102 protein-coding genes and 1 pseudogene (1 of these 103 running past the window's edge) are annotated in these 115,343 nt (G+C 62.6%); 52 read left to right on the forward strand and 51 right to left on the reverse strand.

Annotated features, from left to right (window positions below; all coding sequences use genetic code 11):
* Nucleotides 1-54: 54 nt before the first annotated feature.
* On the reverse strand, nt 55-1,170 hold the full coding sequence (locus KHO33_RS42990; protein ID WP_407946202.1) for a tyrosine-type recombinase/integrase: 1,116 nt from the start codon (nt 1,168-1,170) through the stop codon (nt 55-57).
* 164 nt (nt 1,171-1,334) lie between these two features.
* Here KHO33_RS42990 and KHO33_RS28255 point away from each other — a divergent pair.
* A pseudogene (locus KHO33_RS28255) lies at nt 1,335-1,934 on the forward strand (ATP-binding protein); the annotation flags it as partial.
* Nucleotides 1,935-2,277: 343 nt separating this feature from the next.
* On the opposite strand, the gene KHO33_RS28260 reads toward KHO33_RS28255, so the two are convergent.
* A complete protein-coding gene (locus KHO33_RS28260) occupies nt 2,278-2,946 on the reverse strand; it encodes a hypothetical protein (protein WP_200564046.1) in 669 nt (222 codons plus the stop codon).
* Between the two features lie 173 nt (nt 2,947-3,119).
* On the opposite strand from KHO33_RS28260, the gene KHO33_RS28265 reads away from it, so the two are divergent.
* On the forward strand, nt 3,120-3,650 hold the full coding sequence (locus tag KHO33_RS28265) for a TlpA disulfide reductase family protein (protein WP_054035691.1): 531 nt from the start codon (nt 3,120-3,122) through the stop codon (nt 3,648-3,650).
* A gap of 100 nt (nt 3,651-3,750) precedes the next feature.
* Here KHO33_RS28265 and KHO33_RS28270 read toward each other — a convergent pair whose 3' ends face one another.
* The 8 genes from KHO33_RS28270 to ugpQ all read right to left on the reverse strand — a co-directional run bounded on the left by KHO33_RS28270 (nt 3,751) and on the right by ugpQ (nt 13,891).
* Nucleotides 3,751-5,103 carry a sigma-54-dependent transcriptional regulator gene (locus KHO33_RS28270; RefSeq protein ID WP_200564048.1) on the reverse strand — a complete coding sequence of 451 codons (1,353 nt, stop codon included), beginning with the start codon at nt 5,101-5,103 and terminating at the stop codon, nt 3,751-3,753.
* Between the two features lie 16 nt (nt 5,104-5,119).
* A complete protein-coding gene (locus KHO33_RS28275) occupies nt 5,120-7,120 on the reverse strand; it encodes a sensor histidine kinase (protein WP_200564050.1) in 2,001 nt (666 codons plus the stop codon).
* A 47-nt stretch (nt 7,121-7,167) separates the two neighbouring features.
* Nucleotides 7,168-8,448, reverse strand: a complete 1,281-nt coding sequence (locus KHO33_RS28280; RefSeq protein ID WP_054035856.1) for a dicarboxylate/amino acid:cation symporter — start codon at nt 8,446-8,448, stop codon at nt 7,168-7,170.
* Between the two features lie 441 nt (nt 8,449-8,889).
* On the reverse strand, nt 8,890-9,960 hold the full coding sequence (locus tag KHO33_RS28285; RefSeq protein WP_054035689.1) for an ABC transporter ATP-binding protein: 1,071 nt from the start codon (nt 9,958-9,960) through the stop codon (nt 8,890-8,892).
* 32 nt (nt 9,961-9,992) lie between these two features.
* On the reverse strand, nt 9,993-10,784 hold the full coding sequence (locus KHO33_RS28290; protein ID WP_054035688.1) for an ABC transporter permease: 792 nt from the start codon (nt 10,782-10,784) through the stop codon (nt 9,993-9,995).
* Entirely contained in the window at nt 10,781-11,719 is a 939-nt protein-coding gene (locus KHO33_RS28295) for an ABC transporter permease (RefSeq protein WP_093645614.1), read from the reverse strand. Before KHO33_RS28295 ends, KHO33_RS28290 begins: the two co-directional genes overlap by 4 nt.
* Before the next feature lie 157 nt (nt 11,720-11,876).
* Nucleotides 11,877-12,989, reverse strand: a complete 1,113-nt coding sequence (locus KHO33_RS28300) for an ABC transporter substrate-binding protein (protein ID WP_200564052.1) — start codon at nt 12,987-12,989, stop codon at nt 11,877-11,879.
* Nucleotides 12,990-13,105: 116 nt separating this feature from the next.
* Nucleotides 13,106-13,891 (reverse strand): glycerophosphodiester phosphodiesterase, encoded by a 786-nt coding sequence (gene ugpQ, locus KHO33_RS28305; protein ID WP_054035687.1) that lies wholly within the window; start codon nt 13,889-13,891, stop codon nt 13,106-13,108.
* Between the two features lie 547 nt (nt 13,892-14,438).
* Between ugpQ and KHO33_RS28310 the strand changes: the two genes are divergently transcribed.
* Nucleotides 14,439-15,209, forward strand: coding sequence for a DeoR/GlpR family DNA-binding transcription regulator (locus tag KHO33_RS28310; protein WP_054035686.1), 771 nt, complete (start codon nt 14,439-14,441; stop codon nt 15,207-15,209).
* Between the two features lie 80 nt (nt 15,210-15,289).
* Here KHO33_RS28310 and KHO33_RS28315 read toward each other — a convergent pair whose 3' ends face one another.
* The gene (locus KHO33_RS28315) at nt 15,290-16,957 is read right to left on the reverse strand and encodes a Na/Pi cotransporter family protein (RefSeq protein ID WP_200564054.1); all 1,668 of its coding nucleotides are present in this window, start codon (nt 16,955-16,957) and stop codon (nt 15,290-15,292) included.
* A 226-nt stretch (nt 16,958-17,183) separates the two neighbouring features.
* On the opposite strand from KHO33_RS28315, the gene KHO33_RS28320 reads away from it, so the two are divergent.
* The gene (locus KHO33_RS28320) at nt 17,184-17,867 is read left to right on the forward strand and encodes a histidinol-phosphatase (RefSeq protein ID WP_200564056.1); all 684 of its coding nucleotides are present in this window, start codon (nt 17,184-17,186) and stop codon (nt 17,865-17,867) included.
* Nucleotides 17,868-17,898: 31 nt separating this feature from the next.
* Here KHO33_RS28320 and KHO33_RS28325 read toward each other — a convergent pair whose 3' ends face one another.
* Genes KHO33_RS28325 through tauA form a run of 3 tightly spaced genes read right to left on the reverse strand, consistent with a single transcriptional unit; the run spans nt 17,899 to nt 20,636 of the window.
* On the reverse strand, nt 17,899-18,768 hold the full coding sequence (locus tag KHO33_RS28325) for an ABC transporter permease subunit (RefSeq protein WP_200564058.1): 870 nt from the start codon (nt 18,766-18,768) through the stop codon (nt 17,899-17,901).
* A complete protein-coding gene (locus tag KHO33_RS28330; protein ID WP_200564060.1) occupies nt 18,765-19,571 on the reverse strand; it encodes a taurine ABC transporter ATP-binding protein in 807 nt (268 codons plus the stop codon). The genes KHO33_RS28325 and KHO33_RS28330 overlap by 4 nt, the downstream gene beginning before the upstream one ends.
* A 42-nt stretch (nt 19,572-19,613) precedes the next feature.
* Nucleotides 19,614-20,636, reverse strand: coding sequence for a taurine ABC transporter substrate-binding protein (gene tauA / locus KHO33_RS28335; RefSeq protein WP_054035682.1), 1,023 nt, complete (start codon nt 20,634-20,636; stop codon nt 19,614-19,616).
* A 758-nt stretch (nt 20,637-21,394) separates the two neighbouring features.
* Between tauA and KHO33_RS42645 the strand changes: the two genes are divergently transcribed.
* Nucleotides 21,395-21,529: a hypothetical protein gene (locus KHO33_RS42645; RefSeq protein ID WP_267914824.1), complete on the forward strand. Its 135-nt coding sequence runs from the start codon at nt 21,395-21,397 to the stop codon at nt 21,527-21,529.
* A 115-nt stretch (nt 21,530-21,644) separates the two neighbouring features.
* Here the strand turns inward: KHO33_RS42645 and lipA are convergent, their stop codons facing one another.
* The 3 genes from lipA to KHO33_RS28350 form a co-directional block, all read right to left on the reverse strand.
* Nucleotides 21,645-22,652, reverse strand: a complete 1,008-nt coding sequence (gene lipA, locus KHO33_RS28340) for a lipoyl synthase (RefSeq protein ID WP_054035853.1) — start codon at nt 22,650-22,652, stop codon at nt 21,645-21,647.
* Nucleotides 22,653-22,665: 13 nt separating this feature from the next.
* A complete protein-coding gene (gene lipB, locus KHO33_RS28345) occupies nt 22,666-23,391 on the reverse strand; it encodes a lipoyl(octanoyl) transferase LipB (RefSeq protein ID WP_200564062.1) in 726 nt (241 codons plus the stop codon).
* A gap of 174 nt (nt 23,392-23,565) precedes the next feature.
* A complete protein-coding gene (locus tag KHO33_RS28350) occupies nt 23,566-23,892 on the reverse strand; it encodes a DUF2917 domain-containing protein (protein WP_054035681.1) in 327 nt (108 codons plus the stop codon).
* Nucleotides 23,893-23,990: 98 nt separating this feature from the next.
* Here KHO33_RS28350 and KHO33_RS28355 point away from each other — a divergent pair, with 98 nt between their 5' ends.
* Nucleotides 23,991-24,959, forward strand: a complete 969-nt coding sequence (locus tag KHO33_RS28355) for a transcriptional regulator GcvA (RefSeq protein ID WP_200564064.1) — start codon at nt 23,991-23,993, stop codon at nt 24,957-24,959.
* 36 nt (nt 24,960-24,995) lie between these two features.
* Here KHO33_RS28355 and KHO33_RS28360 read toward each other — a convergent pair whose 3' ends face one another.
* The 10 genes from KHO33_RS28360 to KHO33_RS28405 form a co-directional block, all read right to left on the reverse strand.
* Nucleotides 24,996-25,265: a DUF493 family protein gene (locus KHO33_RS28360; protein ID WP_054035680.1), complete on the reverse strand. Its 270-nt coding sequence runs from the start codon at nt 25,263-25,265 to the stop codon at nt 24,996-24,998.
* Entirely contained in the window at nt 25,237-26,193 is a 957-nt protein-coding gene (locus KHO33_RS28365; RefSeq protein WP_200564066.1) for a D-amino acid aminotransferase, read from the reverse strand. Before KHO33_RS28365 ends, KHO33_RS28360 begins: the two co-directional genes overlap by 29 nt.
* 13 nt (nt 26,194-26,206) lie before the next feature.
* Nucleotides 26,207-27,436, reverse strand: a complete 1,230-nt coding sequence (locus KHO33_RS28370; RefSeq protein WP_200564068.1) for a D-alanyl-D-alanine carboxypeptidase family protein — start codon at nt 27,434-27,436, stop codon at nt 26,207-26,209.
* Nucleotides 27,437-27,780: 344 nt separating this feature from the next.
* A complete protein-coding gene (locus KHO33_RS28375; RefSeq protein ID WP_054035678.1) occupies nt 27,781-28,425 on the reverse strand; it encodes an alpha/beta hydrolase in 645 nt (214 codons plus the stop codon).
* An 8-nt stretch (nt 28,426-28,433) separates the two neighbouring features.
* Nucleotides 28,434-28,757, reverse strand: coding sequence for a (2Fe-2S) ferredoxin domain-containing protein (locus tag KHO33_RS28380; RefSeq protein ID WP_200564070.1), 324 nt, complete (start codon nt 28,755-28,757; stop codon nt 28,434-28,436).
* Nucleotides 28,758-28,943: 186 nt separating this feature from the next.
* Nucleotides 28,944-30,101: a VanZ family protein gene (locus tag KHO33_RS28385; RefSeq protein WP_054035851.1), complete on the reverse strand. Its 1,158-nt coding sequence runs from the start codon at nt 30,099-30,101 to the stop codon at nt 28,944-28,946.
* Nucleotides 30,102-30,132: 31 nt separating this feature from the next.
* Nucleotides 30,133-30,759 carry an ABC-type transport auxiliary lipoprotein family protein gene (locus KHO33_RS28390; RefSeq protein ID WP_054035676.1) on the reverse strand — a complete coding sequence of 209 codons (627 nt, stop codon included), beginning with the start codon at nt 30,757-30,759 and terminating at the stop codon, nt 30,133-30,135.
* A gap of 34 nt (nt 30,760-30,793) precedes the next feature.
* Nucleotides 30,794-31,780 (reverse strand): MlaD family protein, encoded by a 987-nt coding sequence (locus tag KHO33_RS28395; protein ID WP_200564072.1) that lies wholly within the window; start codon nt 31,778-31,780, stop codon nt 30,794-30,796.
* A 16-nt stretch (nt 31,781-31,796) separates the two neighbouring features.
* Complete coding sequence (locus tag KHO33_RS28400) at nt 31,797-32,675, reverse strand: ABC transporter ATP-binding protein (RefSeq protein WP_054035675.1); 879 nt, start codon at nt 32,673-32,675, stop codon at nt 31,797-31,799.
* Nucleotides 32,672-33,805, reverse strand: coding sequence for an MlaE family ABC transporter permease (locus tag KHO33_RS28405; RefSeq protein ID WP_200564074.1), 1,134 nt, complete (start codon nt 33,803-33,805; stop codon nt 32,672-32,674). Before KHO33_RS28405 ends, KHO33_RS28400 begins: the two co-directional genes overlap by 4 nt.
* Before the next feature lie 106 nt (nt 33,806-33,911).
* On the opposite strand from KHO33_RS28405, the gene KHO33_RS28410 reads away from it, so the two are divergent.
* From KHO33_RS28410 to KHO33_RS28420, 3 genes are all read left to right on the forward strand, one after another.
* Nucleotides 33,912-34,817, forward strand: coding sequence for a biotin--[acetyl-CoA-carboxylase] ligase (locus tag KHO33_RS28410; protein ID WP_200564076.1), 906 nt, complete (start codon nt 33,912-33,914; stop codon nt 34,815-34,817).
* On the forward strand, nt 34,814-35,629 hold the full coding sequence (locus tag KHO33_RS28415; protein ID WP_200564077.1) for a type III pantothenate kinase: 816 nt from the start codon (nt 34,814-34,816) through the stop codon (nt 35,627-35,629). Before KHO33_RS28410 ends, KHO33_RS28415 begins: the two co-directional genes overlap by 4 nt.
* A gap of 75 nt (nt 35,630-35,704) precedes the next feature.
* The gene (locus KHO33_RS28420; protein WP_200564079.1) at nt 35,705-35,944 is read left to right on the forward strand and encodes a hypothetical protein; all 240 of its coding nucleotides are present in this window, start codon (nt 35,705-35,707) and stop codon (nt 35,942-35,944) included.
* 3 nt (nt 35,945-35,947) lie between these two features.
* Here KHO33_RS28420 and rfaE2 read toward each other — a convergent pair whose 3' ends face one another.
* The 6 genes from rfaE2 to KHO33_RS28450 all read right to left on the reverse strand — a co-directional run bounded on the left by rfaE2 (nt 35,948) and on the right by KHO33_RS28450 (nt 42,481).
* Nucleotides 35,948-36,430 (reverse strand): D-glycero-beta-D-manno-heptose 1-phosphate adenylyltransferase, encoded by a 483-nt coding sequence (rfaE2, locus tag KHO33_RS28425; RefSeq protein ID WP_054035671.1) that lies wholly within the window; start codon nt 36,428-36,430, stop codon nt 35,948-35,950.
* 126 nt (nt 36,431-36,556) lie between these two features.
* On the reverse strand, nt 36,557-37,429 hold the full coding sequence (locus KHO33_RS28430) for a ferritin family protein (protein WP_200564081.1): 873 nt from the start codon (nt 37,427-37,429) through the stop codon (nt 36,557-36,559).
* Between the two features lie 585 nt (nt 37,430-38,014).
* Nucleotides 38,015-38,812, reverse strand: a complete 798-nt coding sequence (locus KHO33_RS28435) for a PhaM family polyhydroxyalkanoate granule multifunctional regulatory protein (RefSeq protein ID WP_200564083.1) — start codon at nt 38,810-38,812, stop codon at nt 38,015-38,017.
* A 195-nt stretch (nt 38,813-39,007) separates the two neighbouring features.
* On the reverse strand, nt 39,008-39,904 hold the full coding sequence (locus tag KHO33_RS28440; protein ID WP_200564085.1) for an enoyl-CoA hydratase/isomerase family protein: 897 nt from the start codon (nt 39,902-39,904) through the stop codon (nt 39,008-39,010).
* A gap of 102 nt (nt 39,905-40,006) precedes the next feature.
* Nucleotides 40,007-41,227, reverse strand: coding sequence for an ABC transporter substrate-binding protein (locus KHO33_RS28445; protein ID WP_200564087.1), 1,221 nt, complete (start codon nt 41,225-41,227; stop codon nt 40,007-40,009).
* Nucleotides 41,228-41,497: 270 nt separating this feature from the next.
* On the reverse strand, nt 41,498-42,481 hold the full coding sequence (locus tag KHO33_RS28450) for a fumarylacetoacetate hydrolase family protein (protein WP_054035667.1): 984 nt from the start codon (nt 42,479-42,481) through the stop codon (nt 41,498-41,500).
* Nucleotides 42,482-42,607: 126 nt separating this feature from the next.
* Between KHO33_RS28450 and KHO33_RS28455 the strand changes: the two genes are divergently transcribed.
* The 7 genes from KHO33_RS28455 to KHO33_RS28485 all read left to right on the forward strand — a co-directional run bounded on the left by KHO33_RS28455 (nt 42,608) and on the right by KHO33_RS28485 (nt 50,689).
* On the forward strand, nt 42,608-43,510 hold the full coding sequence (locus tag KHO33_RS28455; protein ID WP_200564089.1) for an IclR family transcriptional regulator: 903 nt from the start codon (nt 42,608-42,610) through the stop codon (nt 43,508-43,510).
* 10 nt (nt 43,511-43,520) lie between these two features.
* Nucleotides 43,521-44,816 carry a DUF3108 domain-containing protein gene (locus tag KHO33_RS28460; RefSeq protein ID WP_200564091.1) on the forward strand — a complete coding sequence of 432 codons (1,296 nt, stop codon included), beginning with the start codon at nt 43,521-43,523 and terminating at the stop codon, nt 44,814-44,816.
* Nucleotides 44,817-44,974: 158 nt separating this feature from the next.
* Nucleotides 44,975-45,763, forward strand: a complete 789-nt coding sequence (locus KHO33_RS28465; protein WP_054035665.1) for an alpha/beta fold hydrolase — start codon at nt 44,975-44,977, stop codon at nt 45,761-45,763.
* A 117-nt stretch (nt 45,764-45,880) separates the two neighbouring features.
* Complete coding sequence (locus tag KHO33_RS28470) at nt 45,881-46,138, forward strand: BTH_I0359 family protein (RefSeq protein WP_007179533.1); 258 nt, start codon at nt 45,881-45,883, stop codon at nt 46,136-46,138.
* A gap of 316 nt (nt 46,139-46,454) precedes the next feature.
* Nucleotides 46,455-47,525 carry a homocysteine S-methyltransferase family protein gene (locus KHO33_RS28475; protein WP_175051911.1) on the forward strand — a complete coding sequence of 357 codons (1,071 nt, stop codon included), beginning with the start codon at nt 46,455-46,457 and terminating at the stop codon, nt 47,523-47,525.
* Nucleotides 47,526-47,556: 31 nt separating this feature from the next.
* Nucleotides 47,557-50,322, forward strand: coding sequence for a methionine synthase (gene metH / locus KHO33_RS28480; protein ID WP_268962846.1), 2,766 nt, complete (start codon nt 47,557-47,559; stop codon nt 50,320-50,322).
* Between the two features lie 157 nt (nt 50,323-50,479).
* Nucleotides 50,480-50,689 (forward strand): hypothetical protein, encoded by a 210-nt coding sequence (locus KHO33_RS28485; RefSeq protein WP_054035664.1) that lies wholly within the window; start codon nt 50,480-50,482, stop codon nt 50,687-50,689.
* A gap of 131 nt (nt 50,690-50,820) precedes the next feature.
* On the opposite strand, the gene KHO33_RS28490 is transcribed toward KHO33_RS28485, so the two are convergent.
* Nucleotides 50,821-51,147, reverse strand: coding sequence for a DUF1840 domain-containing protein (locus tag KHO33_RS28490; protein WP_054035663.1), 327 nt, complete (start codon nt 51,145-51,147; stop codon nt 50,821-50,823).
* A gap of 352 nt (nt 51,148-51,499) precedes the next feature.
* Here KHO33_RS28490 and argS point away from each other — a divergent pair, with 352 nt between their 5' ends.
* From argS to KHO33_RS28520, 6 genes are all read left to right on the forward strand, one after another.
* On the forward strand, nt 51,500-53,290 hold the full coding sequence (gene argS, locus KHO33_RS28495; protein ID WP_200564095.1) for an arginine--tRNA ligase: 1,791 nt from the start codon (nt 51,500-51,502) through the stop codon (nt 53,288-53,290).
* Between the two features lie 61 nt (nt 53,291-53,351).
* Nucleotides 53,352-54,170: an SPOR domain-containing protein gene (locus tag KHO33_RS28500; protein WP_200564096.1), complete on the forward strand. Its 819-nt coding sequence runs from the start codon at nt 53,352-53,354 to the stop codon at nt 54,168-54,170.
* A 184-nt stretch (nt 54,171-54,354) separates the two neighbouring features.
* A complete protein-coding gene (locus KHO33_RS28505; RefSeq protein WP_200564098.1) occupies nt 54,355-54,993 on the forward strand; it encodes a thiol:disulfide interchange protein DsbA/DsbL in 639 nt (212 codons plus the stop codon).
* 16 nt (nt 54,994-55,009) lie between these two features.
* On the forward strand, nt 55,010-55,783 hold the full coding sequence (locus KHO33_RS28510; protein WP_200564100.1) for an SDR family oxidoreductase: 774 nt from the start codon (nt 55,010-55,012) through the stop codon (nt 55,781-55,783).
* A gap of 3 nt (nt 55,784-55,786) precedes the next feature.
* Nucleotides 55,787-56,605 carry a cobalamin-binding protein gene (locus tag KHO33_RS28515; RefSeq protein ID WP_200564102.1) on the forward strand — a complete coding sequence of 273 codons (819 nt, stop codon included), beginning with the start codon at nt 55,787-55,789 and terminating at the stop codon, nt 56,603-56,605.
* Nucleotides 56,606-56,851: 246 nt separating this feature from the next.
* Nucleotides 56,852-58,438: an ABC transporter substrate-binding protein gene (locus tag KHO33_RS28520; RefSeq protein ID WP_054035657.1), complete on the forward strand. Its 1,587-nt coding sequence runs from the start codon at nt 56,852-56,854 to the stop codon at nt 58,436-58,438.
* A gap of 82 nt (nt 58,439-58,520) precedes the next feature.
* On the opposite strand, the gene KHO33_RS28525 is transcribed toward KHO33_RS28520, so the two are convergent.
* The gene (locus KHO33_RS28525; RefSeq protein WP_054035845.1) at nt 58,521-59,591 is read right to left on the reverse strand and encodes an MBL fold metallo-hydrolase; all 1,071 of its coding nucleotides are present in this window, start codon (nt 59,589-59,591) and stop codon (nt 58,521-58,523) included.
* 188 nt (nt 59,592-59,779) lie between these two features.
* On the opposite strand from KHO33_RS28525, the gene KHO33_RS43120 reads away from it, so the two are divergent.
* The 12 genes from KHO33_RS43120 (at nt 59,780) to bioB (ending at nt 73,794) form a co-directional block, all read left to right on the forward strand.
* On the forward strand, nt 59,780-60,184 hold the full coding sequence (locus KHO33_RS43120; protein WP_054035656.1) for a MerR family transcriptional regulator: 405 nt from the start codon (nt 59,780-59,782) through the stop codon (nt 60,182-60,184).
* A gap of 86 nt (nt 60,185-60,270) precedes the next feature.
* Nucleotides 60,271-62,100, forward strand: a complete 1,830-nt coding sequence (aceK, locus tag KHO33_RS28535) for a bifunctional isocitrate dehydrogenase kinase/phosphatase (protein ID WP_054035655.1) — start codon at nt 60,271-60,273, stop codon at nt 62,098-62,100.
* A gap of 94 nt (nt 62,101-62,194) precedes the next feature.
* Complete coding sequence (gene can / locus KHO33_RS28540) at nt 62,195-62,971, forward strand: carbonate dehydratase (protein ID WP_200564248.1); 777 nt, start codon at nt 62,195-62,197, stop codon at nt 62,969-62,971.
* A gap of 7 nt (nt 62,972-62,978) precedes the next feature.
* Nucleotides 62,979-64,187, forward strand: a complete 1,209-nt coding sequence (locus KHO33_RS28545; RefSeq protein ID WP_200564104.1) for an acetyl-CoA C-acetyltransferase — start codon at nt 62,979-62,981, stop codon at nt 64,185-64,187.
* A 39-nt stretch (nt 64,188-64,226) separates the two neighbouring features.
* Complete coding sequence (locus KHO33_RS28550) at nt 64,227-64,904, forward strand: SDR family oxidoreductase (protein WP_200564106.1); 678 nt, start codon at nt 64,227-64,229, stop codon at nt 64,902-64,904.
* A 48-nt stretch (nt 64,905-64,952) separates the two neighbouring features.
* Complete coding sequence (locus tag KHO33_RS28555; protein ID WP_200564108.1) at nt 64,953-66,083, forward strand: acyl-CoA dehydrogenase family protein; 1,131 nt, start codon at nt 64,953-64,955, stop codon at nt 66,081-66,083.
* A 7-nt stretch (nt 66,084-66,090) separates the two neighbouring features.
* Nucleotides 66,091-66,540 (forward strand): YchJ family protein, encoded by a 450-nt coding sequence (locus tag KHO33_RS28560; protein WP_200564110.1) that lies wholly within the window; start codon nt 66,091-66,093, stop codon nt 66,538-66,540.
* A 587-nt stretch (nt 66,541-67,127) separates the two neighbouring features.
* Nucleotides 67,128-68,411 (forward strand): dienelactone hydrolase family protein, encoded by a 1,284-nt coding sequence (locus KHO33_RS28565; protein WP_200564112.1) that lies wholly within the window; start codon nt 67,128-67,130, stop codon nt 68,409-68,411.
* 995 nt (nt 68,412-69,406) lie between these two features.
* Entirely contained in the window at nt 69,407-70,756 is a 1,350-nt protein-coding gene (gene bioA / locus KHO33_RS28570; protein ID WP_200564114.1) for an adenosylmethionine--8-amino-7-oxononanoate transaminase, read from the forward strand.
* Complete coding sequence (gene bioF / locus KHO33_RS28575; RefSeq protein WP_054037797.1) at nt 70,756-71,940, forward strand: 8-amino-7-oxononanoate synthase; 1,185 nt, start codon at nt 70,756-70,758, stop codon at nt 71,938-71,940. Before bioA ends, bioF begins: the two co-directional genes overlap by 1 nt.
* A complete protein-coding gene (gene bioD, locus KHO33_RS28580; protein WP_200564116.1) occupies nt 71,937-72,668 on the forward strand; it encodes a dethiobiotin synthase in 732 nt (243 codons plus the stop codon). The genes bioF and bioD overlap by 4 nt, the downstream gene beginning before the upstream one ends.
* Before the next feature lie 34 nt (nt 72,669-72,702).
* The gene (gene bioB, locus KHO33_RS28585) at nt 72,703-73,794 is read left to right on the forward strand and encodes a biotin synthase BioB (protein ID WP_200564118.1); all 1,092 of its coding nucleotides are present in this window, start codon (nt 72,703-72,705) and stop codon (nt 73,792-73,794) included.
* Between the two features lie 94 nt (nt 73,795-73,888).
* On the opposite strand, the gene KHO33_RS28590 is transcribed toward bioB, so the two are convergent.
* On the reverse strand, nt 73,889-74,914 hold the full coding sequence (locus tag KHO33_RS28590; protein WP_093644752.1) for a sulfate ABC transporter substrate-binding protein: 1,026 nt from the start codon (nt 74,912-74,914) through the stop codon (nt 73,889-73,891).
* 146 nt (nt 74,915-75,060) lie between these two features.
* Entirely contained in the window at nt 75,061-75,663 is a 603-nt protein-coding gene (locus tag KHO33_RS28595; protein WP_200564120.1) for an RBBP9/YdeN family alpha/beta hydrolase, read from the reverse strand.
* 292 nt (nt 75,664-75,955) lie between these two features.
* Here KHO33_RS28595 and KHO33_RS28600 point away from each other — a divergent pair, with 292 nt between their 5' ends.
* From KHO33_RS28600 to KHO33_RS28625, 6 genes are all read left to right on the forward strand, one after another.
* Entirely contained in the window at nt 75,956-76,897 is a 942-nt protein-coding gene (locus KHO33_RS28600) for a 2-hydroxyacid dehydrogenase (RefSeq protein ID WP_200564122.1), read from the forward strand.
* 101 nt (nt 76,898-76,998) lie between these two features.
* Nucleotides 76,999-77,925 (forward strand): hydroxymethylglutaryl-CoA lyase, encoded by a 927-nt coding sequence (locus KHO33_RS28605; protein WP_200564124.1) that lies wholly within the window; start codon nt 76,999-77,001, stop codon nt 77,923-77,925.
* A gap of 42 nt (nt 77,926-77,967) precedes the next feature.
* Nucleotides 77,968-78,489 carry a YbaK/EbsC family protein gene (locus KHO33_RS28610; RefSeq protein WP_200564126.1) on the forward strand — a complete coding sequence of 174 codons (522 nt, stop codon included), beginning with the start codon at nt 77,968-77,970 and terminating at the stop codon, nt 78,487-78,489.
* Between the two features lie 4 nt (nt 78,490-78,493).
* Nucleotides 78,494-78,721, forward strand: a complete 228-nt coding sequence (locus tag KHO33_RS28615; RefSeq protein ID WP_200564128.1) for a DUF1289 domain-containing protein — start codon at nt 78,494-78,496, stop codon at nt 78,719-78,721.
* Nucleotides 78,718-79,203 carry a MaoC family dehydratase gene (locus tag KHO33_RS28620; RefSeq protein WP_200564130.1) on the forward strand — a complete coding sequence of 162 codons (486 nt, stop codon included), beginning with the start codon at nt 78,718-78,720 and terminating at the stop codon, nt 79,201-79,203. The genes KHO33_RS28615 and KHO33_RS28620 overlap by 4 nt, the downstream gene beginning before the upstream one ends.
* Nucleotides 79,200-80,120 carry an MBL fold metallo-hydrolase gene (locus KHO33_RS28625; RefSeq protein WP_200564132.1) on the forward strand — a complete coding sequence of 307 codons (921 nt, stop codon included), beginning with the start codon at nt 79,200-79,202 and terminating at the stop codon, nt 80,118-80,120. Before KHO33_RS28620 ends, KHO33_RS28625 begins: the two co-directional genes overlap by 4 nt.
* Nucleotides 80,121-80,455: 335 nt before the next feature.
* Here the strand turns inward: KHO33_RS28625 and KHO33_RS28630 are convergent, their stop codons facing one another.
* Nucleotides 80,456-81,367, reverse strand: coding sequence for a DMT family transporter (locus KHO33_RS28630; protein WP_200564134.1), 912 nt, complete (start codon nt 81,365-81,367; stop codon nt 80,456-80,458).
* Between the two features lie 113 nt (nt 81,368-81,480).
* Here KHO33_RS28630 and KHO33_RS28635 point away from each other — a divergent pair, with 113 nt between their 5' ends.
* Nucleotides 81,481-81,951, forward strand: a complete 471-nt coding sequence (locus tag KHO33_RS28635; protein ID WP_054037816.1) for an Lrp/AsnC family transcriptional regulator — start codon at nt 81,481-81,483, stop codon at nt 81,949-81,951.
* Between the two features lie 39 nt (nt 81,952-81,990).
* On the opposite strand, the gene KHO33_RS28640 is transcribed toward KHO33_RS28635, so the two are convergent.
* The gene (locus tag KHO33_RS28640) at nt 81,991-82,881 is read right to left on the reverse strand and encodes an alpha/beta fold hydrolase (protein ID WP_200564136.1); all 891 of its coding nucleotides are present in this window, start codon (nt 82,879-82,881) and stop codon (nt 81,991-81,993) included.
* A 322-nt stretch (nt 82,882-83,203) separates the two neighbouring features.
* Between KHO33_RS28640 and KHO33_RS28645 the strand changes: the two genes are divergently transcribed.
* Nucleotides 83,204-84,163: an NAD(P)H-dependent flavin oxidoreductase gene (locus KHO33_RS28645; RefSeq protein ID WP_200564138.1), complete on the forward strand. Its 960-nt coding sequence runs from the start codon at nt 83,204-83,206 to the stop codon at nt 84,161-84,163.
* Nucleotides 84,164-84,223: 60 nt separating this feature from the next.
* Here the strand turns inward: KHO33_RS28645 and KHO33_RS28650 are convergent, their stop codons facing one another.
* From KHO33_RS28650 to KHO33_RS28665, 4 genes are all read right to left on the reverse strand, one after another.
* Nucleotides 84,224-87,838 carry a methylmalonyl-CoA mutase family protein gene (locus tag KHO33_RS28650; RefSeq protein ID WP_200564140.1) on the reverse strand — a complete coding sequence of 1,205 codons (3,615 nt, stop codon included), beginning with the start codon at nt 87,836-87,838 and terminating at the stop codon, nt 84,224-84,226.
* 64 nt (nt 87,839-87,902) lie between these two features.
* Nucleotides 87,903-88,841, reverse strand: a complete 939-nt coding sequence (locus KHO33_RS28655; RefSeq protein WP_200564142.1) for a LysR family transcriptional regulator — start codon at nt 88,839-88,841, stop codon at nt 87,903-87,905.
* Between the two features lie 216 nt (nt 88,842-89,057).
* A complete protein-coding gene (locus tag KHO33_RS28660; RefSeq protein ID WP_200564144.1) occupies nt 89,058-90,146 on the reverse strand; it encodes a porin in 1,089 nt (362 codons plus the stop codon).
* A gap of 563 nt (nt 90,147-90,709) precedes the next feature.
* Entirely contained in the window at nt 90,710-91,261 is a 552-nt protein-coding gene (locus KHO33_RS28665) for a hypothetical protein (RefSeq protein WP_200564250.1), read from the reverse strand.
* A 556-nt stretch (nt 91,262-91,817) separates the two neighbouring features.
* On the opposite strand from KHO33_RS28665, the gene KHO33_RS28670 reads away from it, so the two are divergent.
* From KHO33_RS28670 to KHO33_RS28710, 9 genes are all read left to right on the forward strand, one after another.
* Nucleotides 91,818-92,846, forward strand: a complete 1,029-nt coding sequence (locus KHO33_RS28670; protein ID WP_200564145.1) for a bile acid:sodium symporter family protein — start codon at nt 91,818-91,820, stop codon at nt 92,844-92,846.
* 277 nt (nt 92,847-93,123) lie between these two features.
* A complete protein-coding gene (locus KHO33_RS28675; RefSeq protein ID WP_200564147.1) occupies nt 93,124-94,977 on the forward strand; it encodes an EAL domain-containing protein in 1,854 nt (617 codons plus the stop codon).
* A 199-nt stretch (nt 94,978-95,176) separates the two neighbouring features.
* Nucleotides 95,177-96,163, forward strand: a complete 987-nt coding sequence (locus KHO33_RS28680) for a LacI family DNA-binding transcriptional regulator (RefSeq protein ID WP_200564149.1) — start codon at nt 95,177-95,179, stop codon at nt 96,161-96,163.
* Entirely contained in the window at nt 96,160-97,434 is a 1,275-nt protein-coding gene (locus tag KHO33_RS28685; protein ID WP_200564151.1) for an AGE family epimerase/isomerase, read from the forward strand. The genes KHO33_RS28680 and KHO33_RS28685 overlap by 4 nt, the downstream gene beginning before the upstream one ends.
* A 5-nt stretch (nt 97,435-97,439) precedes the next feature.
* Nucleotides 97,440-98,357, forward strand: a complete 918-nt coding sequence (locus KHO33_RS28690; RefSeq protein WP_200564154.1) for a carbohydrate kinase family protein — start codon at nt 97,440-97,442, stop codon at nt 98,355-98,357.
* A 134-nt stretch (nt 98,358-98,491) separates the two neighbouring features.
* On the forward strand, nt 98,492-98,722 hold the full coding sequence (locus KHO33_RS28695; RefSeq protein WP_200564155.1) for a hypothetical protein: 231 nt from the start codon (nt 98,492-98,494) through the stop codon (nt 98,720-98,722).
* Nucleotides 98,723-98,783: 61 nt separating this feature from the next.
* Complete coding sequence (locus KHO33_RS28700; protein WP_054037832.1) at nt 98,784-99,029, forward strand: hypothetical protein; 246 nt, start codon at nt 98,784-98,786, stop codon at nt 99,027-99,029.
* A 194-nt stretch (nt 99,030-99,223) separates the two neighbouring features.
* Nucleotides 99,224-100,207: an ion channel gene (locus KHO33_RS28705; RefSeq protein ID WP_200564157.1), complete on the forward strand. Its 984-nt coding sequence runs from the start codon at nt 99,224-99,226 to the stop codon at nt 100,205-100,207.
* A 228-nt stretch (nt 100,208-100,435) separates the two neighbouring features.
* Entirely contained in the window at nt 100,436-104,023 is a 3,588-nt protein-coding gene (locus KHO33_RS28710) for an indolepyruvate ferredoxin oxidoreductase family protein (RefSeq protein ID WP_200564159.1), read from the forward strand.
* A gap of 118 nt (nt 104,024-104,141) precedes the next feature.
* Here KHO33_RS28710 and KHO33_RS28715 read toward each other — a convergent pair whose 3' ends face one another.
* Nucleotides 104,142-104,843 carry a copper homeostasis protein CutC gene (locus KHO33_RS28715; protein WP_200564161.1) on the reverse strand — a complete coding sequence of 234 codons (702 nt, stop codon included), beginning with the start codon at nt 104,841-104,843 and terminating at the stop codon, nt 104,142-104,144.
* Between the two features lie 77 nt (nt 104,844-104,920).
* Nucleotides 104,921-106,189, reverse strand: a complete 1,269-nt coding sequence (locus KHO33_RS28720; protein ID WP_200564163.1) for a sensor domain-containing phosphodiesterase — start codon at nt 106,187-106,189, stop codon at nt 104,921-104,923.
* Between the two features lie 383 nt (nt 106,190-106,572).
* Here KHO33_RS28720 and KHO33_RS28725 point away from each other — a divergent pair, with 383 nt between their 5' ends.
* On the forward strand, nt 106,573-108,228 hold the full coding sequence (locus KHO33_RS28725; RefSeq protein ID WP_200564165.1) for a Na+/H+ antiporter: 1,656 nt from the start codon (nt 106,573-106,575) through the stop codon (nt 108,226-108,228).
* Between the two features lie 28 nt (nt 108,229-108,256).
* On the opposite strand, the gene KHO33_RS28730 is transcribed toward KHO33_RS28725, so the two are convergent.
* From KHO33_RS28730 to KHO33_RS28755, 6 genes are all read right to left on the reverse strand, one after another.
* The gene (locus tag KHO33_RS28730; RefSeq protein ID WP_054037841.1) at nt 108,257-109,564 is read right to left on the reverse strand and encodes a solute carrier family 23 protein; all 1,308 of its coding nucleotides are present in this window, start codon (nt 109,562-109,564) and stop codon (nt 108,257-108,259) included.
* Between the two features lie 126 nt (nt 109,565-109,690).
* The gene (locus tag KHO33_RS28735) at nt 109,691-111,256 is read right to left on the reverse strand and encodes a methyl-accepting chemotaxis protein (RefSeq protein WP_200564167.1); all 1,566 of its coding nucleotides are present in this window, start codon (nt 111,254-111,256) and stop codon (nt 109,691-109,693) included.
* A 438-nt stretch (nt 111,257-111,694) separates the two neighbouring features.
* On the reverse strand, nt 111,695-112,309 hold the full coding sequence (locus KHO33_RS28740) for a DUF2239 family protein (RefSeq protein ID WP_200564168.1): 615 nt from the start codon (nt 112,307-112,309) through the stop codon (nt 111,695-111,697).
* 180 nt (nt 112,310-112,489) lie between these two features.
* Nucleotides 112,490-114,001 (reverse strand): sensor domain-containing diguanylate cyclase, encoded by a 1,512-nt coding sequence (locus KHO33_RS28745; protein ID WP_200564170.1) that lies wholly within the window; start codon nt 113,999-114,001, stop codon nt 112,490-112,492.
* A gap of 207 nt (nt 114,002-114,208) precedes the next feature.
* The gene (locus KHO33_RS28750) at nt 114,209-114,910 is read right to left on the reverse strand and encodes an NAD-dependent epimerase/dehydratase family protein (protein WP_200564173.1); all 702 of its coding nucleotides are present in this window, start codon (nt 114,908-114,910) and stop codon (nt 114,209-114,211) included.
* A gap of 134 nt (nt 114,911-115,044) precedes the next feature.
* Nucleotides 115,045-115,343, reverse strand: partial view of an SDR family NAD(P)-dependent oxidoreductase gene (locus tag KHO33_RS28755; protein WP_200564175.1) — the 3' end only. The gene runs 577 nt beyond the window's last position; the window shows 299 of its 876 coding nt (coding positions 578-876); its start codon lies off the right edge, out of view; it ends in the stop codon at nt 115,045-115,047.

Raw genomic sequence — 115,343 nt, forward strand, 5'->3', positions numbered from 1 at the left:
TTCTTTACGTCCGTCTCATCTCATGATGTTCAGGGTTAAGTTCCAAACTTCATCCTATTTGATACCGAGATAAACACCTCCGCTGGAACCCAGATATAGCGGGACGTAACACCTGGTGACCTCCATTGCTTGAAGATATATCGCTGTCGTTTCTGAACTCGAATGACCGAGCAGTACCTGAAGCGTTTTGAGACTATTTTGCGGTTCCTTGCCTTCTCGGCCACCGGCAGAATCAAGATAACGTAGGACATTAACTGCGTAGGTATGCCGTAGGTGATGCAGATTCGCGGGGATGCCAATGAGGTCAGAGCAACGCTTGAACTCCCTTGAGAACGATTGACGGGAAAGCGGCAGGCCGTTTACGCCCAGAAAAATGAAATCCTCAAATCCGGATTGAGGGGTTGGCCGAGTCGTTAAAACATGCCAATGTGTTTCTTCAAGCAGAGAGAGCGGCACGTAAACGGTCGCGTCCTTACCTCCTTTCCGCAGTATGTCGAAGCTCACCAGTTCGTCACTGTGGAGCCGCAGGCTCTCCATACTAGGTAACAGTGAACATCGTAAGGTCGTGATTTCAAAGCGGCGAAGGCCCGTAACGAGTCCCCATCGAAAGGCAAGTCTGTATGTGTGAGCCGCAAACTGAAATATGCCGCGAATTTCTTCTATATTGAGAGCCTTGGGGTGTCGCGCAATCACGCGAGGCGCCAGAGATCGGGGGGGCCGGTCAAGTGAGTGAAGGTATTCACCAAGCGGTGAGGCAACCCCGTGCTTCTGCCCCCAAAGATGGAACTGGACCACTACTGCAATTCGCAGGTTGACCGTTGCTGTCGCTGTTCGACCACCCCGCCGATTCGGCCTATTTGTTAAGTCCGCCCGGTAGTGTAGTAGCGCTTCCTCATCCACAGCCGTTAGCGAAAGGCCCTTAGCTGAGACAAATCTGAGCCAATCCAAAAGGCTCTCGCCGTACGTGCGCGGAGAGTCGTCCGTTACCCCTCGGGTCGCAAGCGCGGATCGAGCGAGGAACATTGTTGGTCCCCACACAGGTACTCCAACGCTATCGACAACGACTCGCAGCGACGAAACAGCGCTATATCGAGGCGGAAGATCAACAATCTGATCGAGGCCCGCCCTTTCGCAAAGCTCCTGCCACGTTTCGCTTATGTCGCGGCGCATGGTTACTAGTCGAAACGAATCGGCTGCCAAAGGAAATCCCTCCGAATACTTACAGTTGGAAAGACGCGTGTTGTTTCAACTTGGTGACCACTTAAAAATCACGCGAATTCTAATCTCGCAGAAACTTCCAGCCCTGAAAACATACAGACAAAACATTACACCTAATGCCGGAATTCGACCGTCATGTGCTGGAGACCCTGCGCGAACCCCTCGAGGCCGGGCGCATCACCATCTCGCGCGCTGCCTTACAAGCGGATTTTCCAGCCGCCTGCCAGTTGATCGCCGCGATGAACCCCTGCCCCTGCGGATGGCGCGGCGACCCCAACGGTCGCTGCCGCTGCACGCCGGAGATCGCGGCGCGCTATCTGCGCAAGCTGTCCGGGCCGCTGCTCGACCGGATCGACATCCAGCTCGAGATTCCTGCGCTCACGCCGGCAGAGTTGTCGGCGCGTTCCACTACCGCCGGTGAATCCAGTGCAGCGATCGCCCTACGGGTGAATGCCGCTCGCGAGCGGCAACTAGCCCGGCAAGGCAAAACCAATCGGGAACTGGGCGGACGGGAAGTGGACGAAGTCTGCCGCCCCGACGCAGAAGGTGAAGCTTTGCTGCGGCAGGCCGGCGAGCGCTTCGGCTGGTCAGCGCGTGCTTACTACAGAGTTCTGAAGGTGGCGCGGACCATCGCCGACCTCGCCGGCACCGCCATGCCGAGCGCCGCGCAAGTCGGTGAAGCCATCCAATATCGCCGGGCTTTTGGATCGGTATAAGGCAAAAAATCGGCTGTCAAGACTTGACTTATGCACATGTACGCGTTCCGGATAGATTTTGAAACATCTGAAAGGCACGCGGAAGCATGCATCCAAAAGACATTGATTCGATTGGACTTTTTTGAGCGACCGGAGCGGACTCAGTCTGACAGAATGCCCACGGGATGGGCATCTACGGCAAAAAAAGCGAAGTTCTCAACAGAGTTATCCACAGGACCTGTGAGTAACCGGAAAACTTCAACGTAAACCGGGAATTAGCGCGCGATGCTACGAAGGAACTTTCACTGTCCTCCACAAACGTGTCGCGCGCGGAGTCGATCAAAAAACATGCCGCTTTAAACGTTCAATAGAGCCGGAACGACGAAAAAAACTGGTCGACCTGCTCCTGCTGCACGGGCTTGGAAGCAATGATCGCGGCCTGATACACATGCCGGCCACGCGCCACCAGCCGCGCATAGACGGTGCGAGTCTCGTGTTGCGAACCGGCCTCACCGCTCAGCTTCATTTCCAGACCCAGCACCTGGCCGCCTGCGGCCAACGGAATTTGCACAGCGCGCGCGTCCGGCGCGGCGCCGACGTTACGGGCGAGGCCCGTGCGCAGGAATTCGAGGGCGGCACGCTGCGTCGCTTCGTCATCGCTCGGCAGCATCACGGTGCCGACCGCGAAGACGGCGTTGCCGGCTTCGGCCGTCTGCATCGCCATCTGCATCTGCTTGCCGTCGATCTGGACCGCGCGTTGATCGTTGTCCGGCTTGGCCGGCAAGTCGACCGTGTAGCCGTTGTCGTTATTCATGATGGTGCGCCAGTCGAAGGTCGGCGAACACGCTGTCAACGCACCGCCCAACGCCAGCGTGCAGGCCGCCATGCGGAGAACTGCTCGCGCTCGCTGCAAGGGGAAATCGGCGCCGGCCGGGCGACCGTCTGTCGGGGCGAAATGTGAGGAACGGCTAACGAGGCGGCCAAACGGGATGATCGAGACTCGGGCGAGGAAGCGAAAAGCAGTTCGGAGCATGGGGACAGAAGATCGGACTGACAGGAACGTAAAGTCCTATTATCGCCTCCCGGGCCGCCCGCTGCCGCGCTGCCGGAATGGGGCTACAATAGCGACGCCAAGCAATACCGGATTTAACAGTCCGAATCCACGTACTGTTCCGCGCGTTCTGCGCGACTCTCGAGGTTCCGTTCATGAGCTCCACCCCGTCCACCGCCACACGGCGCGCGAATCCGCTTCGCATTATCATCATCGCCGTCGTGGCCATCGCGATCGCGATTGCCGGCTATTTCGCGTTCGCCGGCCAGCAGCGCGTGCCCGATGCGACCTTCACGTTGCTGTCGGGCCAGAAAGTCTCGACTGCCGATCTGAAAGGCAAGGTCTACCTGGTCAACTTCTGGGCGACCAGCTGCGACACCTGCATGAAGGAAATGCCGCAGATGGTCCAGACCTATAACCGCTTCAAGGGCAAAGGGCTCGAATTCGTCGCCGTCGCGATGAACTACGACGCGCCGATGTACGTGGCCAACTACACGCAAACCCGCCAGTTGCCGTTCAAGGTCGCCATGGACGACGGCTCGGCCGCCAAGCAGTTCGGCAACGTGCAACTCACGCCGACGACCTTCCTGGTCGACAAGGACGGCAAGATTCTGAAGCGCTATGTAGGCGAACCGCAATTCGCGGAACTCGACCAGTTGCTGGAAAAAGCGCTGAACGCGGCCTGATTGCTGCCTGATCGCCGCACGAAAAGCCTGAAGTAAAACAACCAGATTCAAACACGCCGGCCCCGAGGACATACCGCCTCGCCGCCGGCGCTTCAAATCCTCACCGCTCCCCTTCCCCTTTGGCCGCGAGGCCATATCGCTTGATCTTCTCGTAGAGCGTCGCCTTTCCAAGCTGCAGCTTGTCTGCTGCGACCGCCACTACGCCGCCGGCCTGCTCCAACGCCTCCGCGATCACCGCCCGCTCGAATTGCTCGACACGTTCCTTTAAAGGTTGTGTCGCTATGCCGTCGTCGGCGAAAGACATGACGGGATCGTCGGCCACGCCGAGCACGAAACGGTCGGCGGCATTGCGCAGTTCGCGCACATTCCCCGGCCATTCCCGTTGCATCAGGCTGGCACGCTGCCGGTCGGTAAGAATCGGCGCAGGGCGCTGATAACGCACGGCCGCATCCAGCAGGAAGTGTTCGAAGAGCGGCACGATGTCCTCGCGACGCTCACCCAACGGCGGCAGCGCAATCGTCACCACGTTCAGCCGGTATAGCAAGTCGCGACGGAACGAGCCGTCCGAGACATGCTCCGCCATATCGCCCTTCGCGGCAGCCACCACGCGGCAATTCACGCGAATCGGCTGGTTCGAGCCGAGCCGTTCCAGCACGCCGTCCTGCAACACGCGCAGCAGCTTGACCTGCAACGCGAGCGGCATGCTCTCGATTTCGTCGAGGAACAGCGTGCCGCCTGAAGCATGTTCGAGCTTGCCGATCCGGCGCTTTGCCGCGCCGGTGAAGGCACCCGGTTCGTAGCCGAACATTTCCGACTCGAACATCGGCTCCGGCAGCGCACCGCAGTTCACCGCGATAAACGGTTTGTCACGCCGCGGCGACAGTTCATGCAGACTGCGCGCGATCAACTCCTTGCCCGCCCCAGTGTCGCCGTTGATCAGCACCGATGCGTCGGTGGGCGCGATATTCGCGATCAGCCGCCGCACCTGCTCGATCGCCGGACTACGGCCGATGATGCGCGGCGCAACCGTGTTCTGCCCGGCCAGCTCACGACGCAGTGCGAGGTTCTCGAGCACCAGCTTGCGGCGCTCTAGCGCACGTCGTACAGTTTCGATCAGACGTTCGGATGCGAAGGGCTTTTCGATGAAGTCATACGCGCCGTCACGCATCGCCTGTACGGCCATCGAAATATCGCCATGACCGGTCACCAGAATCACCGGCACGTCGGGTGCGCGCTCGTGGCACTGCGCAAGCAGTTCGAGCCCGCTCGCGCCAGGCAAGCGAATATCGCTGACGATCACCCCTGAGAAATCCGCGCTAATCATCTTTGCTGCGGATTCCGCCGACGCATGGCCGATCACCTCGAAGCCCGCCAGTTGCAAACTCTGCACGCTGGCACGCCGCACCAGTTCGTCGTCTTCGATATACAGCACCTGCAAGCCGTCGTTCAGCATGTTGTTCTCGTCTGATTCAGGAACCCGTGGTGAGCGGATCCGATGTGTGGCTCGTCTGCACGCGCGCGCGGCGCAGCGTCAATACGAATAATGCACCGCCGTCCGGCGCGTTGCCCGCCACCAGTGTGCCGCCGCAGTCGCGCGCAATCGACGATGAAATCGCGAGGCCGAGCCCCAGCCCCTGGCCCATTTCCTTCGTAGTGAAGAACGGTTCGAACAGACGCGGGAGCACGTCGTCCGGAATGCCTGGACCGTTGTCGTGCACAGCGAATGACACACTCGACTCGGCGGTTTCTATCTCGATCGAAATGCGCGGCGGTGTCAGCCCCGCCGTTGCGTCGAGCGCGTTGCCGAGCAGATTGATCAACACCTGTTCGAGCCGCAGATCGTCGCAATTGGCAACCAGATCGGGAGGATCGTCGGCGAGATTCAGCGGCGTGCGCACGCCGGTGCCGGCATCGAGCAAAGCGAACTCGACGTCGACGCCTTGCAGGCGCTTTTGCAGCAGCGCGATGACGTTGCGCAACGCTCGCATCACCGGCGCACGCGCACTGCGCGGCCGCGCGCGACCTACGAACAACTTCAACTGATTGGTAATCTTGCCCATGCGCTCGGTAAGCGCCGCGATCGCTTCGAGATTTTCGAACGCCGAGGCCTGGTCGCCGCGTTCGAGCAGCACGCGTGTGTTGTCCGAGAAACCACGCAGCGCCGCAAGCGGCTGATTCAATTCATGCGTAATACCGGCCGCCATTTGACCCAGCGCGGCGAGCTTGCTGGCCTGAATCAGTTCGTCGTGCGCGTCGCGCAGTTCCTGTTCGGCGCGCGTTCGCTCGGCGACTTCCTTCTGCAACTGCTCGTTCGCCTGGGAAAGATCCGCGGTGCGCTCTGCCACGCGCCGGTTCAGTTCAGCGTAGGCCTTTTGCAGCAGCGAACGGCTGCGCATCACTTCGCGCACCCGGGCGCGGCGCATTCTCCAGTAGAACGCGAGCAGCACCAGCGACACGTAGCCGAAGCCAGTCACGATGGTCGCCTTGCGCGCGTCTGCGTCGACAGGACCGACGGGCGACATCGTGATCAGATGCCAGTCCGGCTCGCCCATCCCGCGCCGCGACGCCAGATAACGCGGTGCATAGCGGCCGCCGCCGATGCGCACGATCTGCGCATTGCCTTCGAGCGTGCGCTCGATTGTCACCGGCAGCGGTGCGATCGGTTGCTGCGCATACTGGCGCGCCTGGTAGATCGAATCGGCGACTTGCCCCGACAACGGCCGGATCGTGTGATATTTCCACGCCGGCACCGCAGACAGAAAGATCACGCCGTGATCGTCAGTGACAACCAAAGGTTCAGACGCATCCGCGCCCTGAAACCATTCGAGATCGAGTTTGACGACGGCCACGCCGACGATCTTGCCGTCACGCCGCACCGGCTGCGAGATGTAATAACCCGGCGCCTGGGAAATCGTGCCGATGCCGAAGAAGCGGCCCACGCCGCCCTTCACCGCATCGAGAAAATACGGCCGGAATTGATAGCCCGCGCCGATAAAGCTGCCCGGCCCGTGCCAGTTGCTTGCGGCGACGCAATAGCCGTCGAGCGGAATGATGTAGGTGACCGTTGCCCGCGCGTGGCGGTTGAGGTCTTCGAGATAGAGATTGGCGCGTTCGACGTTGGCAGGGCTGGGATCGACCAGCACGTCTTGCACAATGGGATGTTCGGCCAGCAGATAAGGCAGCGATTCGTAACGCTCGAGCGTGCTTTTTAGCGCGCTGGTCGTGCGATCGACCCGCACCGCGGCGTTGCGCCGCAAATTGTCGATCCCGCTCTGCCACGCGATGGTGTACGTCAGCCCGCACGCCGCCACGAGCCCGGCGACGAGCGCGAAGAGGATCAGCAGGCGGCGCGTCACGTTGGCAATATCCGATCGGTAAGGATCGGATATTGTGGCATAAGGCGCCGCGTCGTCGGCGTAAGCTTCGTCGGCCGACGACGCGGGGTCCCGGCTCGCGGTCGCCGCTTTCATGGGTGGGCGTCCGCGGCCGAAGTCGTGCTCGTGACGGGTTGCCTGGCTTAAGCCTCGGCCGGCTCTTTGACCGCCACTTCACCCCGCAATGCGGCGTTCAGCTTGTTGCGGTCCAGTTCCTTTTCCCATGCCGACACCACCACCGTCGCCACACCGTTGCCGACGATGTTCGTCAGCGCACGGCATTCGCTCATGAAACGGTCGATACCGAGAATCAGCACCATGCCCGACAACGGAATGGTCGGCACCACAGCGAGCGTGGCGGCCAGCGTGATGAAGCCTGCGCCTGTCACACCGCTTGCGCCCTTCGACGTCAGCATCGTCACCGCCAGCAGCGTGAGCTGCTGCGTCCACGTGAGGTCCGTATTAGTGGCCTGAGCGATGAACAGCACGGCCATCGTCATGTAGATGTTGGTGCCGTCGAGGTTGAACGAGTAACCGGTCGGCACCACGAGACCCACCACCGAACGCGAGCAGCCGAGCTTTTCGAGCTTCAGCATCAATTGCGGCAGCGCGGCTTCCGACGAGCTCGTGCCGAGCACGATCAGCATCTCTTCCTTGATGTAGCCGACAAAGCGGAAGATGTTGAAGCCCACCGCACGCGCGATGATGCCGAGCACGACCACCACGAACACGATCGAAGTCAGATAGAACGTGCCGATCAGCTTGAGCATCGGCAGCAGCGAGCCGATGCCGTACTTGCCGATGGTGAACGCCATCGCACCGAACGCACCGATCGGCGCCAGCTTCGTGATGATGCGCACGACGCCGAACAACACATGCGAGAGCCCGTCGATGAAGTTGGTGACGACCTTGCCCTTCTCACCGGCCGTGGCCAGCACCGCACCGAACAGCAGCGCGATCAGCAGGATCTGCAGGATTTCTCCCTGTGCGAACGCCGACACCAGCGTGTCCGGAATGATGTGCATCAGGAAGTCGACCGTGGTCTGCCCGTGCGCCTTCGCGGCATACGAAGCGACTGCCTTGCCGTCGAGCGTAGCCGGATCGATATTGAAGCCGACACCAGGCTTCAGCACGTGCGTCGCGATCAGGCCGAGCACCAGCGCGAAGCTCGAGACGATTTCGAAGTACAGCAGCGCCTTGCCGCCGACGCGGCCGACTTTCTTCATGTCTTCCATACCGGCGATACCCGTCACCACCGTACAGAAGATGATCGGCCCGATCACCATCTTGATCAGCTTGATGAAGCCGTCGCCGAGCGGCTTCATGTCGACGGCGAAGTCCGGCGAAAAATGGCCGAGCGCGATGCCGATGATGATCGCCACGATCACCTGGACGTACAGCACTTTGTGGATAGGTTTCTTCACGATGTTTCCTGCGATATGGGTGAGCTCAAGGCCTGCCACGCTGCGCACCATGCGAACGAATAGTCGTCACGCCTGTGCACGGCATTAGGCCGCGACAAGACGACGAATTCAGAAATACCGGGAGGGGAAATCAGACATCGTTGTCTCCTTGCTTTAGTTGTCGGACCGTTGCGGCCGCGGTTTCTAAATTGCAAGGTCGATGCCAGCTTGATGCAAAGCGAATCGCTTTGATTTTTATAGGTTTTTTGGCGTGTTACAGCACGCGCCGTCCGGGATTCCGGAAATCCGGACGAGGGGTGTCGGGGAATCCGGAATCCGCACGGGCCGCGAGTCCGGGAAAACCCGGAGAGCCTTTGGGGCTGTGGCTTTCGCCTGTTTCAGCCGAAACCGCCTGGTCTGTACGCAGGGGTTTCGCCCACGTCAGACATTGCTGTTCGGCTTCTATGCGCCACCCTCTTCCAGCACCAGCAAGTTCTCGTGCGAGAAACCCAGCGATACCGGTTGACCCCGTTCGGGCAAGCCGCGATTCGGGTCGTTGAACACATCGAGTGAAATCACCGCGTCTTTCACACGCGTTCTGATGCGCACCACCGCGCCGAGGAAATTCACTTCTTCGACCGTCGCGTTCAGCGTGTTGCGGCCCGGCGCCGCCGGCTCCAGCACAATGGCTTCAGGTCGCAGCGCGAGCATGCGTTTCTTGCCTGCGTCGTCTGCCGGCAGTTCTTGCGTGGTGGTCAGCTCCTGACCGTCGACGGCCATCTTGCCGGTTTTCGGGTCGATCACATGCCCCGCCAGAATGTTCAGCGTGCCGACGAAAGACGCGACAAAGCGCGTACGTGGATAGTTGTAGATCTCCGAAGGCGAGCCGATCTGTTCGACGCGCCCCTCGTTCATCACGACGATGCGATCGGAAATGGACAGCGCCTCTTCCTGATCGTGCGTGACGAAAATCGACGTGATACCCAACTCGCGTTGCAACGCGCGGATGTCTTGCCGCAAGGAAATGCGGATCTTCGCGTCGAGCGCCGACAGCGGTTCGTCGAGCAACAGCACCTGCGGCTTGCCGGCGAGCGCGCGCGCCAAGGCCACGCGCTGCTGCTGGCCACCCGACAACTGCCACGGATAGCGTTCACCGAGATGCGGCAGCTTGATCAGTTGCAGCATCTCCTCGACGCGCTTCTTGATCTCCGCCTGCGGACGGTGCGTGATCTTCAATCCGAAGCCAATGTTATCGGCCACCGTCATGTTCGGAAACAGCGCGTACGACTGGAACACCATGCCGACCTTGCGCTGCCGTGTACGCAGGTGCGTCACGTCCTTGTTATCCAACCGGATGATGCCGCGCGTCGGCGTTTCGAAGCCGGCGATCATCCGCAGCACCGTGGTCTTGCCACAGCCGGACGGTCCAAGGAACGTGATGAATTCGCCGCGCTCGATCTTCATGTCGAAGTGATGCAGCGCCGTGTTCGCCCCGAAGGACTTGTGCAGATTTTCGATCTCAAGGAATGCCATGATTCGCTGCCTTAGTCGGTCAAATTAGTCCGTCAAACTTTCTGGCCGCTAAGTGCGCGTGCCGAGCCGAATACCTGAATCAAACCCATCGACGCCCATGTGATCACGAACGCAATGATCGCAAGCGCCGACGGTTCATACGCGCGGTTCGCGCCGATCAATTGCAGATACGGGCCGAACGCGGGGCGGTCGAGCAGACTTGCCAGCGTGAACTCGCCGATCACCACCGCAAAGGTGAGAAACGCGCCGGACAGAATGCCCGAGCGGATATTCGGGAAGATCACCTTGAACAGAATCGTCGGCCAGTTCGCCCCGAGACATTCAGCGGCCTCGGTGAGCGAGCGCACATCGACCGCACGCAAACCGGCGTCGACCGCGCGATACATGTACGGCAGCGATAGCGTGACGTAGCCGAACACCAGCAACAGGTCGGTCGCGCGTTCGTTGGCCGTGAGCGGCAAAATCGAACTGCTGTTATAGATGCGCAGATAACCGAACACGATCACGATCGCCGGCACCACCAGCGGCAACAGCGTGATGAATTCGACAACCGGCCGCAGCTTCGGCAGCCGCAACTGCACGTAGTACGCGGTCGGCACCACCAGCAATACGCCGACAATGATCGTCAGCACCGCCATCAGGATCGAATACCCGAACGAGGCCTGAAACCGCGGATCGCTCAGCACGACGCTATACGCCTCGAAGCTGTACACGCCGCGCTTCATGCGCAGGCTGAATTCGAAAGTGGCGAGCAACGGAATCAGAAAGTACAGCGAACCGACGATCATCGCGGTCCATGCACCCACACGCGACTGGCTTTTCATCGACGGCCCCTTTCAGCGCGTGAACGCAGCCAGATATAGCCGCCATTCGACAAGCCCGTCACGAGCACCATGCCGAGCGCGAGCGCGTAACCGAGGTTCTGGTTGTGCATCACGTCGCCGCGAATCTGCGCGTACAGCAGGATCGTGACGATGTTCAGCGAACTGCCGGTCAGTGCATAAGCGGTCGCGACCGCACCAAACGAATTGGCGAACAGCAGCAGCGTCGCGCCAAGCACGCTCGGCCACAACACCGGCAACGCCACGTGACGCCAGTATTGGAAGGCCGTGCCGCCGAGGCAGTCACAGGCTTCGCGCCACTCGCGCTTCAGACCGTCGAGCGCGGGCGTGACGATCAGCACCATCAAAGGAATCTGGAAGTACAGGTAAGTCAGCGTCAACCCGGAAAAGCTCAGAACACTGAAGCCCGTCGAGTACAGATTGAAGCCGAGATACTTCTTCAGCAATACGGTCACGAGGCCGACGCGCCCCAGCGTACAGATGAAGGCAAACGCGAGCGGCACGCCGGCAAAATTCGAGGCGACGCCGGAGAACGTCATCAACGTAGGACGAATCCAGCCCGGCAATTTGCCTTGCACCGCCGCCCACGCGAGCAGCGAGCCGATCAACGCGCCGCCGAGCGCGGAAGCGGCGCTCACCTTGAAGCTGATCCAGTAGGCGTCCAGCACCGTGGGCTGGAGCAGGTCGCGAAAGTTGCCGAGCGTGAAGTGGCCTTGCGGATCCTGGAATGCGCCGACCATCAGAAAGCCGGTCGGCAGAATCAGGAACAGCAGTGCGAAGGTGAAAAACGGTACCACGCCGATCCAGGCGAGAAACTGCGACGCGCGGCCCGGACCGTTGACGCGAGGCGTTGGCGTGGGCACAGGCGGAACCAGCAATTCCGGCTGCACCGATCCAGCATCCGATGAAGCGCTCATAGCTCACCCTTAGGCAATCTGGCTAACGCGTGGCGCGCCGCGCTCATGGAGCGGCACGCTACCTTTGAAACTGCGCGTTGCGGTTAGACGCGGCGGCGTATGCGGCTTGCGATTGCTCGCTGCTGCATGGCCGCCGCAACCGCGTGCGCCCCGGCGATTACTTGACGTTCGCGCCGACCGTTTCGTCCCAGTGCTTCGTGATGGTCTCCTTGTAGGCGTCCTGTTGGGACAGCGTCGGGAACACCACGTTCTTGTACGACGACGGCGGCGGCAGCTTGTCGAGCAGCGCTTGCGGGACCTTCTTCGCTGCTACCAATTCGTTATAGCGCATCGGGTGGCAATAGCCGGTCAGCCAGCCGATCTGGCCTTCGTCGGAGTACAGGTATTCCATCCACAGCTTGGCGGCATTCGGATGCGGTGCGTAGGCGCTGATCGCCTGAACGTACACACCGGCGACCACGCCCGTCTTCGGAATCACCACCTGCACCTTCGGATTGCCCTTCAGCGTGTCGCGATCGGCGAGCGCGTTGTAGTCCCAGCGCACGACGATCGGCGTGGTGCCCTGCGCGAGCGATGCGGCCTTGCCGATCACCGGCACGAAGTTGCCGTTCTTGTTCAGGTCGGCGAAATACTTGAGACCGGCCTTGTCGGCCTTGCTTACGTCGCCCTTGCTTTGCGACAGACCTGCTGCGAACACGGCCTGGATCGCCTGATTGGCCGTGCGCGGGTCGCCGGCCAGCGAGACGGCATTCTTATAGTCTGACTTGAGCAGATCGCTCCAGTCGGACGGCGCCTTGTCGATCATGTCGGCGTTCACTTCAAATGACAGCACGCCGTAGTAATCGCCATACCAATAGCCGTCGGCGTCTTTCGACTCCTTGGGAATCGAGTTCCACGAAGCGACCTTGTACGGCTGCAGCAAACCCTCGGCCTTCGCGGTCGGACCGAACGACAGACCCACGTCGATCACGTCAGGCGCTTGCGGACCCTTGTTGCCCTTGTTCGCCTTGATGGCTTCGACTTCGTCGCCCGAACCCGCATCCGGATTCAGCTCGTTGATCTTGATGCCGTACTTCTTCTGAAAACCGGCCACCAGTTCACCGTAGTTGCACCAGTCGTGCGGCAACGCGATCACGGTGAGTTGGCCTTCCTGCTTGGCGGCTGCGACCAGTGCGTCGAGCGGCGCGGCCGAGGCGCTGCTCACGCCGGCTGCGGCGACACCCGCAGCGGCCGACATCGAAAGTAAACGAGCTAACGCGGTGCGCTTCATAGTTATCCCCATCCTCTGCCGAAATTGCTACGTTTGGAAAATTTCTAATTTCTAGCTCTATGGGCGCACACCTGTGCAAGCTCGCACTCGCGCACCCGCGCCATGCTCGGTCCGGCTCAGTCTGGATTCACCGGCGCCGAAAACATGTCGTGTTCCAGTCTATCGATGCGATCTGTACAAATCATGTCGACGCCCCATTGCGCCAGCAACTGCGCACGCTCGGGGTCATTCACCGTGTAGGCCAGCACGTGCAATCCGGCCGCCTTGATCCCGGCGACCAGCGGCTCGGTCAGGTACCGATGGCTCGCGTGCAACGACACGCAATCCAGTTCCCGCACGATGCGCAGCCAGTCAGCCGGCACCTCTTCGAACAGCATGCCGCGTCGCAGCGAGGGTGCAGCATCGCGCGCCGCAGCGAGCGCCTCGAACGAAAACGATGACAGCAGCGGCGGAGTCTGCCCTTGCCACAAAGTCAGCGCGCCGCTTGCGACCAGACGCCCGGTGATCTCGTCCCGCCCCGGGCAGGGTTTGATTTCGATGTTGGCGGCGATACCATCTTGTGCGCAGCGCGCGGCGGCCTCGGCGAGCGTCGGCAGGCGCGTACCGGCGAACTGCGGGCCGAACCAGGCGCCGGCATCAAGCGCGGCCAGTTGGTTCCACGTGTGTTCAGCAGCGGCGCCATGACCGTTGGTCGTGCGTTCCAGTGTGTCGTCGTGCAACAGAAAGAGTTGGTTGTCAGCGGAGAGCTTGGCGTCGAACTCGACCATGCGGTAGCCGTAGCGCACGCATGCGTCGAAACCGGCCAGCGTGTTCTCCGGCGCCAGCGTGCCGCCGCAGCGATGCGCAACCAGCCTCGGATAAGGCCAGTCTGCGGATAAGGTGCGATCAATCCCGTTTCCCACGTCTCGTTACCTTCCAGATAGAGCGGGTTAAATATGCTCTCGACACGTTCCCAGCTGCCACTGCCGTCATGCCACACCTACGCCATGCAGCCTTTACGCGTGAGCCCCGCGCGTAGTATCGCGCCAATGGGCGACGCTGTGATAGCTGGCCGCACGGCCAACGCCGCGCACTGCTGCAATCTTATTGTCAGGATGCCGAACCGTGCTGCTTCCCGGCAGCGCCGCATGCAGTAGAAAATGGTTCAGACGGCAGATCCCAAGGTCCATTATGGCAATGACATGTGTCCATCAAATTGCCAAAAAACGCCGCGAAATGCTCGAAATCGGACATTTCAATTCCTTTTCGAACATTTGATGTTCGAAATATGCGCCGCGCTTCGATCTGCGAAGGCTAAGGTTAAATACACAAACTTGCAAGCTGCCAAAAAAATACAACACAATTCGACTAAAGTAGTACGCTTGTCATTGTCCGGACACACATCCATGTCCACGATGACACTATTAAAACAAGCTGTGTGAACGCGCGTTCGCATCCAAGGAATAATGCATGTGGCAGGAAGACCGTCATCAGAGAATTCGCGCGTTGCTGTCCACGCTTCAACGCGTGTCGACCGAACGGATCATGGCGGACCTGGGCGTGTCGCGCGAAACGGTGCGGCGCGACCTGCTCGACCTGGAGGCACTTGGTGAATTGCGGCGCGTGCATGGTGGCGCGATAAAACCCGCCGACGAAGCGCCGATCGCCGAGCGCGCTCACACGCGCGTCAAATCCAAAACGGCGATTGCCAAAGCAGCCATCGGTTTGATCGCGAGCGGCCAGACGCTTTTCATCGACGCGGGCACGACCACCGCAGCGCTCGCTGAAGAACTGGCCAAACTGGCGAACCTGACGATCGTCACCAATTCCATCGACGTCGCGCTGAAAATGCGTGGCGCCGCGGATCAAACGGAAACGGCCAACGAAGTGATTCTGCTCGGCGGCTCGATCAGCGATCGGGCGATGGCGACCACCGGCGCCACCACCGTGCTCGACATCCAGCGCTATCGTGCGGACATGGCCTTGCTCTCGCCGGTCGGCATCGATCACCGGCATGGCGCCACCAACTACGATCACGCTGAAACCGAAGTGGCGCGCGCCATGGTCGCCAACGCAGACCGCGTGGTGATCCTCGCCGACTACAGCAAGATCGGTCAGCGCAGCCGGATTTCGTACTGTCCGGTCGATCGGATCGATGTGCTGGTCACCAACAAGAAGGCGGCCGAAGCCGCCGACTTTGCAGCGCTGAAAAAGAAGCTGGAAGAGATCGTTCTGGCTTAGGGCGCCGGTGTGTTCGGCGCTTTGCACGAGCGCTTCAAGGAACACTTCATGGAGCGCTGCAAGCGCGCCGCGCAAGCCGCTTATTCCTTCACATGCATCGTGTCGAGCACGCGCTTGCGCAAGCGCGTGTCGCGCAGCGCGCCGGCAGCTTCGAGCACCGGATAGGCCGTCGAGCAGAACAGCGAATTGAGCCGCTTCATGTCGCTGATCAGATCCAGATGTAACGCGCTGGTCTCGATGCTGCGCAAGGTTTGTCCGGCGAGTCTGTCCAGATGTTTGTATGAATACGCGCGCTCCAGATCCCGAAAGCGCTCTTTCTCCGCCAGCAAGCGCTCGGCGCAACGCAGATCGTTATTCAGAAACACCGAGAGGCCAAGCTGCAGATTGCTGACGAGCCGTGCCTGAAGGTCGTCCAGTTCGCCCAGCCCCTCCTCCGAAAACGACAGCCGGTGCGCGATCTTCTTTTCCTCGATATCGCCGACAATCCGCTCGATGATGTCGCCCGCATGCTCCAGGTTAATCGTCAACGAAATGATGTCGGTCCAGCGGCGGCTATCGGCTTCGTCGAGTTGCTCGCGGGAGATCAGCGTCAGATAGGTTTTGACCGCGGCGTAGAGTTGGTCGACGTCGTCGTCCATACGAATCGTTTCGCGCGCCTTGTCGAGGCTGTTTTCATGAATCAGGCCGGCAACGTTATCGAGCATGGTGCGCACGATGTCGCCAATGCGCAGCACCTCGCGTGCGGCGTTCGCGAGTGCGAGCGTGGGCGTGGAAAGCGCAGCGGCATCCAGATGCAGCGGCCGCAGTTCGCCGTTAGGCTGCGGCCGGTCCGGCAACACCCGTGTGCAGATGCGCGCCACCGGATCGATCAGCGAGAGGCATGCGCAGCAACGCAGCGTGTTGTAGATCACGTGAAAGCCGACCACGGCTTCGCGCGGATTCGCGATCAGCATCGGCAGCCCGCGCGCAAGCAGCGGCGCGAACGGCAGGATCAGCAGCGCACCGGCCAGCTTGAACGCCAGACTGCCCAAAGCCAAACGCCGTGCCGCCGCGTTCTGCGCAAGGGTGCCCATCAGCGCCAGCAAACCGCTGCCGAGATTCGCACCGATCACGAGACACAGCGCCACCTTGAGCGAGATCACGCCGGATGAGGCAAGCGTCGCTGTCAGCAAAACCGCCGCGAGACTCGAATAAGACAGCATCGCAAATGCCGCACCGACCAGCGCGTCGAGCATGGTGTCGCCGGTCAGCGCGCCGAACATCACCCGTACGCCGGCGCCTTGCATCATCGGCTGGGCGGCTTCGACGATCAGGTGCAGCGCCAGCAGGATCAAGCCAAGCCCGATCAGCGTACGGCCGACCTGGCCCGCGCGGGTTTGCTTGCGCGACAGAAAGAGCGGCACACCGAACAGAATCAGGATCGGCGACAGCCATGTCAGATCGAGTGTCAGCAAGCGCGCCATCAGTGCGGTGCCGACGTCGGCGCCAAGCATGATTGCGAGGCCGCTGGTGAGCGGCAGGAGACCTTGCGCGGCGAACGACGTGACGATCACCGCCGTTGCATTGCTGCTTTGCACGAGGCTTGTGACGCCGACGCCCGAAAGGAAGGCGCGCCAACGGCTACTGGTGCTGCGCCCGAGGACACTGCGCAGATCGGCGCCGAGCACGCGCAGGATGCCGGTACGTACGATGTGCGAGCCCCACACGAGGAGCGCCACACCCGCCAGAAGGTTAAGGAGAATCAACATAAGGCACTGCGCATCCGTTCCTGCTGCCATGACCCGAACCGCATGCCGCACGAACCGGCACCCGGGATGTTTATGACAGTAGTGTTGCACATTTTTGCCTTATTGTAATTTTGTGCTTTTAAATATACGCTCGTGCCAAACTGTGGATTGCTGTGTAACCGGCTCACTGTCCGGCACGCAATTCACTCGATCACTTCGTTTGCCCACTTCATCACAAGGACTCTGGATGAGCCGCAACCTTGCGCTGTTCGACCTGGACCATACGCTGCTGCCGCTCGATAGCGATCAGGCCTGGGCCCACTTCATCGCCGGATTGGGCATAGAAGGCGCTGCGCAGCACGCGGAAGAAATCGACGATTACTACCGGCAGTACGTGGCCGGCACGCTCGATATGAACGCCTATCTGAACTACACATTGGCGCCGCTCGCTCGCCACTCGCGCGAACAGCTCGACGCGTGGCATGCGCAGTTCATGGAGAAGGTGATTGCGCCGGCCATCCTGCCGGCTGCGCGGGAACTGGTGCAACGTCATATTGAAGCGGGCGACCTGTGCTGCATCGTCACCGCCACCAATGTGTTCATTACGAAGCCGATCGGCAAGGCGCTCGGCTTCGAGCATCTGCTGGGGATCGATCTCGGCACCGCAGGCGGCGATCCTTTGGCGCGCTTTACCGGAACCGCCGTCGGTGTGCCGACTTTTCGCGAAGGCAAGATCACGCGCACTGAGAACTGGCTGGCTTCGCTCGGCCATCGTCTGCAGGATTTTCCGCAGAGCTGGTTCTATAGCGATTCAATCAACGACGTGCCTTTGCTCGAGCGCGTCACGCATCCGGTCGCGACCAATCCCGACCCGCGCCTGCGCGCCATTGCCGCGGAACGCGGCTGGCCGGTCATTGAGTTGTTTGCTTGAGGTTGCGCGGGCTGGAGCGGGCTGTGGCTGGCTACACACGCCCCTTCCACGGCACCAGGCGCCGCTCCAGCGCGCGCATGCCGAGATCGAACAGCCATGCGATCAACCCGATCAGCACGATGCCCATCACCACCACGTCGGTACGCAGAAAGCTCGACGCATTGAGCACCATCTGACCCAAGCCGGCAGTGGCCGCGACCATCTCAGCGGCAACCAGGGTGGTCCAGCCGAAGCCAATAGCAATCCGCAAGCCGGTCAGAATCTCGGGCAACGCAGCGGGCAGAACCACATGTCGCACGATCTGCCCGAAGCGGCCACCCAGCGAATACGCCGCATGAATCTGCTCGATGGTCGCACTGCGCACACCGGCACGCGCCGCCATTGCAATCGGTGCGAAACAGGCGAGATAGATCACGACGATCTTCGCCGTTTCATCGATACCGAACCAGATCACCACCAGCGGCAGATACGCAAGCGGCGGCAACGGCCGGTAGAACTCTAGCGGCGGATCGAGCAAGCCGCGCGCAACCCGGCTTACGCCCATCAGGATTCCGACCGGCACCGCCGTGACCGCGGCCAGCGCGAACGCACCGAACACGCGCAGCGCACTCCATGCGAGATGCTCTGAGAGTGGCAAGCCACCTTGAATGCGACCGTGCCAGGCGTCCAGAAAGGCGGCCCAAACGGCCTCGGGCGTCGGCAGAAAGAGTGGAGGCAGCCAGTGCAGATGCGTGGCAAGCCACCACAGCGCCGCGAGCGTCGTGACCGAGACCGCGCTCAGCGCCGCGGTCGGGCCTTCGCCCGGCAAACGCCAGCCGCGTACCGGCCGCGCTTTACGCCGCGGCGGCTCGCTTGTCTGGGCCAAGGGCACGGTGCCCAGCGATTCACGTGAAGCCGTCACGACAGCACCTCTTCCTGATTCTGCTCATTCCGTTCGTGCAGACGACGCACCAGCCGTTCGCGCCATTCGATGAAATCCGGCGACGACTTCACCGCGCGTGCGTCGCGTGTCTCGAGAAAACGCTGCGCGAATGGCAGGTCGTAGCTCTCGGCGATGCGGCCGGGTCCCGGCGTCATCACGACGAGGCGTGTCGCCAGAAACAGCGCTTCCTCCACGCTATGCGTAATGAAGAACACCGTCTTGCGTGTGCGGCCCCATACGTCGAGCACGAGTTCTTGCATCGACTCGCGCGTCATCGCGTCGAGCGCGCCCATCGGTTCGTCCATCAGCAGCACTTGCGGATCGCTTGCCAGCGCGCGTGCAATACCCACGCGCTGCTGCATGCCGCCCGACAGCGCGTAGACCCGTGAGCGCGCATGCTTCTCGAGCCCAACCAGCGCCAGCATCTCCAGCGCGACGCGCTCGCGCTGCGCCTTCGGCACACGCTGAAAACGCAGGCCGAGCGCGACATTGTCGAGTACGTCGAGCCAGGGCATCAGCGCGTACTTCTGAAACACGACGCCGCGATCCGCGCCCGGTCCGAGCACGGGTTCGCCGTTCAGACGCACCTCGCCTTCGGTCGGCTGAATGAAACCGGCGATGCAGTTCAGCAAAGTCGTCTTGCCACAACCGGACGCACCCAGCGCGACGACGAACTCGCCCGGTTCGATGTGCAGATCGACGTCAGCGAGCGCGATGTGCGGCGCCGCGCCGCGTGCGCCTTCGTAGGCGACGTGCAGCCGCCGTATCTCAAGACCGCTCATCGCCGTGCTCCATGATGCTGATGGGTAAGCTCGCTAAAAAAGTTAATGCGCCGCACGCTGTACGAATTGCGGATCGACGCCGGTCGAGTAATCGGCCAGCACGTTCTGAATCGTGCCTTGCGTCTTCAGGAATGCAGCGGTCGCGGCGAGCGACTTAGCCGCGCCGGATTGCGCGCCGCCACCAAGCCATGCATTCGAGGCCTGCTGGGCCGGCGTCGGGAATGCATACAACGCGAGGCTCGCCGGCACTTCCTGCGCGGTGGCGCCGGACTCCTTCGCAACCGCCTCGACCTGCGGCGACGTCGCAGTCCATGCCGACGTGTGATCGCGATAGCTCGCATCGGTCGCGGCCAGCACCTTCACGAAGCGCGCGACGAACTCGGCGTTCTGGCTCGCGAACTTGCGGTCGACGACGAAGCCGTCAAACGTTGCCTTGCCGGTTTGCTGCGCAACTTGACCCGATGTGATCAACACCTTGCCGTTCTTCTTCACCTTCGCGAGCACCGGGTCCCAGATGTAAGTCGCGTCGATGTCGCCACGCTCCCACGCCGCTGCGACCTCGGGCGGGCGCAGATTGACGATCTTCACATCCGACGGATTCACGCCGGCGCTCTGCAGTGCGACCAGCGTATGAAAGTGCGAGGTCGACACGAACGGCACGCCAATCTTCTTGCCCTTCAGGCCCGCGACGCTGGTGACGTTGGAGCCGTCACGCGCGACCAGCGCTTCGGCGTCGTTGATGTTGTCGAGAATCCAGAACAGCGAAATATCGACGCCCTGCGACAGTCCGGCGGCAATCGGACTCGACCCCGCTTCGCCGAGTTGCACCGAGCCCGAAGCCAGCGCGCGGATCACGTCGGCGCCGCTGCCGAGCTTGCGATAGGTGACCTTGTAGCCGGTGGCTTTCTCGACTTCGCCCGTGGCCTGCGCATAACGCCAAGGCACGACCATGTCCTGATATGCGATCACGACTTCTTTGGTGTCGGCGTGTGCAACGGAAGAAAACGGCGCGGACAGCGCCAGCAGCGTAGCGAACGCGGCCAACGGACGAAGCAAGCGGTTCATCGAGAAACCCCTTTAGTGTGTGTTGTCTGGGAGGCTTTCGACTATAGGGAGTTTGTTCGCGGGCGGTTCTAATTAATCCGCGATTGCTAATGACGCTGTTCGAGCATTGCTTTTCACGCTGAGTTGGATCGGCGCGACTGCTGCGGTGAGCAGTAGATGGGTTCTAGCGAAGGGTTACGGATTGGGATGCCTTGGCGCAAGCTGGCCGTTCGGCGGATTGTCGTGCTTCCGTGGCAACGGCATGATCAGCGAGTTGCCTTCAATTCGCATTCCTATGGTCGATTTTCTTAACCGCTTGAGCTGGTTGTTTTTCAATATCGGCGTACCCGTTTTTGCGCCGATTGCATTGCTTCCTCTGTTGAACTTTTCGCGCTACTACCGGCACGCGGCGATCCATTCAGGATGGCCAGCTTTTCTGGGTTGTCATTTCGATGTGTGCCAGCGCATGCTACGAGATTGGAGGTGCGTTGAGCGAAGCGCCGACGCGCAGCAGGTTAGCGCTCATGTTGGCCGCACTTCTCTGGCACGTGCTCTTTATCGTCGCAGCGTCAATACTAGTGTGCCTGGGTGCGGCCGATGCAGCGGCTCGCCCAGCGCGTCACGCGGGAGAACAGGAGCATGATGGTTGGTTGATGTGGTTTTCGCTGCTCATAACCGTTGTCGTCGCAGTCTCCTTTTCCGCATCTCATTATTCGTTTACCTAACTAAATTCGGCGCTCTGATCTATAATTTTCATCCTAGTCTCACGGAGATCCAGCATGCCCAATTTGATCGACCGCCTCATCGAAGACCGCGCACTGCGCCATCGCTTCATCCTCTTTCTTTACCCGTTCACGATCATCGGCGGAATGATATCCTTTACTTGCAGTCTGCTCGCACGTTATTACCGCTAGGCAACGCAGGCAGATATCAGGGCGGAACTGCTGAACCGCCCACTTCCGCGCCCCAAAAAAAAGCCCGCAACATGTGCGGGCTTTGCATTTTCAAACTGACAACACACGAAACCGTTCAAACCACCCCGGCTCCATGCGCCTGCAGATCGGCGTGGTAGCTCGAGCGAACCATCGCACCCACTGCTGCGTGCGTAAAGCCCATCTTGTACGCTTCTTCCTCGTACATCTTGAACGTGTCCGGATGCACATACGAGCGCACCGGCAGATGGTGTTCCGAAGGTTGCAGATACTGGCCGATCGTCAGCATGTCCACGTCGTGCTCACGCAGATCGCGCATCACTTGCAAGATTTCTTCTTCGGTTTCGCCGAGGCCGACCATCAGGCCGGACTTGGTCGCGACGTCCGGATGCAGCGCCTTGAAATCCTTCAGCAGCTTCAGCGAATGCGCATAGTCCGAACCGGGGCGCGCTTCCTTGTACAAGCGCGGTACCGTTTCGAGATTGTGGTTCATCACATCAGGCGGTGCGGCGTTCAGAATGCCGAGCGCGCGATCCAGACGGCCGCGGAAGTCCGGCGTCAAAATTTCAATGCGCGTCTCCGGCGAGAGCTCGCGCGTCTGACGGATGCATTCCACGAAGTGAGCAGCGCCACCATCGCGCAGATCGTCACGGTCGACGCTGGTGATCACCACGTACTTCAGCTTCAGCGCGGCGATGGTGCGCGCCAGGTTGCCCGGCTCATCCACGTCGAGCGGATCGGGGCGACCGTGGCCGACGTCACAGAATGGGCAGCGGCGCGTGCACTTGTCACCCATGATCATAAACGTCGCGGTGCCCTTGCCGAAGCATTCGCCGATGTTCGGGCAGCTCGCTTCTTCACACACCGTGTGCAGATTGTGCTCGCGCAGAATCTGCTTGATTTCCGAAAAGCGCGAATTGCCGGTGGCCGCTTTGACGCGGATCCAGTCTGGCTTTTTCAGCTTTTCGATCGGGATGATCTTGATCGGAATACGGGCGGTTTTGGCTTGCGCCTTCTGCTTCGCGGTGGCGTCGTAGGCAGCGGCGGGAGCCGGCACGGCATCAGGAGCGGGAGAAGCTGCGAGGTTCGCGGTAACGTCAGTCATTCGTTCGGTCCAGTCAGGCGGTGAGGGCACCGGCCTGCGGTTGGGCGACGGCCGCGGGACTGCCGTCGAGGTTTGCGGTGAGGCGTGCTGCAAAGGTACGGGCCACGTCGTCCCAGCCGGCGGCAACGCCCAGCGTTGCCATATCGACTGTTTCGAGCCCCGCGTAGCCGCATGGGTTGATGGCCAGAAACGGCCGCAAGTCCATGTTCACATTCAGGCTCACGCCGTGATAGCTGCAGCCGTTGCGGATTTTCAGACCCAGCGCGGCGATCTTGGCGCCGGCATGCAGCCCGGCGTCCGGCCCGGGCGCCACGTAGATACCGGGGGCACCCGCCTTGCGTTCTCCGGCGAGATTATACGCCGCGAGGGTGTCGATCACGGCCTGCTCGATCCGGGTGACCATCTCGCGCACCATCAGCTTGCGTCGGCGCAGGTCCAGCAACAGGTAGGCAACCACCTGTCCGGGCCCGTGATACGTGATCTGCCCGCCCCGGTCGACTTTGACAAGCGGAATGCCGCTGTCGGCGGCCAGCAGATGCGCCGGGTCGCCGGCCTGGCCAAGCGTGAAGACGGGGGGGTGTTCGACCAGCCAGATCTCGTCGGGTGTATCGGCGGTGCGCGCGTCGGTGAACGCGCGCATCGCTTCGAAACTGGCTTCGTAAGGTTCGTTGCCGAGCCAGCGCAGCGTAAGCGGCGCCGTGGCGGGCAAAGGAGACGGGGAAACCGGGGTGGTGCACATGATCCCGACAGTTTACCGAAATCTGGGCATCCCCGCCGGGCGCGCCCACTTTGGGACTCGGGGCGCTTTGTTTCGTACCGGAACTCCGTTTAACCAGAGTCGCGCTTCGTTTCGCGCCTGAGCGCCGTTCAACTGCAGCGCCGCTCCGCTATCGCGTCACGGCGCCGCCACCGCTCACACCGTGCGCCAGCCCCCACGCATACGGGCAGCCAGCCGCTCGCCGACCCGTGCGAGCCAGTTCAGCGCACGCTCATCGCAGCGTGTCGGCACTGAAAACGCGACCTTCGCATGCGTGCTGCCCTCGGCGCTCAACCACAGCCGTTCACCGCGCCGCAGCCGCAGCGTGTGGCCGGGCTGCAGCCAGTAGTCTTCGGTATCGTCGCTGCGCGTGACCCACACCGCGCCGCCGTGCACGACCAGCTTGGTGCTGCGTGCTACCTTCATAGGAATGGTTTCGCCGTTGCGGATTTCAAAAGCGATACTAGAGGAAATTTCTCGCATGATGCCCTCGCCAAAATTCGTTTCATGACTACAATCCTAGGCGTAGCAAGGGTTTACGCAAAACGATCTATTTTCACCTCTATGTGAGAAATATTGCGATGGACCTCCGGCAATTACCCCCGCTGAACGCCATCAAGGCGTTCGAAGCCGCCGCCCGCCACGAGAGCTTCTCGCGTGCCGCCGACGAGCTGTTCGTCACGCACGGCGCCGTCAGCCACCAGATTCGCGCGCTCGAGGAGGAATTGGGCATCGCACTGTTCGCCCGCGACGGCAAGCGCGTACGGCTCACGGACACGGGCCGCCGCTATGCCACGCGCGTGCGCACCGCGTTGATGGGGCTTGCTGACGCCACTCGCGAAGTCCGCGCCGGAGACCGCGAACGGCGCCTCGTCGTGTCCATGCTGTCCTCATTTGCGGCGCGCTGGGTGACGCCGCGCATCGGCGGCTTTATCGAGGCGCATCCCCTGTGGGACCTCGAACTGCTGTCCACCAACGCGCTGACGGACTTCGCGCGCGACGACGTCGACGTGGCGATCCGTTTCGGCTACGGCAAATATTCGGGGCTGCACGCGGAGTTGCTGCTGGAGGAGATCTTCTTTCCGGCTTGCGCGCCGAATTTCAACGGCGGCAAGCTGCCGCAAACGCCGGCCGATCTGGCCAAGGTTCAACTGCTGCGCTCGGACGACGAACTCTGGCGGCCGTGGTTCGACGCCGCCGGCCTCACCGACTGGCCTGAGCCGAAGCGCGGCGTGCTGTACCAGGATTCGTCGAACCTGCTGCAGGCGGCCATCGACGGCCAGGGGGTCGCGCTCACGCGCCGTTCGCTGGCGATGCACGAGATCGCGGCCGGCCGCCTTGTGCGGCTATTCGATGTGGATGGGCCGAGCCCGTGGCAGTACTACTTCATCTGCCCGCCGCAGATGCTCGAAACCGCGCGTGTCAAGGCGTTCCGCGCCTGGGTATTCGAAGAAGTGGGACGGTTCAAACAGCTTTTCGAGCGGGCTTGCGAGGCGGGCCCTGCACCAAACGCAGATCTGGCGGCGGACGCATTGCGCGTCACGCCGTAATCCAGAGGCATCCGTAGGCACAGAGCCTGGCTAGCCTTAAAGCACCACCTTCACCATCGGATGGCCGGTCAGCGCGCGATAGATATCGTCGAGCTGCGCCTGGCTCGTCGCGCGCACGGTAACCGTCAAACCGGTGTAATTGCCGCCGCTGGACGGCCGCGTTTCCACGCGAGCGGGATCGACTTCGTTATCGAACTGCCGAACCACCGTCACGATCGTCTCGGCGAACTCGGGATGCGACTTGCCCATGATCTTGATGGGAAAGTCGCACGGAAACTCAAGCAATGATTCTTTCGCGGGATTCACTTTCTACTCCTTGCTGCGCTTCTTGCGCTTCCTTGGCCTTGGCGCGCTGATAGGCCGCGTACAAGGCCGCAAACACCGCGCCCGGCTTGCCGTTACCGACCGGCTGAGCGTCGAGCTGCGTGACCGGCAGCACTTCCTTGGTGGCGGAACTGACCAGAATCTCGTCGGCGGCCCGCAACTCGGCTTCGGCGATCTCGCGCGCTTCGAAGCGGATGCCGCATTCGCCCGTCAGCTCTTCGATCAGACTGTAGCGAATCCCTTCGAGAATCTTGTGGCTGCGCGGCGGCGCATACAACACGCCGTCCTTCACCATCCAGATGTTTGAAGACGAACCTTCGGTCAGCATGCCGTCGCGAAACTGGATCGTCTCGAACGCGTCGTTTTCAGCCGCGTACTGCGCCATCAGAACATTGCCGAGCAGCGATACCGATTTGATATCGCAATTGAGCCAGCGGCGGTCTTCGGCGGTAACGCAGCGCACGCCCTGCGCGCGCTGCGCGGCGTCCGGCAGGCTCAGCGGCGTAACCATCACGAACACGGTCGGCTGGATGCCGGCCGGGAACGCGTGACCGCGCTTCGCGACGCCCCGTGTGATCTGAACGTAGGCAATCGCGTTCTGATCGGCGCGCAGGCCTGCGTCCGCTTCATTGGCCGCGACCACGCGGTCGATCAGCTCGCGCCAGCCGGCATCGTCGAACGGATTGACGATGCCGATCTTGTCCAGCGAGCGCCCGAGGCGCGCCAGATGATGCCGGAAGCGAAACGCCGTACGGCCGCTCGCATGCGGATACAAGGGCGCGACTTCGTAAATGCCGTCGCCGAAAATAAAGCCGCGGTCGAGAACCGGCACGCGCGCTTCGGACAAGGGCACCAGCTCGCCGTTCAGATAAACGATCGGGTCGAGCGAAACATCGGAAACAGCGGTCATCGCAATCGGGCTCTTACTTCTTCTTGTTGAACATCAGCATCAGCGAATCCCACACGCGGCCGACCACGCCGGCTTGCGGCACGGCCTGCAACGCGACGATCGGGAATTGCGCCAGCACCTTGCCGTCGGCCACGAGTTTCGCGGTGCCGACCTGCTGACCGTTCGCGATCGGTGCGATCAGCGGATCGATCTGCTCGATCTGCGGCTTAACCTTGTCGCCCATGCCCTTCGGCACGGTGATGTACTGATCGCCCTTCACGCCGATCTGCACGGTGTCCTGCGCACCCTTGTAGACGCGCGGCGTGCCGACCACCTGGTTCGCCTTGTACAGACGCACCGTGTCGTACGCGGTGTAGCCGTAGTTCAGCATCTTCAGGCTGTCCTGCACGCGGTCGTGTTCCTTGACCTCGCCCATCATCACCGAGACGAGACGGCGCGAGCCGTCGGCCGTACCCGGCAGCGGACGCTTCGCGCTGGCGATCAGGCAGTAGCCGGCCGCTTGCGTATGACCGGTCTTCAGGCCGTCCACGGTCGGGTCGATCCACAGCAGACGGTTGCGGTTCGGCTGCTTGATCTTGTTGTACGTGAATTCCTTGACCGAGAAGATGTTGTAGTAGTCGGGGAAGTCACGAATCAGGCGCGCCGACAACACCGCGAGGTCGCCCGCCGTGGTGTAGTGCTGCGCGTCGGGCATGCCGTTCACGTCGGCGAAATGCGTGTTCTTCATGCCGAGTTTCTGCGCTTCGGTGTTCATCATGTTGACGAACTGCGCTTCGCTCCCGCCCACCAGTTCGGCCAGCGCGATCGCCGCGTCGTTACCCGACTGGATGATCATGCCGTACACCAGATCGTGCACGGTCACCGGCTTGTTGGCTTCGATGAACATGCGCGATTCGTCGGTGCGCACGCGGCGCACCGCTTCGCTCGGCATCACCGTCTGCTCCATCGTGATCTTCTTCGTCTGCAGTGCTTCGAAGACGAGGTACGCGGTCATCAGCTTGGTCAGCGAGGCCGGTTCGACACGTTCGTCGGGATTGCCCGAGGCGAGCACCTGATTGCTGGTAGCGTCGACGAGCACCCACGAACGCGCGTTCACCCCGGGCGGCGGCACCTGCGCGAACGCCGTGCTGGCAACGAGCGTGGCCGGCAGCACGATGCCGAGGGTCACGGCACGGCTAAGCGTAGTGGGAACGAAAGAAGAAACTGACGGGAATGACGTGCGGCCGGAGGTGGAGAAACGCATAGGGTCGATTCGTGCGGAAAAATACATCGCGCGCAGGGCGCACAGATTGGAGGAGCCGGTCGGCGAGCGTCAGGCCGTAAAAACGGCGCGGCGCCCATTGGACTTCCGGCGACGCGATCGGTTCGCGCAGCACGCCTCGCATCCGGCACCGCTGCGCACGAGCAAGAAGCTACGCGTCGCGCGAACTGCCGGGTGGGCAATGCTGCGCCCAAAAAAGAGCGCTCATTATACGCGCGCTATCCTGGTATCTTTGAGCAAAGGTCGGCGATTAATTTGCGTTTGCCCATACCTGTACCCCGGAAAACACGCGCGGCGCCCTCCGCGTGCGTCCTCGCGTGTGCCCCTTAGCGCCACGCGTCGACGATGATCCGCTTCAGGACGTGCAGCTTACGATGCAGAAAATGCTCTGCCCCCGGAATCACGACAACCGGCAATTCCTGCGGCCGCGCCCAGTCGAAAACCGACTGAATGGGAACGGTATCGTCGATTTCGCCGTGAATCACGAGCGTGTTTTCCGGCACAGGCGCGACTTCCCACCGGCTCGCCGCGGTGCCCACGAACACGATCCGCTCGATCGCCTGGCCTTCTTCGCGCAGCTTCGCGGCCACGTGCGACAGCACGAAGGTGCCGAACGAAAAACCCGCCAGTACGAGGGGCAGATCGCCCTGTCCTGCCTGGGCGCGCATGTGGTCGAGAACGGCGCGCAGATCGTCGCGCTCGCCGATACCGGCGTCATGCTCGCCTTGCGTTTCGCCGACACCGCGGAAATTCGAGCGGTACGTCACGTAGTTCAACTGCACGAGCGTGCGGGCAAGCGTCTGCGCGACCTTGTTGTCCATCGTGCCGCCGAACAGCGGATGCGGGTGCGCGACCAGCGCGATACCGCGCGGCGCGGCGCCGTTGTCACGCATGTCGTCAGGCAGATCCAGCGCGACTTCGATCTTGCCGACCGGGCCGTCGATCAGATACTTCTTCGTATGTGTATTCATGGCGCGGTTTATTGATCGATTTTCAGACGCTCAACGACTTTGCCGTTCACAAGATGCGAATCGACGATTTCATCGATGTCGCTCTCGTCGACGTACGTGTACCAGACGCCTTCCGGATACACGACGAGCGCCGGGCCGAGTTCGCAACGCTCGAGACAGCCGGCCTTGTTGATACGCACCTGGCCCGGACCTGCAAGGCCGAGTTGCTTCACGCGCTTTTTTGCGTGTTCCTGCATCGCCTGCGCATTGCAATTCGCGCAGCTCGGACGCTCCGCGCCGGGATCGCGCTGGTTGAGACAGAAGAAGACGTGGTACTTGTAGTAGGGATCCATGATGTCCGGAGGGGCGAAACTGTAAGAGTGGGAATGGCGCTCGAAGCGCCGCAGCGCGCCTGTTGTGCGGAAGATTATAGCGAGCGGGGCTGACGGTCGCTGAGCGGCGGACGCGCGCCCGCACTCATGCGCCGCCCCTGCTTCATGCACGCTTCATGCGCCCCTCATGTGCCCCTCATGTGCCCCTCATGTGCCCCTCACGCGCCGCTTGAGCCAAACCTGTTCGACAAGATAGGCGAGCCACACTAGCGCCGCATACGGCCAGATCCACGCGATCCAGTGCGCGAGACCGTTGAAGTGCAGGTACCGTCCCTGGCGCCAGTCCGCCAGTACAGCATCGAAATACGGATTGACCGGCAGCAGATTGACGAACACGAGCGCGACCGTCAGCGCGCAGGCCGCGAGCGCCGCCCGCAACCTGCGCCGCAAGCGCAGCGCCAGCAGTGCGGCGACGGTGCCGCACACAAGCCCCTCCAGCGCGCCGGGCGTCGCCCAATCGAACGCAAGACCGGATTGCGATTGCAGAAAAGTCGCGCCCGCCTTCACGCACAAGGTCATGACGATAAACACGAGCAACAGGCGCACGAGCGGCGCATGGCGGCGCACCGGCAGCGAGGCCAGAGCCAGTGCGGCGAACAGATTGAGCGTGGTGATGACGGCTTCCCAGGCGTCGTCCGGCAGCCAGGCGGCCACCAGCGCCGGCCACGCGCCGACGTGCCAGGCCGTCGGCGTCCACGCGAGCAAGGCGTCTTGCGTCGTCGAATCGAAACGCAGCCACAGCTCGCGCGGCCAGTTACCGAGACCGAACAGCCGCGGCGCCGGGTACATGGTCGCGAACGGCCACAAGGCGACGAGACAGGCAAGCGCCGCCGTGTCGCGCTCGAACCAGAGGAGCCGCGCACGCCGCAGCAAGCCGCGATCGAGCAACGCGCCGGTGGCCGGCGACATGATCGCCGCGCCGAGCAGCGCACCGAGCGCATTGGCGGCCAGGTCGAGGTTGGAGGCCACGCGCGTCGGCAGATAGGTTTGCACCGCTTCCATCACGCCCGACAGCAAGCCACCGAGCACGAAAGCCAACGCGACCGCCAGCGTGCCGCGCCAGCGCGGATACACCGCGAGCACCACCAGTGCGCCGAACGGCATGTACCCGAGCACGTTCGTGACGACGTCGAACGCCGTCAGGTACTGCGGCATGGGATCGGACAGATAGGCAAACGGAGCAAGGCCGAGCGAACGCCAGCCGGAAAATGGATACCACGAACCGTAGACGATCAGCGCCGTATACAGCCCCAACGTCTGCCGGGCGAGCGCCGACGGGCGACGCTGCCAGGGCTTAACGCTCATGCAGCGCTCCGTTCTTTGCGCTGCATGCAGGTCATTGCGCGGCGACCAGCGCCTGCACGCCGAGCCATGCACCGATCTGCGCGACGAGGTCGTCGCTGGCCGCGGCGAGCGCCTGCGCGCCGCCAGCGGCATCCCCCGAACTGGACGGCGCGCGGGCGAGGAAGGTGCGCTGGCCGATCACCTTGCCGTTTTGTGTCAACGTGGCGCGCGCGGTGACTGCGGCGTGGCTTTCCGACTGGCTATCGAAGACCTGTTCGAACTCGCTCAGATCGACCTTCAGGACCGGCGCGTGCACGCCGTCGGCCCCGGTCAGCACGGTACCGCGCGAACTAAGCGCACCGCGCAGACGCTGGGTCAGCAGTTGCGACGGCGCCATGGTCCAGTGGCTATTCGCGTACGACGCGGTCTGCTGCGCGTCGGCGTAGCTGAGCCGGTAAATCAGCTTGTCGGATTCGAGGTTGTCGGGCGCGGTGACATCGAGCACCTTCACCGCCGGCAGCGTGCCGGCCGAGGCGGCCGGATTCGGCGGCCCGAGGTCGTAGCGGATGTCCGAGATCGCCGCGGGGGTGCCGGCGCAACCTGCGGCCAGCACGCCGAACGCGAGCAGCATCGCAAGCGTGGCGCCAGAGGACAACAATCGGTGGGTCAAGCGTGACATGACAATCTTCCTTCTTCAAAACCTGCAATTCATTTCATTTGGCGACGGGTGTAACCCCGGGCGCAGCGGCGCGCGCGGCGGGCCATGAGAAACCGGCTTCGCCAGGACCCGGCGCCGCACGCGGCGCACCGAACAGCACGCTGCGCGGATTGGTGCTGAACGTGTCGGCAGCGCGGTCCACGGAGCGGGCCGCGGAGCGCACGTCTTCGGCGAGCGAATTGACGCGCGGCAGCGTGTCGTAACCGACGCGCGCCGACAACTCCTGGATCGAACTGTCCATCGACACCAGCGCATCGCCCGCTTGCTGCGCCGCCGTCCCGACCTTGTTCAGGTTGGTCTCGAACGGGCCGTCCGGGCGGTTCAGACTGGTGATCAACTGATTGGTCGATTCCAGCGTGCGATCCAGTGTGTTGATCGTGGCGGGCAGCTTGCCGGCGGCCGGCGCCATCTGCTGGGTCAGCGTGGCGACGCCGTCGGCGGCCTTCTGAAGACTCGCTACCGTGCCCTGCAACTGGCTGACCATTTCCGGCGACAACAGATTGTCGACGTCGTCGGTGACTCTTTCGAGTTTGCGCAGCAAAACGTCGCCGCGTTGCTGCAACTGATCGAGCAGGCCCGGGCGCATCGGCAACTGCGCCACCGCTTTCGCCGACGACGCGAGCGGCGTCGGATCGCGCCCACTATCATCCAGCTGAATGAAGGCGATACCCGTCACGCCCTGGAACCCGAGGCTGCCGAACGTGGAGTGTGTAATCGGCGCGTGCGTGTCGACGAGGATGCGGATCAGGATTTGCCCAGGATGATCCCGATCGAATTTGATCGACTGCACCTTGCCGACGTCGAGCCCGCGATAGCGCACCGCCGCGTCGGTATACAGCCCCGTAACGTTGGTGCGCGCAATCAGATCGTACGGCACCCGCACGGAACGGTCGACGTTGAACAAAAAAGCCGCCACTGCGATTGCAGCCAGCAAGGCCACCGTGAAGATCCCTGCCCAGAAGGCATGTGATTTATTTTCCATTGTCAGGTTCCCTGGTTCACAGCGGCAATTCGGACGATGCCGATTCGAGCGCCGCACGCGGCAATTTCGCGCGGCGCTCCGGCGGCAGCGCCTGCAGCGCGCGACGCCCGCGCAGGCCGAGGAAATATTCCCGGATAAAAGGATGATCGACGCCCGCCGCCTCTTCGACCGGCGCGGCGACCAGCACCTTGCGATCCGCCAGCACGGCGACGCGGGTGGACAGCGCGATCATCGTGTCGAGATCGTGCGTGACCATCACCACCGTCAGACCGAGCGCGCGATGCAGCGCGGAAATCAGTTCGACGAATTCATCCGACGCCTGCGGATCGAGGCCGGCGGTCGGCTCGTCGAGAAACAGCAGCTCGGGCTCGAGCGCGATGGCGCGCGCAATGCCCACGCGTTTGATCATCCCGCCCGAAAGCGCCGACGGCATCTTCGACGCGTGCTTGCATGGCAGGCCGACCATCTCGAGCTTAAGCATCACGATGTCGCGCAGCAGGTCGTCGGGCACCTTGCCGAGTTCGCGTAAGGGCTGCGCGACGTTGTCGAACACCGAGAGCGACGAGAACAGCGCGCCGCGCTGAAAAAGCATCCCGGAGCGGCTGCGCATGAGCAACGCGTCTTCGGGCGAAATGGTCGCAATGTCCTGACCAAACAGCTTGATGGTTCCCGACGACGGCCGCTCCAGCCCGAGAATCTGCCGCACCAGCGTAGTCTTGCCCGAGCCCGAGCCGCCGACGATCGAGACGATCTCGCCGCGCCGTACGTCGAAATTCAGATGCTGATGCACGATGTTGCGGCCGTAGCGCTTGGTGATGTCGATCACCTCGATCACCGGCTCCGCGATCTCGGGCATCGGTTGGCCGCGTACGGCCTGGGTGAGTGGCGCGATCATCCTAGCCCCACGTTCTGGAAGAGGATCGCGAACACCGCGTCCGCGAGAATCACGATGGTGATCGAGGTCACCACCGAGGTCGTCGTGCCTTCGCCGAGGCTTTGCGAATTGGCCTTGATACGGAAGCCGAAGTGGCAGCCGACGATCGCAATCAGCATGCCGAACGCAACGCCCTTGCCAAGGCCGATCCACAGGTTCGCGACCGGCACCACGCCCGGCAAGGCGCGCGCGAAGTAGCTCATGTCGATGCCGAGGACGATCTTCGCGGCGAGCGCGCCGCCCGTCAACGCGATGATGTTAGTCCACATCACGAGGAGCGGCATGGCCACGCCGAGCGCGACCACACGCGGCAAAATCAGCCGCAGGCCGTGCGGGATGCCCATCACACGCATGGCGTCGAGTTCTTCGGTGACGCGCATCACGCCGATCTGCGCGGTAATCGCCGAGCCCGAGCGGCCCGCCACCAGAATCGCCGACAGCACCGGCCCCAGTTCGCGAATCACCGACAGCCCAAGAATATTGACGATGTACTGATTCGCGCCAAACAGCCGCAGTTGCTGCGCGGACAGATAGCTCAGCACGATGCCGATCAGGAACGCGACCAGCGCGGTGATCGGCAAGGCCTTGGTGCCTGCGTTATAGACGTTCGCGGAGATCTCGGTCCACGGCGTGATTTTCGGTTTGCGCGCGATCGCGAGAAGATCGAGCACGACCTGCCCAAGCATGCCGAATCCGCCGTACAGATGCTCGAAGAACGAGAAGATCGCGAGGCCCAGCCGGGTGAACGGATCGAACTTGATTACCGGCTCGACCTTTTCGCGCGCCGTGTCGAGCAGTGCGATGCGCTCGAAAATGTCGCGTTGCGTATCGGTGAGCGTGGTGTCCGGGGGCATCTTGTGGCCCCACACGCGCCACAGCGCCTGCCCCCCGACGTGATCCATCCGGTCGACACGCGACAGGTCCCACTGGCGGATGCCTTCAGCGCCGACCAGCGTGCCCAGCAAAGGGATCACGTGACCGGTGGCCTTGTCGCGTGCGAGCGCGAGCGCCGTCCACTGGCCCGAGAGCCGGACGATCTTGCCTTGGCTGCCGGCCGCGACTTCAAGGCCGGGCGGAGTGTCGTAGTTCAAGGATCGCTGGAATCTGGTTATCGGATTAGGGGCCATTGTAACGAAGGCGCGGCGCTTGAACCGTGCTCACGGACTCGTAGCGTTCGCAGTGGCTACAATATGAGACATGAACGCCTCCAAGACCCCACCCCAAGCCGCTGCGGCCACCGACTGGCGCATCGACCGCGAGCGCGCCGTCGCGCTATTCGGTGCGCATGCGCATGACTGGCCAATCGAAATCGTCGAGGAAACCGGCTCGACCAACGCCGACCTGATGACCCGCGTCAAGGCATTGCCGCGCAAGGCCGGCGCGCTGCCGCGGCCGATCGTGCGGGTCGCCTATCTGCAAACCGCGGGCCGCGGCCGTCGTGGCCGTCCATGGTATGCGGAACCGGGCAATGCACTGCTGTTTTCGGTGGCCTGCGTGCTGCCGCGCCCGCTCGAAGGACTGGCGGGCTTGAGCCTCGCGGTGGGCGTGGCGCTGGTCGACGGGCTGCGCTCGTTGCCGGTCGCGGGCCCTGGGCAAATCGCGCTGAAGTGGCCCAACGACGTGCTGCTCGAAGGCGACAAGCTGGCCGGCATCCTGATCGAAACCGCATGGAGCACGGACGAGGCGAGCGCCGTGGTGATCGGTATCGGCACCAATGTAAAGGGTGCGGACGAGCTCGCCGCCAAGGTCGGCGCGCTCAACGCGAACGTGCCGGCGCAAGCGCGCGGCGCCACACCGACCGCACTGCAACGCGCGCTGCCGAATGCAAACCTCACCGATACGCTGGCGGCGGAACTGAACGCGCTCGAACCCGCGCTGCAGCGCTTCGGCGCGGAAGGCTTCGCACCGTTCCAGACGCGCTGGAACGCGGTGCACGCGTACGCAGGCCGTGAAGTCGTGCTGCTGGAGCAAGGTAAAGAGCTGGCGCGCGGTGTGGCCGCAGGCGTCGACGAAAGCGGACAACTGCTACTCAATACGGCGGCCGGGCGTCTCTCCGTCGCGACAGGTGACGTCTCGCTGCGTCTGGCCGACGATACGGCATGACGAGCGGCGCGCCTTATCTGTTGATCGACGCGGGCAATAGTCGCGTCAAGTGGGCGCTGGTGCAGCCGGACGGTACGCAAATTGCAGCCGGCGCTCTGGCGCATGGCGGCGCTGATCTACCGGACTGGTCGGCGTTGCCGACGCCGAGCGGCGCATGGTTATCCAACGTGGCGGGCGAAAGCGTAGCGGCACGGATTGCCGCGCTACTCGACGCTCATTGGCCGCAACTGCCGCGCACGACGATCCGCGCCTCTGCGCACCAATGCGGCGTGACCAATAGCTATACGACGCCGCATGCGCTCGGCAGCGATCGCTGGGCGGGCCTGATTGGCGCGCACGCGGCGTTTCCCGGCGAGAATCTGCTCATTGCAACGTTCGGCACGGCAACCACGCTCGAAGCGTTGCGTGCGGACGGCAGCTTTGTCGGCGGCCTGATTGCGCCGGGTTGGACCTTGATGATGCGCTCGCTCGGCGAGCACACGGCGCAACTGCCGACGCTCGATGCCCACTCAGCGCGCGGCCTGCTCGATGCGGACGCCCCGTCTGATCGCGAGCGCCGCGGCCCGTTCTTCGCTACGGACACGCCGCGCTCGTTGTCGGCCGGATGCACGTTGGCGCAAGCCGGTCTGATCGAGCGCATGTGGCGTGACTTGCAGGACGAATGGCAGGTGCCGGTGCGCCTGGTGGTAAGCGGCGGCGCCGTGGACGAAGTGACAAGTGCGCTAAAAGTGCCGCATACTCGCCACGATTCGCTAGTGCTGTCGGGGCTTGCGCTGATTGCTGCTGAGCACGCGATGGAACGCGGCGCCTGAGCCGCGACCTTCTGGATAACGGCGGAATAGCGGCACGAGAACGGCGGCTGAACTCATTAACGGGGAATACTAACGATGCTGCGCTGGCTGATCGCCATCCTGTTTCTTGCCAATATGCTGGCATTCGTCGCGATGCGCGGCGTATTCGGCCCGACGCCCACAGCCGGCGGCCGCGAGCCGAACCACCTGAACCGCCAGCTCCATGCGGAGTGGTTGAAGGTGCGGCCCGTCACGGCAGCCGATGCCGCCGACCAGGCAGTGGTAGGCGGCCCGGCGCCTGCGGCGCCGATTGCTGCATCGGCGCTGCCGCAGTAAAGATCACCCTTGCGCGCGAACCTTCTTCAATAACGCGGTAGTCGAGCGCTCATGCTCGAACGGAATCGCCAAAGCCTTGCCGCCCCAGCCTCGCACAATGGCCGACTCCGGCAAAACATCCATGTCGTAGTCGCCGCCTTTGACAAGCACATCCGGCCGCAGCGCCGAAATCAGCTCCACGGGCGTCTTCTCGCCAAAGCAAACCACGTAATCGACGCTCTCCAGCGCGGCCAGCAAAGCCATCCGGTCAGCTTCGTTATTGATCGGCCGGTCATCGCCTTTGCCTAGCATGCGCACGGAAGCATCGCTATTGACGCCGACAATCAGGCAAGCGCCGAGCGCTTTGGCGTCGGCCAGATACGTCACATGCCCGCGATGCAGGATGTCGAACACCCCATTGGTAAATACAACCGGTGCGGACATCGAAGCGCGGAGCTTCACCAGCGCATCGCGCGTAAAAATCTTGCGTTCAAAAGTGGCGGCCATGACGGAGTCGCAAAGAAAAAAGAAGTGCCGCCACGATACACGCGGGACGGCATGAAGCAAAACGGCCCAGCAAGCTCACGCCTGCCGGGCCGTTCCTGAAACTTTAAAACCGCGAACCTGAACCCATCAAGCCGGCTGTTCAGCCGATTTCTGATCGGCCTGCAAGCGCAGGACGACTTCCTTGCGATAACGGTTCAGTTCCTGCGCCGTGTTGAACGTACGCTCGAACAGAATCGACAGGTTGTGCAGAATCCGCTCGACCACCTTCTTTTCCCAGCCGTCGTCAAAACGGATCTGCTCGTCGAGCCAGCGTTCGAGCCATTCCGGATCCGGCAGACGCGATTGAATCGTGTCGCGCGGGAACAGCGCCTGATTCACGTGCAGGTTGGTGGGATGCAGCGGCTTTTCCGTGCGGCGCGCCGATGCCATCAGGACGCCGATCTTGGCGAACGCAGCACGCGCGATGTCGCCGGTTTGCATCATCGCTTTCTTCATGTAGCGCAGGTACGCGCCGCCATGGCGCGCTTCGTCGCGCGAAATGGTTTCGTAGATGGCCTTGATGACCGGCTCGGTGTGCCATTCGGCAGCACGGCGATACCAGTGATTCAGACGGATTTCGCCGCAGAAGTGCAGCATCAGGGTTTCGAGCGGCGGCGCCGGATCGAATTCGAAGCGCACAGCGTGCAGTTCCTCTTCGGTCGGGCACATTTCCGGCTTGAAACGGCGCAGATACTCCATCAGCACCAGCGAATGCTTCTGTTCTTCGAAGAACCACACGCTCATGAACGCGGAAAAATCGCTGTCGTGATGGTTGTCACGGAGGAACATTTCCGTGGCGGGCAACGCCGACCATTCGGTGATCGCGTTCATCTTGATCGTCGCTGCCTGCTCGTCGGTCAATAGCGATGCATCGAACTTGTCCCAGGGAATGTCTTTCTCCATGTCCCATCGAACGGATTCGAGCGATTTATAAAGTTCCGGATAAAGCATGGTGTTCATAGTCCCACCCCTGTTCTGCGCATACTGTCTGTGTCTGTAACTACTACGTGTAGCACTTTTGCTTATGACGAACGAAACGCACCGTTTTGTGCACCGTTTATCGGCCAAGCATTCAATTTTACGCGGTAATCGGCCGCCTAGATGCACCGGGCAGCAAAGAAGTCCGGCGTTTGCGCGGCGCTGCTAACCAGAAGTTACGCGCTGCGCGGCCAACCGTGGGTGAGGGATACCCTATGCCTGAGGTCGAGCCAGTCTGCGATGAATCCGCACCGTCCAGCTCTGCGCCGGTGGTACCGGCGGCGAATGGCGCAAGGGCGGCCGGATTGGTAGTTTTCAGCGCCCGCCCAAAAGCCAAATGAAGCTTACACAATGATAGCACGCTGACTTTACGGTTCCTGTGCCGTAGCAGACGCAATTCCTGCGCCTGATTGACTTCTCTCAATAAACAGCCCGATTCACGGAGTGTGGCCGACGATCGGGGTCAAAACCATGACAGGCAGCGAATTCACTTCGTTGGCACCGCCGGTCGCCCGGCCATGCTCTTTGTCGGCGCGCAGAACGCGCCAACCCGTTCCATTCCTGCTGTCAAATATCCTTTTTCGTCGCTCGCGGAGCGGCGCTTGCACTGCCTGCACGCTTCGCGGACGTTGAAGCCGACGTCGCTGCCCGTTTCGCTGCAGGCCGTTTGGCTGCGGCCCCGGCATCCGCTGCGGTTCCCTCCGGCGCGTCAGCCGCTTCGCCTGCCGATGCCGAAGCGCTCGCCGCGCCTTCTGGCGAGTCCGTTGCCGAACCGTCCGATGCGGCCGCACCTGGCTGCGTCATCGCAAACTGGGCGATCTGATTGAACTGCGATTGCAGCAGATTCCACCAGCCGGAGGCATCGAACGGTGGTGTCGTGGCGGCCTCGCCTTCTTCGGGTGCCGGCTCGGGCGCGGCCGAGGGGCTTGCACTGGCCGAAGCCGCAGTGGCTTCCGGGTGCGGCCAGCCGGTCGGCGAGGGACTTGGCGCGGCAGCGGCGGAAGCCGGCTGCGCCATCGACGACTGCGCGAACGCACCAAACGCACGCAGCGTCGCGAGCGTGGCGCGTTGCACTTCGAGCGCCTGAATGGCGGACTGCAGCATGTTCAGATTCAGCTTGAGCCACTGCTCGACCGCGCGCATGTCGGTAATGCGCTTATCGAGTTCTTCGACGTTGGTAAGCGGCGCCATCATGTCGGACATCATCGACAGCGACGGCCCGAGGTTGCTGCCAGGCTGCGCGCCCGAAAACGCCGAGCCGAACGGCGAGAGACGCATCATGCCCCACATGCGTTCGAGCATTTCAGCGGGCGGAAAACCGGGAAAACCGGGAAAGGGCGGCGTGGTGCCAGATGTATCAGTCATGCTTGTCGCCTCGCTGCATAAAGGGAAGGAAATAGCGCCGTCCCGCGCGCGTTTGATTCGAATTCGATCATACCGCGCGTGGTGCTGCGAATCGCGCTTAGTTTGGGCTGCGGTTTGCCCCATGTTTGCCCCGCTCGCGCAGCACCTCAAGTGCCGACCGGCGGGGCTTTGCGCAATATGCGCCGGCCTCCGGTTTCAGGAGCGCCCGCCGCCCGATGCGCCGCCGCCTGGCGAGTGCCGCGGCTGCCCATTCCAAGGGTCCGCGCCGCCAAAATCCGGCGCGCGCCGCTCGCGCAGCGAGTTCACGCCTTCGCGCACATCCGGCCCGGCGAAGCCCATGAATTCCAATGCCAGCGACGTATCGAACGCCGGTCCCGCCGAGCGCAGCCAATTGTTCAGCGCGTACTTGGTCCAGCGAATTGCCGTTTGCGAACCGTTGGCCAGTTTTTGCGCGACTTCGAATGCTTTGGGCCGCAGATCGTTTTCGTCGACGGCGAGCGACACGAGGCCAATCCGCTCAGCCTCCTCACCGCTCACCGGCTCGCACAGCAGCAGGTAATACTTGGCTTTGGCCATGCCGCACAGGAGCGGCCAGACGATCGCCGCATGATCGCCGGCGGCCACGCCCAAACGCGTATGGCCGTCGATAATGCGCGCCGACTTCGTCGCGATCGAGATGTCGGCAAGCAGCCCGGCCACGAGCCCCGCGCCGACAGCCGGGCCGTGCATCGCCGAAACAATCGGCTTGCTGCAGTTGATCACGTTGTAGACCAGGTCGCGCGCCTCACGCCACACGCGTGCACGGACGTCGAAATCGGTCGCCATGTCTTCGACCAGTTGCAGATCGCCACCGGCCGAAAAGCCCTTGCCCTCGCCGCGAATGATCGCGACACGCGTGTCCGGATCCCGATCGATATCGCGCCAGATTTCAGCGAGTTCGAAGTGCATCCGCGCGTTAGCGGTGGCGAGGCCGCTCTTGTTCGCGCCCTCGCCGCTCATCACGACTTCGAGCACGCCATGCGGATGGCGGTGCAATTGCAGCGAGTGGTAGTGCGCGTAAAACGCGTCGTTACTGTGTGGTGCCTGAGACATGATGAGCAATCCGTCTATCGGTATGTCGGTTGAAACCGTCGCCCCAAGCTAAGGGCACATTCGCCATATTCCGCGCTAGTCCCGCGCAAACCCAGCAAAATTTCAATGCGGCTGATAAACCCACTTCGCATTCATGATTTCGACCATCACACGCGCCCGTTGATCGAGTCCGAGGTGATCCGCGGCGCTCATGTTGACTACGCCGTTGGTGTCCGCAAGCCCACGTGTCGCTTCCAGCGCATCGCGCAACGCGGCGCGAAATTCCGGCGTGCCAGGGGCGGCCACCTTAAGCGCGATCGGCACCGCGTTGCTGAGCAGCATGCCGGCGTCCCATGTGTACGAGCCGAACGCCGACACGCTGCCCGGTCCGCGCAACGCCTCGAAGCGCGCGATGTAGTCGAGCGCGAGACGTTTGGCCGGATGGTCCGCCGGCAGTTGCGCGGCGACCAGCACCGGGCTCGCGGGCAGGAACGTGCCGTTGCAGTCCGCGCCGCACACCCGCAGGAAGTCGTTATTGCCCACGCCGTGATTGTGATAGATCAGCCCTTTGTAGCCGCGTTCCCTGAGGGTCTTCGGCGGCAGCGCGGCAGGCGTGCCGGCCGCGCCGACCACCACTGCATCCGGATGAGTCGCAAGAATCTTCAGAACCTGGCCGGTCACGCTCGGATCGGTGCGATTGAAGCGCTCGCTCGCCACCACGTTGATGTGATGCAGTTGCGCGAACTTCGCGACTTCGGTGTAGAAGGTTTCGCCGAGCGCGTCGGCCTGGCCGATGAACGCGATCGTTTTGACGCTGTGCGTACTGGCGTGCTCAGCAATCGCCGAGGCCATCATCGCGTCGGTCTGCGGAGTCTTGAATACCCAGTGGCGTTTTGCATCCACCGGCTCGATGATTTTCGCCGACGAGGCCAGCGAGATCATGGGAGTTTCACCATCGGCAACCACGTCGATCATCGCGAGCGAATTCGGCGTGATCGACGAGCCGATGATCGCGTCGACGTGATTCTCCGAGATCAGCTTCTTGGTGTCCTGCACGGCCTGCGTGGTGTCGGACGCGTCGTCGAGCACGATGTATTCGACGCTCTGGCCGCCGATCTGTTTGGGCAGCAGTGTGACTGTGTCGCGCGCGGGAATACCGAGCGAAGCGGCCGGCCCGGTCAGCGACAGCACGAGGCCGATCTTCACCTGCGCAATGGCGATGGCGGGCAGCGCGGCACACAGCGCAGCGGCAAGGCGGGCGAGCCCGCGGCGCGATGGTGTTGCACGCACGCTCGACGTGCGAGCGCCCTGGATTTCTCGTTCGGTGGTTTCAAATCGCGGCATGCTGTCTCCTCACCTCGGTTTTTCGTTTTGATGTAGCGCCGATGTGCTGCTTGGGTGTTACTTATGTATTGCTTATGTCCTGCCCACGTGCGGCTTCGCGATGGTTTTGCGTTGCTTTCGCGATCGACAGACAGCCGCTATCCCGGGGCCGCCGCCGCGCCAGTCAGTGTAGCGGCGCGTCGTGACGGCGGCATCGGGCGAAACCCTTTCGTAAGCAATGAAGCGCGCGCGGCGCGGTCCTGATGCCGCGATCCGCACCAAAACGGCGCATCAATCCAGCGGCGCGATGCCCTGATCGATCGAACCGAAAATCGACTTGCCCGCTTCGTCGAACATCTCGATCTTCACGGTATCGCCGAACTTCATGAACTCGGTTTGCGGCGCGCCGTGCTCGATGGTCTCGAGGCAGCGCTTCTCAGCGATACAGCAATAGCCGCGCTTCGCGTCCTTGTTCGACACCGTGCCCGAGCCGACAATCGCGCCGGCGCGCAGGTTGCGCGTTTTCGCCGCGTGCGAGATCAGTTGGCCGAAGTGGAACACCATGTCGGTGCCGGCATCGGGCTGGCCGACCTTCTTGTTGTTCCAGTGGACGATCATCGGCCGGTGCAGGCGCCCTTCGCGCCAGCTCTCGCCAAGCTCATCGGGCGTCACCGCGACCGGCGCGAACGACGTGGCCGGCTTGCTCTGGAAAAAACCGAAGCCCTTCGCGAGTTCAGCGGGGATCAGATTGCGCAGCGAGACGTCGTTGACGAGCGTCACCAGACGTATGCTCCTGAGCGCCTGGTCAGGGGTGGCGCCCATCGGCACGTCGGTGGTGATCACGGCGACTTCCGCTTCGAAGTCGATGCCGAATTCTTCAGAGGCGCACAGCACGTCGTCTTTCGGGCCGATGAAGTCGTCGCTGCCGCCCTGGTACATTAGCGGATCGGTCCAGAATTCCGGCGGCATTTCCGCGCCGCGCGCGCGGCGCACCAGCTCCACATGATTCACGTACGACGAGCCGTCGGCCCACTGGAACGCTCGCGGCAGCGGCGCCATGCATTCTTTGGCGTCGAACGGGAAGGTGTTGCGCGCACGGCCCTGGTTGAGCGCGTCGTAGAGGTCCTGCAATTGCGGCGCGTAGAAGGCCCAGTCGTCAAGCACGCGCTGCATGGTGGGCGCGATCGCGTCGGCGACGGCCGCGGTATGCAGGTCGCGGGACACGACGATCAGCTGACCGTCGCGCGTGCCGTCCTTCAGCGTGGCAAGTTTCATAGGGGAGAGAACCGTTAGTGACGATAGAAGGAATCTATTCTACGATGGTGAATCGGCGCGGCCCAAGCGCCCTTGCGTCTAACGCCTCTCTCACTGTCTTTTGAACGCGCTCGATGCGCCTCGCTCATGCCTCCAATTGCCCGCTCTGGCGCGATCCACACCGATACCGACTCCGCTTCCGCTGAACCGCAGGAACCGCTCGACGCGCCCGAATCCGACGACGAAAGCGTCGAGGCCGGCGAGGAAAAGCTGCGCTCCGGCATCCAGTCGATCGAAGTCGGTTTCAGATTGCTCGAGGTGCTCACCCACGAACCGCGCGCGATGATGCTGCGCGATCTGGCGCAGCGTGCCGGCATGAGCCCGGCGAAAGCGCACCGCTATCTGGTGAGCTTCCTGCGCCTCGGCGTGGTAGCGCAGGATCCGCTGTCGGGCCGCTACGAACTGGGCGGCTTCGCGCTGCAATTGGGGCTCGCGCGGCTTGCGCGCGTCGACGGCGTGAAGCTTGCGCGCATTGCGCTTGCCGAACTGCGCGACCGGCTCGATCTGACGGTGGGCATCGCGGTGTGGGGCAATCAGGGGCCGACGATGGTCCATTGGATGGAATCGAGTCATCCGGCCAAGGCGTCGCTCAAGCTCGGCGACGTAATGCCGCTGCTCAGTTCCGCCACCGGTCTGCTGTTTGCCGCCTATCTGCCGTCGAGCAAGACCGCCGCGATGCTGGAGCGCGAACTGGCCGATTCGCGGCGCTCGTCGCACATAGTTGGGCCGCGCACACGGGACGAGGTCGAGCGGGTGCTGGCGGAGGTGCGGCAGCACGAAGCAGCGCGTGTGGAGGGCATGTTGCTGCCGACCATCCACGCGTTCTGCATGCCGGTCTTCGATTCGACCGGCGATCTTGCGCTGGGCCTTGTCGCGCTCGGTCATGAGGGCGCATTCGATATCCGCTGGGGCGGCGAGATCGATACGGCGCTGCGCGAATGTGCGCAAAAGCTCTCGTATGAGCTCGGGTATAGTGCGACGCCACGCTGACGATTCGCCCATGTCCTCACCTTCCACCGCAGGCCGCTCTGATCGCACGCCGCCCGTCGGGCCGGGCGCCGGTTTGCGGCTGGGGCGATGGTTGGCGGTTCTGCTGGCGGTGGCCGTCCTGCACTGGATTGCGGCGCAATGGGTCGAGCGCAACCGCGCAACGCTGAATCCATCAGACAACGAGCATGTCCCCGTGCAGGTTGCGCTGCTGACACCCGAGCGTATCGAGCGCAAACCCGCTGCCGACGCGCAGCAAGCGGCAACCCCGGCTCCGGCGCACAAGGCCGTCGCGAGCAAACCGCGTGAACACGTGTTGACCGCGACGCAACCGGCAAAACAGGCACCCGCGGTCGCGGCCGCATCGGATGCCGCGGCGAGCGCATCGGCTGCCGCGAGTCACCCCGATGCCAACGCCAAGGCGGGCGCAACCGCCGCCGGCACAGCCAGCGCCCCCGCTGCTGCGAGCGCGCCTCAAGCTGCTGCTGGCGTGAAGTTCTCCGTTCCGCCGTCCGGCGAACTGCAGTACGACACGTTCTACAACGGCGTGCGCAACCAGCCAGGCACCATCCACTGGACCAGCAACGCACAGAGTTACGAAATGGTCGTCTCCGTGCCGTTGCCGTTCGTCGGCACGTTCGTATATTCGAGCCATGGCCGCATCGATGCATTCGGCCTCGCGCCGGATCAATACATCGAAAAGCGCGGCCGTCGTCCGGAAGACGTGGCGATCTTCAATCGCACCGACAGAAATATCGCCTTCACGCGCACGCCCACCACGCTGCCGCTGCCCGACGGCGCGCAAGACCGTTTCAGCGTGGTGATGCAACTCGCCAGCCTCGTGCGCGGCGACCCGGCCGCCTATAAGCCGGGCGTGACGCGGCAATTCTTTGTGGTCGACAACAACAGCGGCGAGAACTGGCCAGTCGAAACAATCGGCGACGAAACCATCCGCACCGCGCAGGGCTACCTCGAAACGCGTCACTTCAAACGCTTGCCTCGCCATGACGGCGATCTGCGCCGCATCGATGTATGGCTCGCGCCGTCGCTTGGCTGGCTGCCCGCGCGAATCATGCAGACCGAGCCGAATGGCACGCAATTCGAACTGGTGTGGCGCGGCAAGCTCAATGCGGACGGTACCGGCAGTCCGGCCAACAGCGTCGATGGCACGAGCGGTTCCAATGGCACCGGCAATACTTCGCCTGACAATTCGGCAAACCAATCACCCGCCAGCGCACAAGCGATGACACCCGAAACCACGCCCTCGGTCGATTCGACCGTGCCCGGCAACGCGCCCGAAAAACCCTGAACCCGAGCAGGGTCTCGAACAGATCGCTGAAACTTCCGCGACGCGACGCACTCGCACGATGAACTGCAACCGTTCACGCGGCCGCCACGTAGGTATAGTGAAGGCGGGAGAAGCGCGCAAACGGCTCGTTCCACTGCATCCCCCTTCAAGGAGCCCGCATGCAAGTGAAAATCAACGGTATCGAGATGCGCTATGTCCTGAGCAATGAGGGCGGCGGCCCGTGGCTGACGTTCATTCATCAGCTCGGCGGTGATCTGTCTGTCTGGGACCAACTCGCCGGCTATTTCCGCGATAACTACACCGTGCTGCGCTACGACCTGCGCGGCCATGGCAAGACCGCGGTATCGAGCGAACCGTTCAGCGTCGCCGATCTGTCCCGCGATCTCGCCGCGCTGCTCGATGCGCTCGGCGCACCCACAACGCATCTCGTCGGCATGTCGATGGGCGGCATGATCGCGCAGCAATTTGCGCTGGACTACCCGTCGCGCGTCGACACGCTGACCGCTGCCGACACCACGAGCGGCACGCCGCCCGAAGGCCGTGCGATATGGGATCAACGTGCGGCGGCGGCGCGCACGGACGGCATGGCGTCCCTAGTGCCCGCGACATTGAGCCGCTGGCTGACGCCCGATTTCCAGGCAGCACATCCCGAAGCAGTCGAGCAGATTCGCGACGTGCTGAGCCATACGTTGCCAGAAGGCTACGCAATGGCGTGCGAAGCCCTGCGCGATTTCGATCTACGCGGTAAGCTGGGAACAATTCGTTGCCCAACATTGGCCGTGGGAGGCCGCCATGACACGGGCACGCTACCTGCTGCTACGCAGGCAATAGCAGACGCCATCCAAGGCGCGCAGTTCGAACTACTCGATGCCGCTCATCTCGCGCCCATCGAGCAATCTCACCGTTTTGCAGCACTGCTTGAAACGTTTCTTGGAAAGCCGGTCTAACCGGTAGGTTCGGAACTGTACAAGCGTCAATCCGGACCCACCCCTTGAATTCCACACCACAAGCTCCACCTATGGCGCAGGAATGGCCTGGAGCCAACGGAAATAAGGAGTGTCGCCATGCAAATGATCTATAACAGCCCCAACTATTGTGTCGTCGAGTTTCCGCCGCAGGAAGGCCCGCTGGCCATGAAATCCGGCGGCTACGAGATCGTCGACAAGAACATGCAGCGCGAAATCTACATTGACGGTGCAATGGCAGCGCGTTTCCGCGAGCATGTGCAAAAACTGATCGAAGAGGAACCGTCGCTGGACGAGGTAGACGAATTCCTCGGGCAATTCGACAGCCTGATGCATCAACCGGTGATTCTTCACTAACTGAAGGGTTTAACGTAACGGTTTGGCGACAACCATCGACCGCGCCGACCGGCTTAGCCGGCGGCCTTTACAAGTCGGTCAGTTGAAGTAACGCGGCCCAGCAGGCATTCACCTGACTGGGCCGTTTTGTTTCCACTGGAGATTCCCCGTTTCTTTCCTCTGTCGTTTCCTCTGTTTGTTTCCGCTGCGGCCACAGGCCCGGCCACCGTTGCCGCGACACGCGCATCCGCCTGCTGAGCGCGCGCCGGGCGGGACCGCCCCACAGCGGCTACAATGACAGGTTTCCCGAAAAAGCCGGCGCAAGCCCTCGTCCGCCATGAACCAGCCTGCTCAATCCGCCACGCCAGTCCGTCCCGACGCCGCCTACACGCGCGGCACGGCGCTGCCCGCGCTGCTCAAGTCGCGCATCCTGATTCTGGACGGCGCAATGGGCACGATGATCCAGCGCTACAAGCTCGACGAAGCCCGCTATCGTGGCGAGCGCTTCAAGGACTACGGGCGCGACATCAAGGGCAACAACGAGTTGCTGTCGATTACGCAGCCGCAGATCATCGGCGAGATTCACGAGCAGTACCTCGCGGCGGGCGCGGATATCATCGAAACCAACACGTTCGGTGCGACCACGGTTGCGCAAGCCGACTACGGAATGGAAGACCTCGCCATCGAGATGAATCTCGAATCGGCGAAGCTGGCGCGCGCCGCCTGCGACAAATACTCGACGCCCGACAAGCCGCGCTTTGTCGCCGGAGCGATCGGACCGACGCCGAAGACAGCAAGCATTTCCCCTGACGTGAACGATCCGGGCGCACGCAACGTGACGTTCGACGAACTGCGCGCGGCGTACTACGAGCAGGCGAAGGCCTTGCTCGACGGCGGCTGCGATCTGTTCCTCGTCGAAACGATCTTTGACACACTCAACGCCAAGGCCGCGCTGTTCGCGCTGGACGAGCTGTTCGAAGACACCGGCGAGCGTCTGCCGATCATGATTTCGGGCACCGTCACGGATGCATCGGGCCGGATTCTCTCGGGACAAACCGTCGAGGCCTTCTGGAACTCGCTGCGTCACGCCAAGCCGCTCACCTTTGGTTTGAACTGCGCACTGGGCGCGGCGCTGATGCGCCCATACATCGCCGAACTGGCGAAACTGTGCGACACCTATGTGTCGTGCTATCCGAACGCCGGTTTGCCGAATCCGATGAGCGATACGGGCTTCGACGAATTGCCGGCCGATACGTCGGGATTGCTGAAGGAGTTCGCGCAGGCCGGCCTCGTGAATATCGCCGGCGGCTGCTGCGGCACGACGCCGGAGCATATTGCGGCAATTGCCAAGGCGCTGGCTGAAGTGAAGCCGCGCCAATGGCCGACGCAATACCGCGACGCAGCCTGAGTCCGGCGGCTCGATCCTGATCCGCCGCGCTATCGAACCCGACGCAAGTAATCGCACGCAACCGAACCGCACCTACGCCATGACCGATCACACCATGCGCCTTTCCGGCCTCGAGCCGTTCAACGTCACGACCGGGACGCTCTTCATCAACGTCGGTGAACGCACCAACGTGACCGGTTCGAAGGCGTTCGCGCGAATGATCCTGAACGACCAGTTCGACGACGCAATCGCAGTCGCCCGGCAGCAGGTCGAGAACGGCGCGCAGATCATCGACGTCAACATGGACGAGGCGATGCTCGATTCGAAAGCGGCGATGGTCCGCTTCATGAATCTGATCGCGTCGGAACCGGACATTGCACGCGTGCCGATCATGATCGACTCGTCGAAGTGGGACGTGATCGAAGCAGGTCTGAAGTGCGTGCAAGGCAAGGCAATCGTCAACTCGATCTCGCTGAAGGAAGGCGAAGAAGCGTTCCGCCATCACGCGAACCTGATTCGCCGTTACGGCGCGGCGGCTGTTGTGATGGCCTTCGACGAGCAAGGCCAGGCCGATACGTTCGAACGCAAGACGCAGATCTGCAAGCGCTCCTACGATTTCCTCGTGAACGAAGTGGGCTTCCCGCCCGAAGACATCATCTTCGATCCGAACATCTTCGCGATTGCGACCGGCATCGAAGAGCACAACAACTACGCTGTCGACTTCATCAACGCCACGCGCTGGATCAAGGAAAACCTGCCCTACGCGAAGATCAGCGGCGGTGTGTCGAACGTGTCGTTCTCGTTCCGCGGCAACGATCCGGTGCGCGAGGCGATCCACACCGTGTTCCTTTATCACGCGATTCAGGCGGGGATGGACATGGGCATCGTCAACGCGGGTCAACTCGGCGTGTACGCCGACCTCGATCCGGAGTTGCGCGAGCGGGTTGAAGACGTCGTGCTGAACCGCCGCGAAGACGGCACTGATCGTCTGCTGGAAATCGCCGACAAGTTCAAGACCGGCGCCGCGAAGAAGGAAGAGAACCTCGAGTGGCGCAACCAGCCCGTCGAGAAGCGTCTGTCGCATGCACTCGTGCATGGCATCACCAACTTCATCGTTGAGGATACCGAGGAAGTGCGCGCGAAAATCGCCGCAGCTGGCGGCCGTCCGATCAACGTGATCGAAGGCCCGCTGATGGACGGTATGAACATCGTCGGCGACCTGTTTGGTCAGGGCAAGATGTTCCTGCCGCAGGTCGTGAAGTCGGCGCGCGTGATGAAGCAGGCGGTCGCGCATCTGATCCCGTACATCGAAGAAGAAAAGAAGCTGATGGCCGAAGCCGGCGCCGACGTGCGCGCGAAGGGCAAGATCGTCATCGCTACGGTGAAGGGCGACGTGCACGACATCGGCAAGAACATCGTCTCGGTGGTGCTTCAGTGCAATAACTTCGAAGTGGTCAACATGGGCGTGATGGTGTCGTGCAACGACATTCTCGCCAAAGCGAAGGTCGAAGGCGCGGACATCATCGGCTTGTCCGGTTTGATTACGCCGAGCCTCGAAGAGATGGCCTATGTCGCTTCGGAAATGCAACGTGACGACTACTTCCGCATCAAGAAGATTCCGCTGTTGATCGGCGGCGCAACGACCTCCCGCGTGCACACCGCGGTCAAGATCGCACCGCATTACGAGGGCCCGGTGGTGTACGTACCGGACGCGTCGCGCTCGGTCTCCGTGGCCTCGAGCCTGCTGTCCGATGAAGGCGCGGCGAAGTACGTCGAGGACCTCAAAACCGACTACGACCGTATCCGCGATCAGCACGCCAACAAGAAAGCGCTGCCCATGGTCACGCTCGCCGAAGCCCGCGCGAACAAGACCAAGGTCGATTGGGCCGGCTACCAGCCGGTCAAGCCGAAATTCATCGGCCGCCGCGTGTTCAAGAACTTCGATCTGAACGAGCTGGCGAACTACATCGACTGGGGTCCGTTCTTCCAGACCTGGGACTTGGCCGGCCCGTATCCGGCGATCCTGAACGACGAGATCGTCGGCGAATCAGCGCGTCGCGTGTTCTCGGACGGCAAGTCGATGCTCGCGCGCCTGATCCAGGGCCGCTGGCTGCAGGCCAACGGCGTGATCTGCCTGCTCCCGGCCAACACGGTGAACGACGACGACATCGAGATCTACACGGACGAATCGCGCTCGGAAGTCGCGCTCACGTGGCGCAACCTGCGCCAGCAAAGCGTGCGGCCGGTGGTGGACGGCGTGATGCGGCCGAACCGGTCGCTCGCCGACTTCATCGCGCCGAAGGATTCAGGCGTGGCCGATTACATCGGCATGTTCGCGGTCACGGCGGGACTGGGTGTGGACGTGAAAGAAAAGCAGTTCGAAAAGGATCACGACGACTACAGCGCGATCATGCTCAAGGCGCTCGCCGACCGCTTCGCCGAGGCGTTTGCCGAAGGACTGCACGCCCGCGTGCGGCGCGACCTGTGGGGCTACGCGAACGCCGAAACCCTCTCCAACGAAGACCTGATCGCTGAAAAGTACCACGGCATCCGCCCGGCGCCGGGCTATCCGGCCTGCCCGGACCACCTCGTGAAGCGCGACATGTTCGACGTGCTGCAAGCCACTGAAATCGGCATGAGCGTGACCGAATCGCTGGCCATGCTGCCGGCGGCCAGCGTCTCCGGCTTCTATCTGGCGCACCCGGACAGCACCTATTTTTCGGTCGGCAAGATCGGCCAGGACCAGCTGGAAGACTACGCAAAACGCATGTCGTTGTCGAAAACAGACGCTGAGCGGGCGCTCGCGCCTTTGCTGTAAGCCTTGCAGGGCGGGCAACCTACTATATCGGGCACGCTAGGCTGAATATTTGCGGCAGTGTAATTTTCGGCTTTGTAGACTGAAACGGCATCAACCCGCCAGACGCGGCCAAAACGCGTCGGCTTATCAAATTGCAATCGTCAACGGAGAAAATCGTATGAAGAAGCTGACGCTGTTATTGACTGCTGTTTCGCTCGCCGCAGGCGCCTCGGTGGCGCTTGCCCAGCCCGCCGCTCCGGCCGGTTCCAGCGCGGTCAGTTCGTATTCGCCGCCCACCGTGAAGCACGTCAAGAAGCCCAAGAAGCAAAAAATGAAGAAGGGTGCGTCGGCACCGATGGCCGCCCCGGCGGACGCCGCCAGCCAGTAAGCAGGTTCGGCAGACAGGCCGTCAGAACCCGCAAAAAACAAAGAGCCCGCGAATGCGGGCTCTTTTCATTGACACGTCACGACCAGCGCCGCGAGCGCGGCGAACACCACCGCCGGCGGACCGCCGCGGGATCAGAGACCCCAGACGATATCCGCGTTTTCCTTCTGCGCGGCGCGCAGCATGTCGAGGAACGGATACGCACGCTGGGCGAGTCCCGGCGGGATCTCATGATGCTCGTGGCCGTCTTCGCCTTCGTGAAAATGGCCGTCGTGCTCGGCACGTTCCTGTTTGTCGACGCTGATCGCCGATTCGAGTTTCGTGATCGCGACGCTCAGTTCGTCGTGGGTGATGACACCTCGCTCACCCAGGCGCTTGCCGACAATGCCGACCAGGTACTGAGCGAGATTTTCCAGCATCATCACGTCGGGCGCGGCGCGACATTTGAAAGTAATCAGCATGACTGTTCCCTTTTTCGTTATGTTGGATTGACGCGCGAACGGCTTGTAAGCCGGCCGTCGGCGCGCGTTACGTTGACACACCGATCAGGCACGGCGGCCACGGCCCTTGGTGGGCATCTCATTGAACATATTAGCACCTGCTAAAATCCGTCTGGACGGAAAAGCGCGCCGCAATGCGCCGCGCGCGGCGCTAAACGCGATGCACGCCACGTGCCTGATGACGCCCGAAGTGCCCGGCGCATCCCGGCCGGTGCAGCGCCGCTTTCCACGCTTCTGACGAATCGGCTGCGCCTCGCGCGCGGCCGCCGCTTCTTCCGCATCACCGGATTGCCTCACTGGACTCGCAACAAGCATGCTGCCTGCACATAAACATACCCTCGAAACACTGCTCGCCGACACGGTGAAGCAGGTTGCTGACGCAACCCAGGGCGCGAGCGAAGCCGCCTTCGTGTCGCCCACGATCACGTTGGAGCGTCCCAAGGTCGCCGCGCACGGCGACGTCGCCTGCAATGTGGCGATGCAACTCGCCAAGCCGCTGCGCGCCAACCCGCGCCAGCTGGCGCAACAGATCGTCGACGCGCTGCTCGCGCAGCCGCGAGCCAAAGGGCTCGTGGAAGCCGCCGAAGTGGCCGGCCCCGGCTTCATCAACCTGCGCCTCGCGGCCGCCGCCAAACAGGCCGTGATCGCCGCCGTGTTCGCGGAAAAGGACGCCTTCGGCCGTTCGCAGCGCGAAGCCGGCAAGCATGTGCTGATCGAATTCGTCTCGGCCAACCCGACCGGCCCGCTGCACGTCGGCCACGGCCGCCAGGCCGCGCTCGGCGACGCGCTCTCGAACGTGCTGGCCTCGCAAGGCTGGGACGTGCACCGCGAGTTCTATTACAACGACGCCGGCGTGCAGATCCAGACGCTCGCCCTGTCGACCCAGGCACGCGCCCGCGGCCTCGCCCCCGGCGACGAAGGCTGGCCCGCCTCGGCGTACAACGGCGAGTACATCGCCGACATCGCCAAAGACTATCTGAACGGCGTCACGGTTGCCGCGAGCGACGGCGAACCTGTCACGGGCGCGGCGGACGTCGAAGACCTCGAAGCGATTCGCCGCTTTGCCGTGGCCTACCTGCGCCGCGAGCAGGACATGGACTTGCAGGCCTTCGGCGTGAAGTTCGACGAGTACTACCTGGAGTCGTCGCTGTACAAGGAAGGCCGGGTCGAGAAGACCGTCGCCGCGCTGATCGCCGCCGGCAAAACCTACGAACAGGAAGGCGCGCTGTGGCTGCGCACCACCGACGACGGCGACGACAAAGACCGCGTGATGCGCAAGACCGACGGTACCTACACGTACTTCGTGCCGGACGTCGCCTACCACGTCGCCAAGTGGGAACGCGGCTTCACCAAGGTCATCAATATTCAGGGCTCGGACCACCACGGCACGATCGCGCGGGTGCGCGCCGGCCTGCAAGGTCTCGGCATCGGCATTCCGAAGGGCTATCCCGACTACATCCTGCACAAGATGGTCACGGTGATGCGCAACGGCGAAGAGGTGAAGATCTCGAAACGCGCCGGCAGCTATGTCACGGTGCGCGACCTGATCGAATGGTCGGGCGGCGCGACACCGGGCTCGGAAGCCGCCGTCGACCTGATCGACGAAGAGACGATTCGCCGCGGCCGCGACGCCGTGCGCTTCTTCCTGATCTCGCGCAAGGCCGATACGGAATTCGTGTTCGACATCGACCTGGCGTTGAAACAGAACGACGAAAATCCGGTGCATTACGTGCAGTATGCGCATGCGCGGATCTGCTCGGTCATCGCGGAATGCAAGGCACGCTACAACACGGACGAGAGCACGCTGGCACAGGTGGACGTGTCGCCGCTCACCAGCGAACGCGCCATGGCCCTGCTGAACAAGCTCGCCGAGTTCCCGGACATGCTGGAGCACGCCGCCGGCGAACTCGCGCCGCACGCGGTCGCGTTCTATCTGCGCGACCTCGCCGGGGAATTCCACTCGTTCTACAATGACAGAGCCGAACGCGTGCTGGTCGACGACGCTGCCGAGCGCAATGCACGCGTCGCGCTGCTTGCGGCCACACGTCAGGTGCTGGCCAACGGTCTCGCGACGATCGGCGTCTCCGCTCCCGTCAAGATGTAAGTCCTCCGGCGCAACATGCATGCGGCCGTCGTTATAATCGACGGCCGTTCCAGGATTCTTTTTGCAGGTGATTCATACGATGGCAAAACCACGCCGCACAACAAAGCAATCGCAATCGAAACAAACCGGGGGGACTTTTCTCGGCATCGTGCTGGGCCTGATCGTCGGTCTCGCGATCGCGGTAGTGGTGGCGCTGTATATCACCCGTGCGCCTACGCCGTTCGTCTCGAAGGTCGCGCCGCCCGCGGCGCCCGATACGGGCGCGAGCCAGGCGCAGCAATACGACCCGAACCGTCCGCTGCAAGGCAAGACGCCGGGCCAGCCGGTGCCGCAAGCCGCGCAACCGGCGCCGCCGAACACCGCGCCGGGCCAGACCAATGCGCAGACGCAGTCGGGCATGCTGGAAGAGCCGCAGATCGTTGAAGTGCCGCCGTCGAATGGCAATGCGAACGGCACGGCAGTCGCACCGAAACCCGCGCAGGATAACGGCAACGGCACGGCCACCGGTGCGGTGAAAAAGCCGCAAGGCGCAAGCGCACCGGCCGCCACCGCGGCAGGCTCCGCGCCGAAGAGTACGGCGCCCACCACGGCTGCCAACGCCAAGCCGGGTTCAGGCGCGGCGCCGACAGCGGGCGACGCGAACACCGGTTACTTCCTGCAAGTGGGCGCCTACAAGACCTCGGCCGACGCCGAGCAGCAGCGCGCGCGGCTTGCCTTCCAGGGCTTCGAATCGAAGGTTACGCAGCGCGATGCAGGCGGCGTGACGTACTACCGCGTGCGGATCGGCCCGTTCTCGAAGTTCGAGGACATGAATTCGAGCCGTCAGCGTCTGTCCGACGCGGGCGTGGATACAGCCGTGATCCGCTTTACGAAGCAATAAGCCAACAATAAACAAACCGTGATTTGCCGGAACGCGCCGCCGCCGAACTATCGGCGTGCGGCGCGAGTCACAAGCTCAACCGACAAGCACAACGGACGACTAGAGCGTCTAACGCCGACATTAAAAACGGTGACGGGCATTTGCGTGGCGCCACCGCTTTACCGCCTACTTGGGTTATCACAACATGAAAAAACTGCTGAGCATTCTGTTCCTCTCGCTGGGCCTGGTTGCCGCCACGGCGCATGCATCGCCGGCCGCACCGGTTTCCGGCAAGGACTACACCGTGCTGTCCACGCCGCAACCTACGGACGTGCCGGCCGGCAAGATCGAAGTCACCGAATTCTTCTGGTACGGCTGCCCGCACTGCAATGAATTCAACCCGTACCTCGAAGCATGGGTGAAGAAGCAAGGTCCGGACGTGGTGTTCAAGCGCGTGCCGGTTGCCTTCCGCGACGACTTCATTCCGCACTCGAAGATGTACCACGCGCTTGACGCACTCGGCCTCGCCACGCAACTCACGCCGAAGGTCTTCAATGAAATCCACGTCAACAAGAACTACCTGCTGACGCCGGAAGACCAGACCAAGTTCCTCGCGAAGAACGGCGTCGATCCGAAGAAGTACATGGACGCGTATAACTCGTTCTCGACGCAAAGCGCGCTGCAAAAAGACAAGAAGTTGATGGAAGACTACAAGATCGACGGCGTGCCGACGCTGGCCGTGCAAGGCAAGTATGAAACCGGCCCGGCTGCGACCAACAGCCTGCCGGGCACGGTTCAGGTGCTCGACTATCTGGTGCAGCAGGTCCGCGCCAAGAAGATGTGATGTCGAAGGCGCCGGAATGAGCTCCCCCCTGAAGGTCTTCATTACCGGCGCCTCAAGTGGCATCGGCCTCGCGCTCGCCGCCGAATATGCGCGGCGCGGTGCGATTCTTGGCCTGGTCGCCCGCCGCGGCGACGCTCTCGCCGCCTTCCAGCAGTCCCATCCACAGAATTCCATCTCCACCTATTCCGTCGACGTCCGTGACGCCGAAGCGCTCGCCGAAGCGGCCGCGCAGTTCATCGCGCAGCACGGATTGCCGGACGTCGTGATCGCCAATGCCGGCATCAGCCGCGGTGCGCTCACCGGGCACGGCGATCTGCGCACGTTCCGTGAAGTGATGGATATCAACTATTTCGGCATGGTCGCCACCTTTGAGCCGTTCGCCGCCGCGATGGTCGCGGCGAAGAAAGGCACGCTGGTCGGGATCGCCAGCGTGGCCAGCGTACGCGGCTTGCCGGGGTCGGGCGCGTACAGCGCGTCGAAGTCGGCGGCGCTCAAGTATCTGGAAGCGTTGCGCGTCGAGATGCGGCCGCTTGGCGTTGGCGTCGTCACGATCGCCCCCGGCTATATCCGCACGCCGATGACCGAGCACAACCCGTACACCATGCCGTTCCTGATGGATGCCGACCGTTTCGCGGTGAAAGTTGCCGGGGCGGTCGAGCGTCAAACCGCGTTTGCCGTGTTTCCATGGCAGATGCGCATCGTGGCGATGCTGCTGCACGTGCTGCCGCGCTGGCTCTACGACCGCGCCTTCGAACGCGCGCCGCGCAAACCGCGCGCCGCCACCGAGTAAATCATGCAGCCGCGTGCGGTCGATGCAGCCGGCGTCGCGCACGAAATTGGGGGCGCCGGTGCGCGCATCGTCTCACTGGTGCCAAGCATCACCGAGTTGCTGTTCGCTCTGGGGCTCGACAGGCAGATTGTCGGACGCACTGGTTTTTGCGTGCATCCCCACGACAAGGTGCGGCAGATACGCAAGGTCGGCGGCACCAAGGCGGTGAATATCGACGCGATTCGTGCTTTGCGCCCCACCCATCTGATCGTCAATATCGACGAAAACGAGCGCGACACAGTCGAGCAATTGCGTGCGTTCGTGCCGCATATCGTCGTGACCCATCCGCAGACGCCGCAAGACAATCTCTCGCTGTACGCGTTGCTGGGCGCGATCTTCGACCGCGAGCAGGAAGCGCAGCGTCTGAGCGAGGCGCTCGAAATACGTCTGCATGAGGCGGCCGCGCAGGTGTTTCCCAAGCAAAACGTGTTGTATCTGATCTGGCGCGAGCCATGGATGACGGTGGCGCGCGACACCTATATCGCCGCGATGCTCAGGCTCGTGAACTGGCAGACGCTGCCCGACGTGGAAGGCGGCGCGGCCGGTGCCGCGCGCTATCCCGTGCTCGACTTCGACCTCGCGCCGTGGCTTGCCGGCGTCGATCGCATACTGCTCTCCAGCGAGCCCTATCGCTTCACACAAGCGCATTGCGACACGCTGAAGCGTGATCCGCGTCTGGCCGGCAAGCGCATTGAGTTGATCGATGGGGAGTTGGTGTCGTGGTACGGCGTGCGCGCGATCGAAGGCATCGGTTACCTGATGCAGCGCGCGGCGGCATCATGAGCGGCGTCATGAGCAGCAACACCCTCAGCCCATATGGATATGCTGATTAAATTGTTGTCGCCACAACCACCCTTCGATAAGCTTTCGCGAAGGCGAGGACGTACATGTAGCGCAGCAGCCAAAGCATGCGCCAGCGCCGGAAACGTATCACAATAAAGACGACGGCCAGACCGGTCGCCACCCGTCAACGGAACATAACCACACAACCAGACGCACTGCCTGACTGCGCTTGTTATGGGAGATCCTATGCGCTTCAAACTGCTCGCAGCCGCCGTACTGTTCACGGCGCCCGCGCTCGTGCTCGCCAAACCGCTGACCGTCTGTACCGAGTCGAGCCCCGACGGCTTCGATGTCGTGCAGTTCAATTCGCTCGTGACGACCAACGCGTCGGCCGACGTGATCTTCAATTCGCTGGTCTCGTACGACGAAGCCGCGAAGAAAGTCGTGCCCGCGCTGGCCGACAAATGGGACGTGAGCGCCGACGGCCTCACCTACACGTTCCATCTGCGCCCGAACGTGCAGTTCCAGACCACTGACTACTTCAAGCCCAGCCGCGCGCTGAATGCCGACGACGTCGTCTTTACGTTCGACCGCATGCTCAACGACAGCAATCCGTGGCACAAGGTGGCGGGCGCGAGCGGCTTCCCGCACGCGCAATCGATGGGCTTGCCGAAGCTCATCAAGTCGATTAGCAAGGTCGACGACAACACCGTCAAGTTCGAGCTGAACGCACCGGACGCCACCTTCGTGTCGATCCTGACAATGGGTTTCGCCTCGATCTATTCCGCTGAATACGCCGACCAGTTGCTCAAGGCCGGCAAACAGGTCGACCTGAATGCGAAGCCGATCGGCACCGGTCCGTTCGAATTGAAGAGCTACACCAAAGACGCGGTGATCCGCTACGACGTGAATCCGACGTACTGGGGCACGAAACCGAAGATCGACCGCCTGATCTACGCGATCACGCCGGATGCCACGGTGCGCGCGCAAAAGGTGAAGGCCGGCGAATGCCAGATTGCGCTGTCGCCGAAGCCGCAGGATCTCGCCGAAGCGAAGGAGGACAAGTCGCTCGCCATCGTGCAGACGCCGGCCTTCATGACCGCCTTCGTCGCGCTGAACACGCAGAAGAAGCCGCTCGACAACCAGAAGGTGCGCGCGGCCCTGAACATGGCGTTCGACCGCACCACCTACCTGAAAGCGATCTTCGACAACACCGCGACGCCGGCCGTCAATCCGTATCCGCCGAACACGTGGAGCTACGACAAGGCCGTCAAGGCGTGGCCGTACGATCCGGTGAAGGCAAAGAAGCTGCTCGCGGACGCGGGCTATCCGAACGGCTTCGAAACGACGATCTGGGTGCGTCCGAACGGCAGCGTGCTGAACCCGAATCCGAAGGCCGGCGCCGAACTGCTGCAAGCCGACTTCGCCAAGATCGGCGTGAAGGCGGATGTGAAGGTGATCGAATGGGGCGAGCTGATCAAGCAGGCCAAACAAGGCCAGCATGACACGCTGTTCATGGGCTGGGCCGGCGATAACGGCGATCCGGACAACTATCTGTCACCGCTCTTCAGTTGCAATGCGGTGAAGTCGGGGATCAATTTCGCGCGCTTCTGCGATCAGGATCTGGACAAGCTGATTGCCGACGGCAAGACCACGCCCGATCAGGCCAAGCGCGCGAAGGCGTATGAGCAGGCGCAGCAGATCATCCACGATCAGGCGCTGTGGATTCCGCTGGGTTACCCGACCGCAGCGGCGATCACGCGTACGAACGTGAGCGGCTATCACGTGAGTCCATTTGGACGGCAGAACTTTGGGACGGTGGCGGTGCAATAAGCCTCTGCCTCGCCGCATAAAAAAAGCCCGGTTGCGAAAAGCAACCGGGCTTTTTTATCGACGTATCAACCTGTCGACGCAATCACGCCGAGAACCGGATCACCCCATCCGCATCGTGCGTGCGCTTCAACTCGCCGGCCAGCCACAGCAAATGCAAGTGCGCTAACGCCTCGCCCATCGCGAATGTCATCTGATGGATGTCGAGTTGGCGCTTGAACATCAGCGGCACGATATCCGCCGCGCTCTGCGGCTTCTCCGCACAGGCCTCGCGCACTTCAGCCAGACGCGCGTCATGATGCTCACGCAATTGCTTGATCCGCGTACGCACACCGCGAAACGGCTTGCCATGCGACGGCAGCACGAGCGTGTCTTCCGGCATCGTCTCGTAGCGGCCGAGCGATTCCAGATACAGCGCAAGCGGCGTGCCTTCCGGCTCCATGTCGAACACCGAGACGTTGGTCGAAATGCGTGGCAGCACCATGTCGCCGGAGATCAACGTGCCCGTCTCTTCGCAATGCAACGCGCAGTGTTCCGGCGAATGGCCGAAGCCCGTTACCACGCGCCACGTCTTGCCGCCGATCTTCACGCCATCGGCTTCGCGCAGGCGGCGGTACTGCCCAGGAATCGCCGGCACGAGACTCGCGTAGTAGCTCGTGCGATTGCGCAGCTTCTCGAGCGACGCCTCGTCGTTCAGGCCGTGACGTGCGAAGTGGCGCGCTGCGCCCTCGCCGCCCGCATTCGAACCGTCGCCGGCCGCCATTACGCGGGCCTGCATGTATTCACCGAGCGTCATCCACAGGCGCACGTCCCACCGTTTCTTGTCGCCGCCGCTGCAAATCCAGTGCGCAAGGCCAATGTGATCCGGGTGGCAATGCGTGACGATCACGCGCAGCACCGGCAGTCCGTCGAGCACCGAGTCGAACACTTTCTCCCAGTTCTCCTTGATCGTGTCCGACGTAATGCCGCAGTCGACTACCGTCCAGCCTTGCTGGCCGTCGATCTCATCGCGTAGCAGCCATAGATTGATGTGGTCGAGTGCGAACGGCAGCGGCATGCGCAGCCAGAACACGCCGGGCGCGACTTCCAGTGTCTGACCCGCTTCGGGCAAGGTGTCCTTGAACGGGTAGTCGAGTTGATGTTCGAGTGCATTCATTGTGCTTGTCTTCCTCCGTCGGCCATCCGGCATGGCGAGGTATGCGATGCCGGACGGCGTGGTTGCGGCCCGGCCGGGACATGCCGGTGCCGTATTGCGCCGTAGTTGCGTTTCGATCAAGTTGACGATAACGTAAACGTCGATTCTATCGTTCAATCCGATTTTCTGCCCGGCTACGGGATGCCCCGATGAACACGCAATACACGATCACCGAGCTCGCGCGGGAATTCGACGTCACGCCGCGGGCGATCCGCTTCTACGAAGACCAGGGTTTACTCTCGCCCAGCCGTGAGGGATCGAGCGGCTTGCGGCGCGTCTATTCGGGCCGCGATCGAACTCGTCTGAAGCTCACGCTGCGCGGCAAGCGGCTTGGCTTCACGTTGTCGGAGATCCGCGATCTGCTCGACGTCTACGAGTCGCCGACCGACACCGTGCCGCAATTGCAGGCCTTCCTTGCCACGGTGGCGCGCCATCGCGACGTGCTCGAACGTCAACTGGAAGATCTGAACGCAACGCTCGAAGACCTCGCGCAGTACGAAACTCAGGCGCGCGCGTTGCTGGAAGGCGGTTCACGCGAGACCAGGTCCGCCTGAGCGGAGAACGGCGCGACGCGCCGCGGGTGCACCCGGACGATACAATCACGGGTGTCTTCACGACATGGGATGAATGCACGGCCGACATGAATCACTTTCCCAAACTGCTGTCGTCACAGATCGGCTTTGACGTCGCCCAGACGATGCTCGAAGGATTCGATCGGCACTACCGCATCTTCCGTGACGCCGCAATCCATGCCAAAACGCTCTTCGAAGCCGCCGACTGGCATGGCCTGCAAACGCTGGCGCGCGAGCGCATCACCTCGTATGACGATCGCGTCGAGGAATGCGTCGAACTGCTCGAAGACGAATACGACGCCGAGAATATCGACGACGAAGTGTGGCAGCAGATCAAGCTCCACTACATCGGCCTCCTGACCACGCACCGCCAGCCCGAATGCGCGGAGACGTTCTTCAATTCGGTGTGCTGCAAGATCCTGCACCGTTCGTATTTCAACAACGACTTCATTTTCGTGCGCCCGGCGATCTCGACCGAATACATCGAGAACGACGAACCGGCGGCGAAGCCGACCTATCGCGCGTATTACCCCGGCAAGGACGGTCTTGCCGCGACGCTCGAGCGCATCGTCACGAACTTCCAACTGGAGCCGCCGTTCGAAGACCTGACGCGCGACGTCGAATGCGTCATGCAGGCGATCCACGACGCGTTCGGCGTGTTCGACGAAGCGCCCAACTTCCAGATTCACGTGCTTTCGTCGCTGTTTTATCGGAACAAGTCGGCGTATATCGTTGGACGGATCATCAACGGCGATCTGTTGCTGCCATTCGCGGTGCCGCTGCGCCATGTGAAACCGGGCGTACTCACACTCGATACGGTGCTGCTTAAACGCGACCAGTTGCTGATCATTTTTAGCTTCTCGCATTCGTACTTCCTGGTGGACATGGAAGTGCCCTCCGCGTACGTCGAATTTCTCGGCACGATCATGCAGGGCAAACCGAAGGCGGAAATCTATACCTCGGTGGGTTTGCAGAAGCAGGGCAAGAATCTGTTCTATCGCGATCTGCTGCACCATCTGAAGCATTCCAGCGATCCGTTCATCATCGCGCCCGGCATCAAGGGGCTCGTGATGCTGGTGTTCACGCTGCCGTCGTTTCCGTACGTATTCAAGCTGATCAAAGACCACTTTCCGCCGCCGAAGGAAACCACGCGCGAGCAGATCAAGCGAAAGTATCAGCTCGTCAAGCGTCATGACCGTTTGGGCCGCATGGCCGACACTCTTGAATATTCGAGCGTCGCACTGCCCATTTCGCGGCTCGACGAAGGGCTGCTGCGCGAACTCGAAAAGGAAGTGCCGTCCTTGATCGAATACGATGGCGACAACCTGGTGATTCGTCACATGTATATCGAACGCCGCATGGTGCCGCTCAATCTGTTCCTGCAAAACGGCAGCGATGACGACGTCGAGCACGGCATCAAGGAATACGGCAACGCGATCAAGGAATTGATGCAGGCAAACATCTTCCCTGGCGACATGCTGTACAAGAACTTCGGCGTGACGCGTCACGGCCGCGTCGTGTTCTACGACTACGATGAAATCGAATACCTGACGGAATGCAACGTGCGCGCGGTGCCGGCGCCACGTTACGAGGAAGACGAAATGTCGGGCGAGCCATGGTACTCGGTCGGCCCACACGACATTTTCCCGGAGACATACGGCACGTTTCTGCTCGGCGATCCACGCGTGCGCCGGTCCTTCATGCAGCATCACGCGGACTTCTTCGATCCAGCGCTGTGGCAACGGCACAAGGATCATCTATTGAAAGGCGAACTGCCCGACGTTTTCCCGTACGACAGCAGCGTGCGCTTCTGCATCCGCTATCCGGAACGATTCGCCGATACGGCGTCCGGACCAGCGGAGAACCAGGCAGATGAACGCACCGTGCGCGTGGCGTAAGCACTATGCGCCGCCCGCATCGTTGAATGCATCGTCCGAACCTTATGCAACGACATCGACCGGTCAATCGGTCGAGCAACCGCCAAGACTCAACATGAACACGAACGCTTCTCCCGCTGCCAATCCGCTTGCCCATCTGTTCGACAATAACGACGCGTGGGTGGCCCGCAAGCTGTCCGAAGACCCGGAGTACTTCTCGCGTCTCGCGCACCAGCAGACACCCGAATATCTGTGGATCGGCTGCTCCGATTCGCGCGTGCCGGCCAACCAGATCATCGGCCTGCCGCCAGGCGAAGTGTTCGTGCACAGAAATATCGCCAACGTGGTGGTGCATACGGATCTGAACTGCCTGTCGGTGATCCAGTTCGCCGTCGATCTGCTGAAGGTCAAGCACATCATGGTGGTGGGTCACTATGGCTGCTCGGGCGTCGGCGCGGCGCTGCACGGCCGGCGTGTGGGTCTCGCGGATAACTGGCTGCATCACGTGCAGGACGTGCGCACCAAGCACGCTGCGCTGATCGAAGAATGGCCGCTCGGCGAGGCGCGTCATCGGCGGCTCGTCGAACTGAATGCGATCGAACAGGTCATGAACGTATGCCGGACCACCATCATCAATGACGCGTGGGCGCGTGGCCAGGAACTCACGGTGCACAGCTGGGTGTATGGCGTGCATGACGGCAAGGTGCGCGACCTCGGCATGACAATCAACGACCCCGCGGCGCTCGATGCAACCTATAAGCGCTGCATCGCGGCCGTATCGGCCGGCGGTGTGTACCAGGAAGACAACGATGCGGCGGCCGCCGAAGCGGCCCAGCTCGGCGACGTGCCGGCCATCGTCGAAGGTGTGATCAAACAACTTAAGCACGAATGAAACCCACATGAGTGAGACAAACATGAGCGAGACAAAGTCTGATCCGATCGTAATCGTAGGTGTGGCCCGTACGCCGATGGCGGCATTTCAGGGCGATTTCGCAACGCTAACCGCACCGCAGTTGGGCTCGGTTGCAATCGAAGCCGCCGTGCAACGCGCCGGGTTGAAGCCTGAGCAGATCGATGAGGTGGTGATGGGTTGCGTGCTGCCCGCCGGCCTCGGCCAGGCGCCCGCACGCCAGGCCGCGCTCGGCGCCGGCTTGCCGTTGAGCACCGGCAGCACGACCGTCAACAAGATGTGCGGCTCCGGCATGCGCGCGGCGATGTTCGCGCACGACATGCTGGCCGCGGGCTCGGTCGATGTGATCGTCGCGGGCGGCATGGAGAGCATGACGAACGCGCCGTATCTGTTGCCCAAAGCGCGTAACGGCATGCGCATGGGCCATGGCCAGGTGATCGACCACATGTTCTACGACGGTCTCGAAGACGCCTACGAAAAAGGTCGCCTGATGGGCACCTTCGCCGAGGAATGCGCGGCCTCGTTCGACTTCACACGCGAAGCGCAGGACGCGTTCGCTGTCGAGTCCCTGAATCGTGCGAAGCGCGCGAATGAAGACGGTTCGTTCACATGGGAAATCGCGCCGGTGAAAGTGGAAAGCCGCAAGGGCGACGTGACCATCGATCACGACGAGCAGCCGTTCAAGGCGAACCTCGACAAGATTCCGACGCTCAAGCCCGCGTTCAGCAAAACCGGCACGGTGACGGCAGCGAATTCGTCGTCGATTTCCGATGGCGCCGCAGCGCTCGTGATGATGCGTGAATCGACCGCGAAGCGTCTCGGCGTCGAGCCCCTTGCTCGCGTGGTCGGCCACTCCACCTTCGCTCAGGAACCCGCGAAGTTCACCACCGCGCCGGTCGGTGCGATTCGCAAGCTGTTCGAGAAGAACGGCTGGCGCGCCGACGAAGTGGATCTGTACGAGGTCAACGAGGCGTTCGCGGTGGTCACCATGGCCGCGATGAAGGAACATCACCTGCCGCACGACAAGGTCAACGTGAACGGCGGCGCTTGCGCGCTCGGCCATCCGATCGGCGCATCGGGCGCGCGGATTCTCGTCACGCTGATCGGCGCGTTGAAAAATCGCGGTCTGAAGCGCGGTGTCGCGACGCTGTGCATCGGCGGCGGCGAAGCAACCGCGATGGGCATTGAACTGGTTTGACGCGCTGTTACCAGGTGTTTGCAAGCTTGAGGTGATTCGATGAAGACAGTGTTGATCGTCGGTGCATCGCGCGGCATCGGCCAGGAGTTTGTGCGGCAGTACATCAAGAGCGGCTGGCGCGTGCTCGCCACCGCTCGCGACGGCGCCGCGCTCGACGCGCTGAAGGCGCTCGGCGCGGAGACCTTTTCACTCGACGTCACCGCACCCGAAGAAATCGCCGCACTCGGCTGGAAGCTCGACGGCGAACGGCTCGACGCGGCAGTGCTGGTGTCCGGCGTGTACGGCCCACGCACCGAGGACATCGAGACGATTACATCGGAAGACTTCGACCAGGTCATGCATACCAACGTGCGCGGTCCGATGCAGTTGATGCCGATCCTGCTGCCGCTCGTCGAAGAGGCGGGCGGTGTGTTCGCGGTGATCTCGAGCAAGATGGGCAGCATCGGCGACGCAAGCGGCACGACCGGCTGGCTGTATCGGGCGAGCAAAGCTGCGCTGAACGACGCATTGAAGATCGCCTCACTGGACGCCACGCGCGCAACCTGTATTTCGCTGCATCCCGGCTGGGTGCGCACCGATATGGGTGGCGCGCAAGCGGCGATCGATCCGGTGCGCAGCGTCACCGGCATGCGTGAAGTGCTTGCGCAGGCCGCGGCCGCACATGACGCATTCAACGGCCGCTTCTACCAATACGACGGCACGGCGCTCGAATGGTGAAGATGCAGGCGAAGAGCCAAGTGGGGAGACTAATGAGGAGACCGAGCCATGGTGCTTGATCAGGATCATCTGATGGTCCGCGACGCGGTGCGCACGTTCGTCCGCGAAGCCGTTACGCCGTATGCGGCGCAATGGGACCGCGAACGCACTTTTCCGAAGGACGTGCATCGCCAGCTTGCCGAGCTCGGCGCGTACGGCGTGCTGGTGCCCGAAGCATACGGCGGCGCCGGCATGGACGCGCTGGCGCTCGCGCTGATCCTCGAAGAAATCGCTGCGGGCGACGGCGGCACCTCGACCGCGATCTCGGTCAACAACTGCCCCGTGTGCAGCATTCTGCTGACCTATGGCAACGACGCGCAGAAACGCGACTGGCTCACGCCGCTCGCGCGTGGCGAGATGCTCGGCGCGTTTTGCCTGACCGAACCGCAAGCGGGCTCGGACGCCTCCGCGCTACGCACCACGGCGACACGCGATGGCGACAGCTACGTGTTGAACGGCGTCAAACAGTTCATCACGAGCGGCAAGAACGGCAACGTTGCGATCGTGATGGCAGTGACCGACAAGGCGGCGGGCAAGCGCGGCATCAGCGCGTTTATCGTGCCCACCGATACGAAGGGGTACGTCGTCGCGCGCGTCGAAGAAAAGCTCGGTCAGCACTCGTCGGACACCGCGCAGATTATTTTCGAAGATTGCCGCGTGCCGGCCGCGAACCTGATCGGCGCGGAAGGCGAAGGGTATCGGATTGCGCTATCGGGGCTCGAAGGCGGGCGCATCGGTATCGCGGCGCAAAGCGTCGGCATGGCGCGCGCCGCGTTCGAAGCGGCGTTGGGCTATGCGAAGGAGCGCGAGAGCTTCGGCCAGCCGTTGTTCTCGCATCAGGCCGTGCAATTCCGCCTCGCCGATATGGCGACCCAACTCGAAGCCGCGCGCCAGTTGATCTGGCACGCGGCTTCGCTGAAAGACGCCGGGCAACCTTGTCTGACCGAAGCCGCGATGGCCAAGCTGTTTGCATCCGAAGCCGCCGAGCGCATCTGCTCGGCCGCCTTGCAGATTCATGGCGGCTACGGCTATCTGAGCGACTTCCCCGTCGAACGCATCTACCGCGATGTACGCGTGTGCCAGATCTACGAAGGCACCAGCGACATCCAGAAAATTTTGATCGCACGCGGTCTTGCCTGAAAGTCTGATGAATAAGCCATTGTTGTCAACGCAACGACCGTCCGACTGCCCCTGCGGCGGCGCCGCACCCGATCAGCGCAGCGGCGCCAAACCGCCGCGCTTCGCGCAATGCTGTGGCCGCTATATCGATGGCGGTGAAACAGCGCCACGCGCGCTTGAACTGATGCGCTCGCGTTACAGCGCGTATGTTGTGGGCGCAACGGATTATTTGCGCGCGACCTGGGCGCCGCACACCTGCCCCGCGGATCTCGGCTCCGACCCTGCCGCTCCCGACGCGCCGCGTTGGCTCGGACTGCAGATCAAAGCGTTCGCTGAAACCAGCGCCGATCATGCGACCGTCGAATTCGTCGCACGATACAAGGTAGGCGGCCGTGCCCACCGGCTGCACGAGCTGAGCCGCTTCATACGCGGCGAGGACGGACGCTGGCGCTATGTCGACGGTGACGTAAGCGAATAAGCAGTACCTTCGAAAGCCTTACACCGCTTAGCGGCGCGCAATAGCACCGTCATCACATATGGCCCTCAAACGAAGGCTTTTTTTTCGTGTTGGCTCGACACCACAGCGCGTGTATTTCGACAAATTACTTCGTGCAACCAAGCGCTGCGAGGCAGGCGCTTTTCGGCCTCCCGACGGGCGAATACGCCCTGATTCGCACCCGGCAATTATTGCGTCGCGGGTTCTCCTTTATTGCACAAAACAAAATTGTCGTGCCAGGATGAGGCCGTAGGTTTGTGACGTCACGTTGCGAGAACCGGTCCATACCGCTTCCGCAAAATGCGCAGGTAGCTGCCGATAGCCCACCAGTAAGGGTTCGGCGGCGGTTCCGGGCAGCATGTGTGGCGCTCATCATCGGCGCGTGGGGTCGCGTCGGCCGTTTGGGTTCATCCCGTGCGATCTCGATCAGCGTGCGTGCGCTTGCAGCACTACGTACGCGAGTGTGTTTTTGTTTGTCGAAAACGCCGATGAAAGGCAATTGTCAGCGACGATATTCGACAGACAAAACGTCACGGTGTTAAGGGCAGGTTTTTGAGGCAGGTGCGTCAATGGTGTTCAGCAAGGTTCTGACGAAGTGCGCGGTGACTTGTGCAGCAGCGATGTGCGCCATCGCACTCGCGCATGCCGAGCCGCTCGCCGACACCCAGGCGGGGCCTCTCACTCGCGCGCACGTGCCGCGCATCGCACTCGACGACGATGTCTATCTGCCCACCGCGGGCCTCAACGAACAGATCATCCGCGTGCCGGTCAACGCTGCCGGCACCGCGACGCTCGAAACGACGATCTACAAACCGGACGGCGCAGGTCCGTTTCCGATGATCGTTTTCAACCACGGCAAGATTCCCGGCGACCCACGCACGCAGGAACGCAGCGACCCGCGGCCGTTCGCGCGCGAATTCGTGCGCCGCGGCTACGTGGTGGTGGCACCGAACCGCCAGGGCTTCGGCCATTCGGACGGCACGTATCAGCAGGACGGTTGCGACGTCGAACGCAACGGCATCGGCCAGGCCGGCGACGTGGCCGCGACGATCGATTTCATGTCAAAGCAGCCGTACGTGGATGCCACGCACATCGTCGTGGCCGGCACCTCGCACGGCGGTCTCGCGACGATTGCTTACGGCCCCGAGGCTGCATCGGGCGTGCGTGCCTTGATTAATTTCTCAGGTGGTTTGCGGCAGGACGCGTGCGCCGACTGGCAGGGCAACCTGACGCGCGCATTTGGCGCCTATGGCGAGAAGACAAAGGTGCCGTCGCTGTGGTTGTACGGCGATAACGATTCGGTGTGGACCGCGCCGCTGGTGGCCGGCATGTATGCCGCGTACGCCGCGCACGGTGCGAGCGCGAAGATGGTGGATTTCGGCAACTACAAGAACGATGCACATCGGCTGGTGGGCGATCGCGATGGCGTGCAGATCTGGTGGCCTGCTGTCGAGGCGTTTCTTGCGCGCGTCGGGATGCCTACGGGCGTGCAGTATCGGGTCGATGATCCTTCGGCGCCGAAGGCGAGTGGTTTTGCTGCTGTCGACGCGGTTGACTCTGTTCCGTTTGTGGATGAAGCTGGGCGTAACGGTTATCGCAACTTCTTGCATCAGTATCCTAGCCGGGCTTTTGCTGTGTCGGATTCGGGGGCTTGGTCGTGGGCGGAAGGTGGTGATAATCCGATGTCGGTTGCTATTGCTAATTGCCAGAAGCAGAGTTCGGCGCCTTGCCGGTTGTATGCCGTTGACAACTCCGTTGTATGGGGGAAGGGGTCTTCGCAGACGGCGGATTCTGGTTCTTCGTCGGCAGCTGGGGCTGCTAATGATCGGCGCGCTATTGCTAGCCGGAATTGACTGTTTTGATTTGCCTTCGCGGCGCTTGTTGTTCGGTTGCCTGGGGCTTTGGCCTTTCCTTGTTCTGGCTTTCGTGCCTTTCCTTGATTTGTTAGTGGTCTATTAGTGTTGCCCCTGTGCGGGGCGGCACTTACTTTCTTTGCCGCCGCAAAGAAAGATAAGCAAAGAAAGCGGCTAGAAGCCCCTGCTAAGCGGGTCCCGCAGCGCACACAGGGTAGTGGTGCATCTGGAATCTGTGTTCGTGCACCTGCATACGCTTGTGACAAGGGCGTCATACTTCCGGCGGCGCTTCGCGCGCCGAAGCGTAATTCATAAAACCTCCCTCTACGTTTCACTCCCCCGTTTCGCTCGGGTCCCACCAATCTCAAACGAAGCCCGTGGTTTCCCCTGCAGACCCGTCCGCGACGCACGTAGTGCGGAGTGGGAGCTGATGAGTCCTTTGTCACTAACGCCGAATGCGCGAGAACACGGATTCCAGTCGCACCACTACCCCTAGCAGACCACGGTGCCCACTTAGCAGGGGCTTCTAGCCGCTTTCTTTGCTTATCTTTCTTTGCGGCGGCAAAGAAAGTAAGTGCCGCCCCGCACAGGGGCAACGCTAATAGACCACTAACAAATCAAGGAAAGGCCAAAGCCCTAAGAACACTGACAAACAAGCGCCGCGCAGGCCAAACCCCACACCAAAAATCCGCCGAGCAGGCACCAAACCCCAAATTCCCGCCCGAAGGGACCAACTACTTTGACGTCGTCAACTCCTCCGATCAGCGACCTTCGGCTTGAAACAGAAACCACCTGCCGCGAACAGCACCCAACCCCATCGCCGAAGGCAAAAACCACCCCTCACCCCCTAGTGCACAGCAAGAAATAAACCGCTAATCTCGACCCCGCAAGCCTCCCCAAAGGCCGCGCGCAGCGCAAGAAACAACCGCGCCGCGATTGAAATGGCCCTAAAAAAGCCAGCCGTGCAACGGCAAAAAAGCACCTCGGAGTACCTTTTGGAAAAGTCAGCATCCCCTGAAGACTGGATCACCCGCAGCCTGCGTGCCGTCTGGCACCCCTGCACCCAGATGAAACACCACGAACGTCTGCTGCTCATCCCGGTCGCGCGTGGTCAAGGCGCGTGGCTCTACGACCGCGCAAACAACCGTTATCTGGACGCGATCAGCTCCTGGTGGGTCAACCTGTTCGGCCACGCCAACCCGCGCATCAACGCGGCATTGAAAGACCAACTCGATACGCTCGAACACGCCATGCTCGCCGGCTGCACGCACGAGCCAGCCATCGAACTCGCGGAGCGCCTCGGCGCGCTCACCGGCAACACGCTCGGTCACGCGTTCTTCGCGTCCGATGGTGCATCCGCCGTTGAAATCGCGCTGAAGATGAGCTTCCACTCGTGGCGCAATCGCGGCTTCGAGGACAAGCAGGAATTCGTCTGCATCGCCAACAGCTATCACGGCGAAACCATCGGCGCGCTCGGCGTCACCGATGTCGCGCTCTTCAAAGACGCCTACGATCCGCTCATCCGCAACGCGCATGTCGTCGCGTCGCCCGATGCGCGCCTTGCACAAGCAGGCGAAACCGCCGCCGACGTCGCGCGCCGCGCGCTCGATCAGGTTCGCTCGTTGTTCGAAGCACGCGCCACGAAAATCTCGGCGCTGATCGTCGAGCCGCTCGTGCAATGCGCCGCCGGCATGGCAATGCACGACGCGTCGTATATCGCCGGCTTGCGCGCGCTGTGCGATCAGTACGGCGTGCATCTGATCGCCGATGAAATCGCCGTGGGTTGCGGTCGCACCGGTACGTTCTTCGCGTGCGAACAGGCCGGCATCTGGCCGGACTTCCTGTGTCTGTCGAAAGGGATCAGCGGCGGCTATCTGCCGCTCTCGATCGTGCTGTCGCGCGATGAAATCTTCGACGCCTTCTATCACGACGATACCGCGCGCGGTTTTCTGCACTCGCATTCGTACACGGGCAATCCGCTCGCGTGCCGCGCGGCGCTCGCCACGCTCGATCTGTTCGCGAGCGACAACGTGCTCGCCGTCAACGCGCAGAAATCCGCCAGGCTGAAGGCCGCGCTCGCGCCGCTCGCCGAACATAAGCACGTGCGCAATCTGCGTCAGTGCGGCACGATCTTCGCGTTCGATGCCGTGATCGACGACGCTCAGCAAGCCAAAACATTCTCGCGCCGTTTCTTCGAAAACGCTTTGCAGCGCGAACTGCTGCTGCGCCCTATTTCGACCACGGTGTATCTGATGCCCCCCTACATCCTCGACGACGAAGAAATCGCGCTGCTCGCTTCGCGCACAAGCGAAACTTTCGAAGCCACGCTCGCGGAGACCCGCTAATGCATCTGCTCGACACACTCACCGAAGGCCTCAAGGAAATCGACGCGCGCGGTCTGCGCCGCCGTCGTCGTACCGCCGACACGCCGTGCGCCGCACACATGACGGTCGACGGCCGCGCGATCATCGGCTTCGCCAGCAACGACTATCTCGGCCTCGCCGCGCATCCGAAACTGATCGCCGCTATCGCTGAAGGCGCGGAACGCTACGGCGCCGGCAGCGGCGGTTCCCATCTGCTCGGCGGCCACTCGCGCGCACACGCGCAACTCGAAGACGATCTGGCCGAATTCGTCGGCGGCTTCGTCGACAATGCGCGCGCGCTCTACTTCAGCACCGGCTACATGGCGAATCTCGCGACGCTCACCGCGCTCGCGGGCCGCGGCACGACGCTCTTCTCCGACGCGTTGAATCACGCGTCGCTGATTGACGGCGCGCGTTTGTCCCGCGCTGACGTGCAGATCTATCCGCACTGCGATACGGAAGCGCTAAGCGCGATGCTCGACGCCTCGGACGCCGAAGTCAAAGTAATCGTCTCCGATACGGTCTTCAGCATGGACGGCGACATCGCGCCCCTGGCACGTCTGCTTGAACTCGCAGAACAGCATGGCGCATGGCTTATCGTCGATGACGCGCACGGTTTCGGCGTGCTCGGTCCGCAAGGCCGTGGCGCGATTGCAGAAGCCGCGCTGCGCTCGCCGAATCTGATTTCGATCGGCACGCTTGGCAAAGCCGCGGGCGTGTCGGGCGCATTCGTCGTCGCTCACGGGACCGTGATCGAATGGCTCGTGCAGCGCGCGCGTCCGTACATCTTCACGACTGCGTCGGTGCCTGCCGCGGCGCATGCGGTGTCGGCGAGCCTGCGCATCATCGGTGGCGAGGAAGGCGATGCGCGCCGTGCGCATCTGCAGAAACTGATCGAACGCACGCGCGCGATGCTCAAAGCGACGCCATGGCTGCCAGTCGATTCGCACACTGCCGTGCAACCGCTGATCATCGGCGCGAACGATGCCACGCTCGACATCGCGGCCACGCTCGATCGCGCAGGTCTCTGGGTGCCGGCGATCCGTCCGCCGACCGTGCCCGTGGGTACGTCGCGGCTACGCATTTCGCTTTCCGCCGCGCATTCGCAAGCGGATCTGGACCGGCTCGAAGCAGGCTTGCAACAACTCGGGGCGAAGGCGGCATGAGTAGCTCGAGTCAAAGCGCCCTGTCTCTATTCGTCACCGGTACAGATACGGAAATCGGCAAGACCTTCGTCTCCGCAGCGCTGCTGCGCGGTTTCGTTCGCGAAGGCCTGCAAGCCGCCGCGATGAAGCCGATCGCCGCGGGCGCGTTCGAAGTGAACGGCGTGCTGCATAACGAAGACGCCGATCAACTCGACGCCGCGTCAAGCGTCCTGCTGTCGCCGGAGATTCGCACGCCGTATCTCTTGAAAGAACCGGCCGCGCCACACATCGCCGCCGCACTGGAAAACGTCACGTTCGATATCGATCACATCGTCGATTGCCATGCGCAGGCTTTGAAGCAAGCCGAGATCGTCGTGGTGGAAGGCGTCGGCGGTTTTCGCGTGCAGCTAACCGCAACGCAAGATACCGCCGACCTCGCCGTCGCGCTGAAGCTGCCCGTCGTACTGGTGGTCGGCATGCGCCTCGGCTGCATCAGCCACGCGCTGCTCACCGCCGAAGCGATCGCCGCGCGTGGCCTCACGCTCGCCGGCTGGGTAGCGAACCGTATCGATCCGGACATGACGTTCCCCGACGAAAACATCGCTTCGATTCGCGAGCATCTTGCGCGTGAATACGATGCCCCCTTGCTCGGCATCGTGCCGCATTTGAGCCCGGCTTCGCCCGAGCTTGCGGCGGATCAACTCGACATCAACCGACTCCTGCAGACGCTGCGCCACGCGCAGCGCTGATAACCCATTACATCCATCCATGAGGATTGACGACATGACGCAACTGAACATCGCTCCGACGCCAGCCGACACGGCCGCCGCCCATAACAACGCTGCAGCAGGCGCCAAGCCGATGGCCAAGTGGCGCGTCGCCGACATCGTCGCGTTGTATGAACTGCCGTTCAACGACCTGATGTTCCGCGCGCAACAAACCCATCGTGAACACTTCGACGCCAACACCGTGCAACTGTCGACGCTGCTGTCGATCAAGACCGGCGGTTGCGAAGAAGATTGCGCGTACTGCCCGCAGTCGGTGCATCACGACACGGGCCTGCAAGCCGACAAGCTGATGCCGGTCGATGAAGTATTGGCCGCCGCCAAGGTCGCCAAGGAAAACGGCGCGACGCGCTTCTGCATGGGCGCGGCGTGGCGCAATCCGAAGGACCGCCACCTCGAGCCGATCAAGGACATGATCCGCGGCGTGAAGGCGATGGGCCTCGAAACCTGCGTGACGCTCGGCATGCTGGAAACGCATCAGGCGCAAGGTCTGCGCGAAGCGGGTCTCGATTACTACAACCACAACCTCGATACGTCGCCGGAGTTCTACGGCCAGATCATTTCGACGCGCACGTATCAGGATCGTCTCGATACGCTGGAACGCGTGCGCGATGCGGGCATCAACGTATGCTGCGGCGGGATTGTCGGTTTGGGCGAATCGCGCCGTGAGCGCGCCGGCCTGATCGCGCAACTGGCGAACATGGAGCCGTATCCGGAATCGGTGCCTATCAACAACCTGGTGCAAGTGGAAGGCACGCCGCTGACCGGCACCGAAGCGATCGATCCGTTCGAGTTCGTCCGCACGATCGCGGTTGCGCGTATCACGATGCCGCGCGCGATGGTGCGTCTGTCGGCAGGCCGCGAGCAGATGGACGAAGCGTTGCAGGCACTGTGTTTCCTCGCCGGCGCGAACTCGATTTTCTACGGCGACCAGTTGCTGACCACCAGCAACCCGCAAGCCGAAGCGGACCGCAAGCTGCTCGAACGCCTTGGCATTCGCGCAGAAGCAGCGCAGCAGATGCCGCTGGATCAGAGCGGCTGCGAACATGGCTGCGCGCATGATCAAAACGCGCACGCTGCGCCGAACTAAAGAACTACGCGTACGAAGCGCGTGCGATAGATCGCGCGCAATTTAAAAAGGCCACCTCGTTTCCGAGGTGGCCTTTCTACTTCCAAGCAAAGATCTACTTCTTGTCGACGATGATCTGATCGAACGTCCCGCCATCGGAGAAATGCGTTTGCTGGGCTTTCTGCCAGCTACCGAACATCTCTTCGACAGTGAAGGTCTTGATCGGTTTGAACTCGCCCGCATGCTTCGCGAGCACGTTCTTGTCACGCGGACGCAGGTGGTGTTGCGCAATGATTTCCTGCGCGGCCGGCGACCACAGATAGTCGAGGTACGCTTGCGCTTCCTTGCGCGTGCCGCGCTTGTCGACCACCTTGTCGACGATCGAAACCGGCGGCGCAGCCAGCAGGCTCACCGACGGATACACCGCTTCGAAGTTGCCCGCACCCACGCCCGTGTCGATCAACGATACTTCGTTTTCGAACGTCACCAGCACGTCGCCGATACCGCGTTGCGTGAAAGTCGTCGTCGCACCGCGGCCGCCTGTGTCGAGAATCGGCACGTTCTTGAAGATGGCCTTTTCGAAGTCGATCGCCTGCGCATCGGTGCCGCCGTGCTGCTTGCGATAACCCCATGCGGCCAGATACGCGTAGCGGCCGTTACCCGAAGTCTTCGGATTCGCGATCACCACCTGCACGCCGGGTTTGGCGAGGTCGTCCCAGTCCTTGATGTGCTTCGGGTTGCCCTTGCGCACGAGGAACACCATCGTCGTGGTGTACGGAGCGCTGTCGTCCGGCAGGCGCGCACGCCAGTTGGCGGGCACCAGTTGGCCCTTTTCGGCGAGCAGGTCGATGTCGTTCGGCTGGTTCATCGTCACGACGTCAGCCTGCAGTCCTTGCAGCACCGACAGCGCCTGCGCGCTTGACGCGCCATGCGACTGGCGAATCGACACGGTCTCGCCGCTCTTCTCTTTGTATGCCGTGATGAAGCCGGCATTGATGTCCTTGTACAGCTCGCGCGTCACGTCGTACGACACGTTGAGCAGCGACGTGTCTGCGTGCGCCGTCGAGATGCCGCCGAGCGCGAGCGTCATTGCCGTCATGCCGGCTGCCAGCCAGCGCGATGTCCCCGTCTTGCCTGCCATCTTGTCCCCGCCTATCGATGATGAAAACCGGTGGCCGCACAAGCGTGCAGCGTGAAGCGGGATTCTAACGGATCGCTTACTGGTTCACTCGCGCGCATTTGCGTGCTCATCTGCGCGCTCATCTGCGTGTTCAAGTCCTCCTTCACTCAAACAAACGCGTGCTGCGCGACCTCGAGCGTCTCCTCGCGAAAACGCAGCGGCGCCGCGCAATGCACCAGCGTATCGACGAAATACTTGGCACGTGGCCACGGGCCGAATCCCGCCGCCGTATTGATATGTCCCGCGTCGCCGAGATTGACGAATGCGCTGCCGAAACGCTGCGCGAGATCGCGCGAACCGGCGAGCGGCATCCACGGGTCGGTTTCGCTGCCGATCAGAATCGACGGCACGCCGAGACGCCGCGCGTCGAACGGTCCGGCGAAGGCGAATTTCTCCGGGCTTGCCGGCGCGACGAACAGCACGCCGACCACATCGTTCGCATATGACGCCTGCTGCAACGCGTGCGCAGTCGCGAGGCAACCGAAGCTGTGGGCAGCCAGCACGAACGGCCCGCGTTCGCGCGCGAGCAGATCGCGCAGCGACTTCGCCCAGACGGCGACGTCCGGGGCGTCCCAGTCGGCCTGTTCGACGCGCAGCGAACGCGCGAATTGCCGTTCGAGCCATGTTTGCCAGTGCGCGCCCTCGCTGCCGTGGAGGCCGGGAACGGTGACGAGCCGCGGCGGCCATGTCGATTTGGTGCATGAAAGCATGTCTGTCCCTCGCTGCCGGAATCCGGGAAATGATTGTCCCGCCGGGCGTCGCAAGGGCGAACCAAGTTTTTGTGCTTTGTTTATGGGGCAAACGCGCGGCCATGTAGTAGCGGCAAATCGCACGCCCGTGCGCAAACGCGCGCGATTCGCGGCGAAAAAGTAGAATGAAGCCTATCCGTAAAAGGAGGAGGCCCATGCCGCAAGCGTCGTGTGAAGTGCCGCGGGCGTTGCAGCCGTTCTACCGGGCCTCTCCCGTCATCCGACTCGACAAAGCACGCGCCTTCCGGACCGTATGAAAATCCTCTTCTACATGCCGCATTCCGACGCCGCCGCGTGGCTTCACGACTTCGCCCATGCGCTGCCGGAAGTCGATCTGCGCGAATGGCAGCCGGGCGACACCGACCCAGCCGATTTCGCGGTCGTGTGGCGCCCGCCGCGTGAAATGCTGGCCGGCCGCGACGGTCTGCGCGCGATCTTCAATCTCGGCGCGGGCGTCGATGCGATCCTCGGACTCGAACACGAGCAGCCCGGTACCTTGCCGCGCAGCGCCCAGTTGATCCGGCTCGAAGACACGGGCATGGCCCTGCAAATGGCCGAATATGTGACGCATGCGGTGCTGCGCTACCTGCGCCGTTTCGACGAATATCAGGCGCTGCAAAGCGAGCATCGCTGGGAAGTGCTCGATCCGCATCCGCGCGACACCTTCACGGTTGGCGTGCTCGGCCTCGGCGTCCTCGGTACGCATGTCGCGCAAGCAGTCGCGGCGTTCGGCATGCCGGTGCGCGGGTATAGCCGCAGTGCGCGGCAAATCGACGGCGTCACGACCTTCGCCGGCGAATCGCAGTTCGATGCGTTTCTCGACGGCGTGAAAGTGCTGGTCAATCTGCTGCCGCATACGCCGGATACGGGCGATGTGCTGAACACGCGCACCTTCTCGAAGCTCGAGAAGGGCGCCTATCTGATCAACGTCGCACGCGGCGGCCATCTGGTCGAACAGGATCTGCTCGAAGCGCTAGCAAGCGGTCAGGTCGCCGCCGCAATGCTGGACGTGTTCCGCGAAGAACCGTTGCCGCCCGATCATCCGTTCTGGCAGGAGCCGCGCATCACGATTACGCCGCATATTTCCGCGCTTACCTTGCGCGAAGAAAGCGTCGCGCAAGTCGCGCGGAAAATGATGGCGCTGATGCGCGGCGAAACGGTGAGCGGCGTGGTCGATATCGATCGTGGGTACTGAGCGCGGATACTGAGCAAAATATCGAGCACGGGTTTTGCACACCGCCGAATTCATCTGAAGGAGTGCCGCCACGCGCGGGCTCATTGCATGGGAGACACATCATGGCCTTGCCCCAACGCGTCAAAATCGTCGAAGTCGGTCCGCGTGACGGACTGCAGAACGAGAAAGAATTCGTCCCCACCGGGATCAAGATCGAGTTGATCAACCGCTTGTCGGCGGCCGGCTTTCGCAACGTCGAATCCGCCTCGTTCGTCTCGCCGAAATGGGTGCCTCAGATGGCCGACGGCGCCGACGTGATGACCGGCATCGAGCGCCGCGCCGGGACGATCTACTCCGTGCTGACGCCGAACCTGCGCGGCTTCGAAGGCGCCCTCGCCGCGAGGGCGGACGAGATCGTGATTTTCGGCGCCGCCAGCGAAGCGTTTTCGCAGAAGAACATCAATTGCAGTATTGCGGAAAGCATCGATCGATTCGCGCCCGTCGCGCAGGCGGCGAAGGAACATGGCCTGCGGATTCGCGGCAGCGTGTCGTGCGCGCTCGGCTGTCCGTATCAAGGCGAAGTGCCGGTCGCGTCGGTGGTCGATGTGGTCGAACGTTTCGCGGCGCTCGGTTGCGACGAGATCGATATCGCGGACACGATCGGCGTCGGCACGCCGAAGCGCACGCGTGAAGTGTTCGAGGCAGTCACCAAGGTGTTTCCACGCGAACGTCTGTCGGGGCATTTCCACGACACCTACGGTCAGGCGCTCGCGAACATCTACGCGGCCTTGCAGGAAGGTATCGAGATCTATCACGCGTCAGTAGCGGGGCTCGGCGGCTGCCCGTATGCGAAGGGCGCAACCGGCAACGTCGCGACCGAAGACGTGCTGTATCTGATGAACGGCCTCGGCATCGAGACCGGCATCGACCTCGCGCAAGTCGTTGCGATCGGTGATTTCATTTCGACGTCGATCGGCCGGCCCAATGTCTCGCGCGCCGGCAAGGCCTTGCTTGCCAAAGCACGCAGCGAACAGGCCAACTGCGTTTGACGCAGGCCACACATTTAGCCAAATCATTCAGGACCTGAAACGATGACGGATCACGCTTCCCTCGACTCCGACGATCTCGCCGCATTGCCTGACTCCGCACGCCGCGTCGCGCTTTTGTTGCGCGAACGCGGCCACGCTGGACGGATCGTGATGCTGCCGGAAACCGGCAAGACATCCGCCGAAGCCGCGGCCGGCCTTGGCTGCTCGGTTGCGCAGATCGCCAAGTCGATCCTGTTTCGCCGCCGCGAAGACGACGCGCCGGTACTGGTGGTCGCGAGCGGCGCGAATCGCGTCGACGAAAAGAAAGTCGCGGCGCAAGTCGGCGAGATCGGCCGTGCGGATGCGAAGTTCGTCCGCGAGAAAACGGGTTATGCGATCGGCGGTGTTTGCCCGATCGGGCATGCCACGGCGCCCGTCACGCTGATCGACGCCGATCTGCTGGAACTCGACAGCCTGTGGGCCGCTGCGGGTCATCCGCATGCGGTGTTCAATCTGACGGCGAAGGAACTGATTGCGTTGACGGGCGCGCCGGCGCTCGACGTGGCGCTGCGCGAGACAGCGTGACGCAATGACAGCAGGCATCGATAACGAAGACGACGAGGCTGCCGTGCCGTCACCGTGCATCAGCGTGTGCAGGATGGACGCCTCGACCGGTTGGTGCGAAGGCTGCTTGCGCACGATCGACGAGATCGCCAACTGGTCGTCGTTCGACGACGACGCGAAGCGCGCCGTCTGGGACGCGATCGAGGAACGCCACGCGGAGTTCATGGCCAGGCAAGCGAAGGTGCCGCGGTGAACGCCGCGCCGCGCATCGTAACGATCGGCGAGACGTTCAGTTCGACACTCGAGCTGTCGGCGGACTCGGTAAAGTCGTTCGCCACGCTCGTCAACGATTTCAATCCGTTACATCACGACGACGCCTACGCAGCGCAAAGCCGCTTCGGCGGTTTGATCGCGTCCGGCACGCAACCAACAGCGCATTTCATGGCGCTACTGGCGACCTATTTTTCGACGTACGCGCAGCCGCTCGGTCTCGAGTTCGATATCAAGCTGAAGAAAGCCGTCCACGCGAACGATACGCTGACGATCACGTGGCGCGTGCGCGACGCGTACTGGAAGCCGAGTCTGAACGGCGATCTGACGCATCTCGAAGGAAGCGTGGTGAATCAGCGCGGCGACACCATGTTGATCGGCACGTCGACAATCCTGGTGATGCCGAAACCCGAAGCATCGGCGAATGCGAACGCGAGCACAAACCCGGACACAGGCGCACCATGATCAACCTACCGGCATCGATCCGGGTCTTCGAACGCGGCTGGCTTTCGTCGAACAATGTGCTGCTGGTCGATGACACATGTGCAGCTCTTGTCGATACGGGCTACGCGACGCACGCGCCGCAAACCGTCGCGCTCGTGCAGCAAACGCTCGGCGCGCGACCACTCGATCTGATCGTCAACACGCATCTGCATTCGGATCACTGCGGCGGCAACGCACTGTTGCAGTCGACATGGCCGTGCCGTACCGCGATTCCCGCATCCGAAGCCGACGCGGTGCGCGATTGGGACGAAACCCGCCTGACGTTTCGCGCTACCGGCCAGACCTGCGAGCGCTTCACCTTCACCGAGACGATCGCGCCCGGCGCGCAACTGCGGCTCGGTGCGCTCGATTGGCAAGTACTCGGCGCACCCGGCCACGATCCGCATTCGTTGATGCTGTATTGCCAGGATGAACGCATCCTGATCAGCGCGGACGCGTTGTGGGAAAACGGCTTTGGCGTGATCTTTCCCGAACTGGAAGGTGAAAGCGGTTTCGCCGAAGAACAGGCGGTGCTCGAAGTCATTGCGAAGCTCGATGTACGGCTCGTGATTCCTGGCCATGGCGCACCCTTCACAAATGTCGAGCAGGCGCTGGAACGGGCGTTTTCGCGCGTCGCGTGGCTACGGGCCGATCCGGCACGTAATGCGAAGAATGCGTTGAAGGTGCTGATCGTGTTCAAGCTGCTCGAAGTCCGCGCGATGAGCTTCGACACCTTGCTGCGGATGCTCGACGACGCCGCCGCGATGCGCGCTGCCGCCGCCATGCTCAAGCCGCGTGGCGAATGGTCCACTTTGGTGCACGGGATCGTCGAGGAACTGGCGGCCAAAAACGGGCCATTGGAGATTGATGGCGAGCGCATCGTCGCCCGCCAGGCTTGACGCGCACGGGGCTGGCGGCCGCGCGGCTGCCAGCACGCGGCAAGCAAGACACCAAAACCGTCGCCCCAAAAAGAAAGCCGCTCGACCATTACGGCGAGCGGCGGAAATTCTGTCGGACGTGATCAGCGTCGATATGAATGATACGCGTGCCGGTTTTTTGACCGCATCGGTGATTTCCCTACAGAAGTTTGACACCGCCTTTTAAACCCGCATACAGACAACATTACGAAGCTTCGTAGTCGCACGTGTTGAACGTCATTGGTCCGTCCATATGAACAATGCAACGCGCCGATTGCTCCGGAATCCGTACTATTGCCGACTAATCCATCGGCATCTCAGCCATTCCATCCGGTCGAAGACAGGCGTTTCTGCGGCACGATCCGCCAGCCGAGATTCACGCCGGCGGCCGCGAGCAGGATCAGCACCGCGCCGAGCACCTGAATCCACGCGAGTGTCTGTCCGAACGCAACCCGGTCGACGATGATCGCCACCACCGGATAGATGAACGACAACGCGCCGGTCATCGAAGTCGGCAGCTTCTGGATCGCGCCATAGAGCAGCACGTACATGAGCCCCGTATTGACGATACCGAGCACGATCAATTCGAGCCACTGCACGCCGTTGGTCGGCAGCGCATCGAAGCGCACGAACGGCGCCAGCATCACGACGCCGAGCGATACCTGGATCAGCGCAATCAGATGCGGCGGCGTACCCTTCAGGCGCTTCGTGATAATCGACGAGACCGCGTACATTGCCGCTGCGCCCACGGCATAGGCGACACCAACCAGATACTGGCCCGGCACCGCCAACACCGCCGGCTCGACCTTCACTACGAACACGAGGCCGATGAACGCGACCACCAGCCAGGCGATCGTCGACGCGCTGACGCGCTCGCGAAACACCAGCGCGCCAAGCGCGACCAGCATAAACGGCTGCGTGTTGTAGACGGCCGTCGCCATCGAAATCGAAGCGCGTGAATAGGCCGCGAACAGCAGCACCCAGTTGATGACGATGGCCGCGCCGCCCAGCAGCGCGAGGCCGAGCATCTTCCATGAAAAGAGCTTGCGCCTGAACAGGCCAAGCACGGCGCACACGAGCGCCAGCGTCGCGCCGCCGAAAATGCAGCGAAAGAACACCACGTTGAACGGACTCTGCTGCGACGACACCACCAGCCAGCCGATGGTGCCGGACATCAGCATGGCCATGGTCATTTCCGCCGCGCCGCGGCGAATCTCATTTGACGCCATGATTCGATCCTCGAATTGATTCTGCGTGAGAAGCAGTGTAATTAATCCGATCGCCCGAATACAGGGCTAAACTTAAGTCTTCCCGCGAAGAAACCTAATAATCGAAGGCCGTCATGACCAAACGCCTTGTTCCCGCCACACCCGCCACGCTCGATGAAACCGACCGCGCGCTGCTCGCCGCGCTGGCGGCGGACGCCCGCCAGCCGGTCAGCGAACTGGCGCGCCGGGTGGGCCTTTCGGCGCCAAGTACGGCCGAACGCGTACGCAGGCTCGAAGCACAAGGCGTGATCGAACGCTTCACCGTGCAGATCGATCCGCGCGCGCTCGGCTTCACGCTGCAGGCAATCGTGCGCGTGAAGCCCTTACCCGGGCAGTTGCATCTGGTGGAAGACGTGATCCGGCGGATTCCGGAATTTGTCGAATGCGACAAGGTGACGGGCGACGACTGCTTCATCTGCCGCCTCTACCTGCATTCGATCGAGCAGCTCGACGAAATTCTTTCGAAGGTGACCGAACGCGCGGAGACCAGCACCGCCATCGTCAAGTCGACGCCGGTCGCGCGCCGTTTGCCGCCGCTAGGCTGAGCGGAACGCGCGGCCGCGCCGCGCGCTGAACGAAGCCGCTTACTGCTCGACCGCCTCGAAAAACGACAGCATTTCCGTGACCAGTTCGCCCGACGCCTCTTCAGGAATGTAGTGCCCGCACGGCAATGAGCGCCCGCTCACGTCCCGCGCGACGTGACGCCATTCGGCCAGCGCGTCGAAGCACTTCTCGATCACCCCCTGGTCGCCCCACAGCACGCGCAACGGACAGCCGATCTTGTGGCCGCGCTCGATGTCGGCCCGGTCGTGTTCGAGGTCGATACTCGCCGACGCCCGGTAGTCCTCGCACATCGCATGCACGGCGCCGGGTTGCGCCAGCGCGCTGCGATAAGCGTCAAGCGCTTCGGGCGCGAACGGCGCGAGACCCGCGTGACGGCTGCCCATCACCGCATCGACATACGCGGCCGGGTTCGCGCCGATTAGCGTTTCCGGCAACGGCTCCGGCTGGATCAGGAAGAACCAGTGGAAGTAATAGGTCGCGAAGGCACGGTCGGTGGCTTCGTACATCGCGAGCGTCGGCGCGATGTCGAGCAGCATCAAGCGCTCGACGGCGTCGGGATAATCGAGCGCCATCCGGTGCGCGACGCGGGCGCCGCGATCATGGGCGCACACGAGGAATCGTTCGAAGCCGAAGTGGCGCATCACGGCGACTTGATCGGCCGCCATCGCGCGTTTGGAATATGGCGTGTGGTCGGGGTCGCTGGGCGGTTTGCCCGAGGCGCCGTAACCGCGCAAGTCGGTGGCGATGACGGTGAAGTGCTCCGCCAGTTGCGCCGCGCACCGCTGCCAGATCAGATGCGACTGCGGGTGACCGTGCAACAACAGCAGGGGCGGCCCTGACCCGCCCTTCACTCCGAAAATATCGACGTCGCCCACGGCGACACGAAAGGGCGTGAAATCCTCGAAGGCCATAGCGGGTCTCTTGTCGTTTGGGAGTCAAACCATTGTAGAAGCGCAATGTGTCGATGCGGGGTGGGATAGCCCACGCAGGCATAGAACCTGAACACTCCTTCCAACTGTTCTAAACGGACACGATCCGCCCGCTTCGCCTATAATCGAACGATCGTTCTTAAATTTTGGGCGGTCATGGCAAACACGTGGCAGGTGCGTGGTGGGATCGCAGCGGCGGCACGGCTGCTGTTCAGTCTCGACGCACCACAGGCCATGGGCCGCTAAACTCACAATCGCCGGGCGCTCTACACCGCACCGGTCCGTTCATCAGGAGACTCGCACCATGGCATTGCCCGCCGTCCTGCAAAAACTCGCGCTGCCCGTCGTCGCTTCGCCGATGTTCATCGTCAGCTATCCCGAACTCGTGTTGGCTCAATGTAAGGCTGGCATCGTCGGTTCGTTCCCCGCGCTGAATGCTCGCCCGGCCGAACTGCTCGACGAATGGCTCACGCAGATTCAGGCACAGCTCGCCGAGCACAAGGCGACCAATCCGGACGCGATCATCGGGCCGATCGCCGTCAACCAGATCGTCCATCAGTCGAATACGCGGCTCGAGCACGACGTGCGCGTGTGCGTCGAACACAAGGTGCCGATTTTCATCACTAGCCTGCGCGCACCGGCGCGCGAGATCGTCGACGCGGTGCATAGCTACGGCGGCATCGTGCTGCACGACGTGATCAACCTGCGGCATGCGCAGAAGGCGCTGGAAGCGGGCGTCGACGGGCTGATCCTGGTGGCGTCGGGCGCCGGCGGCCATGCGGGCACGACCTCGCCGTTCGCGCTGGTCGGCGAAGTGCGGCGCATGTTCGACGGCCCGATCGTGCTGTCCGGCTCGATCGCCAACGGCGGCTCAATCCTCGCCGCGCAGGCCATGGGCGCGGATCTCGCCTACATGGGCACGCGTTTCATCGCGACCAAAGAAGCACATGCGGTCGACAGCTATAAGCAGGCGATCGTCAATTCAACGGCCTCGGACATCATCTACACGAACCTGTTCACCGGCGTGCACGGCAACTACATCCGCGAAAGTATCCTGAACGCGGGGCTGGATCCGGATGCGTTGCCGGAATCGGACAAGACCGCGATGAACTTCGGCAGCGACAAGGCGAAGGCGTGGAAAGACATCTGGGGTGCAGGCCAGGGTGTCGGTCTGATGGACGACGTGCCGAGCGTTGGTGAGCTGGTTCAGCGCCTGACGAAGGAATATGACGACGCGAAAGCGCGGCTGGGGATTGCGCGGTAAATGCCCGGTTAAGGTGTTTTGCTGCGGCTCCCGGTTCTGGAGCCGCAGCATGTCCGGCACTTACATATTGCGGCGGTACTGCCCGCCCACTTCAAACAACGCGTGCGTGATTTGCCCTAGCGAGCAGACACGCACGACGTCCATTAGCACCGCGAACACGTTGTCATCGTCGATCACTGCGCGCTTCAGGCATTCAAGCGCCGCGGGTGCGTCGTCACGATGCTGTGCCTGAAAATCGCGCAGACGCTTCAGCTGGCTCTGCTTTTCTTCGTCGGTGGAACGGGCGAGCGCGATCGGCTGCGGCGCTTCATGCGGATGCGCGCTCAAGAACGTGTTCACGCCGACGATCGGATATGAGCCGTCGTGCTTGCGGTGCTCGTACAGCATCGACTCGTCCTGAATCCGTCCGCGCTGATAGCCGGTTTCCATCGCGCCTAGCACGCCGCCGCGCTCTGTAAGTCGATCGAATTCCACCAGCACCGCTTCTTCTACCAGATCCGTCAGTTCCTCGATCACGAAGCTGCCCTGATTCGGATTCTGATTCTTCGCGAGCCCCCATTCACGGTTGATGATCAACTGGATTGCCACCGCACGGCGCACCGAATCCTCCGTGGGCGTGGTGATCGCTTCGTCGAAAGCATTGGTGTGCAGCGAATTGCAGTTGTCGTAGATCGCGATCAGCGCTTGCAGCGTGGTGCGGATATCGTTGAAGTCGATTTCCTGCGCATGCAGGCTGCGGCCTGAGGTTTGCACGTGGTACTTGAGCTTCTGGCTGCGTTCGTTCGCGCCGTAACGCTCGCGCATTGCAATGGCCCAGATGCGTCGCGCGACACGGCCGAGCACTGTGTACTCCGGGTCCATACCGTTCGAAAAGAAGAACGAGAGATTCGGCGCGAAGTCGTCGATCGACATGCCGCGCGCGAGGTAGGCCTCGACATAGGTGAAGCCGTTCGCAAGCGTGTAGGCCAACTGCGAGATCGGATTCGCGCCGGCCTCGGCGATGTGATAGCCGGAGATCGACACCGAATAGAAGTTGCGCACGCCGTGGTCAACGAAGTACGCCTGAATATCGCCCATGACTTTCAGGCTGAACTCGGTCGAAAAGATGCACGTGTTCTGGCCTTGGTCTTCCTTCAGGATGTCGGCCTGTACCGTGCCGCGCACGTTTTCCAGCGCTGTGCGGCGCGCGGCGGCGAGTTCTTCGCCGGTAGGTTGGCGTTGGCGTCCTTCCTGTTGCAGCCCGTCGTTTAAACGCGCAATCTGCTGATCGATCGCGACGTTGAAGAACATTGCGAGAATCGTCGGTGCCGGGCCGTTGATCGTCATCGACACCGACGTCTCTGGCGCACACAGATCGAAGCCGTCGTAGAGCGTTTTCATGTCGTCGAGCGTTGCGACGGAGACGCCCGAGTTGCCCACCTTGCCGTAGATGTCCGGGCGCTCGTGCGGCTCTTCGCCGTAAAGCGTGACCGAATCGAAGGCTGTCGAAAGACGTTTGGCCGGCATGCCTTCAGAGAGCAATTTGAAACGGCGGTTGGTGCGGAACGGATCGCCTTCGCCGGCGAACATCCGTGTGGGGTCTTCGTTTTCGCGGCGGAACGGAAACACGCCGGCGGTGAACGGGAAGTAGCCGGGGAGATTGTCGAGCATCAGCCAGCGCAGGATTTCCCCGTGGTCGACGAATTTCGGCAGCGCGACTTTGCGGACTTCGGATCCGGATAGCGTCGTGACGGTGAGCGCAGTATGGATTTCGCGGTCGCGCACGCGGACGATGTGTTCGTCGCCGGAATAGGCGGCCACGGTTTGCGGCCACGCGTCGAGGAGTTTGCGTTCGCGTTCGCCGAGGGCGGCGGTGCGTTGGGTGATGAGTGTGTCGAGTTGGGTTTGGGGTGTGTTCGCGGAGTTTGGCGAGGCATTTGAGCCTGAGGCGGCAGAGGTGGCGGCAGCGGCATCAAAGGATGCTTCTGTGCCTGCTCCTGCATCAGCTTCAGCTTCAGCTTCAGCTTCAGCTTCAGCGAGCATGCGGCGGGCTTCCGTAAGTTGCCAGCGCTCACGCGCCACCCGCGCTTGCGCGTCGGCACGCTCGCGGTACGCGTGAACAGTCTGCGCGACATCCGCCAGATAGCGCACACGTGCCGGCGGCACGATGGCATTGCGGCCGCTTGAAAAGCGCAGGTCGTCGAGCACCGGCAGACGGCCACCGCCCGAGCGCAGGCCGTGCGTGCGCAGCGCCTCGGCCACGTGCTGATACAGCGCGGTCACGCCGTCGTCGTTAAAACGCGAGGCGATCGTGCCGAACACCGGCATCGCGTCCGGCGTCTTCGCGAAGTCGCCGCGGTTGCGCTGCACCTGCTTCGCGACATCGCGCAACGCATCCGGCGCACCTTTACGGTCGAACTTGTTGATCGCGACGAAGCTGGCGAAGTCGAGCATGTCGATCTTTTCCAACTGACTCGCCGCACCGAATTCCGGCGTCATCACATACAGCGATTCGTCGACGAACGGCACGATTGCCGCATTGCCCTGCCCGATCCCGGACGTCTCGACGATGATCAGATCGAAGCCCGCGGCCTTGCACAGCGTGAGCACATCGGGCAACGAATCGGTGATTTCACTCGACGCGTCACGCGTCGCCATCGAACGCATGTAGACGCGCGCGCCGCCGCCCCAATCACCGATCGCGTTCATGCGGATACGGTCGCCGAGCAGCGCGCCGCCGGATTTTCGGCGCGACGGATCGATGGCCAGCACGGCAATGGTGAGTGCGTCGCCATAGTCGAGTCGAAAACGGCGAATCAGTTCGTCGGTGAGCGAGGATTTGCCGGCGCCGCCGGTGCCGGTGATGCCGAGGACGGGGACATCGATCGCTTCAGCGAGGACCGATAGTATTTCCTGCTCGGCTGATTTGACGCGGCCCGCTTCGTACGCGCTGATCAGTTGCGCAAGCCGGCGGAAGGTGAAGGCTGCGGGGTCGGGTTGTTCGGCCGGGTTGGCAGTGCCGGCGGAACTGACCGCGCCGCCGTTCTGGCCGCCGTCGAGCGCGCCACCCGCCTGCCGCGCCTTGCCGGAAAGATCACGCGCGTTGGCGTGATCGTCAGCCCGCGTCTCGACGTGCGACGCAGCACGCGGCTCGAAACGCGGCAACCCACACGTCGACAAATCGGCCACCCACTCACCAACCGGACTCTCCCGAACAGCGGCAGCGGCGCGCGCCACTTCAGCACAGCGCGCAATCATGTCGTCGATCATGCCTTGCAGGCCCAGCCGCTGGCCGTCATGCGGAGAATAGATTTTCTCGACACCATAACGCTCGAGTTCGGCAATCTCGTCAGGAACGATCACGCCCCCACCGCCGCCGAACACCTTGATACGCTCACCGCCGCGCGCACGCAGCAGGTCGACGAGATAGCGGAAGTATTCGTTATGGCCGCCCTGATAGCTGGACACGGCGACGCCGTCGGCGTCTTCGTGCAGCGCGGCAGTGGCCACTTCATCGACGGAGCGGTTGTGGCCGAGGTGGATCACCTCGACGCCGCTCGCTTGCAGGATGCGCCGCATGATGTTGATCGACGCATCGTGGCCGTCGAACAGGGCAGCAGCGGTGACGAAACGCAGGCGCCGGCCCGCGGGCAGCTTGTGGCCACCGGCGCGCTGCGGCGTGGACAGATCGGTCATGTCTCCCCCAGATCGTTACGCGTATGGGTGCTGGCAACCAGTATAGCTAAACGGGGTGACGCGCCTACCGCACCGCGAGCGCCTTGATCTGCTCGAGCGAAGGCCACAGCGATTCGTTCGCGAACCGCTCGGCCAGGAAGTCGACAAACGAACGCACCTTGGCCGACAGATGCCGGCGGCTCGCATAGACCACATGGATCGGCAACTCACGTGGCGGCACGTCGTCCACCAGCAGCGGCACGAGGTGCCCCTTGGCCAGATCGTCGCCGATCACCTCGGTACCGAGCACCGCGATGCCCGCGCCTTGCAGCACGATCACGCGCTGCGCCTCCAGGTGGTTGACGATCAGATTGCCGGACAGACGCACGCGTGGCGAGCTATCGCCGGTCGTGGGTGCGATTTCGAGCGCGGACACGCCCGCGTACTGCAGGTAATTGTGGCGCGCCAGATCGGCGACGGTCTTCGGCGTGCCGTGCCGGCGCAGATAGGCTGGCGACGCGCATAGCACCAGATGGGCAGTCGCAATCTGCCGCGCGATCAGTGAAGACGACTTCAGTCCGTTCGGCGAAGCCCGGATCGCGACGTCGAAGCCTTCGTCGATCAGTTCGACCACACGGTCGGACAGGGTTATGTCGACGGTGACCTGCGGATACTGCGCGGCATAGTCGGCCACCGCGGCCATCACGTGGCTCAAACCGAATGCCGACAGCGACGACACCCGCAAGCGCCCTTGCGGCACGACGCTCGCCGCCCCGACCACCTGCTCGGCTTCTTCGAGTTCGCTGAGCACCTGGCTCAAGCGCTCGTAGTATTCGCGGCCCGCCTCGGTCGGTGCGACGCGGCGCGTGGTGCGGTTCAGCAAACGCGCACCGAGCTGCTGCTCGAGGTGCATCACGTGCTTGCTCGCCATCGCCGCCGACATCTCCATCCGTTCGGCCGCGCCGACAAAGCTGCCAACTTCGACCACATGGCGAAACACTTTCATGCTGACCAGGGTATCCATCTCAATCGCTCGCCTCAGGAATCAATCGACGCCATTTTGCCGGGTTTATCAAAGACTGTTCGGCAAATCGGATGAACGCGCGCACCAGAAACGAACGCCGGAAACGGCAAAGCCCACCTTCCGGGGAAGGTGGGCTTTGCAGGTATTGCCTGGTCCAACAGCGTTGGCATCACGCGGCACCTGCTCAGAGGCGCCGCCCGCCTTGACTCCAGACGCTTAGAACTTCGCGCGGAGGCCCACGCCGTACGTGTCGCCGCTCGACTGGCTGCTGATCTTGTCGTACATGTAAGCCGCATAGATGTCCGTGCGCTTGGACAGCGGATAGTCGTAGCCGACCGAAGCCGTTTGACGGGTCTGGTTGAGGCCGCCGCCGTCGCGCGAATAGGCGTACGACGCCATCACCGAGCCCGGGCCGGCCGGGACCGTCACGCCGCCCTGCCCCGTATTCACGTGCCAGCTCGAAATGGTCTGCTGGTTATACGTGTACATGTACTGGCCATAGAACTTCACGAATTTCATGTCGTACGACACGCCGGCTTGCGCGACGCTCTGGCTCTTCAGGCCCGGAACGCCCGACGTACTGAAGCTGCCAAGGTCGCCCGGCACGTTATTGAAGTTCACGTACTGGTACACCGCGGTCGCCGCGAACGGGCCGTGGAAATACAGCACCTGGCCGCTCCACTTCTTCGAGCCGTTCTCACCGGCCGTGTTGCCGAGCGCGTACATCGCCGTCGCGGACAGGCCGTTGAAGTTCGGCGACGAGTACGACACCGCGTTGCTCCAGCCCGAATCGCCCGTCACGCCCTGATCGGTCGAGTAGGTCGGGAACGTGCCGAGGCCGAGATAGGTATGCCATACCATCGGCGAGAACTGATACGAGTCGATGAACGGGTTGAACAGAATGGTCGACACGAACAGCGGCGTGGTCAGACGGCCTGCCGTCACCGTGCCGTACGGCGACTCAATACCGACGTAGGCGTTACGCGAGAACATCGTGTCGCCCGTGAAGCGGCCGTACTGGCCGTTCTGCGCGAGGAAGAAGCCTTCCAGCGCGAAGATCGCCTTGTAGCCGTTGCCCAGATCTTCAGCCCCCTTCAAGCCCCAGTACGACGTCGACATACCGCCACCGGACACCTGGACCGCCGTCTTGCCGCCCGGGAATTTCTGCGCGCCAACCCATTCGTCGACCTGACCGTAGAGTTGCACGCTCGATTGCGCAAAAGCAGACGATGCACTGGCCAGCAGGGCGGCACACGCGGTTACCTTGAGGGTGGTCTTCAGCGCACTGCTGATGCTTGTTTTCATGGGTTCTCCTGTCTTTGTCAAAAAGGTGAGGCTGTGCGAAAGGGGGAGCTCGCGCGAATGATTGTTGTTGTCCGTTCGATCATCGAGCCAATCTGGGCGGGACCATCTTTGCGGACCATTTTTATGGACAAAAATATCGTGGGTTATTGCCGGTATAGCGATCTGATTAGTTTTGTCACTTATCGGCCTGATAAAGCTGTGGCCGTGTACGTCCTCACTGCATTGCCGCGGACTTCGCGGTTCGGCGCAAAGCGGTACTGACATTGCGCCCGACTGGGTGATAACGGTTCAGACGACAGGCGGATGACGCGCCGCGGCGAAAACGATCAAATTTGACGACGGGAGGGGGTTTGCTGCCGAATGTTTTCAAAAAAGTGTGGTGTCGAAACGTCACATTGACAGGGGCTTTTTGGACGGCAGCGACGCGCAATGCCGCAGCAATCGGTTTGAAAGCCGGCAAAGCGGATTCGGCGAAGCGTGGGAGGGGAGTTCGGTGAAACGAACGGTAAGGCGGGGAGCGGTGTCAGACCGCGCTGAGCGGGAGCAAGACTCCCGTACTGCCGTTAGTTACGGTACGGCGAACCTTCCTGCTGACGCGGGTCGTCCCCCGGGCGCTGCATGGCGCGCGAGGCGCCGCGCTCTTCGTTGTAGCGGGCGACATCGGCGCGAATCGAACCGGTACGAACCGGCGCGTTGGGCGGCGGACGCGGCACTGCGCGCGACTCGGCGCTGACAGGCGTGATCGCGCCGGCGTACTGCATGCCGCCGCGGCCGTCGTTCGGATATCCGGCCGGCCCGGTAACACGATGCACGCCGGGGTTGTAACCACCAAAGCCGTTGGCGTAGCCGCCGGTGGCGAAGTTCGCGCCGCCACGCGGCAAGCGCGCGTTGTTGTCGGCCACGTTGTTGCGAGCCGGTCTTGCATTGGTGGCGCCGTCGTAATAGCCGCTGTTGCGCGCATCGCCACGCATTGCGTGGCCCGCGGCGGCATGCGAATAACCGCCGCCACTGCCGCCGCCGTGCGGTACGCCCGGCACTTTTGCATAGGCGAACGAGCACAGCGCAGCGATAACCGCGCCCAACGCCCAGTGCTTCGTTCTCGACAACCCGTCCACCAAGTGACTCACATGCCCGAAGACCTGCCTGAAGCCCACCGTTCGAGCTGCGATGGACTTGTTCTGGGACCGGCGCGAGCGCTGCGTATCTGTCGCGGCGCGGGGCATCCCGATGGCCTTTGAGCAGTAATTTATGGGTCCCGGCAAAGGGTGTCGAGCCAAAAAGTGTTAGGCCCGGACCGCTGTTGTAACACCTTGTTACTGCGACGTTTTTCTGCGACAGAGCCCTTGCGCGAAAGCCTTGAAACAGCTTGGCTGAGCGGCTTTTGCGAGATCAACTGAAGGTGCTTGCGTATGACAAATCCAGGCCGGTTTTTTTCGCCGGATTGTCAAAACGGCAGTGGACCAAACAGATACGGTCGCCAATACTGGAACTGCCGCGGGCGCCGCATGAGACCGCGACGGCAATGCATCTAATGCGCGATGCTCATTAATCGATTCGGCAAATGAATTTGCGTATTTAATCAATTTTCGACAACAATAGGCGTTTCCCATAGCCTGAGGCGGGCATATTTCGCGCGCCCTGCTTTCCGCATCACCGAATCGAGATTCCGCCATGGCTCGCCCGAAACTGCTTCCCGACAATTTCACCTTGTGCCTCGTAGGCACCGTGATCCTTGCCAGCTTCCTGCCGGTTCATGGGCAGGCCGCCGTCGGGTTCAACTGGGTGACGAACGTTGCGGTCGGCCTGCTGTTTTTCCTGCACGGCGCCAAGCTCTCACGCGAAGCGATCGTGGCGGGCGCGACGCACTGGCGTTTGCATCTGGTAGTGCTGCTCAGCACGTTCGCGCTGTTTCCGCTGCTCGGCCTCGCGCTTAAGCCGCTCCTTTCGCCACTTGTCACGCCGGCGCTCTATGCGGGGGTCCTCTTCCTCTGCACGCTGCCGTCGACGGTTCAATCGTCGATCGCGTTCACGTCCATTGCCAAAGGCAACGTGCCGGCCGCCGTATGCAGCGCGTCGGCCTCGAGCCTGCTGGGCATCTTCATTACCCCCGCCCTCGTCAGCCTCGTCGTCACCAACCAGGCTGCGAGCGGCGGCGCCTCGCCGTGGCATACGGTGGGCAACATCGTTTTGCAGCTGCTGGTGCCGTTCGTGGCCGGGCAGTTGCTGCGCCCGCTGATCGGCAAGTGGATCGAGCGTAATCGCGGCGTGCTGAAGTTCGTCGACCAGGGCTCGATCCTGCTGGTGGTGTACGGCGCGTTCAGCGAGGCGGTCGACGAAGGCCTGTGGCACCAGATCCCGCTGTCCGCACTTGGCGGCCTGCTGTTGATCAGCGTGGTACTGCTCGCGCTCGCGCTGGCCGTGACGATCCTGGTCAGCAAGCGGCTCGGCTTCAACCGCGCCGACCAGATCACGATCATCTTCTGCGGTTCGAAGAAAAGCCTCGCCGCCGGCGTGCCGATGGCCAAAGTGATTTTCGCCTCGCATGCGGTGGGCGCCGTGGTCTTGCCGCTGATGCTGTTCCACCAGATCCAGCTGATGGTGTGCGCCGCGCTCGCGCAGCGCTGGGGGGCGCGCGACACCAGCGGCGAAACTCGCGTGGCTTCGCGCGAGCGGCCCGCCGCCGCTGTCGCGCGCCGTTGAATACGCGCGCAATGCAAACAGGACATTCATAAGCGCCCTCCCTGAGCGTCATTTGAAGAAAGCCGCCTCGTGCGGCTTTTTTGTTATTTCACGCTCAAACGCCGCCGCTGTCGCCTCAGCCGGATGGCATAGGCAAAGTCCTGGCCGTGGCAACACCCGCCGGCAGCGGGCCCGAGGCTGCGACGCACCACCCCGGTGCAACGCTTCACTAAAACTTCACTTAACTCGAAGCAAGATAGGTCGATAAGACGAAGGTCGATCGCTACGCCTAACTGCCATGCAACCTCGTTCGCCCTCCCGATCCGCTACGCCGCGCATCGAGGAGCTGATCGCCCGGCGTGAGTTGTCTGCTGTATTCCAGCCGATCATCGATTTCGACGACGGCGCGATCCTCGGCTACGAAGGTCTGATCCGCGGCCCGGCCGGTACACCACTCGAAACACCTTTCGCCCTGTTTTCGCAAGCACTCGCCGAGGGCTGCGCGCTTGAACTCGAGCAGGCCGCCGCGCGCACCTGCATCAATGCGTTCGCGAAACTTGATTTCGACGGCAAGCTGTTTCTCAATTTCAGCGCGGGAGCGATCCTTCAGTTGGCCGACGCGCAAGAGGACACACTCGCGCTGCTGCGTCATCGCGGCGTCGATCCGCAACGGATCGTCATCGAACTGACCGAGCAAAGCACGATTCTGGATGTCGCCAGTTTCCTGCCGGTGATTTCGACGTTGCGCGCGGCCGGCGCGCAGTTCGCGCTCGACGATTACGGCACCGCAAACGCCAGCATGAATCTTTGGGTGCGCCTGCAACCGGACGTCGTGAAGATCGACCGATTCTTCATCCACGGCATCGCCAGCGACTCGCTGAAATTCGAGGCCGTGCGCGCGATGCAGCACTTCGCCAACGCAAGCGGCGCGCGGCTGGTGGCCGAAGGCATCGAAGACGAAGCGGATCTGATCGTGGTGCGCGACATGGGGATCGGCTGCGGGCAGGGGTTTTTCTTCGGCCGGCCGCATGCCCAGCCGGCCAGCAGCGTCACCGACGACGCCCGCGACGCACTGCGCGCCGGGCACATCGCCGTATTTCCGGAGACCACGCGCACAGCGAGCAGCGCGTCGCCGTCGGGCGGCATGGCATCGGCGAAGATGATGGTGCATGCGCCCGCGCTGCCGCGTCACGCTACCAACAACGACGTGCTCGAACTGTTCAACCGCCTCCCCGATCTGCATGCGGTAGCGGTGGTCGAACACGACGAGCCGGTTGCGCTCATCAACCGCCGCAGTTTCATGGACCGCTACGCGCTGCCTTACCACCGTGAGCTGTTCGGCAAGCGGCCGTGCCTGCAGTTTGCGAACGCTTCGCCGGTGGTCATCGAGCAATCGATGACTGTCGAACAGATGGCCAAGCTTCTTGCCAGCGACGACCAGCGTTATCTCGCCGACGGCTTCGTCATCACCGACAACGACGGCAAGTACGCCGGTCTCGGCACCGGCGAGAAGCTGGTGCGCGCGGTGACCGAGGTGCGCATCGAAGCCGCGCGCTATGCGAACCCACTGACCTTCCTGCCGGGCAACATCCCGATCAGCTCGCACATCGCCCGCCTGTTGGGCAACGACGCGGGCTTCTACGCGTGCTATGTCGACCTGAACCACTTCAAGCCCTTCAACGATCAGTACGGCTACTGGCAAGGCGACGAAGTGCTGAAGTTCGCCGCGGCCGTGCTCGCCGACGTCTGCGACCCCACCCGCGATTTCCTGGGTCACGTCGGCGGCGACGACTTCCTGATCTTGTTCCAGAGCGAGGACTGGAAGGAGCGTGTACTGCGCGCGATTCACCTGTTCAACGAAGGCGCGCAGCGCTTCTACGCGCCCACGGACCGGCTGGCCGGCGGCATCCACGGTGAAGACCGGCGTGGCAATCCGACCTTCTTCGGCTTCGTGACGATGGCGATCGGCTGTGTGCGCGTCGAATCGGACGGCGGGCCGTCGCTTTACAGCAGCGAAGAAATCGCCTCCGTCGCGGCGCTGGCGAAGCGGCGCGCGAAGCACGAGACAAGCGGCTTCGTGCTGATCGATGCGGATGAGAGCGTGGCGCTGTTACAGGGACAAGCCGACATGGCGGCGATGCCCATCGACTGAGTGCACCGGCGCGCGAGGGCAATATCCACGCCTTGTTTAGTTTATTTTACTAAACAACATAAATCAGGCCAGCAGCGCCTCCTACGGGTATTTCCGGGTACGGATCACACGTTTCCAAGGCTGTTTTAGCGACGTTTTACTATACAATCGGCCGAACCCAAACACCGCGCGGCCGCCCCACTTGCGGTCGCTTCATTCGATGGCCACAACCATCCGCGACGTCGCCCGCGCCGCCAGCGTGTCGATCGGCACCGTCTCACGCGCGTTGAAGAACCAGCCCGGCCTTTCCGAGGCTACCCGCGAACGCGTGGTCGAAGCGGCGCGGCAGCTCGGCTATGACGCCGCCCAGTTGCGCCCGCGCATCCGCCGCCTCACCTTTCTGTTGCATCGTCAGCACAACAACTTCGCCGTCAGCCCATTCTTTTCGCACGTGCTGCACGGCGTGGAGGACGCGTGCCGCGAACGCGGCATCGTGCCTTCCGTGCTGACCGCCGGTCCGACCGAAGACGTAATCCAGCAGATGCGCCTGCATGCGCCGGACGCGGTAGCGATCGCCGGTTTCGTGGAGCCCGAGACGCTGACCACACTGGTAGCGATGCAGCGCCCGCTCGTGCTGATCGATCTGTGGGCACCGGGCCTGCGCTCGGTGAATCTCGACAACGCCGCGGGCGCCACGCTCGCCATGCGGCATCTGTTCGAACAGCAGCGCAAGCGCGTCGCGTTTATCGGCGGCTCGCTCGCGCACTTCAGCATTGCCCAGCGCGCGCTCGGTTACCGGCGCGCGTTTTTCGAAGCGGGCTTGCTGTTCGACCCATCGCTGGAACTCACGATCGACGCCGGCCTCGATCCCGACACCGGCGCCGCGCGCGCGATGCACCAGTTGCTCGACGCACCCGGCCCGCGACCCGACGCCGTATTCGCCTACAACGACGCCGCTGCGCTCGCCGCGCTGCGCGCGTGCCTCGCACGCGGCGTCCGTGTGCCCGAGGACATCGCGATCATCGGCTTCGACGACATTCCCGCCGCCGCTCATGCCACACCACCCCTGTCGACCATTTCAGTCGACAAGGAAGCGCTCGGCCGACGCGGCGTCGAGTTGCTGCTTGAAGACGCACCCGCTGAACTCGAAGTCCGCTTGCCCGTCCATCTCATTGCCCGTGCCAGTACTTTGGTAAAAACGCCATGACGCAATCCGATCCGCTTCACCCCGCCAACGGCGCCGTCGCGGCGCCGCCCGTCGACAGCTTTCGCAGCCGCGACTTCCTGCTCTCTCATGTGCAGGACACGCTGAAGTTTTACGCGCCGAACGTGCTCGATTCGAGCGGCGGCTTCTTTCATTTCTTCCGCGACGACGGCTCGGTCTACAACAGGACCACGCGGCATCTGGTGAGCACGTGCCGCTACGTTTTCAACTACGCGATGGCGTATCGCCAGTTCGGCGACCCGCAGCATCTCGAGTACGCGCGCCACGGCTTGCGCTTCCTACGCGACGCGCATTGGGACGCTGAGCACCAGGGCTACGACTGGGAGCTCGAATGGCGCGACGGCCGCAAACGCACGCTCGACGCGACTCGCCACTGCTACGGCCTCGCGTTCGTGCTGCTCGCGTATTCGCATGCGGCGATGGCCGGCATCGAGGAAGCGAAGGCGATGATCGGTGCGACCTTCGAGTTGATGGAACACCGCTTCTGGGACGCCGCCGCCGGCCTCTACGCCGACGAAGCGACGCCCGACTGGCGCGTCAGCTCGTACCGCGGTCAGAACGCGAACATGCACACCACTGAGGCGCTGCTGACCGCCCACGAGGCAACCGGGCACCTGGTCTATCTCGACCGAGCGGAACGAGTGGCGTCGAACATCACGCTGCGCCAGGCGAAGCTGTCGCAAGGCCTCGTGTGGGAGCACTTTCACGCGGACTGGTCGGTCGACTGGCATTACAACGAGGAAGACAGCTCGAACATCTTCCGTCCGTGGGGCTTCCAGCCGGGGCACCAGACCGAGTGGGCCAAGCTGCTGCTGATTCTGGAACGCTATCGTCCGTTGCCGTGGTTGCTGCCGCGCGCGATCGAACTATTCGACGCCGCGATGACGCATGCGTGGGACGAAGACCACGGCGGCCTCTACTACGGCTTCGGCCCCGATGGCACGGTGTGCGACCACGACAAGTATTTCTGGGTCCAGGCAGAGACCTTCGCCACCGCGGCGCTGCTCGCCAAGCGCACTGGCAACGAACGCTTCTGGGACTGGTACGACGAGATCTGGCGCTACAGTTGGGCGCATTTCGTCGATCACAAGTACGGCGCGTGGTACCGCATCCTCACGTGCGACAACCGTAAATACAGCGACGAAAAGAGTCCCGCCGGCAAGACCGACTATCACACGATGGGCGCGTGCTACGAAGTGCTGGCGCACGCACTGCCTGACGGCGCGGCTGCTGCGTCCGAATCCGCGGAGTAAGCAAAATGAGCAACCTGAACGCGAACACCGAATTCCCCTTCTTCGTCTCGGCCGGCGACATCCTCACCGATCTCGTGCGGACCGGCACCTCGCAATGGCTCTCGCGTCCTGGCGGCGCCGGCTGGAACGTCGCGCGCTGCGTGGCGCGACTCGGTTTGCCGACGGCGTGCGCTGGATCGCTGGGCGTCGACAATTTCTCCGATGAGTTGTGGAACGCGAGCATCGCCGCGGGGCTCGATATGCGCTTCATGCAGCGCGTGGAGCGTCCGCCGCTGCTGGCAATCGTTCATCAGACGCATCCGCCTGCATACTTTTTCATGGGCGAAAACGGCGCCGATCTGGCGTTCGATCCGGCACGCTTGCCGGCTGGCTGGATCGGCCAGGTGAAGTGGGCGCACTTTGGCTGCATCAGCCTGGTGCGTCAGCCGCTTGGCGACACGCTTGCCGCGCTGGCCGCCGAGTTGCGTTCGCGCGGCGTGAAGATCAGTTTCGATCCGAATTACCGCAATCTGATGGAGCACGGCTACGAGCCCACGTTGCGGAAGATGGCCGCGCTGGCCGATCTGATCAAGGTGTCGGACGAAGATTTGCGCATGCTGTTCAAGACGGACGACGAGGCCGGCGCGCTTGCCCAGTTGCGTGCGATGAATCCTGCCGCCACCGTGCTGGTCACGCGTGGGCCGGAGACGTCCATGTTGATCGACGGCGCCATGGTGGTGGAGGCGCGGCCGCCACGAGTGGAAGTGGTCGATACAGTGGGAGCGGGGGATGCGTCGATCGGCGGTCTGCTGTTCAGCTTGATGACGGCACCGCAACGAGCATGGCCGGAGCACCTGGCCTTTTCTCTGGCCGCCGGCGCCGCGGCCTGCCGCCATGCTGGCGCGCATGCACCTTCCCTGGATGAGGTTGTGGCGCTGCTGTAGTTTTTTTGCCTTGTGCGGCGCGTATTGTTGTCGACACCGGTTGCCAACAATACGCGCCGCACAGCCGAAAAACCGAACCCCGGTCATCGTGCTAGGATGAAAAAACCCAACCCTTTGGAACAAGGAGCGTCGCCATGGATGACATCACCTACACCAAAGGCATCTACACGGCCACCGCGTCGATAAGAGAAGTACAAAGCGACACGTGGCAGGGCGTCGTCACCCTTTCCCGCGACGACGGCGAAGCAGGCACCGACCAGGAAACCACGGTCTACGAAGTCGAAGCCACTTCGTCCACGCCCGAGGAAGCGCTCGAGGAAGCCAAGGCGCTCGCCCACCGCATCCTCGGGGAAATCGAACTCTAGGCAACCCGGCGCCGCGCCCATCACGCTGCGCCACATCTGAATCAACCGGCTGGAGGCGATCATGGCTGAACAGCTCTTCCTCTACGGCGTGTATTCGATTCACGTCCGCCCTATCGAACTCAACGGTGCACGCTGGGACGCGGAATACGAGATCCGGCATCGCGAGAAAGCGGTGAAGTCGTGGACCACCGTTGGCGGCGACAACGGTTATGCGGACGAAACCGAAGCCGTCGCCGCAGCACACCAGCAAGCGGTCGACGACATCGAACACGGCGCCGGCATTCCGAAGCCGCGGGCCTTTCCGTAACGCAAGACAGGCGCATCGGGCGAGGCGTGCACGCGAGGTGTACGTAGCAGCGGCACACTCCGGGCGTGAGCCAGATCACGCTGAACGCCCCGCCCGGACGCCGCCTTCACCGCCCGCGCAGCACGCCGAAAATCACCTTTAGCGCGCGAGGCGGCGTGCTACGCTTTGCGCGTTTTCATCCTCACGAGCACGCGATGGCTACCGAACCGTCAGACCGCTTTTCCGCCATCGGCGACACCGAAACGGAAGCCGAGGCACAAGCGCGAAAACGTCGCCCGCGGGGTAGCCGCGAGATGCGCCTCGATGATCGCGTAGTCATTGCCCACGGCATGCCGACGCCGCTCTGGCAGGATCTCTATCACCGTGCGCTCGTCGTCCGCTGGCCGATGTTTTTTGTCTCGCTCGGTGTCTTGTTCCTGCTGCTCAATACCTTTTTTGCCGCGCTCTACATGCTCGGCAACGCACCGATCGCCAATCAGTTTCCATCGGGCTTCGGCGGCGCATTTTTCTTTAGCGTCGAAACGCTCGCGACGGTCGGCTATGGCGACATGCATCCGCAAACCGTCTACGCACACTGGGTCGCGACGTTCGAAATCTTTGTCGGCATGTCCAGCATCGCCTTGGCGACGGGGCTGATTTTTGCGCGCTTCTCCCGCCCCCACGCGAAGATCATGTTTGCCCGCTATGCGGTCGTGCGGCCGCTCGACGGCCGTATGACGCTGATGGTCCGTGCGGCCAACGCGCGCCAGAACGTGATCGCCGAAGCGCGTGCGAGGCTGCGCATCATGCGCCTCGACACCACTGTCGAAGGTTTTACGCTGCGCAAGCTCTACGATCTGACACTGGTGCGTGACCAGCATCCCGTGTTCAAACTGGGCTGGGTCCTGATGCACGTCATCGACGAAAACAGTCCGCTGTTCGGCGAGAACGCCGAAACGCTCAAAGGGCGCGACGCGTCGCTGCTGCTTACGCTTGAAGGCGTCGACGAATCGACCTCGCAGACCATGCAGGCGCGTCACATGTGGCCCTGCGAGCAGATTCTCTGGCAACACCGCTTCGTCGACGTCATGCGCGAGGAAAACGGCGTGAGTCACATCGACTACTCGCATTTCGACGAGGTCGTACCACTCGATTCGACGCCTGTTGCCGCGTCCGTGGCGAAGGCGCCCGCGCCGTAAAAACAGGACTGAAACGCACCAGGGCATACCCGAACCCGCTCGTCGCGCGGCAGATCCATCTCAAAACTTCATTAAAACGCGCGAGCCGTCGCGCTGTTTCGTTGAACGCCTCGCCAAGTAGAAAAAATTCACTCCAATTGGCGCTAAAAAATAGAGTCTCTTTCGCCGCGCTGCCTTTTGTGGCCCCCACCCCACGGCACGCGGATGCAAAACAATGGAGACTCACCCATGACCGCTCGCCTGCCCATCGACGGCACGCCCGCTCTCGCCGACTACAAGCTGTCCGACAACCTCACCGCCACGCGCGGCCGGATCTTCCTGACCGGCACGCAGGCGCTGGTGCGCCTTGCGCTGATGCAGCGCGCCGCAGACCGCGCGCAGGGCCTGAACACGGCCGGCTTCATCAGCGGCTATCGCGGCTCGCCGCTCGGCATGGTCGACCAGCAGTTGTGGAAAGCGAAGAAACTGCTCACGGCGAGTGATATTCGCTTTTTGCCGGCAATCAACGAAGAACTGGGTGGCACCGCGGTGCTCGGTACGCAGCGGGTGGAATCGGACCCGGAGCGCACCGTCGAAGGCGTGTTCGCGATGTGGTACGGCAAGGGCCCTGGCGTGGATCGCGCGGGCGATGCGCTGAAGCACGGCAACGCGTACGGCTCGTCTCCGCATGGTGGCGTGCTGGTGGTAGCGGGCGACGACCACGGCTGCGTGTCGTCGTCGATGCCGCATCAGAGCGACTTCGCGTTGATGGCATGGCATATGCCGGTGGTGAATCCGTCGAACATTGCCGACATGCTCGAGTTCGGCTTGTATGGTTGGGCGCTGTCGCGTTTCTCGGGTGCGTGGGTCGGCTACAAGGCGATCTCGGAAACAGTCGAATCCGGTTCGACGGTGGACCTCGATGCGCTGCAAACCGAATGGGCCACCCCGCAGGACTTTCAGGAACCGGCTGGCGGCCTGCACAATCGCTGGCCCGATCTGCCGAGTCTAACGATCGAAGCACGGATGCACGCGAAGCTCGACGCGGTTCGTCATTTCGCGCGCACCAACAGCATAGACAAATGGATCGCGCCGAGTCCGCATGCGAACGTCGGCATCGTCACGTGCGGCAAGGCGCATCTGGACTTGATGGAAACTCTCCGCCGGCTCGATCTGACAGTGGCCGATCTGGAAGCGGCCGGCGTACGCATCTACAAGGTCGGCTTGTCGTTCCCGCTGGAAATGACGCGCATCGACGCGTTCGTGTCCGGTTTGTCCGAAGTGCTGGTGATCGAGGAGAAAGGTCCGGTCATCGAGCAGCAGATCAAAGACTATCGGTACAACCGCACGCAAGGCACGCGGCCAATCGTAGTCGGCAAGAACGCCGAAGACGGCACGCTGCTGCTGTCGTCGCTTGGCGAATTGCGCCCGTCGCGCATTCTGCCGGTGTTCGCGAACTGGCTCGCGAAGCACAAGCCAGCGCTGGATCGCCGCGAGCGCGTGGTCGATCTGGTAGCGCCGCAAATCCTCTCGAATGCAGCGGATAGCGTGAAACGTACGCCGTATTTCTGCTCGGGCTGCCCGCACAATACGTCGACCAAAGTGCCTGAAGGTTCTATCGCGCATGCGGGGATCGGCTGTCACTTCATGGCGTCGTGGATGGAGCGCGACACCACCGGCCTGATTCAGATGGGCGGCGAAGGCGTCGATTGGGCCTCGCATTCGATGTTCACCAAAACGCGCCACGTATTTCAGAATCTCGGCGACGGCACCTACTTTCACTCCGGCATTCTCGCGATCCGCCAGGCGGTGGCCGCGAACACCACCATCACCTACAAGATCCTCTATAACGATGCCGTCGCGATGACGGGCGGCCAGCCGGTCGACGGCAGCATCTCGGTGCCGCAGATCGCGCGTCAGGTGGAAGCCGAAGGCGTGTCGCGTTTCGTCGTGGTCAGCGACGAGCCGGAGAAATACGACGGCCATCACGACCTCTTCCCAAAAGGCACGACGTTCCACCATCGCAGCGAAATGGACACGGTGCAGCGCGCGTTGCGCGATATCGACGGCGTGACTGTGCTGATCTATGACCAGACCTGTGCGGCCGAAAAACGGCGTCGCCGGAAAAAAGGCGAGTTCCCCGATCCGGACAAGCGCCTCTTCATCAACGAAGAAGTTTGCGAAGGTTGCGGCGATTGCGGCGTGCAATCGAATTGCCTGTCGGTCGAGCCGCTTGAGACTGCGTTGGGGCGTAAGCGCCGCATCGATCAATCGTCGTGCAATAAGGACTATTCCTGCGTGAACGGTTTCTGTCCGAGCTTCGTCACAGTGGAAGGCGGCAAGCTGAAGAAAGCCGCGGGCGCCGCGTTCGATCCGGCCGCGCTCGCCGCACGCGTCGACGCCCTGCCGATTCCCGCGACGCATCTCGATGCCGCGCCTTACGACATTCTGGTGACGGGTGTCGGCGGCACGGGTGTCGTGACGGTCGGCGCCTTGATCAGCATGGCCGCGCATCTGGAAGGCAAGAGCGCGTCGGTGCTCGACTTCATGGGCTTCGCGCAAAAGGGCGGCTCGGTGTTGTCGTTCGTGCGCTTCGCGGCGCGCGACGAGTGGCTCAATCAGGTTCGCATCGACACGCAACAGGCCGACGTGCTGCTTGCCTGCGATATGGTGGTGGGCGCGAGCGCCGATGCCTTGCAAACGGTGCGTCATGGCCGCACGCGCATCGTCGTCAACACGCACGCAATCCCGAACGCGACCTTCGTGCAGAACCCGGACGCAACGCTGCATGCCGACGCGTTGATCGACAAGATGCGCCACGCGGCAGGCGACGATCGCATGTCGACGTGCGACGCCCAGGCGCTCGCCACGCGGTTTCTCGGCGACACCATCGGTGCGAATATTCTGATGCTCGGTTATGCCTGGCAACTTGGCCTCGTGCCGGTGTCGTTCGCCGCGATGATGCGCGCGATCGAATTGAACAACGTCGCGGTGCAGATGAATCAACTGGCGTTTTCAATCGGGCGTGTGGCTGCGGAAGATCCCGCTGCACTCGAAGCGCTGTGGCAAGCACGGCATCTGGCGAAGCAGGCGGTGCGCGTCGATACGCTCGACGAACTGATCGCACATCGCGAGGGCCGTCTCCAGACGTACGGTGGCGCGAGCTATGTAAAGCGCTATCGCGCGCTGGTCGATGCGGCGCGTCGGGCTGAAACCGCGGTCGATGCAAAGAGCGAGCGCATCACGCGCGCAGTGGCGACGACGTTCTATCGTCTGCTCGCGGTGAAGGACGAATACGAAGTCGCGCGCCTGCATACGGATGCGGCCTTCCGCGAAGCACTGGAAGCGCAATTCGAAGGTGTTGCGGGCAAGGACTTTGGCATCAAGTTCAACCTCGCGCCGCCGACGCTCACGCGTCCTCAGCCGGGCGTGAATCCGACCAAGAAGACCTTCGGTCAGTGGATGTGGCCGGTTTTGGGTGTGATGGCGAAATTCAGCGGTCTGCGTGGCACGATGTTCGATCCGTTTGGCCGCACGCTCGAACGCAAGATGGAGCGCGAACTCGCCGGAGACTACGAAACCACGTTGCAACGCGCGTTCGCGAAGCTCGACGCGAACAATCTGGAAGACGTCGTGAAGCTCGCCGATCTGCATGCGCGTGTACGCGGTTATGGTCACGTGAAGCTGGCGAATCTGGCGGGCGTGAAGCGCGGCGAACGCGATCTCGCAGCGCGCTTGCAGATCGAAGCAGTGACGAGCGCATCGGTGAAGAAGTCGCTGGAAGAGATTAAGGGCGCCGGACAGTTGCGCGGAATTCCGGTGGTAGTCGCGAAGTAACTCTTTCGCTCCGTGGATGAAAAATGCCGCTTCGGGTTGAACCTCGAAGCGGCATTTTTTTTGCCTGGTGGATTTGTCACGCGTTGTGCGCAACAGCGCTGATTATCTTCCCGACGAATCAATCACGCTTTTCGTCCAGTAACGCTCTCACCAGCGCGACTTTCGCCGCATCAACGGGCGCAAGACCGTTGCCGCCAACGCGCACGCCCGAACCGAAGTGAACCGCTTGAACTTGCGTCGCGCTCACGAAGCCGGCTACTGCATCAATCGTCAAACCCGCGCCTGCCAGCACCGTGCAGTGTGAGCCGGACGCTTGCCGTACCAACTCACGCACGACCGACTCCGCCCGCAGCACGGAAGGTTTTCCGCCCGAAGTCAGCACGTTCGTCACAGCGTCGAAACCGAGCAGCACGTCGAGCGCTTTCTGTAGATCACGCGTTTCGTCGAACGCACGATGGAAGGTGATCGCCAAGCCATCCGCCGCATCGATCGCACGCGCGAGGCCTTCGCGGTCGATCTCACCATCCGCTGTCAGCATGCCGATCACCACTCCGTTCGCGCCGGCCGCCTTGACTGCGCGCACGTCGCGCAGCATCACGGCGTAGTCGTCGGCGTCATACACGAACGAGCGGCTATGCGGGCGCACGATCACGTTGACGGGCACGGCGCTCGCAGCAACCACTGCTTCGATCAAGCCAAGGCTCGGCGTCAAACCGCCCTCGCCCACCGCGGTGACGAGTTCGAGACGGTTCGCACCGGCCTGCGCGGCAAGCCGGGTGTCGGCAACGGTCGTGGCGATGACTTCGAGTAGGACTGACATAGGCGCGGCTGTGGGTCGTTAAAAACGACATGATCTCAGAACCGCCGCGTGCCCTGCCAATCGAAGCATCCAAATCGCTATTCTTCGACCCAATCGATATCGCCGCACAGCACGCACGTCTGATCACCAACGCGCGTCGCCACCGACAGCGTCACGCACGGCAACGCCTCGTTGATCGACAGATACGGACGCGTCACATGGACGCGTTCCGGCGCACTGATCGCCGCACGGAAATACGGACGACGCAGCCAGTTCGCCCCTTGCGCGTCGGCAAGCGGCAAAAAGCGCGTTTCATGCGCGGCGCGATCGGCGCGCAACACGACGTTGCGGCCCGCCTGCTTGCCCTTCGCATCGAGCAGGAAACAGCGCGCGGCATGGTCGAGCGCGAGGAAATTCCAGCACACTTCCTCGAGCGGTTCGCCGGCGGCGAGCCGTTCCGCGGCACGCTCGAACGCCCGCAGATACGGTGTGAGACGGCTCGCATTGCGGCGCTCGCGCGCTTCGGCCTGATCGCGATAACGGTCGGTGACTTCGCTAATGCAAGTCGCGGCGTGCGCCGCGTCGGCCGCCCCTGGATTCGGCCGGCCGAAGAAAAACCCCTGTACGAAGTCCGCATCGCAGGCGAGCGCCATCTGCGCTTCATGTTCCGTTTCGACGCCTTCGATCAGCACCAGCTTGCCCGCTTCGTGCAGTAGCGCCACCAGCCCAGGCAGGATCGTCGCCATGTCCGCGCGATGCGCGGCGTGCGAAAGCATGATGCGGTCGAGCTTCACGATGTCGGGATTCAGCTGCCAGATCCGTTCGACGTTGGAATGGCCCGCACCGAAATCGTCGAGTGCAATCAGGAAGCCACGCTCGCGGAACTGGCGCACGGCGTCAGCGAGACGCTCGAGATCTTCCGCGCGTTGTTCGAGCACCTCGAGCACGATTCGCCGTGGCGAAAGATCGAGCCGCTTGAGGTTGGCCAGCAAGGCAGCGGCGAGATACGGGTCGGTGAGCGCGCCGGGATGAACATTCAGAAACAGCCATTCGCGTTCGGCGCCGAGTACCTTGAAGTTTTCCAGATGCAGGGTCTGGGCGAGCCGGTCGACCTGCAGCACGTCGCCCAGACGCGCCGCCTCGCCGAAGACGTCGAGCGGTGATACGGGCCGGTCGAGCGCATCGTGCGCGCGCAGCAGGCCCTCGTAGCCCACTGCCCGCATATGCGACAGGCTGAAAATGGGTTGAAACACGCTCGTCAACGTCAGCTCGCCATGCTGCACCGAAAAACGTTCGAGCCCCGACGTCACCTCGACATCGAAGCCATGCGGCGCGCTGGCCGTCCTTTCCTGTTGCGCAATCGTCATGCAATCCTCTCACGCGAGAGCCGGGCCGGTCCGAACGCGGAAGCGAACAACCTCGGCACCGTTTCTCAAAATGTGCGTCATCGATATTCCTTAAGCAAGCTCCATGCGCACGCTGGCGCACATTCGAATGAAATTTGCATGAAAGATTGCACCGATGAACGAGCCGATGCGCCGCACGTGGGCGCGGTGCGCACCGTTAAGGTGCATTGCCTTACCTGGACGCTTGCCGACCGCTCTCGCGGGACCTTGCGGGGTTAACAATGACGTGACGCTGCAGCGGGCTAAACTTCTGCCTTGTGCCTCACGCGCGCCTCGTGATCGATAGGCGGCGGCATCGTCGACAATCGCAGAGAAAGCACCGCTATATCTCCATAAATAGACCGATGGATATTGTCTTTACCGTACTGATTCTTTTGCTCGCCGTCGCCGCATCCGGCATCGTGACCCGGATGATGCGGGTCGCCTCGCCGCTGCCGCTGGTCCAGATCGCGATCGGCGCAATGCTCGCATGGCCGAGGCTCGGGCTGCACGTCAGCTTCGATCCGGAAATTTTCATGATGCTGTTCATTCCGCCGCTCCTGTTCGCCGATGGATGGCGAATCCCGAAGCGCGAATTGTTCATGGCGCGCCGCTCCATCCTGATGCTAGCGCTCGGCCTGGTTTTCATGACGGTGCTGGCGGTCGGCTACTTCATCCACGCGCTGGTGCCGTCAATCTCGCTGCCGGTCGCGTTCGCACTTGCCGCGGTGCTGTCGCCGACCGATGCGGTGGCACTGAGCGGTATCGTCGGCAAGGGCAAGATTCCTGGGCGGCTGATGCATATCCTCGAAGGTGAGGCGTTGATGAACGACGCGTCGGGTCTTGTCGCGTTGAAGTTTGCGATTGCCGCGGCGCTGACGGGCGTGTTTTCACTGCGCGACGCGTCGATCAGCTTCGTGATCATCGCGGTGGGCGGTCTCGCGACGGGCGCAGCGGTGAGCTGGCTATTCAGCTTTGTGTCCGCGCATTTTCTGAGTCTTAACGAAGAAGGCGATCCGGCGCCCGGTGTGGTGATGACGCTGCTGATTCCGTTCGCCGCGTATCTGATCGCCGAACGCTTCGAGTTCTCGGGCATTCTGGCGGCGGTCTCGGCCGGCATGATGATGAACTACGCGAACATCGCGAACGCCGGTTCGGTGTCGTCGCGTGTGCGCGGGAACAGCACGTGGACGATGATCGAATTCGTCTTCAACGGCATGGTGTTCATTCTGTTGGGGCTGCAGTTTCCGCACATTCTCGGCCGCGCGCTGCTCGATGCGCACGAGACCAGCGATGTGGAGGTGTGGCGCTTGATCGGCTACATCGCTGCGGTGGCGGCGGCGCTCTACGCACTGCGCTTCGTGTGGGTGTGGTTGCTGCGCTGGTTCGCGAGCCGCGGCGCGGCGAAGCACGGCATGGTGAGTGCCGTACCGGGGTTGCGCACGGCAACGGTGACGACGGTGGCCGGCGTGCGTGGCGCGGTGACGCTGGCGGGCGTGTTGTCGTTGCCCGAGGTGTTACCGGGTGGCACGCCGTTGCCGGGGCGGGACCTGGCGATTTTCATTGCCTCGGGCGTGATTCTGCTATCGCTGCTGGTGGCAGTCGTGGCGTTACCGCTGTTGTTGAGCGGCTGGCGGCGGGGTAAGGATCCGCATGCCGCGGAAGAAGCGATGGCGCGCACGATGGCGGCGCAAGCCGCGATTCGCGCGGTTGACGAAGTGCACGATAGAGATTGCGCGGATCTGGATGAGTCGGCCTCGGCATACGCCGCGGATGTCACCGCGCGAGTCATGGACATTTATCGACGGCGGCTCGCTACACTCGAAGACGAACAGGAGCCACGTGAATTGGCACGCCGTGCCGATGCGCTGGAGTTCCGGATGAAGTTGGCGGCGATGCGAGCCGAGCGGAAGGTGCTGCTTGCACTGCGTAATAGTCAGGCAATCAATGACGAGACTTTGAACAAGCTCATGCGCGAAGTGGATCTGTCGGAGACGGCGCTGACCGTGCGGAAGCGATAGAGGTAGCGGTCAGCGTCGCCCAGGCCAATCAGGCCACCGGCCCCTGGGCCGGCTTCCTTCTCAGCAGCGCGTACAAAATGATCGCGCCAAAGGTCGCGGTACCGATCCCGCCGAGTCCGAAACCACCGAGCTTCAACGAAAAATCACCGGCGCCCAGGACAAGCGTCACCGCCGCCACGATCAGATTCCGGTTGTCAGAGAAATCGACTTTATTCACGACCCAGATGCGCGCGCCAGTCACCGCGATCAGGCCGAACACGACGATCGACACGCCGCCCAGCACGGGCCCCGGAATGGTCTGAATCACCGCGCCGAACTTCGGCGAAAAGCCCAGGACCAGCGCAATCACCGCGGCAATCACGAACACCAGCGTCGAATAGATTTTGGTCACGGCCATCACGCCGATGTTCTCGGCGTACGTCGTCACTCCGGTGCCGCCGGCAAAGCCAGACAGAATCGTTGCGAGTCCGTCGCCGATAAATGCACGGCCAACATAACGGTCGAGGTTCTGACCGGTCATCGCGCTCACCGCCTTGATGTGTCCAAGATTCTCAGCAACAAGAATCACCGCGATCGGCGCAAGCAAGGTCATCGCCTGCATGTTGAAAACCGGCGCGGTGAATTGCGGCATACCGAACCATGCAGCGTTCGCCACAATCGCAAAGTCGATCGGCTTGCCCATACCGAGACCATTCGTGACGATCGCGTAAATCACATACGCCATCAGCAAGCCGACCAGAATCAGCAAACGCTGCAGCATGCCGCGCGCAAACACCGCGACCGCGCCGACGCACAGCACCGTCACCAGCGCCATCCACGAATCGAAGTTGCTGCCGCTCACGCCATGCACCGCGATCGGCGCAAGATTCAAGCCGATCACGCAGACGATCGCGCCCGTCACCACCGGCGGCATTAGCGTCTCAATCCATCGGGTGCCGACCGCCGAGACGATCAGGCCGATGATCGCGTACACCACCCCGCACGCGATGATCCCGCCCAACGCCACCGGAATATTCATGTTCGGACCGTGGCCGCCATACCCCGTCACCGCGATCACCAGACCGATGAACGCAAAGCTCGAACCGAGATAGCTCGGTACGCGCCCGCCCACGAGCACGAAGAACAACAGCGTGCCGATCCCCGACATGAAGATGCACAGGTTCGGATCGAAGCCCATCAGCAACGGCGCAAGCACAGTGGAGCCGAACATCGCGACAACGTGCTGGATACCCATTGCAAACATCTGCGGCCACGCGAGACGCTCGTCGGTGCCGACAATGCGGCCCTCGGCCGCGTTCGGCTGGGCGCGCCAGCGTGGGAAATAGGAATCGGCCATGGCGGGGGTTCTCCTCTGTCGGCGTTTTAGTGGACGGCGCAGCGAACTGCGCCGTCTGGGAATTACGCGCGAGTGTACGGAGAGCCACCAGGCCTGGCAAGGGCGGCAAAACGCGTGTAAAGAGCGCTACGCGTGCCGCGCGTCCAGCGAGAACACCGTCACCGCCGCTTGCAACTGCCTTGCCTGGTCCGCCATCGACGCAGCAGCAGCAGCGGCCTGTTCGACCAGCGCCGCGTTCTGCTGGGTCACGTCGTCCATCTGCGCGACCGCGCGGTTCACCTCTTCGATGCCAGTGCTCTGCTCCTGCGACGCCGACGAAATCTCACCCATGATATCGGTCACGCGCTTCACCGCATGCGTGACTTCCGCCATCGTCTGACCGGCCCGCTCGGCTAGTTCGGCGCCGCTGCCCACACGCGCTGTCGAGCTCTCGATCAGCTCCTTGATCTCCTTGGCGGACACCGCGCTGCGCTGCGCGAGCGAACGCACTTCGCCCGCCACCACCGCAAAGCCGCGGCCTTGCTCACCAGCTCGCGCCGCTTCTACGGCGGCGTTCAGCGCGAGAATGTTGGTCTGGAACGCGATCCCTTCGATCACCGCGATGATGTCGGTCATGCGCTTCGAGCCGGCCGCCAACTCGCGCATCGTTTCGACCACATCGCCGACGAGGTGGCTGCCGCGCGCCGCCACTTCCGACGCGCCATGCGCGACACCCCCCGCCTGCTGAGCATTCTCGGCATTCATCTTCACCGTCGATGTCAATTCCTGCATGCTCGACGCGGTTTCCTGCAACGCGGCAGCCTGCTCTTCGGTGCGTTGCGACAGATCGGTGTTGCCCTGCGCGATCTCGCCCGAAGCCATCAGGATCGATTCGCTCGACTCGCTGATGCCCGAGACAATGCCGGCCAGCCGCTCGCGCATGTTGCGTAGCGCGAACAGCATGCTGCCTGTATCACCCGCACGGGTGTCGACGCGCACGCTCAGATCGCCATCGGCAATGCGGTTGGCGATGTGCATCGCGTAATCGGGCTCGCCGCCGAGCTGACGTGCGAGGCGCCGTGCGATCACCGTCGCGAGCAAGGCGCCCGCCGCGATCGCGCCCAACACCAGCGCGAGCATCACGATGCGCATGTGCTGATAGTTGGCGCCCGCCTCCTGCTGGGCTTCGTTGGCTTGCTGACGGCGATAGTCGATCAGCGCCGTGATGCGATCGCGCAGCGCCTCGCTCGACGCAATCGCGCGACGCACGAGTTCGTTGTTGTCGACGCCGGCCGGAATCGGTTCGAGACCGATTTGCTGATGCACGATGCCCTCCCATACGCCCGATTTGCGCAGCACTTCGTCGAACATCTCCTGACCCTTACTGGTCCCGATGGTCGCGCGGTACTGATCGTAGGCGCCGTGCATCTCTTTGAGCGAAGCGACGATGCTGTCTTTCAACTTTTGACGGCCGGCGTCGTCGGCGGCGTAGCCAAGATTCGCGGCGGCAAGATCCGAATCGATCTTGTGACGGTTCGCCTCTTCCATCCAGTAGAGGCCATTCATGTGCTGGTCGCAGATGGCGTCGGTAATGGCGTGCATCGACGACAACGTCTGCAGCGAAGTCCCGCCGATCACGACGCAGAACCCGATCACGACGGCAAACGCCAACAGCAGCTTCCTGAATACGGTCATGCGGTCGAACCACTTCATCTCACCATCCTTCATAAGTCCTAAGGGGACGCTCGCGTCGCTGCGCTATGGCAAAACTGTTCGCCATGTTTCAGATACGTGGCGACGCTGCCACCTCTTTTACGGCGTGCGTAACAGAGACTTGATGCGATAAATGGTGGGCATAACCGGGACAGGATGATGTAAGGATTGCCTGGCACGCGGGGCCGGATCGCTACTTCAACGCGCTTTACGCGTCGAGGCAGTGATTGGGATTTGTCTGATATATGGGGATGAGCCGAGCTTTTAGACTTTGTTTGTTGCGTTCACCCCCATGAGCGCACGTGATGTTGATGTAACTCTCCGACTTTCCGCTCACGCTCCCCGGCGTGAGCGGTTTTTTTTTGCCCATACGTCTCGTTGGCTGGCGCACTCGACCGGGCGTCTGGTGCGTCCGATACGTTCGATACGCAGTTGAATTTACGGATGCGTGACGAACGCACCATCAGCCAGCCGCAGCGTGTGATTGCGCACATCCTCCGGCCATGCCGCGACGATGCTGTCAAACCGGGCCCGATAGTCGGCATAGAGCGCGCGTGTTGCATCTTCGTAATCAGGCAGATTGCCGGCTAGCGCGGTCATGAAGCGATACACCGCTTCTTGCGCTGCGCGTTTGCGATCCTTGTCCTCGCCCGCAAGCCGCGCCGCGTCGACCAGTTTGCGCAGCGCGACGGAAGCGCCACCCGATTGCCCATTGAGCCAATCCCAATGACGCGGCAGCAACGTGACCTCTCTCGCCACCACACCGAGCTTGGGCCGGCCGCGGCTGCGCGGAGTGTCGTCTTCCCCCGCGTCAGCAGTTGGGGCAGGTTGTTCGCCGGGCGCCTCGCTTGCCAGCCGCGCCAGAATCTCTTCAGGCGTGCCGCGCAAATCAAATTCGACCGGGCGGCTCGTGACGTCGTCGAAAATCAGGACAGGCGCCTGTTCGCCGCGCGCCAGCACTTCGCGTACGGCGAGCGCCACCTCGAACACAGGGCCTGAGGCGACGCGACGGTATCCCTCGAAGGCGGTGCAGGTTGCAGGATGGGGGGTCATGACAAACTCCGGAAAGAAGAATTTGTCGAATTATACCCGGGTATAAATTAAACGCAAAATATTACCCGGGTTAAATTGTTCGGAGCAGCGTACGCGACAAGTTCTACGCCAATCAGCGCTGGCCGTCTGCCCGAAGTCGGCGCAATCCGCGGAGCGGCACACCTGTGAAATTGTCTCGCCTCACTGCGCCGGCGACGCCACGGCACTCCGTCGATCCGCCCGCGCCGCCACCGGATAGCACAGCACGCGGTTGCGGCCGGCGTCCTTGGCCTCGTAGAGCGCCTCGTCCGCGGCGATGGCGAGTGCGCGGCTCGTCGCGAATACCTGGCGGCTGGTGCACGCAATGCCGATGCTGATGGTCAGCACATGGTGCGAGCTCGCGACATGGCGAAGTTCGAGCGCCTGAACCGCGGCGCGAATTTTCTCGGCGATGGTCGCCGCCCCGGTTTCGTCGGTATCCGGCAGGAGCACGGCGAATTCTTCGCCACCGTAGCGCGCAGCGGTATCGCCCGGGCGCCGCACGCTCTGCCCGATGCAGCGCGCCACGGCGATAAGCGCATCGTCGCCGGCCGAGTGGCCGTATAGATCGTTGAAGCCCTTGAACGTGTCGACGTCGATCAGCAGCATCGACAACGGCCAGCCGTTACGTTGCGCGCGGCGCCACTCTTCCTCCGCATGTTCCTCGAAGGTGCGGCGATTGTTCAGGCCGGTCAAGCCGTCCGTACGCGCGAGCACGCGCAACTCTTCTTCGGCCGCGCGGCGCTGCCGCAGTTGCTGCGAGAACAGGAGAGCGAGCGCAATGATCACCACGTCGAGCGCCGCAATCAGCGAGCCGATGAGCCACGCGCGATGCCGCCATTCCACGTAGATGTCGCGAGTAGAGAGGGCCACGTCGAGAATCAACGGATACATATCGATATGGCGGAACGCGTACCAGCGCTCGACACCGTCGATCGCCGCCGTGCCGAAGAAGTCCCCGCTTGGCTGCTGGAGGAAGCGTGAATAGTTCGAGGTGCCGGTCAGACTCCGGCCGATGATTTTCGGATCATACGGGCGCCGCATCAGCATCGTGCCGTCGTTCAGCATCAGCGCCATCGAGCCGCCCGAGCCGAGATTCATGCCGGCGAAGAGGTGCCTGAAGTAAGTAAGGCGCATCGTGCCGACCACCACGCCGCCGAAGCTGCCGTCCGGCCGCGAGATACGACGGCTCAACGCAATGCTCACGTCCTTGCCGGTCAGCTTGGGCATGAACGGATGGCTAACGTACAGGCCGACATCGGGGGAATCGCGCTGAACCTTGAAATAATCGCGCTCGGCGAGATTGACGGGACGCGGTGGCGAGGATTGCGAATCGAAGATGATGTTGCCGGCTGTGTCGAGTACGAAAATCGAACCCATGTCTTTGGCGCTGGCAGAGCCGTCGAACAACACCATCTGGCGGATCTTCGGCGGCAGCTCCAGCACGCCGGGTTGTTTCAGGCCGTCGATTACTGCCCGCAGCGACAGATCGTAGATCTCGAGATTGCGCGACACGTCGCGCTCGACCAGCAGCGAGACGTTGAAGACCGAATCCTGTGCGCGCCGCAGCGCATCGTCGCGCATCTGCGCCAATACCCACACCGCGATCGCAAGGATCGCGCTGGCCAGCACGATACTGATGGCAATCACGATGTTCGGTCGGCGCGTCACCATGAGCGTTTCATTCGGGCATGCGCTGACCTACGCGCGTGGAGAAATTGGGCGCGTCAGGAAGGCGCGTCTCGTGAAACGGTAGCCTACCAGACGCTGGGGCGCGTCGAACGAGGGAAAAGGCAGGTTTTTGGCGGATTAAACGAAATTTTCCGACCAGGAGACGTCGCGGGCCGCGGCGCGGCGCGCGGACGTCACCCGTCCGGGCGTTCAGCCGGCGTGCAGATCGAGCGCCGGCTCGGACGCGGCGCGGCTGAGCGCGCGGATATCGGCGACCTCGAGCACCGCTTTGGGGCCGCCATGGCGCGCGGCCTCCAGCATGGCCAGACCAATGTCTTCGGTGCTGAGAATGTAGTTGGGAAACAGCGCGCGCAGCGTCGACAGAAGCGGTCTCGCCACCGTATAGAACAAACGGTACGAGCGGGTTTTCGACACGGCGCCGTTCAGCGGCTCGATCACGCCGGGGCGGAACAGGTAGACGGCCTTGAACGGCAGCCGTAGCAGCGCATTCTCCGTCCTGCCCTTGACCCGCGCCCACATGGTGCGGCCGTGTTCAGTGCTGTCGGTGCCCGCACCCGACACGTAGACGAAAGTCATCTGCGGATTGAGACGGGCGAGCGTCTGCGCGGCGGCCAGCGTCAGGTCATACGTAAGGCGCGCATACTCGGCCTCCTGCAGACCTGCCGACGAGACGCCCAGACAGAAAAAGCACGCATCGAAACCCTTCAGCGATTCTTCCACCGCCCGGTAGTCCATCAGGTCCGGCTGGATCAGCTCGTTCAGACGCGGATCGAGCTGGCCGGTGCGGGTTCGGCCAACAGTCTGGACTGCCTCGACGTCTGGCGCGCGCAGGCATTCGCGCAATACGCCCTGCCCGACCATGCCGGTCGCGCCGAATATCAGAACCTTCATGATGCGTGCTCCATGATTGCGCCCGGCCAGCGCGCATTGGTCAAACCTTTGGATATGTCCCATAAACGGGCGGCCGCCGCTTTGTCCCGAGCGTGGCGGGCGATCTGAGCGTCGCCCGGCGGCCGCCTGCGCGCTCAGGCTTTCGCCGGTGCGCCCGGAAATTCCGGCAGCGGCGTTGGCGCGGAGAAATCGGTGGCCGCGCTGACCGCTCGCCACGCTTCGGCCGCCGCAGCGCGCGCCTTGTCGCCTTCGCCGGCGAAATGCAATGCGTCACTACCGAGCAGAAGATGCGGCGGCAACGAATCGTGATACGCAAGCTTCAGCACCACTTGCGCCACCTTTGCGGGATCGCCGGCTTCCTTGCCGACGTACTGGGACAGCATATCCGCGACAGCGCCGACCGACGGCACATAGTCCGGCAGCAATTCCGGCG

Source organism: Paraburkholderia nemoris, assembly GCF_905221015.1.
Lineage (GTDB): Bacteria > Pseudomonadota > Gammaproteobacteria > Burkholderiales > Burkholderiaceae > Paraburkholderia > Paraburkholderia nemoris.

Coding starts and splice junctions, on each gene's coding strand:
- KHO33_RS28270 (WP_200564048.1), bottom strand. CDS start 5,103: ATGCTGAACGACGGCTTGCAGGTGCTGTATATCGAAGACGACGAACTG.
- bioB (WP_200564118.1), top strand. CDS start 72,703: ATGACGCAACTGAACATCGCTCCGACGCCAGCCGACACGGCCGCCGCC.
- KHO33_RS42645 (WP_267914824.1), top strand. CDS start 21,395: ATGCCCAATTTGATCGACCGCCTCATCGAAGACCGCGCACTGCGCCAT.
- KHO33_RS28690 (WP_200564154.1), top strand. CDS start 97,440: ATGAGCAACCTGAACGCGAACACCGAATTCCCCTTCTTCGTCTCGGCC.
- KHO33_RS28355 (WP_200564064.1), top strand. CDS start 23,991: ATGGACCTCCGGCAATTACCCCCGCTGAACGCCATCAAGGCGTTCGAA.
- KHO33_RS28275 (WP_200564050.1), bottom strand. CDS start 7,120: ATGAAAGCGGCGACCGCGAGCCGGGACCCCGCGTCGTCGGCCGACGAA.
- KHO33_RS28490 (WP_054035663.1), bottom strand. CDS start 51,147: ATGCTGATTACTTTCAAATGTCGCGCCGCGCCCGACGTGATGATGCTG.
- KHO33_RS43120 (WP_054035656.1), top strand. CDS start 59,780: ATGAACACGCAATACACGATCACCGAGCTCGCGCGGGAATTCGACGTC.
- KHO33_RS28715 (WP_200564161.1), bottom strand. CDS start 104,843: ATGTCAGTCCTACTCGAAGTCATCGCCACGACCGTTGCCGACACCCGG.
- KHO33_RS28735 (WP_200564167.1), bottom strand. CDS start 111,256: ATGAAGTGGTTCGACCGCATGACCGTATTCAGGAAGCTGCTGTTGGCG.
- can (WP_200564248.1), top strand. CDS start 62,195: ATGAACACGAACGCTTCTCCCGCTGCCAATCCGCTTGCCCATCTGTTC.
- KHO33_RS28695 (WP_200564155.1), top strand. CDS start 98,492: ATGGATGACATCACCTACACCAAAGGCATCTACACGGCCACCGCGTCG.
- KHO33_RS28460 (WP_200564091.1), top strand. CDS start 43,521: ATGTCCTCACCTTCCACCGCAGGCCGCTCTGATCGCACGCCGCCCGTC.
- KHO33_RS28470 (WP_007179533.1), top strand. CDS start 45,881: ATGCAAATGATCTATAACAGCCCCAACTATTGTGTCGTCGAGTTTCCG.
- KHO33_RS28410 (WP_200564076.1), top strand. CDS start 33,912: ATGAACGCCTCCAAGACCCCACCCCAAGCCGCTGCGGCCACCGACTGG.
- KHO33_RS28550 (WP_200564106.1), top strand. CDS start 64,227: ATGAAGACAGTGTTGATCGTCGGTGCATCGCGCGGCATCGGCCAGGAG.
- KHO33_RS28740 (WP_200564168.1), bottom strand. CDS start 112,309: ATGACCCCCCATCCTGCAACCTGCACCGCCTTCGAGGGATACCGTCGC.
- KHO33_RS28660 (WP_200564144.1), bottom strand. CDS start 90,146: ATGAAAACAAGCATCAGCAGTGCGCTGAAGACCACCCTCAAGGTAACC.
- KHO33_RS28515 (WP_200564102.1), top strand. CDS start 55,787: ATGCAGCCGCGTGCGGTCGATGCAGCCGGCGTCGCGCACGAAATTGGG.
- KHO33_RS28630 (WP_200564134.1), bottom strand. CDS start 81,367: ATGGCGTCAAATGAGATTCGCCGCGGCGCGGCGGAAATGACCATGGCC.
- KHO33_RS28670 (WP_200564145.1), top strand. CDS start 91,818: ATGGCTCGCCCGAAACTGCTTCCCGACAATTTCACCTTGTGCCTCGTA.
- KHO33_RS28685 (WP_200564151.1), top strand. CDS start 96,160: ATGACGCAATCCGATCCGCTTCACCCCGCCAACGGCGCCGTCGCGGCG.
- KHO33_RS28650 (WP_200564140.1), bottom strand. CDS start 87,838: ATGACCGATCTGTCCACGCCGCAGCGCGCCGGTGGCCACAAGCTGCCC.
- rfaE2 (WP_054035671.1), bottom strand. CDS start 36,430: ATGGCCGCCACTTTTGAACGCAAGATTTTTACGCGCGATGCGCTGGTG.
- KHO33_RS28605 (WP_200564124.1), top strand. CDS start 76,999: ATGGCCTTGCCCCAACGCGTCAAAATCGTCGAAGTCGGTCCGCGTGAC.
- KHO33_RS28320 (WP_200564056.1), top strand. CDS start 17,184: ATGAGCCGCAACCTTGCGCTGTTCGACCTGGACCATACGCTGCTGCCG.
- KHO33_RS28645 (WP_200564138.1), top strand. CDS start 83,204: ATGGCATTGCCCGCCGTCCTGCAAAAACTCGCGCTGCCCGTCGTCGCT.
- KHO33_RS28700 (WP_054037832.1), top strand. CDS start 98,784: ATGGCTGAACAGCTCTTCCTCTACGGCGTGTATTCGATTCACGTCCGC.
- KHO33_RS28510 (WP_200564100.1), top strand. CDS start 55,010: ATGAGCTCCCCCCTGAAGGTCTTCATTACCGGCGCCTCAAGTGGCATC.
- KHO33_RS28520 (WP_054035657.1), top strand. CDS start 56,852: ATGCGCTTCAAACTGCTCGCAGCCGCCGTACTGTTCACGGCGCCCGCG.
- KHO33_RS28370 (WP_200564068.1), bottom strand. CDS start 27,436: ATGCGTTTCTCCACCTCCGGCCGCACGTCATTCCCGTCAGTTTCTTCT.
- KHO33_RS28475 (WP_175051911.1), top strand. CDS start 46,455: ATGAACCAGCCTGCTCAATCCGCCACGCCAGTCCGTCCCGACGCCGCC.
- KHO33_RS28705 (WP_200564157.1), top strand. CDS start 99,224: ATGGCTACCGAACCGTCAGACCGCTTTTCCGCCATCGGCGACACCGAA.
- KHO33_RS28610 (WP_200564126.1), top strand. CDS start 77,968: ATGACGGATCACGCTTCCCTCGACTCCGACGATCTCGCCGCATTGCCT.
- lipB (WP_200564062.1), bottom strand. CDS start 23,391: ATGTGCACCACCCCGGTTTCCCCGTCTCCTTTGCCCGCCACGGCGCCG.
- KHO33_RS28565 (WP_200564112.1), top strand. CDS start 67,128: ATGGTGTTCAGCAAGGTTCTGACGAAGTGCGCGGTGACTTGTGCAGCA.
- KHO33_RS28455 (WP_200564089.1), top strand. CDS start 42,608: ATGCCTCCAATTGCCCGCTCTGGCGCGATCCACACCGATACCGACTCC.
- KHO33_RS28600 (WP_200564122.1), top strand. CDS start 75,956: ATGAAAATCCTCTTCTACATGCCGCATTCCGACGCCGCCGCGTGGCTT.
- KHO33_RS28260 (WP_200564046.1), bottom strand. CDS start 2,946: ATGCTCCGAACTGCTTTTCGCTTCCTCGCCCGAGTCTCGATCATCCCG.
- KHO33_RS28430 (WP_200564081.1), bottom strand. CDS start 37,429: ATGAACACCATGCTTTATCCGGAACTTTATAAATCGCTCGAATCCGTT.
- KHO33_RS28725 (WP_200564165.1), top strand. CDS start 106,573: ATGGATATTGTCTTTACCGTACTGATTCTTTTGCTCGCCGTCGCCGCA.
- KHO33_RS28300 (WP_200564052.1), bottom strand. CDS start 12,989: ATGAAGCGCACCGCGTTAGCTCGTTTACTTTCGATGTCGGCCGCTGCG.
- KHO33_RS28440 (WP_200564085.1), bottom strand. CDS start 39,904: ATGTCTCAGGCACCACACAGTAACGACGCGTTTTACGCGCACTACCAC.
- KHO33_RS28435 (WP_200564083.1), bottom strand. CDS start 38,812: ATGACTGATACATCTGGCACCACGCCGCCCTTTCCCGGTTTTCCCGGT.
- bioD (WP_200564116.1), top strand. CDS start 71,937: ATGAGTAGCTCGAGTCAAAGCGCCCTGTCTCTATTCGTCACCGGTACA.
- KHO33_RS28560 (WP_200564110.1), top strand. CDS start 66,091: ATGAATAAGCCATTGTTGTCAACGCAACGACCGTCCGACTGCCCCTGC.
- KHO33_RS28385 (WP_054035851.1), bottom strand. CDS start 30,101: ATGAGCGTTAAGCCCTGGCAGCGTCGCCCGTCGGCGCTCGCCCGGCAG.
- KHO33_RS28655 (WP_200564142.1), bottom strand. CDS start 88,841: ATGGATACCCTGGTCAGCATGAAAGTGTTTCGCCATGTGGTCGAAGTT.
- argS (WP_200564095.1), top strand. CDS start 51,500: ATGCTGCCTGCACATAAACATACCCTCGAAACACTGCTCGCCGACACG.
- KHO33_RS28545 (WP_200564104.1), top strand. CDS start 62,979: ATGAGTGAGACAAACATGAGCGAGACAAAGTCTGATCCGATCGTAATC.
- KHO33_RS42990 (WP_407946202.1), bottom strand. CDS start 1,170: ATGCGCCGCGACATAAGCGAAACGTGGCAGGAGCTTTGCGAAAGGGCG.
- KHO33_RS28710 (WP_200564159.1), top strand. CDS start 100,436: ATGACCGCTCGCCTGCCCATCGACGGCACGCCCGCTCTCGCCGACTAC.
- KHO33_RS28330 (WP_200564060.1), bottom strand. CDS start 19,571: ATGAGCGGTCTTGAGATACGGCGGCTGCACGTCGCCTACGAAGGCGCA.
- KHO33_RS28555 (WP_200564108.1), top strand. CDS start 64,953: ATGGTGCTTGATCAGGATCATCTGATGGTCCGCGACGCGGTGCGCACG.
- KHO33_RS28295 (WP_093645614.1), bottom strand. CDS start 11,719: ATGAGCGCTTCATCGGATGCTGGATCGGTGCAGCCGGAATTGCTGGTT.
- KHO33_RS28745 (WP_200564170.1), bottom strand. CDS start 114,001: ATGGTGACGCGCCGACCGAACATCGTGATTGCCATCAGTATCGTGCTG.
- KHO33_RS28310 (WP_054035686.1), top strand. CDS start 14,439: ATGTGGCAGGAAGACCGTCATCAGAGAATTCGCGCGTTGCTGTCCACG.
- KHO33_RS28350 (WP_054035681.1), bottom strand. CDS start 23,892: ATGCGAGAAATTTCCTCTAGTATCGCTTTTGAAATCCGCAACGGCGAA.
- KHO33_RS28390 (WP_054035676.1), bottom strand. CDS start 30,759: ATGTCACGCTTGACCCACCGATTGTTGTCCTCTGGCGCCACGCTTGCG.
- KHO33_RS28415 (WP_200564077.1), top strand. CDS start 34,814: ATGACGAGCGGCGCGCCTTATCTGTTGATCGACGCGGGCAATAGTCGC.
- KHO33_RS28590 (WP_093644752.1), bottom strand. CDS start 74,914: ATGGCAGGCAAGACGGGGACATCGCGCTGGCTGGCAGCCGGCATGACG.
- aceK (WP_054035655.1), top strand. CDS start 60,271: ATGAATCACTTTCCCAAACTGCTGTCGTCACAGATCGGCTTTGACGTC.
- KHO33_RS28375 (WP_054035678.1), bottom strand. CDS start 28,425: ATGAATACACATACGAAGAAGTATCTGATCGACGGCCCGGTCGGCAAG.
- KHO33_RS28380 (WP_200564070.1), bottom strand. CDS start 28,757: ATGGATCCCTACTACAAGTACCACGTCTTCTTCTGTCTCAACCAGCGC.
- KHO33_RS28400 (WP_054035675.1), bottom strand. CDS start 32,675: ATGATCGCGCCACTCACCCAGGCCGTACGCGGCCAACCGATGCCCGAG.
- KHO33_RS28285 (WP_054035689.1), bottom strand. CDS start 9,960: ATGGCATTCCTTGAGATCGAAAATCTGCACAAGTCCTTCGGGGCGAAC.
- lipA (WP_054035853.1), bottom strand. CDS start 22,652: ATGACTGACGTTACCGCGAACCTCGCAGCTTCTCCCGCTCCTGATGCC.
- KHO33_RS28485 (WP_054035664.1), top strand. CDS start 50,480: ATGAAGAAGCTGACGCTGTTATTGACTGCTGTTTCGCTCGCCGCAGGC.
- KHO33_RS28465 (WP_054035665.1), top strand. CDS start 44,975: ATGCAAGTGAAAATCAACGGTATCGAGATGCGCTATGTCCTGAGCAAT.
- KHO33_RS28420 (WP_200564079.1), top strand. CDS start 35,705: ATGCTGCGCTGGCTGATCGCCATCCTGTTTCTTGCCAATATGCTGGCA.
- KHO33_RS28635 (WP_054037816.1), top strand. CDS start 81,481: ATGACCAAACGCCTTGTTCCCGCCACACCCGCCACGCTCGATGAAACC.
- KHO33_RS28640 (WP_200564136.1), bottom strand. CDS start 82,881: ATGGCCTTCGAGGATTTCACGCCCTTTCGTGTCGCCGTGGGCGACGTC.
- KHO33_RS28290 (WP_054035688.1), bottom strand. CDS start 10,784: ATGAAAAGCCAGTCGCGTGTGGGTGCATGGACCGCGATGATCGTCGGT.
- KHO33_RS28445 (WP_200564087.1), bottom strand. CDS start 41,227: ATGCCGCGATTTGAAACCACCGAACGAGAAATCCAGGGCGCTCGCACG.
- bioF (WP_054037797.1), top strand. CDS start 70,756: ATGCATCTGCTCGACACACTCACCGAAGGCCTCAAGGAAATCGACGCG.
- KHO33_RS28595 (WP_200564120.1), bottom strand. CDS start 75,663: ATGCTTTCATGCACCAAATCGACATGGCCGCCGCGGCTCGTCACCGTT.
- KHO33_RS28730 (WP_054037841.1), bottom strand. CDS start 109,564: ATGGCCGATTCCTATTTCCCACGCTGGCGCGCCCAGCCGAACGCGGCC.
- KHO33_RS28395 (WP_200564072.1), bottom strand. CDS start 31,780: ATGGAAAATAAATCACATGCCTTCTGGGCAGGGATCTTCACGGTGGCC.
- KHO33_RS28365 (WP_200564066.1), bottom strand. CDS start 26,193: ATGACCGCTGTTTCCGATGTTTCGCTCGACCCGATCGTTTATCTGAAC.
- KHO33_RS28315 (WP_200564054.1), bottom strand. CDS start 16,957: ATGTTGATTCTCCTTAACCTTCTGGCGGGTGTGGCGCTCCTCGTGTGG.
- KHO33_RS28450 (WP_054035667.1), bottom strand. CDS start 42,481: ATGAAACTTGCCACGCTGAAGGACGGCACGCGCGACGGTCAGCTGATC.
- KHO33_RS28720 (WP_200564163.1), bottom strand. CDS start 106,189: ATGACGATTGCGCAACAGGAAAGGACGGCCAGCGCGCCGCATGGCTTC.
- KHO33_RS28750 (WP_200564173.1), bottom strand. CDS start 114,910: ATGAAGGTTCTGATATTCGGCGCGACCGGCATGGTCGGGCAGGGCGTA.
- KHO33_RS28680 (WP_200564149.1), top strand. CDS start 95,177: ATGGCCACAACCATCCGCGACGTCGCCCGCGCCGCCAGCGTGTCGATC.
- KHO33_RS28525 (WP_054035845.1), bottom strand. CDS start 59,591: ATGAATGCACTCGAACATCAACTCGACTACCCGTTCAAGGACACCTTG.
- KHO33_RS28505 (WP_200564098.1), top strand. CDS start 54,355: ATGAAAAAACTGCTGAGCATTCTGTTCCTCTCGCTGGGCCTGGTTGCC.
- KHO33_RS28625 (WP_200564132.1), top strand. CDS start 79,200: ATGATCAACCTACCGGCATCGATCCGGGTCTTCGAACGCGGCTGGCTT.
- KHO33_RS28265 (WP_054035691.1), top strand. CDS start 3,120: ATGAGCTCCACCCCGTCCACCGCCACACGGCGCGCGAATCCGCTTCGC.
- KHO33_RS28675 (WP_200564147.1), top strand. CDS start 93,124: ATGCAACCTCGTTCGCCCTCCCGATCCGCTACGCCGCGCATCGAGGAG.
- tauA (WP_054035682.1), bottom strand. CDS start 20,636: ATGAACCGCTTGCTTCGTCCGTTGGCCGCGTTCGCTACGCTGCTGGCG.
- KHO33_RS28615 (WP_200564128.1), top strand. CDS start 78,494: ATGACAGCAGGCATCGATAACGAAGACGACGAGGCTGCCGTGCCGTCA.